The following is a 115,343-nucleotide window of genomic DNA, read 5'->3' as shown; positions in this document are numbered from 1 at the left end:
GGCACGGGCGCATGACGTGTCTCAGCTCACCGGGTCACTGCATGAACTGGCTGCACAATTCTGGGCCAAGCAACGCTGACAGCAACTGCGGAAGCGGCATTGCAAAACGCTTCCGCGTCAATCCAGCGATACCCGCATACTGATGGCGCCGCGAATCTGTCCGGCAATATAGCCGGTCGCCATGTCCTGCGGATAATACTGATCCAATACTGACTGTACCTCGGTGCTGATGTCAGTGCCGTGGCAGGTCAGGCATAACGGCCCTGCCGCCTGCGCCTGCAGATAACGAAACTCACCATTCACAACCTCTGCTGCATTCAATTGCGCTACCGGCTCGCCTGCCAGCTGTCGCCGGTCGAAGTCAGCCAACATGTCGGCCTCCCAAGGATCGGGAACGGCGCTGCTCTGATTGCGGGCACGCAGACTGACCCGGGTCACCGACCAGCCCGATGCCTCGGACAGTTCAGCTGCAATGCGTGGCGCCGCCACCGCACAAACCTCAACAGCATTGACGGGCCCGCCTTGCTGCATGGCGGCCTGCAATGTCGGCAGCAAAGTGGCGACGAACTGCGTACTTAACGCCTGCCCTTGCTCTACGAGCTGTGGCGGAGGTTGCCGGGTTTCGGCTTGGCACGCCCCAAGCAACAACAAGCCGGCAATAGTGACGCCTGTTACGCTAACAGGGTTTTGAAACAGCGACTTTCTCATTTGTTTTCCTCTGTTTTGCAAAAACGTGAACAAATCCCGCCCTGTTTGATGTCAGGCATTGTGCCAGGAACAAAGCATGCTCCGTGCCAGCCCCAAAAATAAATATTAAGTCATTGTTAACAATGAAATTTAAACCAAATCACACCTTGATTGCGAGAGACAGAAATCAAACCCCGTGCCATTGCTGTCATACATGATTGTCAGAAATGACGACCTCGCGCATAGGGTGCCCGCTTGCTCCGCTCTGGTCCGATGTTATGGCGGATGCTCTGAGGCCCGGATTCTGTTAGCATGCGCGCCTTCATTCGATCCTACGTATTCAATCCTTCAGTACAGAGTCTATTGTGATTTCCACCGCTAATCTCACTATGCAATTCGGCGCCAAGCCGTTATTCGAGAACGTATCCGTCAAATTCTCCCAGGGCAAGCGTTATGGCCTGATCGGGGCAAACGGCTGCGGCAAGTCCACATTCATGAAAATACTGGGCGGTGATCTGGTACCGACCAGCGGTCAGGTGATGCTGGAGCCCGATGTCCGTCTGGGCAAGTTGCGCCAGGATCAGTTCGCCTATGAGAAGTATACGGTCATCGACACTGTCATCATGGGCCACGAAGAACTGTGGCGGGTCAAATCCGAGCGAGACCGCATTTACAATCTGGAAGAGATGAGTGAAGCCGATGGCATGGCTGTTGCCGAGCTGGAAGAACCCTTTGCCGAGATGGATGGTTATACCGCCGAGTCACGCGCCAGTGAACTGTTGCTGGGCCTGGACATCCCGCTTGAGCAGCACGATGGTCCGATGAGTGCCATCGCCCCGGGCTGGAAGCTGCGTGTGCTGCTGGCACAGGCACTGTTCTCGGATCCGGACGTATTGCTGCTGGACGAGCCGACCAACAACCTGGACATCAATACCATCCGCTGGCTGGAAACCGTGCTGAACCAACGCAACAGCACCATCATTATTATTTCCCACGACCGGCACTTCCTGAATGCAGTCTGCACCAATATTGCCGACATGGACTATGGTGAGTTGCGGCTGTATCCGGGCAATTACGATGATTTCATGATCGCGTCAACCCAGGCCCGAGAACGCCTGCTGAACGAAAACGCCAAGAAAAAATCACAGATCAATGAGCTGCAGGCCTTTGTCAGCCGTTTTTCGGCCAATGCCTCCAAAGCCAAACAGGCCACCTCGCGCGCACGCCAGATCGAAAAAATTCAACTGGAGGATGTCAAACCTTCCAGTCGTATCAGCCCCTATATACGCTTTGTCGAAAACAAAAAGCTGCATCGACAGGCGTTGATCATGGAAAACGCCACCAAGGCCTATGACACAACACTGTTCTCCAAATTGAGCCTGCAGATCGAGGCCGGTGAGCGTGTCGCCATCATCGGTCCCAACGGCGCCGGCAAAACCACACTGCTGCGCTGCCTGATGAATGAAGTGGCACTTAACGAAGGCAAACTGAAGTGGGCCGAACAGGCTGACATCGGTTATTTTGCCCAGGACCACAGTGCCGAGTTTGTCGAAGAAATCACCCTGTTTGACTGGATGAAACAATGGACCAAGGGCGACCAGCAACTGGTACGCTCGGCGCTGGGCCGCATGTTATTCTCCAATGATGACGTCAACAAGCATTTGCCGGTGCTGTCCGGCGGTGAAAAAGCGCGCATGATGTTTGGCAAGTTCAGTCTGATCAACCCCAACGTCCTGTTGATGGACGAACCCACCAACCACCTCGACATGGAATCCATCGAAGCACTCAACCTGGCGCTGGAAAACTACCCTGGCACGCTGATTTTCGTCAGCCATGACCGTGAGTTTGTCACCTCTCTGGCCACTCGCATCATAGACATGCAACCCAGTGGCCTTGTCGACTTTAAGGGCAATTACGAAGACTACCTGCGGAGCCTGGGGGTTTACTGATTCACACGGACGGCTTGATTACATCACGCAGGCGCGCCAACTCGCCTTCTTCGTAGAAGGCAGGGTCGCTGAACAAATCCATCTGACGGTCATCAAACATCATTGACAACACCAGCGTACTGGTTTGTACCATAGGTTCAAAATGCCCGGTCTCACCGGCAACCAGTACACTGACGCGACGGCGCCTGAATATGGCATATATACCAAGTATGCCAAGCACGGTTGCAATATACAGCGGCAAGCCATGACCGCCGACCAGGTTCATGATAGCCCCCGCCAATATCGGCGCCAACGCACATCCGGCACCATGCATGACCAGCATATCAGAAGAGCCAGCCACCACTTCGTCCGGATTTAGCTGATCAATGAGCTGCGCCACGGCCAGCGGATACATCGAAAACGCCAGGCCGCCCCAGATGAAGTACAGTATCAACAGTGCCATCTGACTCGGTGCCAGTGGCATCAACAAGGCGACTCCCGACGCCAACAGCACGACCACGGTCATGACTCTGGGGCGGTCATGATTATCGGAATAGCGGCCAATCGGGATCTGCAACAACGCTCCCCCCAGAATCGTCACACTCATGATCAGCCCGACGCCGCCGGCATCAAACCCCAGGCCCGTGGCATAGACGGGTGTCATGCCCCAGAACGCACCCATGGCAAGTCCGGACAACGCGGCAGAGGCTACCGCCAGCGGTGCAAATCCCAGCAATGACCATAAGCTGCTTTTCGGGCGATCGGGTAACACCGGTTGCGGCCGGCGGGTGCTGGTTATCGGCAACAGGGCCCAGCAGATAAAAATGGCGACCAATGCAAACAGCAAAAATCCATTATCGTTTTCCAGTCTGAGCAATTGCTGGGCGATGGCCAGCGCGCCCAGATTAACCACCATGTATATGGCAAACACTTTGCCACGCTCGTGGCTCGCTGCCTGACTGTTCAGCCAGCTTTCGATGACGGTGATCAGCGTGATGTACGACAGACCGTAGATAAAGCGCAGGCCAAGCCAGGCCCAGGGATCAATGAAAATGAAATGCAGCAAGGCCACACTGGCGCACACGGCAGCGCAAAAACCAAAGGTGCGAATATGCCCCATACGCTTTATCAGCCGGGCACTGACCCAGGTGCCACAAACGAAGCCGACAAAGTACCCGGACATGATCATCCCCAGCATCATGCTGGAAAAACCCTCTTGTGTGCCTCTGAGCGACAACAGGGTATTGATCAGACCGTTGCCAAGCAGCAGCAGCGCTACGCTGAAGAGTATGGCGCGTATGGGGCCCAGCAGGGTAAATGGCACCATATTACTTTCAGAGCTCCTGGTAATGCTGCAGTGCTGATCTGTGCGCGATAACAGGACATCTGCAGAATTCGTGCCGCTCAATGCCAGGTAACACTGAAAGAAAGCCCAGGATGCACTGAATACGGGCTACAGAGCGCTAAACCGGACACATGGATCACAGGTTTTCAGGCTCATTCGTCGGGCGATAACGCACCAATGCTGTGCAATTTAGCCGCATGCGGTCGCGGCCCCCTGAAGGCCTGCGCGTGATATGTTACAGTTGATGTTCATTTTCCGTAGCAAGGAGTGAATATGTCTGATCATCACGTCTACAAGAAAATCGAAGTCGTAGGCTCGTCCACGCAAAGCACTGACGATGCAATTCGCAACGCTATCAAACAGGCCCACAAGACCACCCGAATGCTTGAATGGTTTGAAGTGACGGAAACTCGGGGCCACATTGTTGACGGCGATGTCGGACACTTCCAGGTTACTCTGAAAATAGGCTTCCGGATAGAGAACAGTTAATACAGAATCCCTGCCGCCCTCTGGCCCGCTTCCGCAGAGGGCGGTATCGTCCACGATGGACCTTTCACATTCCACTTGGCGGGCCGTCCGATTGGTGTCAGCACCTGGGTCTTGCGAACCTGTGGCACCATCAACGCCTCAAATTCAGAGACCTCTTTATTGTCTTTGTCCAACCAGGCACTGATGACGTCTTTGTTTTCAAACGGCAACATCAGCGGCATTGATTTGGGATGGACATGCTGCCATTGCGGCAATGACCCGAGCGTAATAATACTCGCCGCCAGCACTGACTCCCCTGTCTTTTTGTCGACGTAGCGATTGTACAATCCAGCAAAAGCGATTGCGGAGTCCTGTAGCTCGATTTTGTGATAAGTCTGCTTGTCACCCAGGCCCTCGACAAACGCACTGGCAGGTATGATGCAACGTCGTTGACGAAAAGGCTGATAGCTCAGCGACCCTTTGCGATCGAGCTTGTCCCAACGGCTGTTGAACGACGCGTATTTATAATTCGGTTTCAGGGTATCCGGATCCAGCAGCAACCACCAGACGGCATCTGCTATAACCGGCGCGTTGTCCGCGTCGTGAACTATGGAAATCATGGCGCCCGGCGCCGCATCGGGGGTAAAACGTAGCTGCCCGCCAGTAATGCCCAGGTGTTGCAGCAGGACCTGGACCTCCGGCGAATCAATGATGTTGAAACGACCACACATGGCTGGCTCCCGGGTTCAGTCAAGCGCTTCGTGTCCGATCTCCGGACAACGCGACAGGTCAGATAATCCCTTGTCGGGCAGTTGCTTTGTCAGATCACGCAGTGCGCTGCGTAAACCCTCCTCCATCACCGGATGATAAAACGGCATGGCCAGCATTTGTTGTACCGTCATGTTCTGCTCGATCGCCAGCGCGAGCAGGTGAGCCAGGTGCTCGGCATCGGGTATGCACATGTCTGCACCCAGTAGCTTGCCGTTCTGTGCGTCAGCGTGAATCCGCAGCACACCTGCTGCCATGCCCGTGATTCGTACCCGGCCCTGCCTGGAGAAATCAGCCGACCCCGTAACCCGGTGCTGGTCAGAAATATCAGACACCGCCTGACCAACATGTGCCACCTGCGGCGAACTGAAAACAACTGACATGGGCGTACGACGACAGAATCCGTGACGATCTGCGCCGGGCGCGGCAAACTGGCTGGCGATATAACCCTCATCGGCGGCCTCGTGCAGCAATGGCCGGTCAGCATTGGCGTCGCCCACCAGGAACACCTGCAGACCGCCTATACGCAGCGTGGTCGGATCAACCTGAGGCATGCCTTTGTCACTCAGTGGTACTCCCAGAGTCTCCAGCCCCAGACCATCTATATTGGGTCGCCGGCCCATGGCCGCCAACACCGCATCGGCCTCAAACCCGCCGCCCGCGCCGCTGACCCTGATTCTGTCACCGGCCTGCTCCAGGTCAGCGGACCCACCAAGGTGCAGTGTCAGTTCACGCTCCAACAGCGGTCGAAATGCCGCCAGTACCTCATCATCACCGATACCCGCCAGCCGGTCACTATTATCAAAGGCCGCCACTGTGATACCCAGTCGGGCCAGCGCCTGCGCTATCTCCACGCCGATTGCACCCATACCCACCACGGCAATGCGTTGCGGCAGGTCGTTTTTTTCAAACAGCGAATCGGTGGTCAGTATGCGGTCACCGAATGCCAGCCATGACTCAGGCACCACCGGACGGCTGCCAGGCGCCAGAATGATACTGCGGGCGTGAATCCTGTTGCCATTGACCTCAATACAACCGGGGCCTGACAGGCGCGCAAAACCCTGCACCGCCCGCTTACCCAGCTCCTCAGGGACGGACTCCGGTCCTTTGACAAAACCGTCTCTTAGCTTCCGCACATGCGCCAACACCGCCGGTATATCGACCCGCAAAGCGTCCGCCCCACGCAGGCCAAACTGTTGAAACAGTTTGCGGTGATGAAACGCATTGGCCACCTCGATCAGCGCTTTTGACGGCATGCAGCCCACTGCTGCGCAGGTGGTTCCCCAATGCCCGTTATTCACCACCAGAAAGTCATCAGTATAGCGCCTCACTTCACGCAATGCTGACAGACCGGCCGTGCCTGCCCCGACTATCACGGTATCCACATTCATTCGCCACTCTCCTCGTCACGCGTGATCACTCAAGTTCCCGGCTTTAGTGTACTTGTGTTGTACCTCACCCGAAACGGCTATATGCTTCTGTTATATACGAATCACTCACTAATACCGGAAACCAAGCTGTCATGAGATTCCCCGTTGCTATTCTGAGTCTGGCGATTTTTGCCGCCTGTTCCGAACCTGAAAATTCAACCATCACTGCCCCATCGGCAGCCGGGTCGCCACCCGTGGTCGAAGCAGAAAGCTGGTCTCTGGGCTATATGGCCGCTGTCGCCAATCCATATGCGACCGACGCGGCGGTACAGATGCTGGCACAAGGCGGGCATGCGGTAGATGCCGCCATTGCCGCGCATGCGGTATTGGGCCTGGTCGAACCGGAAAGTTCGGGGCTGGGCGGCGGCGGCTTTATGGTGGTATACGAACAGTCGACTCAGGACGTCAGATTCCTTGATGGCCGGGAAACCGCGCCGGCCGGCGCAGCACCTGACATGTTCATGCAGGACGGTGAACCCGGTGGCTTCCTTGATGCCTGGCAAAGCGGCAACGCCATCGGTGTGCCAGGCGCCGTCGCGTTATACAAACTGGCGCACGATAACTACGGCAAGCTGCCATGGGCGACATTGTTTGAGCCCGCAATTGGTTTGGCCAGCGAAGGTTTTGAAGTCTCCGGCAAGATGGCCGGCTACCTGCCGCAAATGGCACAAATCTCCCGGCTGGACGAAAATCCGGGTTCCGCCGACTATTTTTACCCTGACGGAGAGCCGTTACAGGCCGGCAGCATGCTGCGCAATCCGGCATATGCCAATACCCTGCAACGCGTCGCTGACGAAGGCCCCTCTGCGTTTTATCAGGGAGAGATTGCTGAAGCCATGGCGGCTTCTGCACAGGCCGGTGACAACGGTGGCAGCATGACGGTAAATGATATCGGGAATTACGAAGCAGTGGAGCGTGCAGCTATTTGTGGCACATGGCGCTTACTTAACATCTGCTCTGCCACCCCACCTTCCTCCGGCGCCATGCAGATCATGATAGCCAACCTGTACGACGAGCTGGTGCCGGAGAATCCCAGCCAGGAGCAACAGATAAAGGCCTTTGTCGATGCACAACGCCTCGCCTACGCTGACCGGGATTACTATTTTGGCGATCCGGACCACGTCACGGTGCCGGTACAGCAATTGCTGGATCCGCAATACATAAAGTACCGCAGTGAAAATCCGGCAGCGCCCGGTGCTACGCCACAGCGAGGTGACCCGGCGGCCATTCTGGGTAGCGCTATTACTGCGCAGTGGGCCCAGGACAGTACTCAGGAGCCAGCAGGGACGACTCACCTGTCCATTATCGACAACGAGGGCAATGCAGTGTCAGCCACGATGACTGTGGAGTCGGCTTTTGGTTCGGGACGCTGGGCGGCGGGTTTCCTGCTCAACAACGAAATGACCGATTTCGCGCGCGAATATTATGCCGACCAGCCGGAAGCTGCGAATATGGTCAGACCGGGTGCCCGACCACGGTCATCGATGTCACCGACCATTATCCTGAATGAGAGCAATGAACTTTACATGGTAACCGGCTCGCCGGGCGGCAACTCTATCCCGGCCTACACGGCAAAGTCCGTGCTGGGCATTGTCGACTGGGGCATGTCCGTGGAAGAGGCTGTCGCCTTCCCCAATATCATCGCCCGCGGCGACACTGTTCGAGTTGAGATCAACCGCGAACCGGGTCAGGCACTGGCCGACCGTCTGCGTAGCGAAGGTTATGATGTGCAGGAAAGCGACGGGGAAAATTCAGGCTTGCACGTTATTCTGGTGACCGATGACGGCCTCGTGGGTGCAGCAGACCCGCGCCGTGAAGGCACGGTATCTGCCGGTACTGTCAGCCAGTAGCCAACCAACCACTCGGTATTGCCCGACGGGGTGCTTTTTAGCACTCCTCGCCAAAAACGCCGCCACCGCCACAGTAGGTGTGGTGTTGAAGCTGGATGTGAATACCATCCGGATCCGAGAAGTAGACCTCCGGCGTACCACCCGGTGCGCCGCCCCGCTCGGGCATGCGTCGGCTGACCCAGTGCTGCAGGGGCCTGGCTTCTTCCCCTTCGGGCCGGGCAGTCAGACCATACTCGGTCAAACGCTCAAGCACAGATTCCTCGCTGAAATTTTCGATATTGAGACTGGCATGATCGATGCGCCCGGGCTGCGCCGGCTCGCCCGGCTGTGTGCCACCGACAAACATCAGGAACTGACGGCCATCACTCAGACCCAGCAGCGGGAAGGTACCCTGAAATGCCTGGTTTTCCAGACCAAACAGGTTGCGATAGAACTCGTTGGTCAACTGGTAATTTGACACGTAAGTGGTGAAGTGATTGATCTCGCGCAATTCGATCAGACCCTCCTCCGGCGCTGGCTCCAGGTTGCATGTTGCCTGCGGGCCCTCCCCCGATCCACAGGCATCAGGACTGGAAAGCTGCACGCGGATACCATCGCGGTCGGCAAAATACAGGTGGTGATTCTCCGTGGTCATATCCTGGCTGTCGTCAGGCAGCCGTTCGGTCCAGGTCAGATTCGCCAGCTCCAGTGGCGAACGACCATCAAACAGGGTCTCGACCGTCCGCGTCATCCCGTGCTCGGCCAGGTCACGCTGCAGGCCAAACAGGCTAAAGCCGGGTACGCTGAGGGCGAAGTGACGGATATGGGGCTGCTCGCCACGCCGCACAGGCGCGAGTGTGAAGTACTGCGGTCCATCACCAATCTGCAGCGACACGGTATCAGTCAGGCGATTCAGCACCGGTGCACCGAACAGGCCCTGGTAAAACTCAAGCGAGCGCTCCACGTCACTGACGCGCAATTCGAAACTGTGCAGGCCACCCACCGCGATGGGCTCTGCTTCACTTTGCTGCGCGACGACAGGCAATGACAGCGGCATCAGGGCCAGCGCCGCCGTCGCAGAGATGCCAAGCATCAGGCTACGCCGGGCGATCAGTGACTTCGCATGTTGCTTTACAACAGCTGTGATTGATTTCATAACGGGTCTCCCTTGATTCCGATGTATGCGCCTCAGGATAATGTGCGGGGGCGTTGGAGTCCAGTGCTGCCTGCCACCAGGCAACGCAGCGCCGACAAACTCGCGGCGACCTGCGAAACTGCAATTGGTATCCATACCTGCGAACATATTGGTATGATTCTGGGCTGCGCCAGTGACACAGTCTGCCGACGTCAGCGCAAGGGGTAACCAAGTGTTTGCAAGCGTCACCATCTTTAGCATGCTGCCCATTCTGGCCGCAATCTCCGCGGTGCCAGCCCCTGTCACCGTGGCGCTTTGCCCCGCGCGCGCAGCCGATACCGCCGCTTTTTATCAACGGGATTATTTTTCCGCCGATGGCACAGTGCAATCGCTACTGATTGGCAGGCCGCCGTCCACCCCTTCATCATGTCCGCAAACCGAGCTCGACATCAAAGGTGGTGTGCTGTGGGCTGGAAAAGCAGTCCCGGATGCATTCATCAATCCCCCTGACCAGGTCGGCCTGCAAGGCCTGTTTGACACGGATCCAATCACGGTCAGCGAGATTGTGATGATTGCCGACGAACCTGCTGAGCAGGAGGCGCCGCAGCAACCACAGAGCGTTGCCACGACTCAGCCTTTGCCCCTGAATCAGTCAGTGCTTAGCCAGTTTATACCACGCCCCTTTGGCATTGAGGAGCGCGTCAGCGCGCCCGAAACAAACCAATTGATGTGTGAAGCGGGTAGCGATATTGGCGGCGCGTACTTTTATTCCGCACGACCCTGGTCGTCAGGCAGCGATCTGCAGCTCGAAATTCGTGCCAGTGGCCAGGGACGTTTCGGCATCGCTCTGGGTGACGCGCAGCGGGACCTGTCGCAATCACCATTGCCTCTGGGCGAGATAGAACTTACCGGCAGCGGGACGCAGGTGTTCAGGTTCGATTTGCCAGACAACGACCTGGCCTGGACCTCGCTGACGGTGGTGTGCCCGCAAACACAGGGGCGATTAACCATGGCCTCTCTGGTTTTGCGCTCATCACCAGCCGTTGACGACAACATCAATGCTGGCGTTGAAACCGTCGACGCCGACCATCAAATCTCGCGCCGCTATCAGCGCGGCGCCTGGCTTTGGGACCCGGATCTATGGCAGAACGACCCGGATGTTATCTGGCAGGCGCAGGCCCAACAACGATTGACCGAGATCTACATATCCGTACCGGTAAACGAGCATGGCAGGGTTGCCGAGAGCGACAGGTTAGTACAATTTGTCATCAATGCCAGCGCAAAATCACTTGATGTATGGCTCGTGGCTGGCGACCCGCATGATGTCCTGCCCGACAATCAAACGGTGCTGGAAAACAGTGTCCGTGCCGCTCTTCTGTACAACAACGATGCACCCGAGGGGGCTCGACTGGCAGGCGTGCAACTGGATATAGAGCCATATCTGCTGCCCGGCTTTGCCCAGGCCCAAGGTCACTGGCGTGAACGTTATGTCGCCGTGATTCAGCGCGTGCATCAAATGCTGGATGGGCAACTACCGCTGGACCTTGTCATGCCGGCCTGGTGGGGGAATCACCCGGCATGGGGACAGGCATTATTGACACAGCTGCCCACCACCAACACTAGCATCAGCATCATGAATTATTTTACCTCTCCCCAGCGGCTACTGATTAGTGCCGAACCGTTCCTGTCCTGGGGACAGCACAGCGCAGTCCCCATAAAAATCGGTGTAGAGTCAGGATCATTGCGCGATGAATACCAGCGACGCTACCGGGCCCATGACCACACTGGCAGACTTTGGTTGATATCCGTCGGCGAGCAGCCAGTGTTTGTTCTGTTTGATCAGCCCCAGTCAAATCTGAATGGCCAGGCCTATGCGTACGCGTTCGAATATGAGCTACCTGCCAGTCTGTATACTTTTGCGGGTGATATGACCCGGTTAAACACCGTACTGGATGAATTGACAAATGAATGGCGAACCTGGTCATCGTTTGCAGGCATCTCCATTCACGGACTGGATGACAGAAATTTTATCGAAGGGTCACAATGAATCTGAAATTACTTGTTGGTGGCACCGTCGCAATCGCCGGACTTGCCGTTCTGATTTGGCTGCGTCTGGCGCCAGAGGCGCCCGTTTTCCCCGATTTGACCGGGCCCTCGCATACCAGTGTGGTCCCAGCGGCGACAACAACGACCTTGGCAGACTATCCGCCAAATGGCAGACAGAGTATGGCGATCTGGGTCAAGGACCCCGACAGCTCCTGGCTGGGTCTGGCACTGGGTTTCAAAAGCATCGGGCTGCCTTTCACGCTGGTGACCGACATCAATGACGCGTTGACGCACCGGGTGGTGCTGGTTTACCCGTCACTGACCGGCAGCAACACAACACCCGAAGCACTGGAGCAACTGCGCGACCATGTCCATCAGGGCGGCACATTGCTGGGTTTTTCAGTGCTCGGCGGTGGCATGCCATCCCTGTTCGGCTTCACTGAGTCGGAGGAGCATGCGCGCCGCCAGCGCATCGAGTTCAATCCCACCCCGCTCACCGAAACACTGATTTCCACTGAGGTGGAGCGCACGATTCAACTGGGCAACCCGGCAGCGGCGGACAGCGGATTGCCAGGCGTACACTACCTCGGGTTTGACCAGGCGCTGGCACAATTCGAAGACGGCAGCGCGGTCATCACCCATAAGTCATATCAACTTGAAGAGGCAGCAACGGACGGCCAGGCCTACGCATTCGGACTGGACATCGGGCACTTCATTCTGCGCGCATACAATGGCCGCTTTTCCAACCTGGCAGATACCTATGTCAACGCCTATCAACCGCAGGTTGATACATTACTGCGCCTGATCACCCGTATCTATCAGCAAGGCGAGCCGGATGCCGTCATCCTGTCACCGACACCGCACGGCAGGGATTTCACCGCCCTGATGACACACGATGTCGATTTCACACGCTCAATCAACAATATTCCGGCATATGTTGCCCTGGAAAAAAGCTACGATATCCCCGCCACCTATTTTATTCAGACCAAATACGTGACTGACTACAATGATCGTCGTTTCTTTGATCCTTCAAGGGCTGCGACGCTGACCTTGCTGTTGGAGAATGGCATGGAAGTGGCAAGTCACAGTGTCGCCCACTCCAATGAGTTCGCCCGGATGCCGCTTGGGACCGGGCTGGAGCAATATCCGGACTATCGTCCGTTTGTTCGCGATTTTTCAACGGTTGAAAACGCGAGCATCATGGGTGAATTACGCGTCAGCAAATTCCTGCTGGAGTCGCTGTCGGACACCAGTATTGTCTCCTTTCGACCGGGACATCTGTCTTTGCCGGAGGCATTGCCGCAACTTCTGGTTGCCAATGGCTACCGCTACAGCTCCAGCATCACCGCCAATGAAGCGATGACACACCTGCCCTATCGTCTGACCCATGACCGGACTTATGGCAGCCAGGTCAACGCCTTTGAATTCCCGGTGACCATTGAAGATGAATACGGCCGCGTAAACGACCGTTTTGACGAGATTGTCACGGTATCAAATCAGGTGGCGCAGTATCAGGGCCTGGTGAATCTGATGATCCATACCGATGAACTGGGCGAGAAGCTGACGTTTGTGCAGCGCTATCTGGCGCATTTCAAGGATCAGGCCTGGTTTGATACGGTCTCCGGTTACGGCGACTGGTGGGCGGCCAGGAACTCTGCCCTGATCAGCGTCAGCACCAGCGCAGCGGGTGCCCGACAGATAACAGTGACCGTTGATCACCGTATCGACGGGCTCACGCTCCGGATACCGTCCGGCTGGCAGTACCGCTCAGGACTCGATGGCACGGTGCAGCAAGGTGATCGTTTGATCCTGGGATCATTGGAAAACCAGACCGAGCTGCTATTCTGGCCCTGAACAGGGCCGCACCCCGATTCAGTCATCCGCCTCGTCGTAATCATTGCCTTTGCTGGCATTGGTTTTTGCGCCTTTGCGAACATTTTTCCTGGCACTGGTCTTGCCACTGCTCTTGGCACTGCTCTGGGAAACAGGCTCCGCACGGCTGTCTTCAAGTTCAGCGGCCGGCTTTTGCGCCTGCTCAACCGACGTTTCCGAGGATGACTCAATAACAATGGGTGCGGGGGGCGCTTTGCCCTGCTTGTCCTGTCCGAAGTACATGGTCAGGTGCGGGAACGGAATCTCAATGCCCGCTGCATCCAGATGGTACTTGACCAACCGGTTGTAAGCGCGGCCCACGCCCCACTGCGTACCGGGCAGCGTCTTGATCCGGACCCGTATATTGACGGAGCTGTCGGCCAGTGCGGTGACACCATGCACTTCCAGATCGGCAATGATGTTGGCTTTGTGCGCAGGATCCGCTATGAGCTCCGCAAAGGCCTCACGCAGTTTGATGATCACCTCGTCAATATCTTCCCGGTAGGCAACCCCGTACTCACCCACGTGATAGGCAAACTCACGCATATAGTTGGCGACCGTATCGACAGATGAAAACGGAATCAAATGGTAAGTGCCTGACAGGTCACGAATACCCAGTGAGCGGATGGTAAGCTTTTCTGCGGTTCCGGTGACGCCCGCGGCACTGACAACATCACCGGCATTGATGGCGTTTTCCAGCTGAATGAACACACCGGTAATAATGTCCTGCACCAGTTTTTGTGCACCGAAACCGATGGCCAGACCCAATACACCGGCACCCGCAATAAGCGGTCCGATATTGATGCCGATCTCCGACAAGACAATCATCGCAGTCATGACAATAATCGTGATGGCCACGGCGTTGCGGAAAATGGTCAACAGGGTACGTTCGCGTGCACTTGCTTCATGAGCACCTGCCGCCGGATTCAGGCGCTGCTCAATCCAGCTCGCCAGGCCTATCCAGATCAGCATGGCCACAAGGATGATAATCACCACCGACACCACCGTACTCAATGTACGCGCACCGGTCTCCGATGCATACCATGCCATCAGATCAAACAGGCCCCAGGCGTCGGCAACGAATCCTACGATAACGAGCAGTATCGCCAGCCGCACCACTTTCATGATGTTAGGCAAAAAGCTGTTCAGCCGCGACTCCAGCATCGGAAAACGAGCCTGGGTTTCCTCGGGCAGATGAAAGCCGCGGCTGATCAATTGGCTCAGCACTACCGATACAAACAGCCCGACACCAATGGCGATGAGCGTCTGCAAAGAAGCCATCAACATGAACGGCAGTGCGTCTTCAGGCCGCGCCACTGTCACCAGAGCCAGTGCTGCAAAGTAGACAATCGCTACCACATACCAGCTTTTGGCGAACATCGTGAGCAGCACGCGGTTGAAGGCCAGATCAGCATGACCGGCCCTAAGCAGCAGACCCTGGCTGACAGACGCTTTGTTCTGCAGAATAATCGCCAGTGCATACAGGAATGCCAGCAGCATGACAATAAAGGCGACCAGGCGACCTACCGCCGGGGTAAGCGTGACACTGACCAGAGGCACAAGAAACAGAATACCGTAGCCGATGAATCCACTGAGGCGGGCGAGCCATGCATTCCAGTATGCCGCCTGCTCCGCGGACAACGGCAGCATGCGCAACCCATCGTCGCGTGAAGCGAACAGTCCACGGATGATGGCCTTGAATACTTCAATCAGCAAAAACGCGTTGAGGAACAGTGACTGATGCACGTCCATCTCCCCGGAGCTGCCCAGTACAAACAACGCCACGACATAACCGGCGACATACGCCAGCACAATTACCAAGGCATCAATCAGGGCCGAGCCGATCACCGCAACCGCTTTGCGTAGCATGGCGCTGCGGCCGGACTCGTCCAGCGCCCAGCGATTGATCGAAGCAAACAATGGCCGCGACACCAGTCGCAGGACCAGAAACAGACCAATGGTCACTGCCATCACGATCAGCAGATTGACACCCGTGCCGGCCAATTCACTGACGTCCAATGCTGAATCACCACTGACCAGCTGACCCACAGCTTCTACCGCAGCAAACGCCTGCGTCACAAAACCTTCGGCCAGATCACGGGTGGAATCTGCGATCTGGCGTGCCGGAGAAATGCGCTCGGCGCTGCCGTCGGCAATAGCGGTTGGCACCTCCGGCGTATCGCCGGCAGCCAGGGCCCTGAGGTCCAGAATGAGTCGCTCACGGGCTTGCTCGTCCTGCAGGATATCTGCCAGATTGGCGTACGTTTCTGTATCAGGAGAGCCGGTACTTGCCGGCGCTTCGGCCGCAAACACAGAGGGGGTAGTAAACAGGGTGGTAAGGATCAGGACGAGGAAGGCAGCAAATGCCTGCAATTGCGTTTTTATCACGGGTCGGCTCCATGCGCGCGTGTTATGACTTCAGAGTATGCCTCAGGGGCAGTCTCGAGTATCTGACACTACGATCATATCCTGCGTACGGATCATCGGTACAAGGCCGTCGCGGGTGCCAATATGGGAATGGTAACGGGAAACTGACAGGTACTACAAATGCGCGGGTGGGGCCCATAATAAAAACCCGGCCATGTCAGCCGGGTTTTTGCCTTGCCTTGTAGATAACCAGAACGACTACGACAAATCAGAAACCGTAGCGGAATCCTACCTCAAGCGACCGCTCAGGCCCAACATAAATGCCCTGGCGAAGGCCCGCGATATATTTCTTGTCGGTGATATTCTTCACTGCTCCAAACACAGTAAAACTTTGGTCAATATTGTACTGTGCAGTCAAGTCAAAGACCGTATAGGCTGGCAACAGGCCGCCCCAGATCCCACCAGCAGCACCGGTTGGCAGATCAACCTGGTTGCTGGGATCGCCATATTGCTCACCCCTGTGGTGGGCAGTCAACGCCGTCTGTAGTCGGTCAACGGTGTAGTTCAGACCAATATTGGCAAGTATCTTGGGTGCATAAGGCAGCCGATTGCCTTCAAACGTACCGGTTCTGAACTCCGATGTCGGAATCCAGGTGGCATTGGAATTCACGCTGAAACCGGCACCAAAGTCATAATCCAACACGAACTCCATACCGTAGTGCTCGGTTTCTCCGGCATTGGACTGCGACAGGTTCGGATCACTGTTACCGGTGACCACCTGGTTGCTGAAGTCCATGGCGAATGCTGCCACTTCGTAACTCAGCGCGCCCTCAGCGCCACGAATACCGATTTCATAGTTGGTGGACCGCTCGCCGTCCAGATTCTGATCAGTCAGACCATCCAGCGCCACGCCGTTGGACGCCGGAGAAAATGCGCGATACACACCACCATAAATCTGCGCGGCCGAGGTCACGTCGAAAGTTGCGCCAACACCGGGCAGGAACTCTGTATTGCTGGTTGCGGCCGACGCGTTGTTCTGGGTCAGAATCAACTGTTTTTGTTCATAGTCTTCAATGCGCAGACCGGGCGTGACGGCAAGCCTTTCTGTCACCTCGATGCGGCTTTGCACATACGCGGCAACGCTATCGGCCGAGTCGATACGATGGCGGTCATTGGTGCCAGTACGGTCCTGCTGACGTGTGGCACGAATGCGGTTGTCATCGGACTCTTCAGTCATGACCCGGAAACCAAACTCGGTATCAGCCGTCAAGCCACCCCATTCGTGTGCCAGTGACAGCCGGGTTTCGGCGCCCAGGCGCTCAAAGGACCGATTGTTACCGGTCAGCGCATCCGTGTAGACCCAGCGGCCCGCCAGGTTGGAGGCAGGCGTATCGACACTGTAACGCCAGTAGTCCCGGCTGACATCGCTCCAGTAGAACAATGTCTTTAACGTGGTGGCGTCATTGATTATCCACTCATGATTCAGATCCACTGCCTGGCGTTCCTGCAGGTACCAGTCATCCGGCGCCGGGTTGTAATCGGCACCCGACCGGTAGGCATCCAGAAACACACCCCGGTAGGATATATTGGCATCGTTTTCATGGAAGGAAACCTTCACACCCACGCGCTGGTTATTGCCAATCGCAGTGCCGGCTTTGAGCATGACATCGGCCATCTCATAATCTTTGTCCATGAAACCATCGCTGTCAGCGTAGGTGGCAACCACACCGGCATAGGCGTCGCCAGAGACATTCGTGCCGCCTGCTTCAATATTCATTTCGCGCAGATTGAACGAGCCTGCGCGTCCGGACACCTTGACGCCATCATCGGGTGTTTTGGTGATGTAATTCACGACACCGCCAATGGTGGATGGGCCATAACGCAGTGACGAGGAACCCTTCAGGATTTCAACCTGTTCCACGCGTTGAATACGGGTGTTGAAATAGCGGTCGTTGCCAATAAACAAGCCCGGCGCTACCGGCACACCATCTTCCAGCATTAGCGACTTGGATTCGCTGGCGGACAGCCCTCGCAGGCCGAAGTTGGCCACAATCGAGGTTTCTTCCTCGCCTTTGATATTAACGCCCGGGATGCGACGCAGCACATCTTCCGTGGACAGCGGCTGAATCGCCTGAATCTGCTCCAGGTCAATCAGCGTCACGGTGCCGGTCTCCAGGTAGGCATGGCCTTGCTGATTGCCGGTTACGCGTATCACTTCGATGCCCGGGCTTGCAGAACGAAAGGTATCCTCTGCCTGACCGGTTTGAGCTGATACAGTCAGTGGCAGTGCTGTCAACGCCAGCGCCACGGCCAATCTGGATTTTGTGTAAGATGGTAAAGCAGACATCGAGTACCCCTGAAATTGTTGTGTTTGGCGCTGAGCTGAATCGTCCAGCAGGCCTTGGGCGCGGACGATTTCGACCTGAGCTTCAGCGGGAGGGAATACTAAATGCAAATGATAACGATTGTCAACTGCACTTTCATCTGATTTATATCAGCAAAACCGCTTATTTGATGTCAATGCCCCAAAACTGACGGTAAACTTGATTTATGAGTAAAAACACACCATTGGCCGGTTTCGAGCGCTATCTCTCTTTATGGGTTGCCCTGTGCATCGCAGCGGGCATCGCTTTGGGCACTCTGTTACCGGCTTGGTTTCAGGCACTGGCAAGTATTGAATATGGTTCAGTGAACTTTTTGGTCGCCATTCTTATATGGTTTATGGTGTACCCCATGATGGTGGCAGTGGATTTCAGCAGCCTGCGCCGGATCCACGAGCGCCCCAAGGGCCTGATCATCACCCTGACGGTTAATTGGTTAATCAAACCTTTTACCATGGCCGCACTTGGGGTTTTGTTTTTCCACACGCTGTTTATCGATCTGATTGATCCCGCCAATGCCAATCAGTACATCGCCGGATTGATTCTGCTAGGCGCAGCCCCCTGCACCGCCATGGTGTTTGTCTGGTCTCAGTTGACCCGCGGCGATCCCAACTACACCCTCGCCCAGGTGGCGTTGAACGACGTCATCATGGTGTTTGCCTTCGCCCCTCTGGTAGCACTGCTGTTGGGCGTCACAGATATCGAAGTGCCTTGGGTGACCTTGCTGCTCTCTGTGGGTCTTTATGTGGTGATCCCGTTGTTGGCGGGCATTGCCACCCGTGTTCACCTGAGTCGGAATGCTGAACACCCCGCTGACGCTGAAGTAGCCGTAGCGCGCTTCACCGCAAAGATAAAACCGTTGTCTGTCCTGGGGCTGCTGGCGACTGTCGTGTTGTTATTTGGTTTTCAGGGCCAGGTGATTCTGGAGCAGCCACTGTTGATTGCGTTGATAGCGGTGCCACTGTTGATCCAGTCCTACGGCATGTTTGCCATCGCTTATGCTGCTGCCAAAATGTGGAAGGTACCCTTCAATGTTGCCGCACCCTGTGCCCTGATTGGCACTTCCAATTTTTTTGAGCTGGCTGTTGCTGTCGCCATTGGTTTATTCGGCCTGAATTCCGGCGCTGCCCTGGTAACGGTGGTCGGTGTGCTGGTAGAAGTGCCAGTGATGCTGTCCCTGGTTGCGTTTGCCAACAGAACCCGTCACTGGTTTCCCGAGCCGGAACAATAGACGACTGATCGCCTGCTCGCCGCCACCGACATCTGACTAACCTCCGACTGTGCGTCAGTTTTACACCAGATCCGCATTAAAGAATTAACTACGCCTTAAGCTGAACTTAAGGTTCAGCGCGCATGATGCTCCCGTAGTCAGAGGGATTATCATGAGTAAGTTAACGTTTCCCGCCACAGACCAACTGGCGTCATTTGAACAGCAGAACCTGAGTATCCTGATCAGTTATTGCGCAGACGGCAATACTGAGCTGCGGCGCAGGCTCGAACAAAGTGTAGCCGAACACTTTGCAGCCGTATACGGCGCTCACGTCAGTCAGTTTTTGCCTGTGTTGCTGGGACTTGAAAGCAACGGCGAGATTAAGGCTGTTGTTGGTTTGCGACCGACAGGTGATGAGCAGCTGTTTTTACAGCAGTATCTGGACCAGCCCATTGCACGCCTGATTGAAAGCTCAACGACGCTGACCACCTCCGCAGACAGCATCATCGAAGTGGGCAACCTGGTATCGGGCTCTCCCGGCATGGCCAGGCTCCTGATCACGGCGCTGACGCATTATCTGTTTAGCTGCGATTTTGAATGGGTCGCATTCACCGGCACCCCCTTGTTACTGAACAGCTTCTCCCGCCTGACACTGAGCCCTGTTGTGCTGGCCGACGCAGATCCGGCGCGTCTCGAGCACGATGGCAGAGAATGGGGAAGTTATTACACGACCAGACCCAAAGTGATGGCCGGCTATATCCCGGAGGGTTTCCGCCAACTGCAAGCGGCCGGTGTATTCCAACGGTTGAGTTACATGCCCCACTATAACAACGCAAATCATCAGGAGAGCAAGTCTCGTGTCTGCGCCTGAGTTGTTAAACATTGAGCGTTTTCTAAAAGGCCATCATGGCAAAATAGCCATTGAATCCGAACACACACAATACAGCTATCAGAGTATCGCAGATCAGGTTGATTGCCGGGTGGATCAACTCCGGCGCAGCGGTGCCCGCGTGGTTGCCCTTTCCGAGCCGGATACCGTGAATTGGATTGTCTGGGACCTGGCATTGTTGCAGGCGGGTTGTGTCTGTGTGCCGGTGCCACCATTTTTCACCGTCAGCCAGGTCCGTCATTTGCTGCAACAGACAGGTGCCGACACCTGGATAGGCCCTCACCCCGACAGCGAACTACTCAACGAGTTCGGCTTTGCCGCTGGCATGTGTGGCTGGCAACGCAGTACTACTCCCGTCGATATGCCTGCGGAGACGGCAAAGATAACGTTTACATCCGGGACAACAGGCACGCCCAAAGGCGTTTGTCTGTCTGCTGCAGCGATGCTCACGGTAGCAAAAGCACTGACAGACATAACCGCGGATCAATCGTTGAGCCGGTATTTGACACTGTTGCCGCTGGCAGTGCTACTTGAAAATCTGGGTGTGTGGGCGGCCTTTATATCAGGTGCAACCGTCTGCGTTCGCAATATCAATGCACTATCCAATAGCGCCGCAGATCAGCAGGGTCTGCTGCAAGCCATTACAGAATGCAGAGCCAACAGCATGATCCTGGTGCCACAACTGCTGGCAGGACTGCTGCAGGCACAGTCTCATGGTTTTCAGTTGCCCGCGTCGTATCGCTTCATCGCGGTCGGCGGGGGCCGCGTTGGACAACGATTGCTGGACCGCATAAATGAGCTGGCCTGGCCGGTTTATGAAGGTTATGGCCTCTCGGAATGTGCATCGGTGGTTTGTCTCAACAAACCTTCACAGTATCAGCCCGGTAGCGTTGGAACAGCGCTGCCCCACCTGCAGATTTCGATCGCCGGCGATGGCGAAATATTGGTTCATGGTGCCGGTGTACTGGGTTATGTGGGCAGCCCACATTGCCCTGCACAAGCCTGGCCGACCGGCGACCTGGGATTTGTCAAAGACGGCTTTGTATACATAAATGGCCGGAAAAAACACCAGTTTATTACCGCGTTCGGGCGCAATGTCAGTCCCGAATGGGTAGAAGCGGAACTGTGCAGTCAGCCGGAAATAAATCAGGCATTTTTTTACGGCGAGGCCCTGCCGGTTAATACCGCAATCCTGGTACCAGCTACCGATAACAAAAATGCCGTACAACGCGCTGTCGACCGGGTCAACGCCCTGTTGCCGGAATACGCACGGGTTGGTTCATGGGTAGCTGCCAACGAACCATTCAGCGTCGGGAACGAGCAGCTGACTATCAATGGTCGTCTGCGGCGCGAACAAATACTTGATCAGTATCAACAACACTTTCATCAACACGGTTCAGACTGGAGTGCATATGAAGTTTTATGATGAATTACGACAGGCAACAGTTACTGAAAAAAAATATCTGTTCAGCTCCCCTCTCATTCAGGGTGCCTTGCAGGGCAAGGTAGACGTCAGCAGTTACTCTGCGTTCCTGGCACAGGCCTTTCACCATGTCAGTCATACCGTGCCTCTACTGATGGCATGTGGTGCCAGACTACCGGCACGAATGGAATGGTTGCGAGGTGCCATGGCTGAATATATCGAAGAAGAGTACGGCCACCAGGAGTGGATACTGAATGACATCAAGGCCTGTGGTGGAGATGCCGAGGCCGTGCGTCATGGCAGACCGGCGTTAGCCACAGAGCTGATGGTCAGCACCATGTACGACCGTATCAACAGGCTCAACCCGGTCTCCATGCTCGGCATGATATTTGTACTTGAGGGCACCAGCATTGAACTGGCCACCAACGCCGCCAACACGTTGCAGGCAAGTCTCAAGCTGCCGGAAGCTGCTTTCAGCTATTTGAGTTCACATGGCGCCCTTGATCAGGAACATATGAAATTCTACGAGAAACTGGTCAACAGACTAGACGATGACGATGACAAAGCCTGTGTTATCGACACTGCCAGGGTAATCTACACGCTATACGCACAAATGTTCAGAACCCTGCCGGCATCGGGAGAACAATATGCGCTTGCAGGATAGCGTCGTACTTTTGACTGGCGCGACCGGCGGCATGGGCCAGGCGATACTGGCGCAGCTGGTTGCGGCGGGCGCCAGATTAACTGCGGTCGGGCGAGATACTGCCACATTGATTGAACTCGACAAGCGTTATGGTGACTCAATAAGCACCATCACGGCTGACCTTCGGGTACCGGAAGATCGTCAGCGACTGGCCCAGACCATGCAAAGTAAAGTCGGATTCAATCTGTTGATCAATGCGGCTGGTGTCAATGATTTTGCCCTCTTCGAAAATCAGGATGACGAACAGATCTCCGGGATGATCAATATAAACCTGACCGCCACCATGCTGGTAACCAAATCAATGCTACCTCTGCTAAAACAGGCGCCGGAGTCTTGCGTGGTGATGGTAGGCTCGACATTCGGCGCTATCGGCTACCCTGGCTTTGCCAGCTACTGCGCCACCAAATTTGCCTTGAGAGGTTTCTCCGAGGCGTTGCGCCGGGAGCTGGCAGATACGCGTGTCAGTATTCTCTATCTGGCACCACGTGCCACCCTGACAGACATGAATAGTACCGCAGTTGAAGAGATGAATGCCGCCCTGGGCGTGAAGATGGATTCGCCGGAAAAAGTGGCACGCTGCCTGGTTAAGTCTTTGCAGAGAAATCTGTCAGAAGTCCACCTGGGTTACCCCGAGCGGGTATTTATTCGTCTGAATGGATTAATGCCGCAATTGGTCAGCCGTTCTTTGCGCAAGCAGTTGTCCACAATTCGTCAATTTGCAACAACACGAGTGGAGAATCCCTGATGAAAACATTATCGCTTTTGAGTTTGGTATTCGTGCTTGGCGTTAGCAGTGCCGCGTCGGCGGCTGATTACCAGAAACTGCAATCGGATTGGGCGATCGCCAACTATCAGACGGCCAAAGACCAACAGTCTGATGTTTTTGAGGCATTGGCCGCAGAAGCTGAAAAGATGGTGAACGAAAATCCTGACAGCGCCGAAACCCACATCTGGTATGGCATTATCCTGAGTACGTGGGCAGGCGTGGATGGTGGCTTGAGCGCGTTATCGCGCGTAAAGCAGGCACGTTCGCAACTGGAGGTCGCGCTGGATCTGGATCCGGACGCACTACAGGGATCCGTATACACCAGCCTGGGCGCATTGTACTATCAGGTTCCCTCCTGGCCAATTGCGTTTGGCAACAAAAAGGAAGCCGAGAAGCTGCTGCGCAAGGCGCTGGAGATAAACCCTGATGGTATCGACAGCAACTACTTCATGGGCGATTATCTGTTCAATCAGGAGCGGTTTGACGAGGCACGCGCAAGCCTGCAGAAAGCCCTTGCTGCGCCACCCAGGCCAGGACGCGAATTGGCTGACAGCGGACGCCGGCTCGAAATTGAGACATTGCTGTCAAAAATGTAACCGCACAGGAGCACTGCCATGCGCGTATTGCTGGTAGAAGATCATGAATCCCTGGCCAAAGGCATTCTTACCGCTCTGCGCTCTGAATCATACACAATGGACTGGTTGCAGGACGGTAAAAGTGCACTGCATGCGACCAGCAGCGAAAGTTTTGATCTGGTCATTCTTGACCTTGGGCTGCCCAAAATGGATGGCCTGGCAGTCCTGCGCGCGATGCGTGATCGCCGCCAGCAGACGCCGGTACTGATTCTGACATCCAGGGATGGTGTACAGGACCGAATCGCAGGACTTGACGCCGGTGCCGATGACTATCTGATCAAACCTTTTGACACCGATGAACTAAAGGCGCGCTTGCGCGCGCTGTTGCGACGCAGCGCCGGACGCGCAGCACCCAAAATCGAATTACGCGGGGTTACCCTCAACCCCGGAAATCAGCAGGTTGGCTACCTTGACAGGATTGTAGCGCTGTCGCGCATGGAGTACGTGTTGTTACACGAACTCTTGTCACAACCTGACCGGGTACTCACACGGGATCAGCTTGAACAGTCATTATACGGCTGGTCAGATGAAGTGGACAGCAATACCCTGGAAGTTCATATCCATCACCTACGAAAAAAACTGTGCCCAGAACTTATCAGAACGCTCCGTGGCGTAGGTTACATGATTGAGAGTAACGTATGAGCTCTATTCGTAAACGTATCATTATCAGGGTGATGGGACTGCTTGTGCTCGGCTCAGTCATGCTGGGTTTATTCAGCTACCTGGATGCCGCACACGAGGTTGAAGAGTTATTCGATGCGCAACTGGCGCAAAGCGCGCGCGTCCTCGCCGGCCTGCTGAGTGAACCCATGGCACAGCTTGACCATGATGTATTGGCACGAATGCTGGTGGAATCAACAGCGGACCATCCGGCGATCGGACACCCTTACGAAGCCAAAGTTGCCTACTGGGTAAAAGATGCAAGAGGACAGCTGACTGCGGGTTCGTTTTCCGCTCCAGAGTTTCCGTTGATTGACTGGAGCCCCGGGTTTGCAACACTTGCACAGCCGGACAATGACTGGCGTACCTACGTGCTGACGTTGCCTGATTCAGGCCTGTCTATTTGGGTAGGAGAGCGCACTGACATTCGTGGCGAGACCGTTAGCCGAATCGTGCTCGGTACGATCGTGCCAGATCTCATCGGGATACCGTTGATGCTATTGTTGGTGTGGGCTGCCATAGGCTCCGGGCTTAAACCGCTGGATAGACTGGCGCAGCAGATCCGCTCTCGCGACCCCGACAGTCTGGTGCCAATCACGGAACCTGATCTGCCGCAGGAAGTCGCACCCATGCAGGCCGCCATTAACCGGCTGTTGCTGCAGGTTAAACAATTACTCACGCGTGAACAACGCTTTATCGCCGACGCCGCGCATGAGCTACGTACACCGTTAGCAGTGATGAAGGTGCATCTGGACAACGCCAGGAACGAAGTCAACCCAGAGCAAACCCACGAATCCCTGGAACATCTGCACAAAGCGGTCGAACGCACATCGCGACTTGTATCACAGATGTTAGAGTTGGCCCGCCTGTCCGACGCTGCTATCACTCATAAAACCGCTATCAATATCCTGGAAGAAACCCGCAGCGCGATCTCCGATATTATGCCGCTGGCCTTGCAAAGACATCAGTCACTCGAAGTTGAGGCACCTGCGCCAGGCATCAGCGAACAGGCATTTGAACCAGGCTCGTTCAAGACCCTGCTACAGAATCTGGTAGGCAACGCTATTACTCACACAGATGAAGGCACGCGCATCATTGTCAGCATCATGATCCGGGAGCACGTTTGGTGTTTATGCGTAGATGATTCCGGCGCCGGCGTGTCAGAAGAAGACCGAGCGTTGCTTGCCGAACGCTTCTTTTCCAGTGGCGATACCCATGGCTCAGGACTGGGTCTGTCTATCGCCAAACGCATTGTGGAGCGACATCAGGGAACCCTGGTATTGGACACCAGCCGCCTCGGCGGCCTGCAGGTACGCGTATGCTTCCCGTTGAACATATTTCATACAAGCGACACAAAATAAAGTCAAACTGACCAGCAAAGCAATACGGAGAGTAACTAACATGACCAACGAAAACGAACTATACGAAGTAAAAGTCTGGGACCGTTCCATTAGAATATTTCATTGGGTGAACGTCCTGTGTGTCCTGGCCCTGATGACAATCGGCTCAGCCATTCTGTATGCGGATTTCCTGGGCATCAGCGGCGACGGAAAAATCACGCTGAAGATTATGCATGCTTACGTTGGCTATGTATTTGCATTCAATTTGATCTGGCGTCTGGTATGGGGGTTCATTGGCAGCCGCTTCTCGCGTTGGGGATCCGTTGTTCCCTTCGGACGCGGATATGTTGGCGAGTTAAAAGACTGGCTTTACGGAATACGTAACGGCCAGGCACCTGTATACCGGGGGCATAACCCCGCAGCCCGCTTGATGCTGCTGGCATTGTACATGTTATTGGTGGGCCAGATGTGCACCGGCCTCGTGCTGGCCGGCACTGATTTATACTTCCCTCCGTTTGGTCATGAGTTTGCCGAGTGGGCGACCGGTGCAGGAGAAGATCACAGCCAGTTGATTGGCCTGGTTCCGGGTAACAAGGAGTTGCTGGATCCGGAGGGTTATGCCGCCATGCGTCAGTTTCGCGAGCCCTTTATCGCCATTCATAAAATTATTTTCTGGCTTATGCTGGGCGCAATCTTTCTGCATGTAGCGGCTGTCGTTTATGACGAAATACGTCATCGTAACGGACTTGTCTCTGCCATGATTACCGGCAAAAAGGTTTTGCGAAAACCGTCAAAAGATTAAATCAACAGGCTCTTCTACACAGCATTTAATGCGGGGCTTAAGTTAAGGGGCTTATCTTCAGGAGGCTGTTAATTGCCTGAAGATAGCCCCTTGATCGTTTTCCTGCGTCTGCGGTGACAGCTTCATGCCTCTGGCGGCATGCGCAGATAACGGGCTCAGGTGTGGCCGATGCCACTGACCGGCAAATGCCAGTACGCAATGTCTTTGCCCACGTTATCTGTCAGCCCGGAAACCACCCGCTCGACAAGCGCCTCATCAACAATGATTTCGAACTGTACCCGTTGCCGGCGCCCGCTGACCTGCTCGGTCACGGTCAACCGTTCACCACCGCCGTGCCCCTGCGCGGTAAACGACGTAAATCCTTTTACCTCCTCCAGAGCCAACAGGTAGTCAACCATATCGTCTTCCAGTGCAGGCGGAATATTCAGTACCAGTAAATTTTTCATACGGGCTCTCCTGCAACCGTCGCGTTGTGTTCATTTTTGTGAAAGTGTCGGTAAACGATTGGCAGTAAAAACAGGGTCAACAGCGTGGAACTGATCAAACCACCGATCACCACAATGGCCAACGGCTTCTGGATCTCCGAGCCGGGGCCCGTTGCCAGCAACAGTGGTACCAGACCGATTGCACAAATCGAGGCAGTCATCATGACCGGACGTAGCCGGCGCAATGCTCCTTCAAATGCAACGTCAGCCGCAGGCATACCCTTGTCCGCCAGATGATTGAAGTGCGACATCATGACCACGCCATTGAGCACAGCAATGCCAAGCAACGCAATGAACCCCACTGACGCAGGTACTGACAGGAATTCCCCGGTCAACCACAGGGCGAGCAGTCCACCGGTCATGGCAAATGGAATATTGGACAGGATAATGACGGCCTGCTTAAGCGAGTGAAAGGTCATGAACAACACCAGTGCAATCATCAGCAGTGCTACAGGTACCACGAGTGCCAGGCGCGCTGCCGCCCGCTGCTGATTTTCAAATTCACCGCCCCACTCCAGCGTATACCCTTCCGGCAGCTCCAGTTGCTGTGCTATGACCTGTCGCGCCTCATCGACAAACCCCACCAGATCCCGTTCTTCCACATTGGTCCGTATTACGGCAAAACGTTGCCCGTCTTCCCGATTAATCGTCACCGGACCTTCCACACGGGCAATAGTCGCAACACTGGACAACGGCACAAATCCTCCGTCCGGCAGACTGATCAGATTGTTACGCATGGCGGCGTCACCATCCCCCATGATCTTGTCAAAGCGGATCATCAATGGCACACGGGCACCATCCTCTATGACAGTCCCCACATCCAGACCCTCAATTTGTGCACGCAGTCGACGCTGCAACTGGTCGGCGTCCAGGCCCAGTTCCCCGGCACGGATGCGGTCAACAGTAATCTGCAGATATTGCGCGCCCTCGTTCAGCGTCGCCGTGGTATCAACGGCCCCGGGGATTGTTGCCACCGTGTCAGATATGCGTTGTGCATAGTTGTTCAGTGCATCCAGGTCGGTTCCAAACAGTTTAATGGCGACATCACCGCGAGAGCCGGTCAACATCTCGGAGACACGCATATCAATGGGCATGGTGAAGCCGTAATTGATACCACGATATCGATCCATGACGGTACGCAGGTTCTGCTCGAGCCCTGCCTTGGATCCGGCTTGCCAGTCGCTGGCAGGTTTCAGGTGCAGGAACATGTCGACTTCATTAAGACCCATCGGGTCCATACCGATCTCATCGGAGCCAGTCCGTGATACCAGGCGTTGAATCTCCGGTATCTCGGCCAGCAAGGCTTTTTCTACCTCGGTAACCATCCTTGTTGAGGTTTCCAGATTGATCGACGGGATCAATTCCATCTGTATGATCATGTCACCTTCATCCATGGTCGGCATAAAGGTTTTACCGACCAGAGGGAAGATGGCAACGGTGGCGACCAGCAAAGCGGATGCAAGCCCGATCACATAGATCGGTTTGGCCAGCGCCTTTGACAGTAACGGCGTATACACACGCAACAGATTCCTGGCCAGCCACGGTTCATCGTGCTCAGCCCTGGTTATCAGATAGGACGCAACCACGGGAATAACCGTGAGTGACAAAATCAGCGAAGCGATCAGCGCAAACACAATAGTCATGGTCACCGGCCCAAACAGCTTGCCTTCCAGACCTTCCAGTGACAACAGTGGCAGGAATACAATGATAATAATCAGGATGCCGGAAGTAACCGGCACCGCAACAGATTTCACGGCACGAAAAATCACGTGTAATCTTGGCAGCCGGTTCTGCCCGCCATGATGACTCATAGTCGCGACAATGTTTTCTACTACCACAATGGCGGAATCAACCAGAATTCCGATGGCGATCACCAGCCCCCCCAGGCTCATCAGGTTGGCAGTCATGGAGACGCTGTTCATCAACAGGAATGTAACCAACGCCGAGAATGGCAGAATCATCGCGGCGGTGACTGCAGCGCGGATATTACCCAGAAACAGCACCAGCAGAATGACCACCAGCGCCACCGCTTCCAGCAACGCTTTGGTGACAGTATTCACCGCGCCGGCAATCAGGATACTGCGGTCATAGAACACATCAAAATACGTGCCCTCTGGCAGAGTGGCTTCAATCTCTGCCATTTTGGCCTTGGCGCCGTTAACAACGTCCCGGGCATTGGCACCGGTCATGCCAATCACCAATGCCTGTACGGCTTCGCCGGTGCCGTCGGCGGTCACGGAACCATACCGCTCCATGGTGCCGCTGGTCACGGTCGCGAGCTGCGACAGCGGCACGGGTTGTCCGTCGCTGTCCATGACACGAATGTCGCGAATATCCTGCAGACTGCCAATGGCGCCTGATACACGAACCAACAGCGCTTCTTCACCCTGATCAATCCGACCGGCACCATCATTCTTGTTGCTGGTCTGCAGGGCGGAAATCAACTGTTCGTGGATGACATTCAGTCTCGCCATGGCAGCGGCATCAGGTATCACTTCATAGGTGCGCACATAACCGCCCAGCGCATTGACATCGGCAACACCCGGTACTGTGCGCAGCGCCGGTCTGATGGTCCAGTCCACCAGGAAACGCTTTTCCTCCAGCGTCATGGTGTCGCTTTCGACGGTAAACATGAACATGTCACCCAGCGGCGTGCTCATCGGCGCCAGTCCGCCGCTGATATCGCCGGGAAGATCGCCCCAGACATTATTCAGGCGTTCAGCCACCTGCTGCCGTGCCCAGTAAATGTCAGTGCCTTCTTCGAAATCCAGCGTAATGGAACTGAGTGCGTATTTGGATATGGAGCGCAGTATGGTTTTGCGCGGAATACCTAACAGTTCCACCTCCACCGGTTGCGTGATCAGGGCCTCCACCTCTTCCGGTGTCATGCCAGGCGCCTTGATGATGATCTTGACCTGTGTTGGTGAAATGTCCGGAAAAGCATCAATGGGCAGCTGAAACAGCGCACTCATGCCAAACCCTGCCACCAGAAGCGCCAACAGCCCTGTCAGCAGGCGCTGACTCAGTGATAATTGAACCAGTTGGGACAGCATTATTGTGTACCTCCCAGTCCCAGCTGAATACCTTTCAGTACGGCAGCGCCCTGGATCACGATCTCCTCGCCCGCGCTGATACCGCTGGCGGCCAGGTAGTTGCGCCCCATGGTCTCTAACGCCAGGGTGCGAGACTCCACCCCCCCCGGACGACGAACATAAACGGTCGTGTCTGCACCGTTAAACACCACGGCGCTGGACGGGATGCGGATGCCCCCGTTCGCCGGCGGCAAAATCAGCGTCAGCGTCTGCCCGGGAACCCAGTTGCTGGCGCCGGCAAACTGAGCCAGCACGCTGATGGTCTGTGATCGAGGGTCTATCTGTTGATCAACCTGGCGCAGTGTCAGCTCTGTGCCCTGCTCAACAACACGCAAACTTTGACCCGGGCTCAATTCACCAACCAGATAGGCTGGCACTTGCGCGCTCAGCCAGGGCAGATCATCATCGGCGGTGACGGCCACGGCGCTGCCATCGGCGATGTAGTCACCTGCTTGCACAAGACGACGAACAATCCGCCCGGTCTGTCCAGCTCGCAGGGTGTATGTCCCCGTCGCCTGTTGCGAGCCGACCAGAGTGTCAATATCTGCGGCGGCAATGCCTGCGCTGAGCAGGCGTTGCCTGATGGATGACACAGTGACAATCGCCTGCTGGTGCTGGCGGCGGGTCTCGGTCAGCCGGGCTTCAGCAATCACGCCAGCATCAAACAGATTCTGGTCCCGACGCAGCACCGCTTCGGCGCTCTCCTGCGCGATCGTCGCCCTGAGCAATTCCTGCTGGGTTGTCAGCAGCTCCTCACTGCGCAAAGTAGCGATTCGTGTGCCGGTGGTTATGCTGTCTCCGGGCGCAACATGCCATTGACTGAGGACACCTTCAAACCAACTGTGCACAGTATTGCTCGCCTCAGGTGAGGCAATGACCGTGGCAGGCACCCGCTCACCGTCAGTATTGCCAACGGGGCTTGCAGGCGCGAACAGTATTGCCAGCTCGCGCATTTCACTGTCTGACAAAGAGATCACTTCCTGAGCGGAAATCGCAGTGGCGGTGGCCATTAACACTAACGCTGAACAAATATTCAGCAGACGGGTGGATGCTGCTTTCATGGCAGGACTCCGAAAATCTGGTTGTATTGAGAGATGAGGTGGTGTTGCTGTTGCTGAAGCTGGTTGAATTCGTAGTCGGCGTTGCGGGCCTGTTGCATGGCCCTGACCACATAGGTCATGTCCACTTCACCATTGATAAAAGCAGTTTCAGCCATCTGCATCTGGCGCTGGCTCAGGTCGCGGTCGCGCTCGCTCAATGGCAAGGTCTGCGCCAGCGTGTGTAGTTGATGTTCGATCTCATGCATTTGTTGCGTCAATTCCCGCATCTGACTTATCAGAGCAACCTCCGCTGCAGTCCGGTTAGCGCGCGCCTCACTGGTACTGGCATTGACCACGCGCCTACTGTTGAGCGGAATGGAAACACTGACACCAACGCTTTCCACGTAAGGCTGAGCAAAAGCACCCCGCTCGCGGCGGACGCCAAACTGCACGGCTGGACTACCTTTAGCCTGACGCTCGGCGCTCAGAATGGTTGCTTCGCTGATATTCAGATCGGCTTGCAGCAACTGTATCTGCGGATGACTGCTGCTGATTTCCTCAGCCCCGCTCTGTTGCTCCTGATGTGCCTGGGCAGGCCGCGTAGTCAGCCCGCCGGTCAATATCTGATATTCGCGCTCGGCGTCCACCACCATTGCGTCAGCTTCCAGTACCTGTTTGTCAGCAGCGAGCAGCAGGCTTTCGACCTGAAGCACGTCCATCTCAGCGGCACTGCCTGCCTGTTGCAATTGTCGTGTCATGTCCAGCAGACGGCTGGCATCCTGTTGCGCCTGCATCGCGCTTGCCATGACCAGGTCGGCCTGCTCCAATTCAGCCAGTGACTCACGCACGCGACCGGCAATCATTAACTGGTACCATGACTGCCATGCCTGATTACGTTGATCGTAGGCGGATCCTCGCTGCAATGCATCGCGACGCTCACCAGGGCGCCATAACTGCACCTGCACGCCAGCTTCCAGCTCACGCTGGCCAACATCACTGAGCAGAGAGTCGTTAATAACACTGGCTTCCAATGATGGGGCACCAACAATCCAGCGTTGCCCCAACGTGCGATATGCCAATGCCTGATCAGCGGCTGACGCTGTCAGCATTTTTTCCGGGGCGGCGTCCAGTGCAGATTGCATCACGGTGTGCACATCCACCTGCTCACTGCGGGCAAGCGGTTCGTGATCGATGCCCAATGCCTGAGTAGTAATGGCTAACGCCACGGCGGCAGCGATACAGGGTTTCAGCCATGTTGCTGACAGAACAGAGTGTTTCAAACCGTCACTCCTTGCATAGTGGATAATGAAAGTAGCGCCAGTGTACGCAGGCAAATGTCGAAATTTTGTCGACAGGCTTTGTCGATCAGCCATTTCTATGATCTGGATCAAAGAGTGATGGCAAAAGTTTTCATTACCGGCAAAGGAATTGACAAATTTTTCGCAACAACCGTGGCAGAATGCAAACATGCCAATATCAGGATTACGCAGATGAGAATACTGATCGTAGAGGACAATCGGGATATCGCAGAAAACATTGCCGATTATCTTGAGCCCTTGGGGCACACGCTCGACTTCGCAGTGACCGGTCCGGGTGGACTGCAGCTGGCCACCAGCAATAGCTACGATGTCATTGTGCTGGATGTAATGTTGCCAGGTATGGATGGCCTGTCCATCTGTCGTGCATTGCGCGAACGTGGAGAAACCTCAACGCCGGTGCTGATGCTGACTGCACGCGACCAGCTGGATGACAAGCTTATGGGGTTCGCTGCGGGTGCCGATGACTATCTGGTCAAACCATTCTCCATCAAGGAACTGGAAGCGCGACTCAAAGCGCTGGTTAATCGTCATGAACGTCACGGCACATCAGACACATTGCAAGTTGGCACATTGCACTTTGACCTGGGCACCTTGCGCGCCGAGCGCGACGGAGTGTCACTGGAACTGAATCCGGTCCAGCGCAAACTGCTGGAGGTGCTAATGCGAAATTCGCACCGGGTGGTGACCCGGGATGAGCTGGAGCGTGAAGTCTGGGGCGAGGACCCTCCTGACAGCGATATTCTCAGAACACATATCTATGCCTTACGCAACGCGATTGACAAACCTTTTGCTGACAAACTTCTGCAAACTGTCCACGGCACCGGCTACCGGTTAACCGAGCCTGAAGATTCCAGGAACTAACATCATGCATACCACTACTACAATTGTCTCTGATCGTTCGCTCAGCCTGCGTTCGCGATTAATTCTTGCCATCGTGGTACTGGTCACACTGATCAGCAGTGTGTTTGTCATCGCCATATGGGAAATAAAAGTCCGTCTGGAAGCCGTCGCTTTTGGCCACATGGTTGAGGAACAATTAACCCTGATGATGGCAGCACCTGAAGGGCCGGCTTCCCTGGATATGCGATTGCTGCCCGACTGGGCGCTGTATACCGGTGATGCATTGACAGGCATGCCCGCGACTTTTGCACAGCTGCCACCTGGCTCTCATCATAGCGTGCGGGTGGACGACAATTATTATCAGGTTGAGGTCAGCACTCAAAGCGAAACACCTGCTGTTCTGACCTACGACATTACCGAGTGGGAGAACCAGGAGCATCGGGTATTGCTTCTAATGGTTCTCGGTATTGCCCTGATGCTGATGATAACGCTGGTCTCGGCAGTCAAGGCATCGGCAGCGGTATTGACGCCACTGCGGCAGCTGACGGAACGCATTGCCGGGGTTCAACCTCAGCAACGAGGCATTCGTCTAAGTGCTGAATTTACCGGTAACGAAGTCGGCCGTATCGCACAGGCGTTTGATGCCTACCTGGAGCGGCTGGATGGATTTGTAGCGCGCGAGAAATATTTCACTACAGCAGCCAGCCATGAGCTGCGCACGCCATTATCTGTGGTGACCGGCGCCATTGAAGTGCTGGAGTCACAGTCGACACTGATACGCGGCGATGCCGCTGCCGGACGTGCCATCAACCGCATCAAACGGGCCTGTCATGACATGCTGGGATTTATTGAAGTCAGCCTGTTGCTGTCAAGAGAGGAGGCCCGGCCGCTTCAGTCTGCCTCTGCAACACCGGTGAAACCACTGGTGGAGCATCTGATTGACGAGCTGCAGCCTCAGCTTGCGGAGCGGAACACACGGGTAACTGTTGCCGCCGAGGCTCCATTGCAACTGGACGAATCCGAAAGCCTTATCCAGATCGTGATCAGTAACCTGTTACGCAACGCTGTAGAGCACACCGTTAATGGGGAAATTACCGTGCGAATCAAACAGGATGCGCTTGAGGTCAGTGATAGCGGCGAAGGTATTCCGACAGAAAATATGGAACGTGTGTTTGAGAACAGCTTCAGCACAAAAGCACAGGGCACCGGGCTTGGTCTGAATCTTGTACAACGACTGTGTGAACGCCTGAGCTGGCAAATCGAGCTGCAAAGTGAACCGGGCCGGGGAACGCGGGTGCAAATCACTTTCCATCCACGTTGAGGCTGTCAGGACTGATGTGAGTCAAAACGCTGCAGGCGCCGCAGCAAGGCTTCATTTTCGGTTTTCAGGCGATCCCTGTGCTCCAGCAACTCAATCACCAGCGCGATGCCTTGCCAATTCAATTCCAGATCCTCTCGCAGGCGCCGCGCGCGCTGCACAATGCACAGGCACTGGTCGTCGAACCGCCATAACTCTGGCCTGTCTCCTTGCGGCTCCACGATGCCATGATCAACGATATCGATCACCGTCTCCCGACTCAGGCCGGTGCTGCTACAGACTTCCTGCAAGGTGATGTGAATGTCCATGTGAATCAACTCCAGTGCTTACCGACCGTAAGAAGATCTACGCACTATTGCGTGGATCAAAACCGGCCTGTTGCTCAGCCAGTTGTTGCCAAAGTTTTTTCGTTGGCTCGTCCGCCGAGGGCGGCATCACCACTTTAAGTACCGCGAACAGGTCGCCAGTGCCGGACTTCATCGGCAGTCCCCGGCCCTTGATGCGCAAACGCTGCCCGGACTGACTGTTGGGCGGAATAGTCAGCTGAATCTTGCCCTGCAACGTGGGCACGGTGATTTTACCACCCAGCGCCGCTTCCCAGGGTGCCAGTGGCACGGTGGTGAGCAGGTTATGGGCTTCGACATCAAACAGCGGATGCGGCACCAGTCTTACCCGCAAGTACAGATCACCGGCAGGCCCCTCACCCAGGCCCGGTGCACCCTGCCCCTTCAGGCGAATACGTTCGCCATCTGCCACACCTTGGGGAATCCTGACATTCAGGGTTTTGGTGATGTCTTGCAGACGTTGCCCGTTCGCGTCGTAATGCGGCAAGGCATATTTTATCTGCTTGGACTCTTCCGCCAGGGTATCTTCCAGAAAGATCGGCATTTCTACTTCGATGTCACGACCACGGCTACGGAATCCGGACGCATCATCGAAACCGGAGGCGCGTCGGCCGCGCTCACCAAAAACGGATGAAAAGAAGTCAGAAAAATCCTGTTCGTTGTAGCTGCCGCCCTGGCTACCAGTGAAACTACCTGCGCCACCAAAACCGCTGGCACCCGGACCCTGCTGGCGGCCACCATGCTTGCGGATTTCGTCATACTCAGCGCGTTTTTTTTCATCACCGAGCACTTCATAGGCCTCTGCCACTTCCTTGAAGCGCTCGGCAGCATCGGTTTCCGAACTGACATCGGGGTGAAATTTACGCGCAAGTTTGCGGTAGGCAGTCTTGATTGCCTTCAGGTCGGCGTCAGTTGCGACATCCAGAGTCTTGTAATAATCCTTGAAATCCATGGTGCCAGATAAACCCGATATTACTGCACAGACACCGACGGTGGTTCCGGTAGTTCACCGAACATATCCATGGTCGGAAGGTCCGGCTTGAACGCCATATGACAGGCTTCACAGCTTGCCACCAGGTCATCACCGGCGCGTCGAATCAGGGTCTGGTCCTGGGCGCGCGCGGACCGGACCGCGTGCCGGCCAGCCTCACTCATCTGGGCTGCATATTGGTTCCAGGCCGGATCAGCGACCCATTCGTCGTCCATGGGGCCGTTGCCGGGAATTTGCAACAAAGCGCCGCCCACCTGAATCTGGTAAGCTTGGCGTTCTACTTCGCGCCACTCTTCGTCAGTTTGCGGTTCATCCCAGTCGGCGCGCCAGATTGGGTTGGCAGCATCGTTTACGAGTGCAACCATGACTTCGTTTAAACTGATGGGCAGGCGAGCCTGCGCGCCGTCTGAATCAGAATCACTGGAACAGGCTGCCAACGTTGCGACAGCGGCGATCGTAAGCATTGTTGTCTTGATTGAGCGCATGTGAAATCCCTCCTGGTTACCGCGAATGAATACCCGCGGCACGTACGTTTGATAACACTTACCTGACCCGTATCCTACCCTCAGGCCCGCCCTGCAACATGATCCTGATCAATGTTCAGCAACTTGATCAAACAATAAAAATCAGTTGTCTGCCGGTTCATTCACCATCGGGCGCTCGGGGTCCATCGCCCATTCGGTGATACTCTCGGCATACAGTCGGGTATTGTCATACCCGCCAAGTTCACTGATGGCGAACCAGTCAATCGAACCCAGATGACCGGTATTGCAGAAAGTCACAGTCAAAGGGGCATCTCGCGCAATGGCGCTATCCAGCATCGCGCTCAACTCGTCTCCTGTCTTCATGCGGTTGCCATCAAACATAGCGGTAAAGCTCAGGTTGGTGGCACCCGGCAACGTGCCTGCACGCGCCGCTGAAGCCTGCTCACCGGCAAAATAGGGCTGCGGACGGGCGTCGACAATCTGCGCATCACCCTCGGCAACCAGGGTTTCCATTTGTGCCGTGGTGGTCTGGTAGGCGCCGTTCCATTGGGGCTGAAAATCTGTGGCACTGACCGCAACTGTGTCGGTAGTGACCGGCAGTTCAGCAGCCTGCCAGGCGGCAAAACCACCGTTCAGGATCGCGAGTGTGTCAACGCCAAGCGACTTCATTGTCCAGTACACCCGGGTGGCGGCGCCCATATCGACGGCACCACTGCCACCATGCACCAACACAAGTGGCGTATTTGCATCAATACCCAGCTCCTGCACAATACGCGTCAGCTCTGACAACGCAGGCAACTGGCCGGCATTCTCCTGTGGCCCGCGGAATTGTGCATAAGGCGCAGACACAGCGCCCGGAATATGGCCTTCGTCATAGTTGCCGGTCAGGTGCAACACGCGTATTTCGTGTTCACCGGCAAGCAAGTCAGACAACTGGGCTGGTTCCAGCAGCGGCGCCCAGCCTTGCGGAGCTGCCACAGCAAAAATGGGAGACAGGACAAGCAGTAACAGTAGCGACATTCGCTTCATATCAGAACACTCCAGATTCAATATTCGGTCTACAGCACAACCTACACAATAGTCCCAATCTGCCCTGATGTGCAATTCCTGCGCATAACCCGGATCATCAGGAGTCTTCCTGGCGCGCGACTTCTTTTCGGGCGCCAACGCCAGCGGCCCAAAGTGCGATCGCGACAATGACGCCGACCGAGGCACCATAAACAGTACTGTTCATCGCCAGGCCGAAACCCAGCCCGGTGCTCAGACCCACGCCGATAGCGATGCCGATATTGCCGCGACGTCGGCGGATTTTCTTTTCTGTCCTGGATTCCATGGCGCTCTCCTTGTATTGGGGTTTACCTGTTGTAACAACCCTGTGCGATGAATACAAGGAGAGGTGCGAGCGTGCTCAGTCCCGTGATTGTGATTTGACCCGGGTCAATCAGGGCGGAACAGTGTTCCGATGCGGCGAGCGCTGCCGTCATTGTCGGCGGGAACGATGCCCAGCGTGCGGCTGAGGATACCGTAGATGTCGACTACGTGCAGAGGTTCCACGGTCACGCCTTGCCGGAAGGCAGGACCACTGGCGATCAGCGCGGCATGCATATCGCGATGCTGTGGCGAGAAACCATGGGTAGCACGCGGTCCGCGAAATTCGATGCCGCGTTTGGATAGCAGCCAGCCATTGTCAGGCACAATCAGCAGGTCAGGTCCACGGTCCGGATGCGACAGACGAAACCAGTCCGGGAACTGCGATTTTCGATACACCTGCATTTTCGGATGCGCCAGGGCCAACGCCTGATACACATTCTCCACGCTGACGTCCTCGCCGTGAAACGCTGCAAATACAGCATTGCCCTGCCGTTCACCGCTAAGCTGCGGACTATGCAGCGAAGAAAAATCGACGTAGTCATCGAGATAGATGATGCGATCGGCAGACAGGTCCGTCATACCATGATCACCAACAATCACGATATTCATCTGTGTCAGCAATCCACGTGATTCCAGACCTTGCAGCAAATGCGCCAGTTCTGCATCTACATCAGCCACCGCCTGGCGCTCTTCGGCGCTATCGACACCCGCGCCATGGCTGGCGGAGTCAATGGCTTCAAAGTACAGACTGATAAACCCCGGTCGTTCCGGTTCGGGCAAATCCAGCCAGTCAAACACCTGCTGCACACGGGCCGCATTCGACACGCTGCCATCAAACTGGCGCCAATAGCTGGGTCGGGTACCTGCCACCGGGGCCGCTGATCCTACCCAGAACATGGTTGCCGCGCGAACGCCCTGCTGCTCCGCTGTTACCCAAATGGGTTCACCCTGGAACCAGCGCGCATCGTTCTGATCACTCATGCGGAAGGTTGTATTGATCTCCGGGGCATAAGTGGTGTTATCCATGACACCGTTGTTTTCCGGATACAGGCCGGTCGCGATGGCATAGAAGTTGGGAAAGGTCTTGGATGGCAGCACCGGAATAAGGCCCTGCGCCCGCACCCCCTGATCCGCCAAACGCTGCAGAGTGGGTGCCGGATGTCGATCAATGATATCCCAGCGCAGTCCATCCAGGCCGATCAAAAGCGTGATGGGCTGGTTGTCAGGCTGGTCGGCGGCTGACGCCTGAGGCGACAATCCGGATATGCCGGCGCTGAGCGCCAGCACGATGGCAAGCACCCGGATTTTCATCCGGGTGTGCCAAACGTTGTACATGCAGATCTTCAGGTCAGAATTCAAACTGTATGCCCAGGCGCACTTGCCACAGAGATTGTGTCTCCTGCAGATCACTGACGCTCTTTGCGTTGAAACGCTCGAATACGTACTGGCCCTGATCATTAAGAGACTGGGTCACTACATCGGGCGAGAAGAACTGGGCATCGTACTGATGACCCCACTCGTCATTGATCATGTTTAACAGATTGTACACTTTGACGTAAACCCGTGCATTGGCGCCATCAAAGAACGCCGGCAGCTCCTGATCCAGGCGCAAATCCATACGCGAGGTCCAGCGCGAGTAAACATCATTTCGCGTCTGGAAACCCTGGCTTAGACCGTTGGCATCAACAAAGTCGGAAAATGCGGCAACATCAAAGTTCGGCCCCACAACAACGTTCTGATCATTGGGACCCGGCACGTACAGCAAGTGACGACGGTTACCGCTGTTGCTGCCTTCCAGTCCACGGCTACTCATGACATAGCTTTGTGGTTGACCCTTGGCCCGGAACCACTGCATGGTGGCACGCGTTTCGTAACCGGGCAGGAACTCACGACCATAACTGACCCGAGCCGTGAACCGGTGCGGGGTTTCATAGTTGGACGTGCCCGCTTGCGGGCTGTTGATATCATTCAGCGCCAGGTTGGTGAAGTTCGAGCCGGCTACTGAAGAGGTCATCGGGCTGAGATCTTCCGCCTGCGTATAGGCATATCCAAAGGTCCAGTCCAGACCCCAGTCATAGGTCTGGCGCGCCAACAAGGACAGGGAATGGCTCTTCGGAGACTCACTGGAGTTGGTCAGCATGTAGTTGCTCTGGCCACGCACGTTTGAGTAGATTGGCTGACCCGCAGCTGTGGTGCCCACAACGTCCTGTGCGACATCGACATAGAATGCAGGGTTATTTGCCACTGAGTACAGATAGTCGCCTTCAAGCGTTGTCCCTGTTGGTAGGGTGTACGTGGCACCCAAGGCAAATTTCCACTCTGAAGGTTGCTCGTAATCCGGATCGATCAGCACCAGGAAGCTGTTGGAGGCGCTGGCGGCGGTAGTTGCAGCCACTTCGTCTCTCATGGCCTGCGGCACATCGTAACCGGGCCGCTGGCTGCCACTGAGAACGTAGTCATCAAACACCGACAGGCTGCCGTTGTTGCGATCACGTACCTGCACATTGGATAAACCATCATTGCTCCAGGCATTGGAAAGCCAGACGTTGGGGTTACCACCGGAATACAGACCCAGGCCGCCACGCACCGTCAGATCATCTGCAGCCTCCCAGGTAAAGCCCAGGCGCGGCATCAACAGATCAAGACCATCGACATTGGCGTCATTACGCAGACCACCGTTAAGATCAGTAAAGGCCTGGTTGAAACTGGGGCGATCATCGCTGGTGAACCAGTCATAACGCAGCCCGGCAACCAGTGTCAGAGCATAATCGTCCAGACGAAATTCGTCCTGAACATACAGGGTGTTCAACACATTGCTGAAACTGGCGGCAGCATCGGCCGGGTTGTTGGTGCCACCACCACTGCCGTAGTAAATATCCGTAGGAATGCCCAATTCAAAATGATCAATACCGGTCAGACCACAGGCCGGGTCTGCCTGCCGGCCCAGAGCCGTTAACGAATCGCAGGCTGCCGGGTTGTTGGCCGACAGGTCTTCAAAACGATATTCACCACCACGAGCGTGCTGCAGGAACTGGTTAAACACAAACAAGTCGTCGCGCTCATAACCCACGGTCACCACGTGATCATTCCACAGGTATTCCGCAGAGAGCTTCATGAAATCGGATTCAGTGGCAAGGCTGTTGGCCTGACGGGAATCATCAGCACCCAGATACACAGTGTTGCTGCCCATGCGGATCTGCATTTCGGCAAAGTCTTTCGGGCCTACCGTGACCTGAGAATCATCCATGGTATTGCGACTGATAAACAGGTCGGTTGACAGCGCGCTGTTCCATTGTGAGGACAGCTTGAATGTCATCGTTTCGGATTCAGAGCCTTTGCGGTAAAAGTGATTGGCGAATTCGAATTCGTTGCTGTCAGAGTCCGATGCGCGATCTTCGATACCATCATAGAAGTTGTAAATCACGGTCGCATCGTGCTGCTCGCTGATATTCCAGTCCAGACGCAACATGTATTTTTCTTCGGTCTGGGCGCCATCAGACGGCATGCCGCCCGCGTCATACGCATAAGCGTTGCTGGCGATATTGCTGATGCGATTAAAGTCTGACTGGCTCAGCCAGGGGCGTTCCACGCCGTTGCCGGACCCGGCGAAGCCCGCGGCAATAAACTCGGGCGTTTCAGTTTCTTCGTAGGCACCAAAAATAAACAGCCGGTCACGTAGCAATGGGCCACCGAGGCTGAACCCGCGCTTTTCTTCTTTGTAGTCCGGGCTGATGAATTTCGACTCGTCACCGTTTACGGTCAATGAATCGCCGCGCATATCCTGATTGTTGTATTCATAAAATGCTGTGCCGGTAAAGTCATTACCACCGGACTTGGTCACAGCATTGATGTTACAGGCAGTAAAGCCACCATAGGTGACATCAAACGGGGCCAGCTCTACCGCAACCTGGGCAACCGCTTCAAACGGGAAAGGCATACCGGTGGCCGTGGAGTAACCGTTGCTGTTCAGGCCGAAGCGGTCATTCTGGCTAACGCCATCAAGACTCACGCTGTTGTAACGCGGGTGTTTACCAACACAGTTAATGGCGGAATCACTATCAAGGTTCAGACGCGGATCGTAAATGAATACATCCTTGATGTCGCGATCAAAGGCGACGGAGGTTTCCAGGTCGAAGGTGGAGTATGTTGCCGCCGGGCCTGAGGCCACGTCAACGATAGTGCCGGAACGGCCCAACACCACAATTTCTTCCACCGGGGCAGTATTCATGTCGATGGAAACGTTGTATATGTCCCCAAGCGCAATCGAGTCGATGACAACAGAGCGGCCATTGGCAGTGACCCGGTAGGGGCCGCCTACAGACAGGTTGGTGGCATAGAAAGCGCCAGAGTCGTTGGTCTGCAGGGTGCGAGTGGCGCCGGTACGGGTGTCTTCAATGACAATGGTGGTGTTGGCTTGTGGGGAGCCATCCGTGCCATTGATTCGACCACGAATAGCCGAGGTCATGTCTTGTGCGAATGTGGGTGCCGACAGGCCAATGCCCAGGCCAAGAGCCAGCAGAACCGAGCTGGCCAGCGCCTTTTTCTTTAGATTTTTTGTAGATGAATACATACTCGCTCCCATGCAGAGTGATGACTAAGGGGGCCACTTTAGGGGATGTATGCGACAGTATGGTGAAGGATTCGTGGCAGTGCTGTGACGATGATGGGGAGGTCTGTCACAAACATGGTGTAAGTTGAGGCCATCAAAAGAAGTTGCCGTGACCGAACACAACACCGTATCTCATCATCAGAGTTTAAACGCTCTGCAGATAGCCTTTGATCAGGCTGCGCTGATGAGCGGCCGGAAAATCACAATGCCGAAGCCAAAATTGCCGAATTGACTGCACGATCGTGATTCAGTCACGAGCAGAAAAACGCAGAAAGTATATTTCTGGCGGGTACTTCCTTTCTTGCAATTACCTGCTAATATTTCTTGATTTTCAACCTCAAATCCCGGTCGGGGCCTGAGCTTGAACGTGAACCGGAGCAATACTCATGAAAGAGCAAAAGAGCGTCAAGGAAACCAAGAAAAAGCCCCTTTTGAATCCAAAAGAAAAAAAGGCGGCCAAGAAAGAGAAGCAGGCAAGCAAAAAATGATTCGCGGTTTGTTGGTTTCTTAATACGCCTGGAAGTATCAACTGCAGTTGTTCCACGCTTTTAAGCTGGAAACAACGTGCCGCAACCACACGCCAGCCCGTCAAAGCTCCAGCGCCTCGCGACGCTCGCGCTTGTAGGCCTCATAGGTCTGACGGGTACGTTCAAGGCACTGTTCATAACTCGACATTGGCTGATCCCCGCATTCCTGACGCTGATGCACCCTCAGATTGTCGTAGACAGCCCTGTTACTGCACGCGCCAGCATTGAGCGCTACGGCCACTAAAAGCAACACGAACGCTGTCCACTTTCGCAAACCAAACTTCATGTTGCTCTCCTGGTAACAATGGCATTTCCAGATGGTCGGGTTTAGCCGATCTCCACCAACACATCACCCGGGGTCACCCGATCACCCTTCTGGATATGCACCGCAGTGACCTTGCCTGAGACCGCCGCCTTGATTTCAGTCTCCATCTTCATGGCTTCAATGACCAGCACCGGGTCACCCGCAGCAACTTCCTCGCCTTCCTTGACCAAAACGTCAACTATATTGCCAGGCATTGTGGTGGTCACCTGACCTTCCTTGGTAACCTTCTCGCGTTTGCCAGCACCGCTGCTTTTCTGGAACTCACCCAAAGACTCCAGTGAAATCTCCTCGGGCACACCATCAATGGTCATATAAAAGCGACGTTTGGTCTCGCTGGTCGGGCTTGCGCCGGTGACATGGACATCGTAGCTCTCACCATGCACGGTAATCTTGAACTCAGTGGAGATATTGCCTGATGAGCCGGCGCTGGGCAGTGGCTCCAGTGGTTCGGGCTGCAGGGTGCCAGCCTGGCGCTGTTCCAGATAGGTTCGCGCCTGGTCGGGGAACATGGCGAAGGTCAATACATCTTCTTCGCTTTCTGCCAGATCGCCGATTTGCGCCTTGAGTTTGTGGAATTCGTTGGGCAACAGGTTTGCCGGACGCTCGTCAATCAGTTCTTCGTTGCCGACGGCGCGACGCTGCAGGTCCTTGTCAATTTCACCCGGCGCCTTGCCATACCAGCCCTGCAGGTATTTCTTCACTTCATTGGTGATGGTCTCGTAGCGCTTCCCTGTCAGCACATTGGCAACGGCCTGCGCGCCGACCAGCTGTGAGGTAGGTGTTACCAGCGGTGGATAACCCAGATCAGCCCGCACCTTGGGTATTTCGATAAACACCTCACGGATCTTTTCCAGCGCACCCTGCTCTTTAAGCTGGTTCGCGAGATTCGACATCATGCCGCCCGGCACCTGCGACAACAGAACCGCCGTATCAACACCGTTGTACTCGCTTTCGAACTGGTGATACTTCTTGCGCACGTCCCGGAAATGCCGGTTGGCGTGTTCCAGCAACTCCAGATCCAGTCCGGTTTCATAGCCGGCGTCATGCAGCGCTGCGACCACTGATTCAGTAGGCGGATGACTGGTACCACCGGCAAAGGCCGACAGCGCAGTATCGATGTGATCTACGCCTGCATCCAGAGCGGCCCATTGACACATGGTGGCCATGCCCGAGGTGTAATGGCTGTGCAGAAACACTGGCAAATCCAGGTTTTTCTTCAGTGCAGACACCAGTTCTGCGGTAGCGCTGGGCGTCAACAACCCGGCCATGTCCTTGATCGCGATGCTGTCTATGCCCATGTCCGCCATGGCCTTGGCCTGATCCAGAAAAGTCTGCGTATCGTGCACCGGGCTGATGGTGTAACACAGCGTGCCCTGAGCATGCTTGCCCGCCTTCTTGACCGCCTTGATGCTGGTCTCGAGATTGCGCACATCATTCATGGCGTCAAAGATGCGAAACACATCAATACCGTTCTCGGCCGCTTTCTGACAGAAAGCCTCCACCACATCATCAGCATAATGGCGATAACCCAGCAGGTTCTGACCGCGCAGCAGCATTTGCAAGCGCGTGTTGGGCAGGGCCTTTTTCAATTGCCGCAGTCGCGCCCAGGGATCCTCCTTGAGAAAACGCACACAGGCATCGAAAGTCGCACCGCCCCAGCACTCCAGCGACCAGTAGCCGGCCTTGTCCAGCCATTCACAGGCCGGCAGCATATCCTCAGTGCGCATACGTGTTGCTATCAGGGATTGGTGGGCATCCCGCAGGATGACGTCGGTAATATGGATCTTGCGCTTACTCATACTGTTCTCCGATTAAAGACCGGCCTGCGCGGCGATGGCGGTGGCAATGGCGGCGGCGATGGTTTCCGGTCTCGACTTCTTGCTGTATTCAAGCAGTTCCGGGTGACTTTCAACAAAACTTGTATCGAAACTGGCAGCGCGAAAATCAGGGTGCTGCAGTATCTGCTGATAATAGGGTATGGTGGTTTTGATGCCATATATGCCCATGTCGTTCAGGGCCCGGCGACTGCGTTCCAGCAGCTCTTCCCAATCCATGGCCCAGACGATCAGCTTGGCGCACATGGAATCGTAGTGTGGTGGTATTTCGTAACCGGTGTACATGGCTGCATCTGTGCGCACGCCCGGCCCACCCGGAGAATAGTAACGGGTGACGCGGCCGAAACTGGGCAGGAAGCCGTTCTGCGGATCCTCGGCATTGACCCGGAACTGGGCGGCAAACCCCCGGTAGCTGATCTCATCCTGCCGGTAACGCAGTTTTTCGCCAGCGGCAATACGAATCTGTTCCTTGACGATATCGACGCCAGTGATCGCCTCGGTAATGGTGTGCTCCACCTGGATACGGGTATTCATTTCCATGAAATGGAAATTACCCTCTTCATCCAGCAGAAATTCCACAGTCCCTGCATTTTCGTAACCACAGCCCTTGGCAACGCGCACCGCCAGTTCGCCAATGGACTCACGTTGCTCGTCGCTTAACTGCGGCGAAGGCGCCAACTCGATCAACTTCTGGTTGCGACGCTGAATGGAGCAGTCCCGCTCATACAGATGAATGGCGTTGCCATGACTGTCCGCCAGCACCTGGACCTCGATATGGCGCGGGTTGACGACGCACTTTTCCAGGAAGACCTCCGCACTGCCAAACGCCTTACTGGCCTCGGAAATCACCCGCGGGAAGTTCTGGCGCAGTTCTTTTTCAGAGTCGCAGCGCCGTATGCCACGCCCGCCGCCGCCCGAGGTGGCCTTGAGCATAACGGGATACCCGATATCAGCAGCCTGGCGCACCGCGTCATCGATATCTTCAAGATTGCCGTCACTGCCGGGCGTCACTGGCACATTGGCCTTGATTGCCGTGCTGCGCGCCTCGGTCTTGTCGCCCATCATGCGGATCACATCTGCGGAGGGGCCGATGAAACGAATGCCTCGCTGTTTGCAGATCGCCGCCAGATCAGCGTTCTCGGACAAAAAGCCATAGCCGGGATGCAAGGCATCGCAGCCGGTTTCCACGGCAAGGTTGACGATATGGTGGGGGTTTAGGTAACCGGACAAGGGGTCCTTACTGATACAGTAGGCCTCGTCAGCTTTTTTGACATGTAGCGAATACTGATCCGCTTCGGAATAGATCGCCACCGCCTTGATACCCATCTCCTGACAGGCCCGGGCGATACGAACAGCAATCTCGCCACGATTGGCGATCAAAACCTTCCTGATGGTCATCCCAGAGATCTCCAGCGTTTCTGGTAAACGCGCAGTTTAGCAAAACCGTAGCTGACTGGCAGTACTAGTTTCTCCTTGAACCCGATTCCCGAGGTCAGTGGCGCCTGAAGCGCCGGCCAGACCCTGTAAGGTGCCTGTAACCTGCAGACTATATTCTTGCCCGGGATTTCCCTTCCGGCAATTACCTGACATTCTTTTCTGCACCCTGGCCTGGAGTCACGGTCGGGATCCCGAACGTGTCAGAGCGGATTAGACAGATGACAGGAGATTGATCATCATATGATCCGCATCAGAGGCAATTTTTTAGTTATAGGCTAATATGTGTAAAAATCGCATATAAGCAAGAGAGCAACAATGACAACATTAGTTCGGGACGAATCCATACTCTGGAGCGCACTCTTTGAGCAATCCGGGGACGCCATGGTGGCGCTCAGGCAGGATGGCAGCGTCTATCGGGCTAACCGGCGGTATGCCGACATGCTCGGCTATACCCTCGACGAGATGAAAACGCTGTTCGTTTGGGACTGGGATACTCATTTCAGCAAGGAAGTGTTGCTGGAAATGCTGAAGACTGTCGACAACTCAGGCGCTCACTTTGTTTCTACCCAACGCCGCAAAGACGGCACCACCATCGATGTTGAACTGAGCAACAACGGGGCTTTGTACCGGGGCGAAAGTCTCATTTTCTGCATCATCAGAGACATCACGGCACGCAACGCCACCGCCATGAAACTGCAGCAAAGTGAGGAGCGGCTGCAACGCATCGCCTCGCAGGTGCCCGGCGCACTGTATCAGTACCGCATGGCCCCGGACGGCGAGCGCAGCTTTCCCTATTTCAGTGAGGGCATTGTCGAACTGGGCGGTTTGACCTGGGCCGAACTGAGCGGACCCAGTATTGACCCTGTCATGTCCCACATTCATCGCGAGGATGCTGCACTTATTGAGACTACTGTGCAGAGGTCTGCCCGCCACCTGTCACATGCTCACATAGAGTTCCGAATCCATCACGGCGATGGCTCGCATCGATGGATTGAAAGTCGTGCAACGCCACAGCGGGAAGAGGATGGGTCAGTCTTGTGGACCGGAATTTTGCTCGATATCACGAAACGGGTGGAAGCAGAAGAGAAAGTTCGCTTACTTGCCAAAACGGATGGGCTGACAGGTATCAACAATCGACAGGAGTTCAACCGCCTGCTCGATCAGGAAATCGGGCGTGCCGCCCGGTACGGCTCACCGATGGCCCTGATCATGTATGACCTGGATCATTTTAAACGGGTGAATGATCGGTTTGGGCATGACACCGGCGACGATGTACTGCGCAAAGTTGCCGAGCTTACCAACCAGCATATTCGCGGCACAGACTTGCACGGACGCTGGGGCGGTGAGGAGTTCATGGTTATTCTGCCACAAACTGGACTGGACGCCGCACGGGACGTAGCCGAAAAACTGCGCAAAACAATTGCCCATTATGCCTTCAATAAAGTCGGTGCTGTTACCGCCAGCTACGGCGTGGTGGAGTTGAACCCGCAAGAGAACGCGAAAGCCCTGGCACAGCGCGTAGATGAAGCGATGTACCGTGCCAAGGAGCGCGGCAGAAACCGGGTCGAAAGCTAGACGCGATCAGTCTGGCCTGTTCCAGTTCCGCTGCATTTCAATAAAGGCAAACGACGCGGACCAGGTAATCAGAACCAGACCAACCAGTGCTTGTGTGCCATAAAGAAACCGAACCGGGCCTACCGGGAAGATATCGCCGTAGCCTACTGTCGTATAAGTCACCGCCGACATGTAAATATAATCCGGAAATGCAAACGACTCATAACCCTTCAGAGAACCAATACCATTCATTTCCACCAGCCACCACGCACTGATGCCATAGCCCCAGATTGCAATGATATGAACAAACAGCAACCCGAACACCATCACCAGTATGCGTCGTCGATGAGGTATCGAAGATCTTCCGACCAGACGACCCAGAGCGATAAATGCTTCGTAATGCAACGCAACAGCGCCAGCAGACGTAAGCAGAGTCACTAAAAAAGCAACAATATGCGCCTGATCAGGCATAACACAACACTCTCTTTGAAAACAGGATTGTACACTCGCCAGTAGCCTTCTTCAGCCCTCACCTTACCCACCTTGGGATCAAAGATTGTAAGCGCGCGCGGACAAGCTTTTCAGCCGTGACCACATGATCCTATCACAACAAAGTGATGTGGCCCTATGCATGGCGGGACGGACTGGCATTCTGTTGGCAAGTGTCCTGTCTGAAAGGGTCCAGGGCATCGCGCTATTCGCTGAGTCGCCCGGTCTGGCACTTCCAGCAAACGTCAAAACTGCCTTCATTGTCTTCATTGCAATTGTCACAAACCCATGAAGCCTTTGGCTCCGGATTCTCCACCTCTGTCTCAATGAGCGCCGCAGCCGTTTCATAGTCGTGATCGTGCAGAATCCAGAGCTCATGAAAAATGTTGTTAATCCCGTGCCGGGCGCCTGCCGGTACTGTGTGCTCATTCTTGACGAACGCCTCTATGTTGTTCAGGGCAAGAATGTTCTTCACGGAATGCAGCACAACAATATTTTCATGGGTGTAGATTTTTTTCATAAACACTCTCGCTATGAGCCGGTGGCAGATCGTTTCATTTATTGTTATGCACCTACTTCTTCTGCATCCAGAATCTCGGATTCGGCACGTGCTTGCCGGAGCCATTCACGCATATGCTCATCGTCAAGCACACATTCCATGTATTGCGCGGCTTCCGGCGACATTTTGATGCCATAGGTCGAAAATCGCGAGACCACCGGTGCGAACATACAATCAGCGATGGAAAACTGCCCGAACAGCCAGGGGCCTCTGGAAACATGGGTTTGCCGACAGTTCGACCATATCCGGTCGACGCGGGCGATCTCCTTCTCAAGCGCGGCATTGCCGGCAACATGGCGCGCTGTCGCACGGCAATTCATCGGCAACTGACCACGGACCTGCTGGAAACCAGAGTGCATTTCAGCACTGCAGGATCTCGCTTCTGCCCTCGCCCCCACCTCGGCCGGCCAGCCTCTGCCCTCCAGGTAATTTTCCGAAACATATTCGCAGATTGCCAGCGAGTCCCAGATTGTCAGCTCGCCATCCAACAGCACCGGAACCTTGCCAGCGTCGGAATACCGGGTCAGTCTGGCGTGTGTATCTTCCTGGTCCAGCGGTATCCGAACTTCTTCAAACGGGATTTTATGATGAGACAATAACAACCATGCACGCAGGGACCATGACGAATAGTTTTTATTGCCGATGATTAACTGCAATTACTCCTCCGACTGCTCAGGACTGGTGAATAAGATCATATTTCAGGACTCAAATGCCAAATCACGTGGTTGGCCAATAGGCACACCATATAGCTGAGATGAGCAAACTGGCAGGGCCGGATTGCTCATCTCAATACGTCCACTATAGATCACAAACCGAATTCAACCAAACTGGTTCATGGTGTTGTCCTTGCCCGACGCTTTGAGGGCATTGCTGCCGGAGAAATACTCCTTGTGGTTGTCTCCTATATTGGAACCGGCCATATCCTGGTGTTTGACACAGGCCAGACCCTGGCGAATTTCCTGGCGTTGCACTTTCTTCACGTAGGCGAGCATACCCTGTTCGCCAAAGTAGTCCTTGGCCAGATCGTCTGTGGACAATGCCGCTGTGTGATAGGTCGGCAGGGTAATCAGGTGATGGAATACACCCGCCATCTGCGCGGCATCGCGCTGGAAGCTCTGAATTTGGGCATCCGCCTCCCGCGCCAGCTCACTGTCGTCATACTGGGCACTCATCAGTTTTTCGCGCTGGTACGGCGACAGCTCACGCCCCTCTTCTGACCAGGTATCAAACACCTGTTGCCGGAAGTTCAGCGTCCAGTTGAATGACGGACTATTGTTGTAGACCAGTTTTGCGTCCGGCACAATTTCCCGGATCCGGTTTACCATACTGGCAATCTGCTTCAGATGTGGCTTTTCGGTTTCGATCCACAACAGGTCGGCACCGTTTTGCAACGATGTCACACAATCCAGAATCACCCGATCTACGCCGGTATCGGGCTTGAACCGGACCAGACCATTGGCCAGCCGCGTGGGTTTGATATTGCTATTGCCGCGGCGCAGCAACATGTCGCCTGAGTGCAACTGATCCAGTGACGTGATTTCTTCGCCATCGATAAACGCATTGTACTGATCGTTCAGGTCGCCCGGCGTCTGTGACACCGGAATCTTCTGGGTCAGGCTGGCACCCAGTGAATCGGTACGTGCCACGATAACACCATCCTCTACGCCCAGTTCCAGAAACGCATACCGCACCGCATTGATCTTCGCCAGAAAGTCTTCATGCGGCACAGTTACCTTGCCATCCTGGTGACCACACTGCTTGGCATCGGACACCTGATTTTCAAGCTGGATACAACAGGCACCCGCCTCAATCATTTTTTTGGACAGCAGGTAGGTCGCTTCTTCATTGCCAAACCCGGCATCGATATCGGCGATAATGGGTACAATATGCGTCTGGAAATTGTCGATCTTTTTCAACGCAGCTTTTTGCGTCACCTGATTCCCGGTGCCGCGGGCAGCATCCAGCTCCTTGAACAAATGATTGAGTTCACGGGCATCGGCCTGACGCAGAAACGCATACAGTTCAGCTATCAGCGCCGGTACCGCTGTTTTTTCATGCATCGACTGGTCGGGCAGCGGACCGAATTCGGAGCGCAGCGCCGCGATCATCCAGCCGGAAAGGTACAGGTAACGTCCTTTGGTGGTGTCAAAGTGCTTCTTGATGGAGATTATTTTCTGTTGCCCGATGAACCCGTGCCAGCAGCCCAGCGACTGGGTGTACTGCGACGGATCACGGTCATACGCCGCCATATCCTCACGCATTATTTTTGCGGTATAACGGGCGATATCAAGGCCGGTCTGGAAACGATTCTGCAGACGCATGCGCGCGATGTAATCAGGATTGATGCCATTCCAGGTATCACCCTGTGTCGCCAATGTGCGATTGGCCTGGTCCATCTCTTGCTGATAGGTTGACATGGTACTTTCCTCTAATATGGTGTGGTTAATGGGTAATGGCGACGTCTCAGGTCCGGCTTTTGGCCAGTCGGCGATACCGGTGCAGAACAGGCTCTGTGTACCCGTTTGCGTGTTTTTGTCCTTCAAAGATCAACGCTTTGGCGGCCAGGAAGGCCAGGCTTTGGTCTGAATTTGTGGCCATGGGTTGATAGGCAGCATCACCTGCGTTCTGCCGGTCCACCACCTCGGCCATACGACGCATGGTGGACATCACCTGGTGTTCACTGCAGATACCGTGCAACAGCCAGTTGGCAACATGCTGGCTGGAAATACGCAAGGTGGCCCGGTCTTCCATCAGGCCCACCTGATGAATGTCCGGCACTTTGGAGCAGCCGACGCCCTGGTCAATCCAGCGCACGACATAACCCAGGATGCCCTGAATATTGTTTTCCAGTTCCTCGGCAATAGCCGCGTCCGTCAATGTGTGCTGGGCGGGCAACAGCGGTATGCGCAGAATGTCAGCCAACGCTGCCCGGGCACGCGAACGCAGAGCCTGTTGCCGGACTGACACATTGACCTGGTGATAGTGCAAGGCGTGCAAGGTTGCCGCCGTCGGTGATGGTACCCAGGCTGTGCTGGCGCCGGCGCGTGGATGCGCGATTTTGCTGGCCATCATACCGGCCATGTCATCGGGCATGGGCCACATGCCCTTGCCAATCTGAGCCCGGCCAGGCAAACCACAGGCCAGACCGATGTCCACATTCCTGTCTTCATAGGCACGAATGCAGGGCTGATCCTTGAGCTGCGTTTTCGGCAGCAAGGCACCGGCATGCATGCTGGTATGAATTTCGTCACCGGTACGATCCAGAAAACCGGTGTTGATGAACACCACCCGATGCCGGGCGGCGGCAATGCAAGCCGTCAGGTTGACGGTGGTCCGACGCTCCTCATCCATGATGCCCAGTTTGATGGTATTGCGCGGCAGCTCCAGCAAGTCCTCTACCCGCCCAAACAGATCGACGGTAAAGGCAACTTCCTCCGGACCATGCAGTTTCGGTTTCACGATATAAATGTTGCCACAGCGTGAGTTGCGCAAGGGTCTGCTGGCATTCACATCCAGCGACGCAATCAGGGAAGTGACCACCGCGTCAATGATGCCTTCCGGAGCTGGCCGGCCCTGCGCATCGCACATCAGCTCGCTGTTCATCAGCAAACCGACGTTGCGAATCAACATCAGCGCCCGGCCCGGCAAGCTGACCTGTGTGCCGTCCGCTGCTGTGAACTGCCTGTCCGGATTCAGAGACCGCAAACGGGACTTGCCATGCTTGACCAGCGCCACACTCAGGTCGCCGCGTATCAGCCCCAACCAATTGTGGTACACGTCGATCTTGTCCTGGATATCAACGGCAGCCACCGAGTCTTCACAGTCCATGATGGTGGTGACCGCAGACTCCAGCTTGATATCCTGAACACCGGCCAGATCCTGGCCGCCAATCGCGCCGCTGCGATCAAACTCCAGTACGATGTGCAAGTCATGGTTGCGCAGGATGATTGAATCAGGCTGCTGCTGCGGCCCGGTCAGTCCCGCCCACTGTTGCGGATGGCACAACTCAGTCCAGCTGCCATTGGCCAGGCCGGCAACCAGTTTTGCATGCTCGATCCGATAGCAGTTGACCTCTTGGTGGGAGCCGTCGACCAATGGAAACGCACGATCCAGAAAATCCTGTGCATATCGAATTACCGCGGCGCCGCGCACCGCGTTGTAGTGTGTCCCAGCGGCCAACTCCCCTTCATCCGGTATCAGATTGCTGCCATACACCGCGTCATACAGGCTACCCCATCGCGCGTTGGCGGCGTTGATGGCAAAACGGGCATTCTTGACCGGCACCACCAGTTGCGGACCGGCTATACGCGCTATTTCGTCATCAACCGCGCCGGTTTCTATTGTGGCCGCCTCAGGCTCGGGTAGCAGGTAGCCGATTTCTGCCAGAAACCGGCGATAGGCCTCAGGATCATGGGGCAGATCACGATGCTGTTGATGCCACCGGTCTATCTGCTGCTGCAGGGTGTCCCGATATGCCAGCAGCTCGCGGTTGCGTGGGGCCAGCTCCGCCACCAGATTGATAAACCCCGACCAGAATGCCGAAGCATCCAGCGTGGTCAATGGCAGAACCTGGTCATTGATAAACCGGTAAAACCGCGCGTCAATGGCGCTGTTCAATTGTGTGGCTGCTTGCATGCCGCTCTCCGTTGCCTTTCATCAGGCCGATTGCTTAAGACCTGCGTAGTGTATAGAATTAAAAAATGTAATTTCACAAACAAAATTTCACACTGTTAATTTTACAAAACACAGGAATAGCGATGCCCGAGCCGGACACGGCAGCACGGGATCGTGAAACTGAAAGCGGAACGGTGAAAGATCATGAAAAACCATGCCACCCTGATTCGCCAGTCCCATTTCCTGGGCACCAAGATCCGCAATCTGCGCAAGCAGCATCATCTGACACTGGAAGACCTGTCTGCCCGCTGCGTCAAAATTGACCCGGAGGCGGCGCCCTCGGTGTCCTATCTGTCAATGATAGAGCGCGGCAAGCGGGTGCCCGGCAAAGATATGCTGGGCATTATCGCCACGGTTTTTCAGAAAGATATCGACTGGTTTATGGACGACGCCCTGTCGGAAAAGGCCATCACACCCGAAAAGTCAGGCCATGGCGGCATCAGTGGTATGGCGCTGGAGCCTGGCTTCCTGTTCAGCGACAACATATTGCAAATTGCGATTCCCGAGATGCTGGCTCAAACCGGCACCACCGGCCGCCAGTTTGCCCATCTGCTGATCCGGGCCCACCAGGAGCACCACCGTAATCACTTTCCCGACCTGGAGCGCGCTGCCGAAAACATTGGCCTCAAACGCATGCCCCTGAGTGTTGCGGAACTGATGGACATCGTGCAGAAAATGGGATTGACCATTAAATGGTTTAACCGCACACCACAGGAAGTTCTGGACGAAACCGGCGCACATTCCAAAAGTACTGTGCGCTCTTTTTTTGATCCGCCCGGCACCTTGTATCTAAATGAATTGCTCAAAACCGAACCCGCGCGGCTTAAGTATGACCTGGCGCTGCACATCGGTCATTGCACGTTGCACAACAAGGATGGTTTGAAAAGTGTATTACTGGCGGGAAAGAATCAGAGTAATACCGGTAGTTCGGCAAATGCGCTCTCCTTCGGGCCCGATGCGCAGGATATTCTCAGCGCCTGGCGCGATTTCGAATGCAGTTTTTTTGCCGGCGCGCTGCTTTGTCCGCGGGTCCCGTTCCGACAAATGCTCGAGCGCCACAGCTACGAAGTCAGTGTGCATAAGCAACTGGAAGTATCACCCTCAGTCGTGATGCGGCGCATGACCGCTGTGTCCAGCTATCCGCATTGGCACTATTTTGATGCCTATCCGCCCGGCACACTCAAGGCCGTTTACCGTGGCAACGGCATCCCTCTGCCCTGGGGAAATATGCGCCTGGTGGAAGACCCCTGTCAGAACTGGGCCGTGTTCCGCCTGATCAACAATAGCAGCCCGGGCACTTCCGCACAGGTCTCGGTGCTGGAAACCAAAGACGGTCCCCGTATTTATTGCTGCGAATCTGTCAGCGTCGAAGATATGGCTGGCAATGCGCACGTGCTGTGTGCTGGCATTGATCTGAACCCGGTTCTGGACACTCAGGGCCGCGACGCCCGGGATATTGCAGCCAGCCTGAAGCAGGCTTGCATCAAAGGCCGCGGCGATGCAGACATTCCGGCCGCTATCCGCAAAGACTTGCTCAGCGCTGCTCGCATACTCAACATTGGCTGGATACAGCGCGGCCTTGATAACCCTGCGCGCGTCATCTGCTCTCGCGGCGCGGTGTGTCCGCGCACACCAGGCTGCTATGCAAAGTCCGCCTCACCCGATACCTTGACCGTGATGGAAAAGATGCAACAGGCAATTCGCGATGAATGCTAACGCCTTGCTCATGACAGGCCACTGACCGACGGTTCGCGGACGCACGCAGGGCAATACGATTCAGGCATTTGCTTGATACATGGACAGAGCCTTTTGCGCCAGATGGGACGTGTCTGGACACTGGAGATTGTGTTAACGTCGGAATGCCAGTTGTCATTTACCTCAACATCTACGTGGAGGCAAAAACAAATGCGAATCGAAAAAATAAAGACCGAGGGTCTGGCTCATCTCTCCTACTTCCTGAGTGCCGATGGCGAAGCCGCCATCATCGACCCGCGTCGTGACATCGACATCTACCTTGAACTCGCCCGTGCCGAGGGAGCCGTCATCAAGCATGTTTTTGAGACCCATCGCAACGAAGACCTGATCTCGGGCGCACCGCTTGTTAAGCGCGCCACCGGCGCCGAGGTCTGGCACGGCCCTCATCCTGAACAACCGATCCGCTACGCAAATGAGACCCGTGATGGTCAGGTTTTCGAGATCGGCGGCGCTGTGCTGAAAGTGCTCGAAACGCCGGGGCATACCGACGACAGTCTGTCTTACGTGCTCTATGACAAGAGTTTCGGGCAAGATCCGGTGGGCGTCTTTACCGGCGACGCGCTTTTCGTTGGTGACGTAGGACGGACAGATTTCTACCCCGACAGAAAAAGAGAAGTCGCAGGGCTACTCTACGACAGCCTGCTAAAGCTGATTGCGCTTGGCGACCAATGCCTTATCTATCCAGCCCACGGTGCCGGATCGGTATGCGGATCGGGTATGGCTGACCGGGAATTTTCGTCAATCGGACACGAGAGGAAGAACAATCCGCGCTTGCAATTGACCGACAGGGAATCGTTCATCGACGCAAAAGTCGCCGAACACCACTATATTCCGCCATATTTCGAGCGAATGGAGCAGTGTAATATGCTGGGCGCCGAGACGACGCCGGCAACGCCATTGCCTTGCTCCCCTGCGGTGATGCTCGACCCTGGCGAGCATATTTGTCTCGATGTACGGGGTATCTTCGACTTTGCCGGAGGTCATCGGCCGGGCTCTCTGTGCATACCCCACGACATGATCGCAGCCTTTGCCGGCTGGCTGCTTCCTGTGGACAAACCGATTCTGTTAATTGCCCGGGACCAGACTCAGGCGCTGAATGCTGCCACAACGCTTTATCGTATCGGGTTTGACCACATAGGCGGTTACATCAGTGGTGTCATGCCTCTCGCAGTAAACGACAGGCCGCTCGGTGCCATCCCTTTTGCAGAAACCGAAACCATCCGTTCACGGCTCGACACTTCTCCCAATGGCTGGACCTTGTTGGACGTGCGCGCAAAGGACGAGTATGAAAATGGTCACCTGCAAGGCGCCCGCCATGCCTATGTGGGTGAACTGCCTGATGCCGTCAACGATATGGACCCTGACACCCCGGTCACTGTCATGTGCGGCAGTGGCGCTCGCGCCACCATCGCCGCCTCTGTCCTCAAGCGCCAGGGCTTTAGCAACGTCGACGTGTATATAGGTTCCATGCAGGCCTGGACCGCCGCAGGACACGCGACCAGCGATTGACTCAAATATCCTTGCCACGCGTGGCATTGAGTATCCTTGCCCGACAGGTCAGACTTGACCATTATAGTAAGCTAGCTTATTATAAGCTCCACTATGAATAAAAACTTCGATAAAAGCCTGGGTTTTGCCATACATGACGTTGCCCGCCTGTTGCGCGTCAGTTTTGATCGCCAGGCGTCGGGAACCGGACTGACCCGGGCGCAGTGGTCTGTGCTGGCGCATCTTCACCGCAACAATGGGGTGCAGCAGAAAACGCTCGCCTGCATGATGGACATTACGCCGATTACGCTGGCGCGCCATCTGGATCGTCTGGAAGTGGATGCCTGGATCGAGCGCCGTGACGACCCCGATGACCGCCGTGCTAAACGGGTGTATCTGAACCCCAAGGCCGGGCCGATGATGGCAACGCTGACGACCCTGGGGCAACGCGTTCGCGCTCAGGCGATGTCCGGCATCAGCCCGCAGGACGAGGAGAAATTTATGCAGGTCCTCCTGCAGATACGCGACAACCTCAGTGCCGCCAATAACGTTCGCGACACCTGAGTCAGTCGTCAAATACATTCCAAGAGACTATTTTCATGAGTGCCAATGTAGCCATTCGTAATCTGCTGTTGTTGATTCTGGGGCCGGCCGTCATCGCCGGTGTATCCCTGTGGGTCTACCTGCAGGGTGGCCGTTTTGTCAGTACCGACAATGCCTATATCAAAACCGACATTGTATCCGTCAGCAGTGAGATAACCGGACGTGTGGTGGAGGTAATGGCGCATGATAATGACCGGGTGAGCAAAGACCAATTGCTGTTCCGCCTTGACGACCAGCCCTACCGCATTGCCCTGGCCAAGGCTGAGGCGAATCTGGCCAATGTGCACGGCAGTATCGAGAGCGACAAGGCTGAATACCTCAGCGCCATGCTCGCCATCGACAATGCCAATACGGATCTGGAATTTCGTCGCAAGGAAATGGAACGTATACGCCGCCTGGTTGCAACCAGCGCTATATCCACTGCGCAATTCGACCAGGCCGAATACGCCTGGCGCAGCGCGCGCAATGCACTGGACAATCGCGTACAGGCGCTGCAAGCCTCCCGGGCCCGCCTGATCAATCCAGACCTGCCTGCAGAACAGCACCCACGTTACCTGCAGGCGCTCGCTGAACTGGAAAAAGCCAGACTCGATATCACGCACCTGGAAATCCGTGCGCCAGCTGATGGCATCGCCGTCAATGTCGCCGTGCACGCGGGTGAATATGTCATTGCCGGTTCCGCTCTCGTCAGCCTGGTCGACGACGCCAACATGTGGCTGGAAGCGAACTTCAAGGAAACTGACCTGACCTGGGTGCGCCCCGGCCAGGAAGTGAGCGTGCGCATAGATGCCTTTCCGGGACAAACCTGGCAGGCACACGTCGCCGGCGTCATGCCTGCCACCGGCTCCGAATTCTCCCTGTTACCCGCACAAAACAGCTCTGGCAACTGGATCAAGGTGGTGCAGCGCATCCGCGTCAATATCACCCTGGACAACTATAACCACGACCTTCCCTTGTCGGCAGGCATGAGCGCCGTGGTCGACATAGACACCGGACGCAGCCGCACTCTGCCCTGGATTGCAGCGAACTGAGCGCGGGAGTAAGACACGATGTCCAGCACAACAGCGGAAGCAAAGCCTACCGAAATAGCCTTTCGTGGCCTGATTACGCTTTCCATCATGCTGGCTACCATCATGCAGGTGCTGGACACCACGATCGCAAACGTGGCTCTGCCCCATATGCAGGGCAGCCTTACGGCCACCCAGGATCAGATCACCTGGGTGCTGACCTCCTACATCGTCGCCTCCGCCATCATGACTTTGCCCACCGCCTGGCTTGCCGGCCGCTTTGGCCGCAGGCGCGTCTTTCTGGTGGCCGTGGGCGGATTCACACTCAGCTCCGTGCTCTGTGGCATGGCTATGTCCATCGAGCAAATGGTGCTTTTCCGTATCCTGCAGGGCTGCTTTGGCGCGGCGCTGGTGCCGTTGGCTCAGGCCACGATGCTGGACATCAATCCGCGTGAGAATCATGGCAAGGCCATGGCGATGTGGGGTATGGGCGTGATGATCGGTCCCATTCTTGGACCCACATTGGGCGGCTGGCTTACCGAATCCTATAACTGGCGCTGGGTGTTTTACATCAATCTGCCACTGGGCATTATCGCATTTCTGGGCATGCTGTTTTTCATGCCCGATTCCGACCGCGTAAAACGTCCCTTCGATACCTTTGGCTTCCTGATGCTGACGGTTGTCATCGGCAGCGCCCAGTTATTGATGGACCGCGGCGAACACGCCGGCTGGTTTGACTCGCGCGAGATTCTGCTTTATTGCGCCCTGGCCGGTTCGGCACTGTGGATGTATGTCGTGCATTCGCTGCGCGCCGAACACCCCTTTTTGTCGCCTGCCATCTTCAAAGATCGCAATCTGATGACCAGCCTCGTGTTCATTTTCTTTATCGGCATCATTCTGCTCGCCACGATGGCCTTGTTACCACCCTATATGCAGAACCTGATGGGTTATCCTGTGCTGGATGTGGGAATCATCATGGCGCCACGTGGCATTGGCACCATGATAGCCATGATGATAGTGGGCAAAATCAGCAACCACGCCGACGCACGCGCGCTGATTCTGTTCGGCCTTGGCTGCACGGGCGCCTCGCTCTATGCCATGACCGGTTTCAGTACCTATGTGCCACCACACACGCTGGTGTGGACCGGCATGCTGCAGGGTTTCGGCCTGGGTTTTATCTTTGTGCCCCTGAGTACTGTGGCGTACGCAACCCTGCCTTCGCAATACCGCGCAGAAGGAGCCAGTGTCTTCAGTTTGAGTCGCAACCTGGGTAGCAGTGTGGGGATATCCATGGTGATGGCCGTGTTGAGCCGCAATATGGCTGCCAACCATGCCTATCTGACAGAAAACATTACCAGCGCCAGGCTCGGCATCGGTTTTAACCAGGTACCCCGCGCGGTGCTCGATAACGCAGGCGGCATGTTGCAGATGCTCGATGCTGAAGTCACGCGCCAGGCTGCCACCATCGCATACCTGAATGACTTTAAATTGATGATGTGGGTGGTACTGGCTGCCTCACCACTGGTTCTGCTATTGCGAAAGCGTGCTCCTGTCCCACCCCTTGTCCCGGCATAGATATTTCAAAAGGTGTTTTACTGTGAATGAACCCGACTCCAGCTCGACGATAACCGAGAAAGAAAAACGCACCACACTGATCGCGTTGTTGATTGTATTTCTGCTGGCTGCGCTCGACATGACAATCCTGTCAACGGCGATGCCGCGTATTGTTTCCGAACTTGATGGCCTGGAGTTGTACGCGTGGGTGACCACATCCTACATGCTCGCTGCCACGGTGCTGGTGCCGATCTACGGCAAACTTGGCGATTTGTACGGACGCAAGCGCATCCTGGTAATTGGCATCAGCATCTTCCTGTTCGGCTCAATGTTGTGTGGTATCAGCGGCGAATTTGGTACATTGCCATTGCTTGGCGACGGCATGCATCAACTGATCGTCTTCCGTGCCATTAAAGGCATAGGCGGTGCGGCCCTGTTCACCAGTGCCATTGGCATCATTGCGGATATTTATCCGCCACTGCAGCGGGCAAAATTCATGGGGCTGTTTGGCGCCATCTTCGGCATCGCCAGCATTGTTGGTCCTGCTCTTGGCGGCTTTCTCACCGACTTTGCCACCGCCACCCTCTTCGGCCATGAAATCGCCGGCTGGCGCTGGGTGTTCTATGCCAACGTGCCACTTGGCATTCTCGCGCTGTGCATGATCATATTCAAGACGCCGCGCCTGAATCATGGCAACCGCGGCGCCATCGACTTTATGGGCGCCTTTCTCTTGCTGGTGGTGTTTATTCCGTTCTTGCTGGCGCTCACCTGGGGCGGCAATCAATATGCGTGGGGTTCTCCGGTATTGCTGAGCATGTTTGCCTTGAGCCTGATCTCACTGGCGCTTTTTGTGTTTGTCGAATCACGTGCGAAAGAAGCCATCATGCCGCTGAATCTGTTCCGTAGTCGCGTGTTTGTCATCACCAATCTCGCTTCATTCATGATCGGCATGGCGTTTCTCGGCGTCATTATGTTTATGCCGCTGTTCATGCAAGTGGTGCTGGGGGTCAATGCCACCAACAGCGGTTTCTCGATGTTCCCGCTAATGCTCGGCCTGATGTCGGGCAGTATTCTCAGCGGCCGCATGGTCTCACGCAGCGGTCACTACAAGTCCTATCTTGTCGGTGGTGCCTTCATTCTGCTGGTGGGTGTTTTCCTGCTCAGTGGCATCGGTCCGGAAACCTCACTGATCGACCTGGCGCTGCGCATGTTTGTCGTCGGCATCGGCCTGGGCCCGTCTCAAAGCCTGGTAAGTCTGGTTGTGCAAAGCGCATTCCCGCCTTCACAGATAGGCGTGGCAACAAGTTCCACGCAGTTCTTTCGCCAGATTGGCAATACCGTGGGCGTGGCCATTTTCGGCACATTGCTGACCCTGAATCTGACGGCGGAGTTGCCCAGGCAACTGCCCATGATGACGTCGGCTTCCGGTCAGGGTTTCGATATGAGTCAGGCTCAGAACAGTGTCATGAACCCCGGCGCATTGCAGACGCGGGTGCAGGATTCCTTCGACGAGATGATTGTCACTATCGAGCACGCCTATCAGGGCGACGAGGCCGCTATCGCACAGCTGCAACAGAGCCCTCTGGTGCCCGACGATATAAAGTCACAACTGCCCCACTCAGCGGCTGATGCCCTGCCTGCCTCCGCCATCGAGCAGCGTATTGATCTATTGCGTGCACTTTTCGCAGCGCGCGTTGAGCAGACGGTTAGCGATGTAGAGACGGGCGTCAAACTGGCTTTCTCCAACGCCATCACCTCGATGTTCCGTACCAGTTTGTGGATTATCCTGGCCGGCTTCCTGGTCAGCCTGGCAATTCCGGTGATTTCACTTAGCCGTGAAGTGAAGTCCTCTTAGCCTGCTGCAAGCGTCCGGCTGGCGACAGTCACGCACCAGACAGTATCGCGGGGTGCCAGATCACAGGTGCTCACAAGGCAACCCCGAACAGTGCGCCGACCCCGGCGGTCAGGGCCATTGCCAGTGCGCCCCAAAAAGTGACCCGGGAGGCAGCCACCATTACAGGGGCGCCGCCTGCTCTCGCTGCCAATGAGCCCAGTAACGCAAGGAACAAAAGAGAGCTGCCCGGAACAGCCCACATAAGCACGGGAGCCGGCAACAACACGACTACAAGTAAAGGCAGAGCCGCGCCAATCGAGAATGTACCTGCAGACGCAAACGCAGCCTGAGCCGGGCGAGCCGTCGATACGTCCGAGATGCCCAGTTCATCACGAGCATGCGCCCCAAGTGCGTCGTGCTTCATGAGTTGAGTTGCGACTGTGCTTGCCAGTTCATGATCCAAACCCCGCCTGACGTATATCTGCGCCAACTCCGCTTGCTCCTGTTCAGGAGCGTCAGCCAACTCCGCACGCTCTCTGGCAAGGTCCGCTCGCTCCGTATCGGATTGGGAGCTGACCGACACGTACTCTCCTGCTGCCATCGACATAGCGCCGGCAACAAGACCGGCAACACCTGCAACCAGCACAGCCCTGGAGTCCGCTCCTGCGGCCGCTACCCCCAGCACCAGACTGGCGGTGGATACAATTCCGTCATTTGCGCCAAGAACTGCGGCACGGAGCCAGCCAATACGTTCAGTCCTGTGTTTTTCGGCATGCCTCATAGGAAACTCCAATCAGAAAGGTAAGAGAAACGCCTGAGCCCGCGCTCTGGCGCTGACCCCGCGGCCACATTGACAATCATGCTCCAGTAGATAGCACTCTGACTGGCTCAGCAAGCCTCTTTGCTGGCGGCACGCTCTGTGTCTAACATCACACTGTATGCATTGTCATTACCTGCTGTTTGCATGAGAATCGGGTAAACCATATTCTAATTCACAATGGCTCACGGCCAGACGGGGCCATCCAGGCTACTCAGACGCCCCGGACCACCAAGGAGACAAGACCATGTTGGAACGCACGCGGCACAAGCTCAGCCCCAGGCGTCCGTGGCTCTGGCTACTGCTGACCTTGCTGTTATACACGCTGGCCGGGTTTGTCCTGGCACCCTGGCTGATCGAGCGGCAGCTGGTGAGCATGTCTACCGTGCGCGCAGACCTGACGACCACAGTCGACAATATTGACATCAATCCCTACACACTGACCTTCACCCTGGAAGGACTGGATGTCATCGACAGCGAGGCGGCGCCGCTGCTCGCGCTCGAGCGTGTATTTGTCAACTTCGAGCTTATCAGTGCAATTCGCCGGGCCTGGAGCTTCGATGAGTTCCACATCATCGGCCTGAATGTGGCGCTGGAGCGCTACAGCGATGGTGGCACCAATGTCGGCGCAGTCGCCGAGCGCTGGATGGCGACGGCAGCTCCGCAGGAGGAAGCCCCTGAGCCGCCGCAGGAAGGAGAGCCGGTACGCCTGGTTATTGCCGATCTGGTGGTGGCGTCAGCCTCTTTATCACTGGTGGATAACGTCCCCGAAGAGCGCTTTGAAGCCCGGGTGGATGCACTCGAGCTTGATGTTCAGAACCTGAGCACCCTGCCGGACGACACCGCAGGTCAGGGCCTGACGGTGACCATGGGTAATGGCGCGGTACTCAACTGGACGGGCACCTCATCGCTTTATCCACTGCACTCCGAAGGTCGCGTCACGCTTCAGGGGGCTTATCCTGGCCTGGCCTTTGAGTATTTCCGCAGCCAGCTGCCATTCGACATGAGCGGTGGCGAGATCGACGCAGCGCTGGATTATCGTGTCGGAACCGATGCGGACGGGTCGCTGTCAGCAGACATCACTGACATCCAGTTCAGTATGCTGGATACCCTGCTGTCGGACGGTGACAGTGGTGAGCGCCTGGTCAGTCTGCCCGAAATCAGCCTGGAAAACGGCGAACTGCACTGGCCCGCCAATACTGTCAGCCTGGACGTCGTGCGCCTGCGCGGGTCCGAGTTTCAGGCGGTTCGGGCACCGGATGGCACCATCAACTTCGTGGCCCTGATGCAGGCCATGCCAGCGCCGCAGGCGAGCGCGGCCAGTCAAACCGGTCAGGCCAGTCAAACCGCTCAGGAGAGCCAAGAGAGCCAAGAGAGCCCGACGGAAACTGAGGCCAGCGATGCCGACGATGCAACCGATCCCTGGCAGATCAGCGTGGCAGAACTTGCGCTGGAGGACTGGTTGCTGGCGTTCAACGACCGGGTGCCGGAACAGAACGTTACCGCCGAACTGGGCCTGAACGCCACGCTGGTGGATATCAGCAGTATGCCAGATGCGCAGATGCAACTGGATTCCAGCGTGACTGTCGCCAGCGGCGGCGCACTATCGCTGACCGGCACACTGGTGGCCCTGCCGCAGTTGCAGTTCGATGGTGAGATCGGGCTGCAGGACCTTGAGCTGGCTGTGTTGCAGCCTTACATAGACCCGTTCGCCCGGGTCTCCCTTGATCAGGGGCGCGTGGGGATGGATGGCACCATCGCCGTGACCGCCAACAGTCAACGCTATCGAGGCAATATGCTGCTCAGTGACCTGGCACTGACCGACCGGATCGAGAGCGAAAGGCTGTTCAGTCTCGACAGTCTGCAGGTTAATGGCATCGTGCTGGAGCAACGTGATGAGCCCAGCCTGAATGTGGACGAAATCCGCATCGTTTCGCCCTATGCCAGGGTGGAGATTCGGGAGGATGGCACTACCAACATCGGCAGTGTACTGATCTCTTCGGGCGAGAATGACAGCGAAACGGGCAGCGAGCAAGAGCAGGAGTCGGGCACAAACACCGGTGATGACAGTACCGGCACAGCCACGCAGTTGATGGCACTGCTGCTGGATCGTATGGTCATTGATTCGGCGCGTGTCGACTTTGCCGACCGGTCCCTGCCGCTGCCGTTCGCGGTGTCCATGAGTAGCCTTGGGGGTGACATTTCTGCGCTGTCGACACGCTCAGAGCAACCGGCAGCTATCGACCTGGAAGGCCAGGTGGGTGAGTTCGGTGAGGTGAACATCAGTGGTGAATTGCGACCGTTTGCCTATACCGAAAACACGCAGGTGAACCTGGCGTTCCGCAATATCGACATGCCGACGATGTCTCCCTACGTCATCGATTTCGCTGGCCGCAGGATCGATGACGGCTCCCTGGACGTTGACCTGGATTACAACATTGAGGATGGGCGGATTGCCGGAGACAATGAGGTCATCATGCGCGACCTGGTACTTGGTGAACGGGTACCCCACCCCGGCGCCGCTGATCTGCCGCTGGACCTTGCCGTGGCGTTATTGCAGAACAGCAATGGTGTCATTAACCTGGGAGTGCCCGTGTCCGGTGATATCAACAACCCCCAGTTCGGTTTCGGGCAGGTTATCCGGCGAGCCCTGACCAGCGCTATCACCAGTATCGTGTCCTCGCCATTCCGCTTCCTGGCGGGCCTGGTTGGTTCCGAGGATGAGGACCTGGCGGTCATCGGCTTCGCAGCCGGCCGCAGCGACGTGTCCCCTGCCGAGCAACAGAAGCTGATCAAACTGGCTGACGCTCTGACGCAACGCCCCCAGCTGAAGTTGCAGGTACCGCCGGTGCTTTCAACGCAGGCCGATGAAAAAGCACTGGCGCAACGCTTGCTGGACCAGCAGATCGAAACGCGCATGAGTGCTTTACAGACGTCCGGAGCGGGCGACCTGACGGCGACCGGCAGGCGTGTGGCAGCGCTCGAGCAGATGCTGGTCGATGAAGGCATGGCCACCGAGGAATCGGCGGCAGATGCGCCGGACACAGGCGAGCCTGCCGCCGACAATGAGGGGCCGGTATCGCTGGGAACATTACGCTTGATGCACATGATCACTGCGACGGACAACGAGGATGCCAGCCTGGATGAGCTCGCTTATGCGGCCTCGCTGCGCACGCGCCTGCTGGAACAACAGGCAGTGCCCGCAGAAGAGCTGGACGCACTGGCAAGACAGCGGGCGCAGCAGGTGCTGGCAGTGATCACCGAGTCACGCGAGGCGCTGCAAGCCCAGGTTGAGGTAACGGAAATGATCGAAACCGACGTCAACGACGATGGCCAGGTTGTGATGACGCTGGAGGTCGAGATTGGTGGTTGATGGAGCCGCCGCTGTTTAACCGAGCGCACTGACCATAACGTAATAACCGTCAGGATCGCGCAAGGCAAACTCGGCGGTGCCGGTAGCTGGATTCAGCCCGGGTTCCTCTTCAAGTTCACTGACAAGGGCTCTGGCGCGGGTCAACGTGGCATCAAAATCATCGACGCGGAAAAAGAGCAGCAGACCATTACCCGGCTCAGCCCGGTCAGCACTGGTCAGAGTCGGGTGTTCGTGTGCACCCCATTGATGGAGGCAAAGCAGAACGGTACCGTCCGTGTCGAGAATTTGTCCGAAGTAGTTATGTGCCGGCGCCGACAGTGGTTGACCAAAAAGTGATTGGTACCAGGTGAAACTGCGTGCCACGTCAGCGACGGCGATGATGGTCCATGTGCGTTTCATAGGGGCTCCCAGGGGGGGCTATAGCGTGGATTCAATCATAGCGCGAAAATGACTACTGTAGTGAAGCACCTTCACATAACTACCAATGGGTGACTCACACTGCAGACGTAGATTTTTTCTCAGGAAAAAAAACGTCCTCAATGCGCATGCCAAATTGCTCCGCGATATCAAACGCCAATTGTAATGAGGGGTCATGTTTTCCTCTTTCAACCGCGTTTACCGCTTGTCGGGAAACACCAATTTCTTCTGCAAGGGATTGTTGTGACCAATCTCGTTCAGCACGCAGCACCTTAATTCGATTCTTCATGGTCTTTCCAAATCAACAGCGCCAGAATCAGTCCATGACCACCAAACACAACGGGAAGCACCAATGCCAAATTCACCGGAGGCATAACAAATTTCATGGCCAACATGCCATAGATAAAGGATGTAAAACAAATAATGCCTATCATCCACAAAAACGCTTCTCCCGTGAGCGCTTTCATGTACTCGTCCAGCGCTCGATAGCGCACCCGAAAAATCATAAAAGCCCAAATCAAAGGTAATACGGGCATGACTGTGACCGCAACTTTAGGCCAAACAGGCATGTCCAATAATTCCAAAGAAAAGGATTGCACCGCAATAAGTATCAGAAACAATAACATAGCGGCCATGAAGCGTTTCAGAAAAAATGCCTCCAAGTTAGATTTTTTCACAATATCACCCCAACAAATGACATATATACCTTACTTTATGTAAGGTTTATGTTACATATTGCTGGCATTGCATTGCCGTGTCAAGTAAACCTGACAGGATAAATGAGTGAACGGTCACTTTGATTGAGCAATAAAGAATGACGATGGCTAGAGCGGCGCCAGTAAACGCAGAATTTGCCAATATCAGTTATCAAAACGCAGGATTCGATACCGGAATACGTCTGATCAGGAAGTTAAATTGTAAACTGGTCGACCACCGCTGGAATAGACGCTCAGCGTGGTCACCGCGACCAGGATCAGCGCCATGCCAAGAATCTGCAGAGCGATCAGGTTTTCATTCAAAATCAGCACACCGAATAGTGACGCGGCTACCGGCTCAATCATTGCCACAATCGAGGCCACTGTGGGGACAGTGTAGTAGAGGCCGACAATATAAAGAATGAACGACAATCCCGCGCCAAGCACACCCAAACTCATGAACAGCGGCCAATCCGGCGTACTCAGGACGGCAACGATCTGGTTGATATCGGCCGGCCAGATAAGGAGGCAGACCAGTACCGCGAAGGCTATCACCAGAATCGCCTGCGGGCTGCCTTGCCGCGCGGCAAACTTGAAACCGAAAATGAATACCGCATAGCATAATCCCGCCAGCAATCCGGCGCCGATACCAATCGGCGTGATGCCACTGACGTCGACTTCGTATACGCGTGTCAGTAATACGATGCCAACAATCACCACACCGATCGCAGCCCATTTAAGCCGGGTGGGACTCTCGATCTTAAACCCGAAAGACAGAAGGTAAACAAATACCGGAGCACAGTACATCAGCGGCGCCGCAACCGAGACGCCGACCTTCGAGATGCTAAAGAAATACAGTGAAAAGTTCCCAGCAACGCCGACACCGGCAACCGCTGACCAGAACCATAATCTGCGGTTTGCGAATCCACTACCACGCGGGCGCAGTATCAACCAGACTAAGACAAACAGCAGCCCGATGGCGCCCCGATAGAAGGAAACCACGTATGGATCCCAGCCATCGGCAATGAGCATACCACCGATCCCGCCTGATACCCCCCAGAATAGAGCTGCCAGCGCCAGCAGCGCCGTGTTCACAATCGTCATGTGCCCTTCTTTTTGTCCAGGGCGTCTTTCAGACCCGCAAACGGATTGTAGGTGGCGGGCTTCACTTCGGTCTCGCCACGCGCGCCATAACGCACAAAGCTGTCAAATTTACTGTGCTCCTCGTCATGGCAGTAAATACATAACAACTCCCAATTGGAGCCATCCACCGGATTGTTGTCATGATTGTGATCGACATGATGCACCGTCAGCTCGCGCAGGTTGGCGCGGTCGAACTCGCGGGTGCAGCGCCCGCATACCCAGGGGTACAACTTCAGTGCCTGTTCGCGATAACCGGATTCACGTTTGGCAATATACTCGCGTTGAGCGGCGAGCACCTTTTCCAGCCTGCTATTTTTGCCGGTTTCCTGGTTCATCCTGTTCCCTCGCCTGGCCAAAGGCATAGGCTCTGCTCAAAAATCAGCACCACAATTCACTGACCGGGGTATCCATGCTAAACCTGTGGTTAATCTGTGCCTGCAACAATTCGGCGCAGGCAATAGCATCGGTCACCGCATGGTGCGGCCGGTAAGGCGGCAGGTTAAAACGATTTCGGCTGGCATCCAGCCGGATTGATACCTTTTGCCGCCCTCGCAGCTTATCCCACCAGCTGAGTGGTTTTGCCCGATACAGCCGGGCCTCCAGATCCAGGGTATCTATCACCGGAAACAGCAGACCGTCACCCAGCCGTGCCTGCAAAGCGGCATTCATAAACTCCCGCTCTATATACCGGTAATGTACCACGGCCACCTTGCCGGCCAACAGCGACAGAAATTCGGGCAATATCTGGCTAAGATCAGGCGCCGAGTCTATTTCAGAGTGCGTAATGCGGTGTACCGTAACCGAACTGTCAGTTAGCTTGAATCTCGGCTTTACCAGCCACTGGCGAGCGCGGGAGCTGTAGATGCAGCGCAGGTCAAAGGGCACCAGCCCGATGCTGACAATGCTATTGCTATCGGCGTCGAGGCCTGTCGTTTCGAAGTCGAGTGCGACAAATGATACCTGACTGACGGGGGTGCTGGCCGCCACCATACCGGCGCCATAAAAATGCTGTAACAACGAGTGTTCAACGCTGGCGGCCTGTTGCTGATAATAACGCTGCCAGTCAGTGATCGCGTTATCGTTTTGGGTCTTGTCAGCCTGGTTCGGGCCCAGATAGAGCATGATTGACCTCAGGCCTTAAAATGAAACTTGAGAAAACTCTGAGCGTTACTCAGAACCTGAAACGCTTCTTTCAAATGTTTGCGCTCAAATTCCGACAACTGTTCGGGCAGCACATTATTGTCAGGCTCACGACCCTGGCGCAGGACCTCGGCCTGATGCCGAATTCGTGTCAGAGCGATGACCTCAAAGGCATCTCGCAGATCCTCGCCGCGACCTTTGGGAAGCACTCCGGCATCAATAATGTCTTTTAAACGATTTAATGAATTGTTGGCATCAGAGCCAACTGCTAACGCATAAATCCGTATCAGGTCGGAAAACGGCGCAGTACCGCGGCGTTTGATGTTCAAGCTGTTATTCTGCTTGCCGTCCTGCTCCATCACAAAATCCTTAAAAAATCCCAACGGTGGCGTGCGTTGCAACGCGTTACGCGCCATGCTGGCCAGAAACAGGGGTTGGTGCCGCGCCTGTTTGCTCACCTGGGCTTGCAACTGTTCTGCCCACTGAGTCTGACCCCATACTCCATCAATATCAAAAAAGATTGAGCTGTGCAGTAAGCGCTCGGCCGTCGCCTGTTCCATCCAGGTTTTGAAATACTGCTGCCATACCCGCAACGGCTGACGCCATTGTGGATTTGTCGCCATCACCTTGCCAGTGCAATAGGTGTAGCCACAGGCTGCCAGACCATCACAGACAAAACTCGCCAGCTTTTCAAAGTAGCTACCATGCAGGGCCGGATCAAAGCGGTTGTCAAGTATCAGTGCATTATCCTGATCGGTAAAAATCAATTGCTCATCACGTGCCATCGACCCTAACGCCAGGAAACAATAAGGTACCGGTGCTGGTCCCAGCTCGGCTTCGGCAAGTTCCAGCAAGCGCTGTTTAAAACTGCGCCCGATCGCGGCCATGGCACTGCCAATCATTTGTGAATTGGCATCTTCGTTGACCATGCGCAAAAAACAGGCATGCACATCGGGCACCACGGACTGCAATTCAGCAACCGTTTGTTGACGAAAAATACTGCTCACCACATACAGACTGTTCTGCGACTCATAACGGATAATATCGGAAATGGCGATAATCCCCACCGTCTTGCCTCGCATCAGTACCGGCAGGTGGTGCAAGTTGTAGCGAAGCATCAACGCCATTGCTTCAAAAATATACCGTTGATGGTCAATGGTAGCCGGATCAGCCGACATGATGTCGGTCACCGGGATCTCTGAATCAAGGCCCGGCGCGATCAGCCGGGCTCTCATGTCCTTGTCAGTAATAATACCTGCCAGGGTGCCATCAGGGGCCGTTTCATCGCCATGATGAAGAATCAGGAGCGCGGACACATTTTGCTCACTCATCAGCTGTGCTGCCTGTCGGACACTGGCATGACTGCCAATACTGATCGGGACCCGACCTAACAGGGTACTGACAGTAGCGCCCAGTAAGTCAGCACTGGCCTGCTCCCTGGCTTTGCTGCTTTTACGCCGTTCCCTATAGCCGACCTCAACATAATCAGCGAAAAATTCACTTTCATCAAACAGCTGTAGAAACATCCTGTCGGGGATGAGGTAAATCAGGGTATCTTCCAGGGCGCTCGCCGGAAAACGAACCTTGCCGCCGCGAAGCAGACCTTGCTCGGCAAAAAATCCGCCTTCGCTGAGCCGGTTGTACAATTCACCGTTGCGTCGGAACGTTTCAACGGCGCCGCTACGGATCAGGTGAAACGCATGCAGTGGTTCGTTAAACCGAAGAATCTCGGAACCTGCCTTGAAATAGCCTATATCAATACTGCACGCCACCTGCTCTAACAGATCCGCAGGCAGCTCCCTGAACGGCGAATGCCGTTTCAGGAAATCCAGTATTTCAATCTGCTCTATCTCCATACTCAGGCCTGACTATATGAACGAGGCTCAGACATGAGCCCTTTCACCACCGCCACGCATGACGCCAGTAATACCAGAGTGAATGGCAAGCCGGTTGACACCGCCATTGCCTGCAATGCCACCAGGCCACCGCCCAGAATAAGCGCTATCGCCACCAGGCCCTCAAACGTACACCAGAACACCCGCTGCGGTGTCGGCGCATTAACTTTGCCGCCGGCCGCAATGGTATCAATTACCAAAGAACCCGAATCCGATGAGGTCACAAAAAACACAACCACCAGAATAATTGCCAGGAACGACGTAATCCCCGCCAGTGGCAAGGCATCCAGCATGATGAACAACTGCAGTGGCAGTACTGCTTCGGCAGCCGCCATGTAATTGTCTTGCACTATCTGACTGATCGCGGTTCCGCCAAATACCGTCATCCACAATACGCAAGCCAGCGATGGGATCAGCAATACTGAAACCAGAAATTCCCGCACTGTGCGTCCACGCGAGACCCTGGCGATGAACATGCCGACAAAAGGCGACCAGCTGATCCACCACGCCCAGTAAAATGCAGTCCAATCCTGAATAAAGGGACCGTCTTCCCGGCCTATGGGATTCGCGAGCGCCGGCAGGTATTGAAAATAGGCTCCAAGATTATCAAAAAAGCCGGTCAAAATGGCCAGCGTTGGACCAACAATAATGACGAACAGCAGCAGTAACGCTGCCATTGCCATATTTAGTTCAGACAAACGCTTTACCCCGGCGTCGAGACCAGCCAGCACAGACACGAGAGCAATCATGGTGATGCCGACAACCAGCAAAATTTGAGTTGTTATTCCCTCAGGCCAGCCAAACAGATAGTTCAGACCCGCACTGGCCTGTGAGGCACCAAGACCAAGCGACGTGGCCAGACCGAACAGGGTGGCAAGCACGGCAAGAATATCAATAATATGCCCCGGCCAGCCCCACACCCGTTCTCCCAGCAACGGATAAAACACCGATCGAATGGTCAGCGGCAAACCTTTATTGAAGGAAAACAGCGCCAACCCAAGTGCCAGTACGGCATAGATGGCCCACGGGTGCAGCCCCCAGTGATAAATTGTCGCCGCCATGCCGAGCCGTTCCGCCGCCAGTGCATCATCAGCGGCACCACCCAACGGGGCCGAGTCGATGCGTACACCATCAACAACAGTGGTTCCGGTTATAGCGCTGCTAAAATGTGACAGTGGCTCGGAGACACTAAAAAACATCAGCCCGATACCCATGCCCGCGGCAAACAACATGGAGAACCAGGCCGGATAACTAAAATCAGGTGTGGCGTCAGTACCACCCAACCGTACCTTGCCCAACGGGGAAACAATCAAACCCAGGCACAACAACACAAAAACGTTGGCAGCACTGATAAAGAACCAGCCCAGGTTACCGGTAAGCCAGTCGCGCATGCCACTAAAGACTGTGGAGGCCTGCGCCTGAAAAACCAGCGTGAGCAGAACAAACGCGATAATGGCAAGTCCGGAGATCGCAAACACCCGGTTGTGGATATCAAGACCAAAAGGCCCTACCGTCACCACAATATTGTCCTGCCCTACCTGGTAGTCAGTATCAATCGGGTTAACTTTACCGTCCGGGACCATTGGATCCTTTTTTGTTGTCATTGTTACAACCTTTAGGTCAGATCGACCTTTTTAATGCATGAATATCGGCGCAACGAGCGCCAAAAGATCAGAAGTAATAGCCAATATTTATATTGAATCTACGTTCTGTGTCATCACTGTTGCCACTGGCGCTGCCACCCACGAAGGGTTGATTTCTACCGTGCACCAGGTCAAAGTAAGTAAAAAAGCCACCCGCTGCCACTGACATGCCGGTAACATTCATCATGGTGTCGGCACTGCCGTCAGATTTGTCATACACCAGTCCGTAGTTATTATAAAATTGCAGGTCGGTTACCGGGCCCCATTCAACGGGCATGCTATACGCGAGGTTCACCGTCGCCGAAGTTGCCTCGGCGGCCATTGAGTCGTAAAAGGCATAAGCACCGACGGCAACACGGTCTACGCCGCTAATGTCATACTGATACTCACTGTACTGCAGTTGCAGGTTCCAGTTTTGATAGTGGCTGTTACTATGCACAGCCCACGCATGGTAATCGCCAGCGTCGCTCTGGCCGTCGTGCAGGCCGCCCGTTAACGCAGACACGCCCAGCTCGGTTTCCAACCCGTCCTGGCGCAGATGGTAACCGAAGCGCCCGCTAAACGTATTGTACTCCCCCAGAGCCTGCGCCGGCTCATCGTAGATACCCTCACCCTGCGAGCGGGAACCGACAATATCGTACGAATAACGATCGGCGCGGCTGTCGACATAGCCATCGACGCCCCCCAGCTCATCATTCTTGAAAAAACCGAGATCAAGCTGCCAGTTATCACTCATGCTACGTTTAAACAGCACACCCAGATCATGATCGTCTTCCAGACCCAGATAGTAATTTGTGCTGAAAAAATAGTTGTGCGAATTATAAGGCCAGTTGCCAAAGGGCACTTGCGTCATGCCGGCCTGAACCTGCCAGTCATCATTAAGCTGATAACCTGCATAGGCGTATTTAACGGCAGTCATGTAATCGAAAAAACGAATCTCAGCATTGAGTGATACGTCACCAACGCTGCCATACAAATTGAAACGGAAGATATCAAAATCAAAATCGCCGACACGATCCGTATTGCCATCATTGTAGGAGGTATGACTGTAGTTTGTTCTGATGGCACCGCCGAGCTCGATACCGTCCTGGCTGGTATCGTCATTTAGCGGCACCCGGTCGCGTGCTCGTTGCTCGCTCAGTTCGGCCTGGGAAGCTTCCTGCTCAGCCAACCGTGCTTCCAACGCAACAATTTGTTCTTTCAATTGAGCAAGCTGTTGTTTTATGTCATCGGTTTCAGTTGCAGTATCAGCGAACGAGGCTGGTGTAGCGATACACCCGACAGCCGCGATCAGGACAAGTCCGCATTTTGTGATCATAAATGCTCCTGAATTTAGTTTGAGTCTGGTGCCTGCCTAATCCAGACAGAGAATCTTGTTGCAGCAAACACCAGCAAATTTGTAGCGACATATCATTGCTCGAGGCAGCGCCATCCAATACACCATTGGTCACCCTACCGTTCAGGGCGGGTAACTGCAAGAGTAGCCAGCGCAGTGAATTTGTTTATCAACGGGCTTTCAGCCCCGGGTAACCCGAGAGCTGTTACCTTTGATGGCGGGCATCCTGTCCGCAGTGGCAGTGCTGATCATTGCCCTCACCTGTGCTCAGGGGCTGGTCACACACACTGCCATTAGGTTGAGCCCTTAAGTCGGCAGTTACATCCACGTCTAGTCATTTGACGCAGTCACTACGCGATTGCGCACAGCTGACACTGCAGCCTGAGAAATCAGTCCGAGCTTCGCCGCATGCTCTGCCAGTACCCGGTTGTCGTCGCTCAGAACCAGGTCGCAACGGCTATCACCGGCTTCCTCGGCCAGCTTCGCGATCGCACTGGAGCGCTCGGGGTTGCGACTGACATCGCGTATGTAGATGGCCAGTATGCGGCCGGGATACTCTCTCAGAATTCGGGTATACATCTCCGGATCATGTTGCCCGGAATCACCCACCAGCACGAAATTCATCGTATGATACAGCTCCATAACATGCCGAATGGCGTCCAGTTTATGGTCACGGGCCCGGCGTGGCAGCACACTGCCACGCTTCATACCCCACTCCCGCAGGATCAGAATGGGTCCATTGGGTATACGGTGCAGCCGAAACATTTCTACCAACACCTGGTAGATGCTCCAGGGGCCCCGGGAGACATAAACCAGCGTATTCCCCTGGTTGCCCTCAGGCCCTTCATGAAAGCCCCGGTAGAGCTCCGGAACGCCGTCAAAAACCACCCGGCTATCCGCCCCCTGGGCAAACAGGCGCCACATCATCTTGAAGAAATTGGCCACCCCGGTATGAACCACGGTGTCATCAACGTCGCTGATGACACCATACCCGGCACTGTGGGTAGGCGTGAAAAACTCACCAGTAGTGGTGGCACGCTCGTCGACAGGCTGATCCAGAGACAACTCCACCTCATGCCATTCTACGTCCGAGGGTATCTCGCCCAAGCTCATATCAAGCCGGAAGAAGCCATGGCGGTCAGTCTCGACAATTTCCGATGTGTCCTTGTAGCGAACTCTCACCCGGCCTCCTGCGACCGGCTTGCGCAACAGCCGCCGCACCAGGTCCAGCAGGTCACGGCGCAGCGAATCTTCTTTTATGCCCGCGCCGAAACCCGGCTGACGAAACACTCGGCCCATCAGGAATACCCGGTCGCGTGAGCCATAACCACGATACGGCTGGATGAAAAACCCTCCACGGCCATTATCGCCCTTTACCGGCGCTGCGAGTATGCGCAGCCCCCGGCGCAGGGTTGCTGGGTAGCGACGGAAGCGTTTGTGATTTGGCATTCATTGCTCCGTATTAGATTGACCGATATAGACCAGACATAAAAAAAGCTCCCGCAAACAAGCGAGAGCTTTTTAATACTAATCATCTGTAATTAATGGCGATACAATGTCAGTTAAGAGTATCGACTTCAACCTCTAAAAAGGTATTGCGCTGGAGTGTCTCAGAAGGTTCCAGATAAACCTCCATGGCTTCAACCCGGATACAGTCGCCAGGGGCCAGCATGGCCATTTTATCGTCAAATTCGATTCGCATCGGTGTCACCAGCGGGCTGTCTTTGGTGCACACCCTGACAACGCGATCGCTGTTGTAGGACACGACCTGTTTTCGGTCATCTTCAAAAAACAGGAATTCATCCGCGTCAGATTGCATACGTCCCCGATACTCCAGGTATGACTGCGTCAACGGCGGCTGTGCAGCCAGGGGCATGGCGAATGTGGCAGCCAAAAACGCCGCAAGCATCGATTTTACTGGAATGGTTGTACTCATATGACTACTCCTTTCCATCTGGATGTTTGTTACATCCATGAATTGCCAAGGCTGATATAAAAGTCAGTATGTCATCAGCCTTAATAATAGGGTAAAGGGCCTTAAAACGAATATCAAGGGTGTATGGACGACCAGTGCCGCATCGAAACCATCGTAAGTGCTGTGACTTTGGTCATCAGGGAGACGTTATCCAGGATAGACGCTATATCGTCAATCGGCAGAAGCAGACTGGTAGCTGGACTGCAGCTTTTCGAGGATGACTTCGGGTGGCTGGGGGTGGCTGAAAAAGTAGCCCTGGAATCCTGAGCAACCCAGACCTTGCAGGACCTGCCACTGCTCTTCGTGTTCGATGCCCTCCGCGATAACATCCAGTTTCAGCGCGTCTGCCAATGACAGAATGACTTTTACTATCGAATGGGTTTCCGGGTCGCTCAATAACGTGTTCACAAAACTTCTGTCTATTTTCAGTTCATCAATCGGAAGCTGTCGAATGTAGGATAAAGATGAATACCCGGTACCGAAGTCGTCCAGGGAAAAACGTACACCCATGGACCGAAGTCGACCCATTTGCTGAACACTGGCCTCTATACTTTCTGCAATGACACTTTCCGTCACTTCAAGCATCAATGCCGATGCTGGCAGCCCGGTTTCAGCCAGCGCCCTGGCTATTTTGTCGGGGAAATTACACATCGCCAACTGGCTCTGGCTGATATTCACCGACACGGTCCAGTCTTCGATGGAGAACTGCTCGCGCCAGCGACTCATTTGCCGGCAGGTTTTTATCAGTATCTGATCGCTCAGTGGCACGATCAGGTTCTTCTTTTCCGCCAGTCCGATAAAACTGATGGGGTTGAGTAGTCCGCGTTCCGGATGGTGCCACCGGGCCAGTGCTTCAAATCCGATAAACCGGCCGTCCCGATCCACCTTGGGCTGGAACCACGGGACGATTTCATTTTCTGCCGCCAGGGCCCTTTTCAGGTCTGCAGTGAGCTGATGCTCTTCAACCAGCTCTTTTTGCATGATGTTGTCAAAAAGACTGACATGATTTTTCCCCTTCTTTTTGGCGTCGTACATCGCAATATCGGCCATTCTCATCAACTCGCTGGCGCTGATGGAATCATCGTTGAACAGCACGAAGCCGAGACTCGTCGATATGGACGGGGCCTCGCCCAGAGTGGCGGTGGGCAGCGCAGCCGCTGCCAGAAGTTGCTCAGCCATGTGACTGACTTGTTCAAACGCTGCGTTGTAGTCCCGGTGACAGGTATTGATAACCACCAGGAATTCATCACCGCCCAATCTTGAGATCGAATGACGGTCTCCCAGGACGTTGGCAAATCGGTCAGAGATTTCAACCAACAATTGATCACCATCGCGATGACCAAGTGTATCGTTTATGGTCTTGAAATCGTCCAGGTCGGTCAACATCAAGGCGCCAAAATAGCCGCTCTCTGCGCATTTGTGCAGGCATCTCTCCAGTGTTAGGGCTATTTGACTGCGATTGGGCAGGTTGGTCAGCGGATCGAAGTATGCCAGGTGCTCGATCTCTTCCTTGTACTGCTGCTGTTGCGTTATATCCCTGACAATGGCAATAAAGCGGGCGGGCTCGTTCTCCATTTTGACGTACTGTATGGCGACATCCACTGGCAAGTCGTGGCCGTTTTTGTGGCGGTGAACTGTCTGAAAATTCAACCGGCGGATCTCACCATTCAGCAGAGGCGCTATCATCTGTCTGAATTCGGATTCGCTATAGAGCGGCTTCACATCGTAAGGGTGTAGTTCAAGAAGCTCGGTGGGGGTGTAGCCAAGCTGGTCAACCGCGCCTTGATTCACATAGAAAAACCGGAGTGTCTGAGCATCAAACATAAAAACACAATCCAGCGTACTGTCGAGTGTCATGCGGAAGCGCTTCAGGTCCAGTCTGATTTCTTCGCTTTCTGTAATGTCCTGCAATGCCGCGACTAGCAAGCGCTCAGACCCGACACGGGCTTCTGTAACGGCAATCTGCAGGGTAAAGCGCGTGCCGTCCGCCTTGAGACCCTGTACTGCGCGCATATTGCCCATGATTTTTCCTGGCGTTTTCCCTTCAGCATAGGCATGCATGTAGCCAGAGTGATGGTGTGCGACTTCCGGCGGCATGAGCCTGGTGATGGATTCACCGATCAATTCGTTTTCAGGGTACCCGAACATGTTTACCAATGCAGGGTTCACACTTTGAATACGCCCTTCAAGATCCGTCATGACAACCGCATCATAGAGGGTGTTAAGGATTGCGCGGTTGATATTGAAGCTATGTTCGATCGCTTGCTGGCTTTGATCTTCCAACACACCGGCGGAGATAAACTGTTCTGCCAGTTGGGCAATGCGCGGCAGCGCGTCATCTTTCAGATCATCGGTCTGTTCCGGCGTAACGCTAAGCGCAACCATTAGCCCCTGATGGTCTCCCTTACCATTGAATAAATTAACAATTCTAAGCGTCCTGGCTACCTTGAAGGTGGATCGGGAGGTCTCGCCGTTCAATACGGCTACAGTCTCCTGTAATTCAACCTTGATAAGCTCTCTCGATCTCCTGTCGATCAGTTCTCCGGCAGCTTGCAGATAGGATATGATTTCTGCTTTGTCGGCAGGTGTATGTATGACTGGCTCAAGCGACTCATCCAATACCAGGGCAAGCCACTTGTTGCTGCTGGTGCTGGCAGCAAGTTCAAATAGATCCGCTATGGCTTGCCTGACTTTATGATTCATACAACGCACTCTGTCCCTGGCTTTTTTCTTGTTACGTTAATGGCTGGCAACGGTTTTCGATCAACAAGTGCTTCGTAAAATGATAAATAGAGACGATGAAGTAAAATAGTATAGTAGTCAAGAATTTCACACTAGCAAATTTTGAGCACTCAAACAGGCCGGAGTACAGAAAGCAAAAAATCACCCTTCCCCCGGTTTATTCGAAGCATCTACTCCGAAAACGCTCGAACACGGAATGTCGTCCTTCGTTATCTTTAAGCAATTTCTCACTGCCAAAGCGCCTGATTTGGCTGCTTTTTTAATACCTACAACTCCCGCTTCAAGGATAAAACTATAGCTGAGTTCTTATTGGTAAAATTTGGATAATCGGAAAAATTGAATTTGTAGTAGTTGTACTCCAGATCGAGCTCCAACTGTTGGGTCAGTTCATAACTTGCGCCAATACCCAACATAGTGTCTGACTCACTGAAACTTAAAGTTCCGGTTTGGTTAATTCCAGAGTTTCTACCAAAAAAGAAAAATGAGGAATCCGCAGACCACCAGACCTGCCCCGCTTTAGCAAAGAGGGCGACACTTTCTGAAATGGGGAGATACCCGATCGCTGCAACTGCAACACCCGTAAGGTCAAAGTTGGAAAAGACCGGTGTAGGACCGGGAAATTCACCGAAGTCGTTGTAGCTTAGTTCAACGCCAATATTGGGATTGAATTGCCATCCGACTGCTGCTTTAAGAATTGTTGTACTTTCTTCCGGAATACCGGACTGGATCCAGTTCTGACCTAAACTCCCACTAACATAGATCCCCGAATCTGAATTTTGGTCTGCTTCGGCTGTATTCAAGGCCGATAAAATGGCCAGGCTTGATAACAGCAATAGTTGCGATTGTGAGATTCCCATCTTTTTTTCCTTTTCTTAAGGCTGGTTCCTTTACGCAAATTTTGCAACCGGGAAACATATAAATACTCTGCTTAAAGGGTTCAATGCAATGGCGTCACTTTTGGTAAAAGTGAGCGAGGCGAACCACCCGCCAGCGGGTGAGTTTGCCTCCGTTTCTAGCTGGCAGTTATGTTTGGTTCGCACAGCTGGCCCGTCTCAGGTATACGCTCAGACCTGTCATGACCAAACAGGGTGTCTTCAACCAGTGCCAGCGTCACTCCGGACGCCACATCACGTAGCCGTCGGCATCGCTGGCTCGCCGTAGCATTGCGATCAGCGGTGCGGCACGAGCTGACAGGGGCACATCTTCCGGCTCATCACTGTCCTCATCATCCCGGTCGTCATATCCTGCTTTTTCATCAGGGTTATCGCTGGCCGGTTTGTCCTGCTCGTGCGCAATTGCTGAAGTCAGGCGATCCAGTGCAGCGGTCAGCGTTTCACCACTGACGGCCCCTTTCTTGCTGCCACCTTGGCCCATCATGGTAAGCAATTGATCGGCGGCACTATCAAGCATGACAAAACCGGCCGACTCCTCACTGTAAAATTTGAGCAACATAGATTATCTCCTTCGGTGCATCCGGGTAATGCAGTTCTGCACCATTACCGAGGGCTTTGGTTTTATATCGGAAAATACATCTCTTGATGACTTGGCTGTAAAACCCAGCCCTCAATTAACAGTACCATCAAGAGACCGGAATTGCTCGATCTGACCGCCTTGATTACGTTGTTCATCGCCCTGTTAAAGGAGTAGAATCCGGCTGCGCCCATGCTCTGGACGGGATTTCCGAGCCTGCCCACTTAGCGCGGTATCAAATGTCCGCAACCATTTAAGGCGATGATGCTAACGGCACAGCTACTGCCATGGGCACCACTTCCGACCGGACCATGAAGCGGGTTCAGCAGATGACACTGCTCAAGTAGATTCTGCTCTGTGTACTATTCTGTATTTATGAAATGTTCATCTCTGAGGCACATACATGACGACCTGTATAAACGCTGATTTTGATCAGCGTATCGTGATTCGACCAGAAGACTACCGGTGGGTCGACTCCCCAATGCCCAATGTGGAGCGCATGATGCTTGATAGAATCGGGGATGAGATTGCCAGAGCCACATCAATTGTGAGGTACGCTCCATTCAGTGAATTCTCGGCGCACCATCATTCAGGAGGTGAAGAGTTTTTTGTGCTGCAAGGCGTTTTCTCGGATGAACATCAGGACTATCCGGAAGGAAGCTATGTACGCAACCCCATCGGGACGTCACACACACCCAAAATCGGCAAAGATGGCGCGACAATTTTTGTCAAGTTGCACCAGTTCAGCGCAGCAGACAAAGAGCAGAAAGTGATTAACACTGATAAGGAACCATGGCATCAGGGTCTTGTTGCTGGGCTGACAGTCATGCCATTGCATGAATTTGAAGGTGAGCACGTTGCACTGGTCAGGTGGGCACCCAATACGCAATTCAGCAGCCATCGACATTGGGGCGGTGAGGAGATTTTTGTCATCGAAGGCACCTTTCACGATGAGTACGGCAGTTATCCCAAAGGCTCCTGGTTGCGCAGCCCCCATCTAAGTCAGCATCAACCTTTCACAAAAGACGATGGCGCTCTGATTTATGTCAAGACAGGGCACCTGAATCTATAGCGCTTTTCGTCCGCGGTGCAGCAACAACTGTGTCCGATTGCGGAAAATTGTTACATCCGTGGCTAAACAACCTTGCTGGAAAGCACTCGGTTCAACCTGATACCAACGTCGGCATTGAGTGCGCACTGACAATGGGACCGTGTATCAAGAGCAGGTTTTCGGTTATCCTTCATGTACTGTGGAGGATAGTTTATGAGAGTTAAGCAAGCACATGTCGGCCCGGGCCGCCATACCCTGACAGCAGCCCTGTTGTCGGCAGTACTGATTTGCCTGAGCTGGGCAGCGAACGCCGCTGAAACCAGCTACCGGGTCGACCTGTCAGAGCGCGCCATGCAACAGGTCACCATCGAAGCACGATTCAGCGACGCAACGGGAGACACGCTGGATTTTCACCTGCCCGTCTGGCGCTCCGGTCTTTATCTGGTGCTGGACTTCGTTGGCACTGTTTCCGGCATGGAGGTAAGTGATGAAAATGGCGAGGCCCTGGCTTTCGAGCAGACCGCAAAGTCTTCCTGGCGGGTAACCAGGCCCGATTCGGGCGCAGGCGACGTTGTGGTTCGCTACCGCGTATATGCAAACAGCCTGACCGACCGCACTCGCCACGTCGATGCTGATCACGCATTTCTCAATCCGGCCGCTGTGTTTGTTTATGCTGACGAGTTTCGCGGCCAGCCCATAGAAGTCTCCATCGCTCTGCCGGCTGACTGGCAGGCAGCCAGCGGCATGGAACAACCGGATCCGGGTCGCTTTGTGGCGCCACATTATGACCGTCTGGTGGACTCACCGATTGAAGCAGGAACCTTCGACCTGGTCACTTTTGAAGCGGCTGGCATGACTGTCGATTTTCTGATTCACGGCATCTGGGATGGCGATGAAGAGCGTCTGGCCAATGACATGAGTGCTCTCGTGACCGCCACTGCTGAGGTATTCGCCGCCTCAAACACGGGCCTGCCGACGGATTATTACCTCTTCATGCTGCACAGCGGCGACGGCCTGGGTGGGGGTACGGAATATTACAACAGCACGCTCGTCCATACCGACCCGCGCGCGTTCTGGGACGACGAACGCTGGCAGAGTTTTCTGGGGCTCATGGCCCATGAATTTTTCCACACCTGGAACGTCAAGCGCTTCCGGCCGGCAGCGATCGACCGATATGACTACCAGAACATCAATTACACGGAACTACTCTGGGTCGCAGAGGGCCTGACCAGCTATTACGATCAATTGCTACCTGTTCGTGCAGGCCTGGTCCCCGTGGATGATTACCGTGATCAGCTTGCCGATGCCATCAGCAGTGTGGTGGATGCCCCCGGCTACAACCAGGACACGTTGGCCCGTGCCAGCCTCGAGGCCTGGACCAAAGGCTTTCACCGCGGCGCCGACCGGGCGCCGGACAAACCCAACCGAACGGTGTCGTTTTACAGTCAGGGCGGACTGCTGGGGCTGGTGCTGGATCTGGAAATCCGCCGCACGAGTGACGGCGACCGCAGCCTGGATACCGTCATGACGTCGCTGTATGACGACTTTCCGCTGGGCGGCGGCGGTTTTACTTATGCCGATTTCCGCGAGCGCCTGGCAGCTGCCGGTGGTGACGCGCTCGCCGAACAACTGGACGGCTGGGTATACGACACCCAACCATTGCCGCTGACCGAGGCACTGCAATCAATAGGCTGGAGGCTGGATCGTGAAGATACCAGCGAAGACCCGGTGCAGGTGTCGCTGGATGTCTCGCTGCGCGGCAATCCCCCGGTGGTGTTTTCTCCCCGTCTCAATGGCGCAGCATGGCGCGCCGGTATCAATGCCGGCGACGAACTGATGGCACTGGATGGGGCCCGCATTGGCAGCAACCTGAATGCCCTGCTCCGGCGCTACAGCCCCGGCGATGAGGTTGAGTTCTCGCTGTTTCGCGATGGCCTGCTGAAAACCGTACCGGTGACACTGAATCCGGTGCGCGGCGACCACGAGATTGAAGTTGATGACGATGTCAGCGAGCAGGTGCGCGGTATGCGTGTAGACTGGCTTGGCGTTGCAGAAGAACAAGGCGAGGAGTGAGGTGGTTATTACATCGGTGAGCTCTCAAATCCAGCGTTTGTAACGTATTCGCTGCAGTGCCTGTTGGCGCCACGACCAGTGATCAATTCAACCAGCTATCTGATTGAATTGATCACTGGTTTGACTCCGTAAAGGGTCTTTCGTCATACGGGCTGTAACAAAAAGGGCCGCCTCTTCTCCCCGCTTATCTGTTTCAAAGCTCGATTCCTGCCACATCGATAAACTCTGCCCATTTTTTGGCGACTTTTTCTCCATTGTCACCGGATAGATTTGACCAACCATGGACTCGGTTCTCTGCTTCCACAATGTGAGCTATTGCCTCACTGGTTTGATGCATATAGAGAAGTGCATACATTTCGGCTGCCGCGGCCAGATGCCTGGTGATTTTCGGCCGCTCGCTCGATTCATTTGTGCGCTCTAGCGCATCTCTCAGCGCGAATGTGTAGCCTGTGAGTTTTCTTAGAATATTGTCCATGCTTGATTATACATAACACTTGCCGTTCCCGGTCAAACCTGGAATCAGCTCCGCCTGTCTGAGCCGCACTGATTCAAGCCTCTCGATAAACGGACACAAGAGAACGAGGCCAGCGAAAGAAGGACGCAGGCACGCACGTCAACGAGCGTACGTGTGGTCAAGAGACAAGCTGCGCACTCAAGATCATCGGGGGAATCCACACCGCTAAACAGAGAATCACTGAACTAGCCAGAATCAGGCACAACCCGCTAACCGTTGCGTGCAATAACACTACCCGGGGCTTGAACAGATACAGTTCAGCCACTAGCGCCGCAGTCTCGGCGAGGTTTTGCGCCAAAGCCGATAACCTAAGTGAAATGGCACGCCACCAGTATTTTCCACTAGCTGCCAGGAAAACAACGAGTGCCTCCAACCCCATAAGGTCCGCTACTATGACGAACTCCAATGCGAAAGGAATGAAGTACGGCGCAGTTATGAGCACTGCCACCAATATTCCGATCTTTACCCAGGTTGGCCAGCTAAAATTGATCTTCATCTATTCCCTCTGAACGCCTAACGCTGCAAACAAAGGCAAGCATTGGCGAATCCAGCGCTAAAAGTAAAATTTTTAATTGTTTTGTTATGCATTTGCTCAATCATTGTTATGCAGTGTGGAGTTTATACCGCCCCAACGAGCTGAGTCGGTGGGCTTCACCTCCACCGCTCCGGATTGGCTATTGCGCCGAAACAACAAGCCCGGTTTGCCGGATAAAGTACGCGCGGACACCACGCTACCATCTGGGAGTGTAAACGCAGAACTGGCCCAGCCGAAGTCCACGCGACATTGGTTAAAAGGGAGAAGATACCTTCCAGGTTCAGTTCATTTGGCCCTACCACACATTCCGACAGCAAATGTAAACGAAGGTATGCCTCCTCGGTGGTTGTCGGCGCGTCGGAAAGGTTACCAATATTGATCTCGACAGAATCACTCTGAATGAGCCCATACTTTTGAGACAAACAGCTCCGGGCCGCTATTTCGTTGTCACGGGGAAACCAGCAATCCAGAGTTACTCTCGACTCAGAGTCAAAGTAACGATGTCCCACTCGCCTGATAATCATTTAACCTCGCCGATTGGCACGTCAACGCAAAACCAATGACACCTCTATCGATAGCAGCGCTCACGATACATAACGCCACGCTAACAGGCGCCGTCTCGCGGCGTCCCGGCAGACGCACCCTGCGAGTTGAGCGCTTGTTTAGTTTGCGATGCCTTATAAGTCACGAATATTACAACACCGAATATGTACTCAACTAATGCACCAGTCAATGCACCCAGAAACACGGGCGCTTGCAAATAAATCAGCCACAGCCCAGAGGCCACCAATGTTGCTCCGAAGATCCAGAAAATACGCATCCCGTACAAAGTGGAAAAAGTGAGATAACGGCCAGCAATTACTAAAAGCATCGCCGGGAAAAACCACTCGACCCTAAACATAGCAGCAGCTATTGCTATGGGGATAGACAGAAGCATCCAGATAGTTCCCTCCATGGCAAGCGGAGCGAGAGGATTGTCCTTGCTGTGCTTTCCGGTACACCCAATCAATCTGCAAAGTACAACCGACACAGGGAAAATGAACATCCCCGCCAGTACCAGAGTGATAACACCTGCCCGCTCCGATACCAAGGCTGCAACTATCGCAGCTAACAGCCACGCACTTCCTGAGGAGACAATGCCAGGGGCTCCACCGTAGTAGGCATCACGCATGTTGCATTGTGCAGCTGAGATTGAATCCATATTTAGCTACCTAACGTCCAGTCCAGCCACAGCTGGTATCGAGCGAATTTTGCGATTTTTTGAGCGCCATCGAAGAGCATGGAAGGTCTGCAATACCCGATGTCGGTTTGCAACTGATTGTTATGTGCGCAGCTTGGCGTAATGCAGTATGTCAAACATCTGCCCATTTTTAATGACTTCATTTTTAAGCACGCCCTCCAGGAGATAGCCATTCTTCTCGAGAACGCGCGCTGATGCTCGATTAGGTGCCAGTACTGGCGCGAATAGCTTTCCCCTCACACCCTCTGAGAATGCGTGTTCTGTCATAAGCTTTAATGCCTCGGTGGCGATGCCACGCCCCCAGAAATCTTCACCAAGCCAGTAACCAATCTCTGCCGTATGACTTTTCCAGCCAACCTGAGGCGTGATTCCGACAGTTCCGATGAAGGCACCATCGTACTCAATAGCTTTGGTTATCGTACCGTTGTCATGTGATCCAACGCTGATCCACCAATTGGCATCCTCCATGGTGTAGGGATAGGGGAATGTATAAATCAGGAATTGCGACACATTTTCGTTGTTTGCAAGTTCTACCAACCGCGGTGCATCGCTAGATTCGTAATCCCTGAGCGTGATCCTCATCGTTAGTGTTCCTGATATTCAGTGCTGGCAGTGCAGTTATGGGCACATAAAGCTGAGTACAGTGGCGTCCGGCAGCCATCCACCGCGCACTGATGCGAGTGGTTAAGACTTGGCACTGCAACCACCGGCCTTGACCACACGATGGGTTGACGCTGGATATTTACCTAGCAGTGATACCGGGCGAATGGGACGGGGCGAAAAACTGCCGCCGCAGTTGGGACACTGATTGGCCAAAACGCCAGACGCACAGGATTTACAAAATGTGCATTCAAATGTGCAGATAACAGCCTCAAGGGAGTCCGGCGGCAAATCCTTGTCACAGCATTCGCAATTGGGCCTCAATTCGAGCATAAAATCCTCCCTGTCCCAGGAAACCAAAACCCAAACCTCTGGCAATATCGTCAAATAGGTGAGCGCACGCCGGTTCTGATAGTGGTGCTATCGTTAGATGAAGTCAGGCGTATTCTAGCTCAGCCCGATGGCCACAACCGACTGATAATACGTTTGCTTAATGGCCGTGGCCTACGCGTTCAAGCAGGAGTGTAACGGGCCTGCCAAACGGGCTCTTCGCGGGTGAAAACCAGGGCGCCAGTCACGCTACCGCCCTACGGGTACAATCCGCATGGGTTGGCCACCTACGTTTTAGCGTCAGTTTAGGTGGAAGTCAGGACTAATCTGACCAGATCCACAGAGTTGTCGCAAGTAGCCATAGGGCTAGTTTCAGACAAAAAGCCGCTGCTTGGTGTGACGCCGGGGCGCCCTTGTGGAAACCGCTCACGGCCGGAGCAAGAAGCTACAAACCATCCTGGGCCCCGGGCCCTGGCGAACCGTGACTATCGCCCTTTGGCAGCCAGAAGCACGTTTTCATGGATATCGACTGAAATCCCACCACAATTGATAACTGAAATTTCTCCCCGGATTGCCGGTTCATTGACCGTCAGCCAGGTAGACTGGTCAGGCATGGAAATGCGCTCCGGGTGACGCTGAACACCGCATTTCATTCCGGTCGCTTCAGTACCAGGTCTGGCACTTCGATGTTGGCAAGCGTACAATGAATTCTAATAATAGTCTTTGAAAAGACTGGAGTTGTCGATGCGCACCGTGTGCCGGTTACCCGGGGATTCACAGATCGCATTCAACAGCCAGTTCAATTAACCGGAACCACAGTCACGAACGCCGCTATGCACCTTGGATTCACAGATGATGCCATATTTGACAGGATCGACTCACTCAGCGAGAGTGAGCTTGATGAGCTCGATTTCGGGGTCATCGGTTTCGATGCGGAAACGATAGTTCGCCGGTACAACGCTCTTGAAGCCAGGCTTGCCGGGCTGTCTCCGCAGCGTGTGTTGGGCCAGCCCCTGTTTACCGTAGTCGCGCCCTGCATGAACAACTTCATGGTCGCTCTGCGGTTTGAAGATGCAGCGACCACCGGCGACTCTCTGGATGAAACTATCAACTATGTACTTACGTTTCGCATGAAACCTGTGAAGGTCAAACTGCGACTGCTGGCAGGCCCTCCTGGCAAGACGTTGCGCTACCTGCTAGTAAACCGCCTCCAGTAAATGCACCCTCACGTGGCGATCAACGATGAGCACGAAGCACTACTTGGGCTCATCTACATGGCACCGGTCGGGTTTGTGAGGACGGCGCTCGATGGCGAGATTGCTATGATCAACCCGGTCCCGGCACAATTACTGATGCCACTCGCGCGGGACGTCAGTCCCGGCCAAGGCGCGAAAACGTGACGACATCCAACGACGCCTATGAGTCCCTGCTCCAGTTCATGTATCGGGCGCCGATTGGCCTGGTGCAGACCTCGCTCGATGGCGACATCGAAATGATCAACCCGAAGTCGGCGCAATTGCTGATGCCGTTCTCGCAGGACGGGAGCCTGGACAACCTGTATACCTTGCTGCAGGACAGCGCGCCGACGCTACGCCAGCTGGCTGCTGATGCGGACCCCGCCAGTGGCATCATCTGCGAATCGCTGCGCATCTCACTGCACCCCGAAGCGGCCCCCAGCCCGTCGTCTCCAATCCTCTCGCTGAGCATGCTGAGGCTGGTCGATGATCTGCTGTTGGCAGTCTTTGTTGATGTCACACTGGAGGTACAACACGAACAGCAAGTTCTCTCCAGAAAACTCAGTGAAGCCGAACGCGTCGACAAACTGACCGGACTGCCTACCCGGGTGGCGGCGCTCGAACTGCTCCAGACCGCGCTGGACCGGCCCGCGACAGACACCCGTTATGGGTGTGCGTTGCTGTACATTAGCTGTAACCGCTTCAAACTCATCAATGATGCGCTTGGATACAACATAGGGAACCAGCTTCTGAGCCTGATCGCCGGCCGCCTGGGCTCCACGCTGCGCTCGCGCAGGCGAGACGGAGAGGTGATGGACGGCCTGCCGCTGACGGCGCGTATCGGCGGCGACGAGTTTGCCGTCATGCTCGATGATCTGTTGGTGCCGGAGAACGTGACGGGCGTCGCGCAGCGGATACTTGACCGGCTGGGAAGGCCCTACGCAATAGGACCGCACAAGATTTATTGCAGCGTCAGCATGGGCATCGTTGTGCAGAACCGCGACTCGGGCAATGCGAGCGACCTGCTGCAGGATGCGAGTCTCGCAATGGAAGACGCAAAGCGGGCCGGCGACTCTCGCTATGCGATTTTCGAACCGGGGATGCGCGCAAGTGCCCGGCAGCGCAGGAGTGTAGAGGACGATCTCCAGCTTGCGCTGGCCAAAAACCAGCTTTTTGTTGTTTACCAGCCCGTGGTTGGACTGCAGGGAGAGCAATATATCGACGGCGCTATTGACCCATGCGCCGGCATGGAGGCATTGGTGCGCTGGCAACACCCGGTTCGGGGCGTTGTTTCGCCGGTAGAGTTCATTGGCATCGCCGAGGAATGCGGCATGATCGACGCAATCGGCGAATTCGTGCTGGACACGGCGTGCCGCCAGTTCATGACGTGGCAGGCGCTGCTAGGGCCGCGTGCGCCACGTAAACTTGCGGTAAACCTGTCACGCGAACAACTCAGCCATCCGGGGCTGGCGGGCATAGTGGACGGAATACTGCGCTCAAGCGGCATGCCTGCGTCATGCCTGCAACTGGAAGTCACCGAAAGCCTGGCAGCCCAGAGCGGATCGGTGTTAACACGACTGCATGAGCTGAAGGCGCTTGGCTTGACGTTGGCACTGGACGACTTCGGGACCGGGTACTCCTCGCTCTCCAGTCTTCACCAGATACCCGTGGACACGGTAAAGATCGACCGCTCATTTGTGCGCTACGGGGATACCAGTCTTCATCATCGCATCTTGATTGACGCCACGATCCGGGTGGCACACAGCCTGGGGATGGACACGGTAGCCGAAGGCATAGAAACCTTTGCCCAGGCAGAGATTGTCCGTCAACTCGGCTGCGACAAGGGCCAGGGGTATCTGTACAGCAAGCCTGTGGTAGCGGCGGATTTCGCCTCGTGGCTCACGGACACAACAGTCGCCTCAAAATCATAGTTAATTGCATGTCCGCAAAAGGAAATGTCTCCGGGCGTTGCAGTTGTTTACAGAAGTGCTCGCTTTAGCCGTGAAGCTCTCAGCCTTTTAGTACCGTCCCTGGCAACGGGACAGGACCCTTACGTAAGATTGTATCCATAAATAAACAAGTGTAATACCAGAGAGACACCGCATGACAAAAACTACCGATCGCTCCCTGTACCTCCCGTACGCCGGGCCTTCCCTTCTCGACATGCCCCTGCTCAACAAGGGAAGCGCTTTCACGAATGAAGAGCGACAAGAATTCAATCTTACCGGCTTGCTACCCAACAGGGTCGAAACTATCGAAGAGCAAGCCGAAAGAGCTTATAAGGGCTATGGTAAACTCGCTGACGACCTGGATCGGCATATCTACCTGCGATCTCTTCAGGATGACAACGAAACACTGTTTTACAAAATCCTGGAACAAAATATTACCAAAATGCTGCCCGCGATATACACGCCAACTGTCGGAGATGCGTGTGAGGAGTTTTCAAAAATATATCGCAATCACAGGGGCCTGTTTGTCTCCTACCCTGACCGTGACCGTCTTGATGATATTCTGCGAAGTGCAACAAAAGACAAGGTCAAGGTTATTGTTGTAACAGACGGAGAACGCATTCTTGGGCTGGGAGATCAGGGTATTGGCGGCATGGCCATACCAATTGGCAAGCTCTCTCTGTACACCGCATGCGGCGGCATCAGCCCAGCCTATACATTACCTATCGTTCTTGATGTTGGCACCAACAACAAAACTTTGCTTCAGGACCCCATGTACATGGGTTGGCGTCATGAAAGAATTTCACAGAGCCAGTACGATCAGTTTGTCGCGGAGTTCATCGAGGCTATCAAGCGCCGATGGCCCAGAGTTCTGCTACAGTTCGAAGACTTCGCGCAGTCCAATGCCATGCCACTGCTGCAGCGCTACCGGGATGAAGTATGTTGTTTCAACGACGACATTCAGGGTACTGCTGCCGTCTGTGTGGCCACGGTTCTGGCAGCATGCCAGGCCAAGGAAGAGCGCATCAGCCAGCAACGGTTCGTTTTTGTTGGCGCGGGCTCAGCCGGCTGCGGTATTGCTGAATATATTGTTCGCGCCATGGTAGAGGATGGGTTGACCGAGGTTGAGGCGCGGTCACAGATATTCATGATTGACCGCGATGGATTACTGATCTCGGGCATGACCGGCCTCCACGAATTTCAGGCGCGCCTGGCAAGAAGTGATCCGCAGCACCAGGTGCCAGGGTCTGGAACCCTGCTCGAAGTCATAAAGCGCCACCACCCTCACATACTTATAGGCGTGTCCGGGCAACCTGGGTTGTTCACCCGCGACGCCATCGAACAGATGCACAAGACCTGCGCTCGCCCCATCATCATGCCCCTGTCCAATCCGACATCCCGCGCGGAAGCATCCCCGGCCGACATTCTTGCCTGGACCCATGGCCAGGCAATCGTCGCCACCGGCAGCCCCTTCGAGCCGGTCCAGTTCAGGGATCAGGTACACCCTGTCGCACAGTGCAACAACGTCTATATCTTCCCAGGCATCGGCTTGGGAGTTATAGCAGCCCAGGCGAGCCGGGTGACTGACAATATGCTGATGGCAGCGTCTCGCGCACTTGCCAACGAAGCACCGGTCAGCAAAACCAGCAATGGCGCTCTGTTGCCCGCGCTAACGGACATCCATCGGGTGAGTAAAGCCATTGCCTTTGCTGTGGGCATGCAGGCCCAGGCTGACGAAGTTGCGTTGGCGGGCAGTGAAGAAGCGATGAAGGCAGCGATCGAGAAAAATTTCTGGTTACCGCAATATCGTCGCTATCGTCGCCGGGCCTTCTGAACTCAATGGCCGAGTATCCACTATCGGCCATCAGCTTCTGCCACTCAGACAACAGGCGCAAAGTGCTGCGAGTCCTTACATCAGGAACGACACCTTTGGAACCGGATCCTGGATTTGTCAGTACTCAGCTACCAATGACACCGCCATCCTGCCGGGTGACCACCACCGTTGCCGAGCGCGGCCGCGATGTGCCGCCATCCGGCCAGTGACTACTCACGTCGATCGGGCCGCTACCTTCGCCAGGATGCTGGACATTAACAAACATTGTGCGAAGATCCGGCGTCATCGTCACCCCGGTGATCTCGCAGCCGACCGGACCGACGAGGAAACGACGCAGATCGCCGGTAAGCGGATCAGCCGCCAGCATCTGATTGTTTCCAAAAGGCCCATCACTGAGCTGGCTGCCGCTCATGTCAGTCTGTATCCATAGTATCCCGCGACTATCGAACCATAACCCGTCGGGACTGGCAAAATGATTGTCTTCTGTCAGGGTAACGGAATTCTCACCCGGTGTTTGGGTGCCCGTCTCCCCTCCCAGCAGGAAGATGTCCCACTCAAAGTGACGCGCGGCGAAATCGCCGTCCGCCTCCAACCACCTTATGATATGCCCGTTCACATTAGTGGCTCTCGGGTTGGCCGTGTCGGTCTCGGCTTCGGTGCGCTCGACATTGTTGGTCAATGTGAAATACACATGTCCCGTATCCGGATCAATGGCACCCCACTCGGGCCGGTCCATTTTTGTGGCACCGGCCACGTCAGCGGCAAGGCGCGTATTTATCAGCAGGTCCGCCTGATCACCAAACATAACGCCCGCAATGTTAGCCCGAGCGAGGAAAGCCGCGTCACTGGCATCCAGTCGCAGCCACTCACCGCTGCCGTCAGGGTTAAAACGCGCCACATACAGGTCCCCGTCTTCCAGAAGATGGGATCCCGCGCTGACTGCCCGATAGGGCTGCCTGGAGACGAACTTGTAGATATATTCGTAGCGCGCATCATCACCACAATAACAAACCAGCGGCTGCCCTTCTTTCACCGGGGCAAAAATCACACCTTCGTGTGCCATGCGTCCAAGTGCCGTGTGCTTAATCGGCTCACGACCCGGATCAAAGGGGTCAATTTCCACTACCCAACCGAACTGTGATGGTTCATTTCGAAAATCCCCGGTAGCCGTCGAACCCCGGGAAGAAACATCAAAGCGTCCATGGATGTCTTCACCGCCATCCGAAACCTCCCAGTGGTACCGGCTCGCTTCTGTACCCAAGCCGTAACGGCTGTGTTCGCGCGGCAATTGCTGGTCATGGTTGACAAAATAACCAGCCCAGTTTTCCTCGGCGGACAGATAGGTTCCCCATGGAGTCACGCCATGCGAGCAGTTATTAAGGGTGCCACGTCCTTTTGTGCCATCGGGACTATAAGCGGTTCTCAGTCCCTCTGCGCCCCGCACTGCTCCCCGAAACTCCATCGGAGTCGTTCCCGTAATGCGCCGGTTATACCGACTGTCCTGCTGCAACACCCATTCACCATCAGACTGACGCAGCACATGCAGTACCGACACACCATGAGCGGCCATTTCCAGCGCCACTTCGCCAGCCGGGCGATGTTCACCCAGGGTGGGACCGCCGGGGTGGAAGTTAGGCGGATCGACATACTCGTGGTTCATGACCAGTAAACCTTCATCCGATCGGCCATCAATGGGGAAAAAATGCATGCCGTCGTGATGACTGCCCACCTGCTGCTCCTGATCAGCAGCCGTGAGACTTTCATCATCCCCGACATGATCAGAGTAAAGGCAGGTGCCCCATGGCACAAAAGGCCGTGCCGTATAACCCTCGGGAACGTGTATTGTGTCGTCTTTCCCTGAAGCTATTGCGGCAAAGCCCAGACGCTCCTTCTTCCCGAGAGCACTAAAAGCGGGAGCCATGAAAGCGGATACAGCAGTAGCCAGCGCCCCGCACAAAAACTGCCTGCGGCCAATCTGCCGTTGTAATAACACGTCCTGGAAGCTGCTGTTTTGGGAGTGATTGCTCAACGGTTCCAGACCACTGTTGTCAATCTGGTGAAGATGGTTTCGTTCGGTGTTTTTCATGACTGCTTACCTGTAACAAAAAAGCAGCACGGCCGATATGCGGCCGTGCTCAAATGTCCCCTCCGGGGACTGCCCACATACTACCTATCGCTGAGAGTCATTGACCTTGACGACCAGCGGCTGTGTCCAGGCCATCTCCAGATCACCGACCGCGAACGGATTGACATGCCGGCGTGTTGAAGTGATACGGGCCCGAACATACAGCTCATCGCCCCTCACCTGGTAGGTCGCATGGGTTCCTTCCACGCTGTCCAATACTTCGCCGATCTCATCACTGTAGCGATGGATGGTCTGATGGTGATGATCAGGATTGCCACGATGCTCATGAGGTTCGGAGAATCTCTCGATGGGTGCCAGATCCGCCTCCTGACGCGTACCAATGAACTCGATGCGATATTCCGCATTGTCCTGCGGCTCGATCTCCAGCTCGATGTAGTCATCCGTGATCGTCAGTGTGCGAAGTGTTACACCGGTGCTGTTGTAAAAGTCACCGCGCTTGACAGCTGCTGTGATCGCATTGGGTGTCAGATGCGTGGAGCGAACCATCATCCAGCCGCGGCCGGGATTGGTCATGCCCTCGCCCCAGGACATATGATCATGCGCATCATCAGTGGCCACACCGTAGATGACACTGCGCTCGTACTCACCCAGCCGCTTGGACAGCACGATGTCCCACATGCGCTCAGTACTGATGTGTAGCTCGTCCCCGTGGTTGTCAACGCCGGCATGGCCGTTATACATCTCGAAAAAACCATCACCGGGTCTGTGGTCAATCTGGAAAAAATCCTCAGCTGTCTGGGCATAATGGAAATTGGGGTGGTTAAGATGTGCCACCATGGGCTGCTGGTACTTCTCCTGCTGTGCCACGACGGCATCCAGGTTGTTCTGGATGGTATCAGCCACACTGGTACCGCCCTGGGGAAGAATAAGTTCCACCAGATTGACACCATTCATGTGCATCGGATGGGCTTCGAACCGATCGGTAATCTCTTCGCCCTTGATGAAGATGAATTCATTCGCTTCCTCGAACAGCGTACGGAAATCATCCAGAGTCTTCAGGCGTACTTCCAGCTTGCCATCCACTCGCCGCTCCTGAACCCAGTCGGCGCCAAATTGGGACACATAACTCTCATAGGCTTCACGGACCTGTTCTGGCTTGCGAGGTGGCTCATCAATGGGATACCACTTCTCTCCCTGCTGCATGATATTGTGATCACTCAACACGAGGAAATCATAACCGTTACTCTTGTACCAGTCCGCGATCACTTCCGGCGGGGCATCGCCGTCGCTCCACCAGGAGTGAGTGTGGGTATTGCCCTTCCACCACCGTAGTTCTCCACTGTATTCATCAGCCACCAGCTGAGAGGCGCCTAGCAGCATGGCTATCGCCGCTGCTGTTGCTGCTGTTTTCCTAGTTGCTCTTTTCATATCACTAACTCTCTATAAATAAATCGTTATCCATATTTCCAACAGGGATCGCTGAAGGTATTTTCTACAGCGCAGACCTGCATTTATTAGAACGTATATTCATACTGAACCCAGAAAGAACGCGGTTTACCATTCCAGCCATACTGGTAGTAGTATTCGGCATCATTGACGCCAATCTCACCACGAACGCCTGCGCGCGATACCCGCTGATCAGCACTGGCAGAGGCACGTTCGAAGTATTCTTCGTCCAGGATGTTTACGGCCCTTATCATGAATCTGTGCTGATTTTCATCTCCCATGAAATGCTGAATGGAACCATCAAGTACAAAGTAGTCACCAAAGTTCAGATCAGGGTTGGTGCGATTACCATTGCCATCGACCAGCCTGCTGGAGCGACCGTTGCCATAGGCATATTCAGGACCCTGCCATTTAGGGTTCAGCGAGAATATCCAGTCTTCTCTGGGCGTGTAGGACACCAGTGCCGCTGCCGACCATTCCGGACGCTCGGAGGACTGTCGGAACCGTTCGGAACCTGCCGCACCTGGTACAACAAAGTCTAGCGATTGCCCGGTACCGGCCAGCATGGCGTTTTGGCCATAGATCGGATTAGGTTCCAAAGACTCCATATCCGTGAAAGTGAAATCCACACCCCACTGGTCTGTATCATAGGAAATATCCAGAGACATACCCGCAATGTCCTGCACTGCACGCCGATTAAAGAAAGCTACCGAGTCACGCGGCACGCCATTATCGAGCGCGAAATTACAAAAGGCGGTTGGCGTGACGATATTCGGATTGATGTCTACACTGGAAACATCAGGGTAGTTAATACAGACATTCTCGATTGCTGAAGAACCAAACAGGTTATCAATTTTGGTATCAAAATAACTGACCTCGACGTTGAAGGTACCCTGTGCAAGATCACCGTTCACGCCAAATCCGAAACTGTACGTTTCGACACTCTGAGGCTCCAGATTGGGATTGGTGACCGTGTTACTGCGCATGCCGGCCTCGGTCAGCGTGGGGTTACTGTAAGACGTACCCCCGTTGGATCGTAGATAAAAACCGCCCGGCAATTCCTGACGGATGCCGTACTTCCAGATTGACTGATCTTCGAACTTGTTATTGAAGTCCTGACGGAATGCCAGCGAGAAGTTGGTTTCCACCAGCCAGTAGGCGGTGGCTCTCAAGTCGGCGTAAATGCCCGTGGTCGAAATCGTGTCGTCTTTCATACCGTACTCGACAGCGGAGTCATCACGATAGTTGATGCTCTGCAGACCGACTACGCCCTCAATCTGTTCATTCAACGTCATTTTTAGACGGTTGTTAAAGCCGTAGTCCACATAACCGGCGCGAAACTGATCAGGATCGCCGAACCCTTTAGTCGGAACACCACTGCCGTAAGTAGCCGTCGACTGGATCACATAACCGATCGGCGCACCGATGGGGAATGGGTTATCAGCAGTGCCGTAGGGATTGCCATTCTCGTCCACGTAATAACCCTGCTCAGCTGCGACCGCCGCTCCTGCACGATTACCATAAGGGTTGGTGACACATCCGGCAGGCAAGTTCGGTTGACCGGCCGCGAAAGCTTCGAATTCAGCTGCGGTATTGAACCGGCTGATACCCTGCGCAGTGGCCGCCGCCTGCGCATCGGCGGGCAAATCGGCCAATCTGGGGATATTGCAGGTACGGGCATCCAGCTCGGTGTTCCAAAGCTTTGGAGCCGTGTAATAAGCCTCTGCCTCGTAGGAGAAACGGTCATTAAAACGGGTCTTGAATTCTGCATTAAAAATCGGAAACTCGGTATAGTTCGGCTGGTAGATTGTGGAGTTCGGGAAAGAGTCCCTGAAATCGACAGTGGCCAACTGGTAGCCCGCACGCAGTTCCGTCTCAGCGTCAATGGCCCACAAATATTTGGCGCCAGCCAGGTTGTAGCTATAGGGAAAATCGTGCTTTCCACCCAATGCCAGTACGTTGTCGGTGTAGGCTTCTTCGCTGAAGAGTTCGTGAGCATCCGTCTCGTAGGAGCGACCAAATACCATCAGGTAATGACGACCGGCCTTGTCCAACGGGATCGTGACATTGCCGTACATTTCGCGCGTGTTGAAAGCCCCCGCATAAACACCGATCTCGCCATTGGCTTCATCGCCGGCTTCCGGCTTCTTGTAGATGGCATTGACCACACCGAGGCCGCCGTTACCGCCGAAATAAAGACTCTGACCTCCCCGGAAGATCTCGACACTCTCGATCATGCGCGGATCAATGGCTGTGGCACCCCATATAGTCTCCAGCGGTGTCCCCCGATCGAAGGTTGGCACGCCATCCAGCAGCAATAGTGTATCCCGGTCGGTGCCCCCATCAATTCGTATGGTGAACTCGCCTTCGTCCGGTGAGTAACCAATATTGGCGCCTCGGATCAATCCTGACGCCAGCTCGCCAAAGTTTGTAAACCCGCCAGTCTGAATCTCCTCAGCATCGATTACCTGGACCTGTGTGCCAAATCGGGCTACATCGATGGCCATATCCGACAGCCCTCTGGTAGAGCTACCCTCCACCCGAATCTCCCGGATGGGGGCCCCCTCTTGAGCGAACGCTCCGCCAGCCAGACTTGTGGCAATAGTTGCCGCGATGGCAGCCCCTAATAAGCGGCGATTAACGCCAGAGCCCCTGCTATCCGCAGCTCTGATATTGACGATTGTGCTTGATGTAGTAGATTCCACGCTGTGCCTCCGAAATACACTTGTTGTAAATTTAGGGGCAAAGAATGTCATCCTTCCAAGACAGTCAGACGACTGTTTCGTGGCACTTTAATGAAGATTAGGTGAATCGCCTGAACGGCGCTGATAAATCAGGAATGATGGAGACAGGATGCTTCAATTATCGGAAATAGAATCCGTAAATTTGCTTAGCGCAGCGAACCAAAATCAAGATTTTTCGCTGCACAGGCCGTCAGAACGTAAAGATATTGGAATGAGTCTAAGGCGGCCGGCTGAATAGAAGACTGTCACAAAACCGGTGTGGAACCCGAATCGCCATGTTTATCTTGATTGAGTGTCTCCCGGATTATGCAGACGCCTCATTGTCAGCTTGAGAAATCTGTTCCCGCGAATGAAGTTAGAACTGGCCCTGCCATTTAAGGCACCAAAATAAGTACGTACGCACCATACCGATTCATCTAATTCCGCCTTTAGCATAAATAATCTGTTATCGAAAAACCTAAAATGTAATCAAATACAAATGCATATGACTAATTTTCGGACTTCTGCCAATCAGGCCTGATTTTTGCCTCCTTCTTATCAAGCCACTACGCAGGTACCAGGAACATGTCCATGAAGTCTATGTATACCCGCCGTCAGATACTTGGCCTGATCGGCGCAATCAGCGGCACCGCTGCTACCCTGCGCGTCAGTACAGCGCTGGGGCTTACGCCTGATGCTACCGCCGTCACTGCGCCACAGATTCCGCCGCTGCCCCCCGGTCAACGGCGAACCGTGGCCGTGCTCGGCGCCGGCATCTCCGGCCTCACGGCTGCCTACGAACTGCGCCGCGCAGGTTACACTGTTGTCGTGCTGGAGGCGGCGCGCAAAGCCGGCGGACGCTGCATGACGGTGCGCTCCGGCGACCTTATCGACGAGATCGGCAATCCGCAGATCTGTGACTTTGACAACGAACCGCATCTCTACTTCAACGGCGGTCCCGCCCGTATCCCCGGCAGTCACAGAAACCTGATGCACTACTGTCGTGAGCTGGGTGTTGAGCTGGAAGTATTCATCAACGAGAACAAGGAAGCCTGGTTCCAGGATGACGCATTGCTGGGAGGCAGGCCGGTGCGCAACAAGGAATTCACCACGGATGCTCGCGGTTTCATGGCGGAGATCATGGCCAAGTCCTTCACCACAGCAGATCTCGACATGCCGCTGAGCGAATGGGAGGCTGGCCAGCTGAGAGAGACGATTCACGCATTCGGTGATCTGGACGGTGACGGCCGCTATCGAGGAAGCACACGCTCCGGATACGCAACCGGGGGATACCTGAAACATGGCACGCGTAAAGAGGTGATTGCGCTGAAGGAGCTTCTGCAGACTCCCTATATCCGCACTGCCCTGGCTGCCAATGAAGGCGAAACCGGTCCGATGCTGTTCCAACCGGTGGGTGGCATGGACATGATAATCAAAGGCTTCGAGCGGCAACTGCCCGGCGTGATCAAGTACAGCGCAGTGGTAACCGCCATCAACCTCACAGGATCAGGCGTCGATGTCGAGTATGAACACGATGGTGTACGCCAGATGGTACGCGCTGACTACTGCTTCAACTGCATCCCAACCCATCTGACCAGCGGCATCAACAACAATTTTTCCGACGAATACCGCCGTGCACTGGATTACCCCGTACGCGGACAGGCGTACAAGTCGGCGTTCCAGTCAAAAGAGCGATTCTGGGAAAAGGATGACACTTATGGCGGTATTACCTGGACCAACCAGCCTATCCGTCAGATCTGGTACCCGTCCCATGGTATTCATAAAAAAAAGGGGGTCATTCTGTCAGCTTATGACTTCGGCGGTGGCATGCACTTCACTCAATTGAGCCAGGAGCAGCGCATCGAGTCCGCCATCAGGCAGGGTGAAAAGGTCCACCCTGATTACCGCCAACAAGTAGAAAAAGGCATCACCATAGCCTGGCACCGGATGAACAACATGCTGGGCTGCGCAGCGCGCTGGCAGCGCTATGGCCTGGACATGACTCCGGACGAGCAAGGCATGTTCGACGGGCTGATCGAGCCGGCGGGCGGCAGACATTACATCATTGGCGACCAGGTCACCCTCCATGCCGGTTGGCAGGAAAGTGCCATTCTTTCAACCCACCGCGCTCTGGCCGACATGATGGCGCGCGAACAACAATCCACAGGAGTGAGCTGATACCGTGTTTATTAACAAATGCTTTACCCGACTCTTGTTGATTACTGCCTTCCTTGTTGCCGGAGCAAGCGCGCAGGCTCAGGTGTCGGCGCTAACCGATAGCCAGCGCAGCGATGCCGTTTATACCTGCACGACCTGCCACGGATCAGATGGGCGCGGCAACCCGGTGATACGGGCACCCGGGCTCGATGGCCGGGAAAGCTGGTACATTCGGCGTCAGCTCGAAAACTTCAGGGCTGGCGTGCGTGGCACACAGAAAAGTTACACGCCGGGACTGGAAATGCACGCTGCCGCGTCCGTTCTGGATGATGAGGCCATTGATCGCATCCTCAACGCCATCGAGGACTGGCGCCCGATTGCCAGGCATGAGGGAATAGATGGCGACACTGCCCGCGGGCAGCAGCTGTACAACAGTTGCGCCACTTGCCACGGCCTTGATGGCCAGGGAATTGAGGCAGTCGGCGCACCCTCGCTGGCGGGCAGAAGTGACTGGTATCTGATGAATCAGCTGCGCCTTTTTAAATCCGGATACCGGGGCACGCACCCCGACGACCCCGCTGGCGAGCAGATGCGGGCCATGATGCAGAATCTGGATGTCGACGGCACTTTGCAGGATGTGGTTGCATATATCCGCACAATGGACGTGACTGAAAGCGAATAATGTCAGGCTGGTGTACCTGGCCCGGTCTGCCAGTCAAAACACCAACCCGTTCAACTGACACGAATTGACAGAAGAAAAGAGGAAAACGCATGAAAGCATTGAGGATATTATCTCTGACTCCCCTGGCTCTGGTATTGGGCAGCATGCTCGCGACATCCGCTGCGGTGGTATCGGCGCAGGAGATCGAACGCAAAGGCGAAGCCCGGCATTTCTACACCACCATCCGCGTACCCGCCAACGCAGAGTTTCTGTACCTGAGCGGGTCTGGCGCTTCACCTCAGGAAGATGGTACGTGGGGAGACATGGAGCAGCAGACCATTGATACTTTCAACGGCTTCAAGGACAAGCTCGAAGCAGAGGGCTGGTCAATGTCTGACATTATCCAGGTGAGAGGTTTCGGTGTCGCCGATGAATTCGGCTTGCTGGATTTTGATGGCTTCAATCGCGCCTATCGCCAGTTCTTCGGCACCGAGGATAATGCACAGAAGCCGGTTCGCTCTTTCGTTGAGATTGAAGATCTGGTCGTGGATGGCTGGCTTGTTGAAATTGAGGTGCGGGCGGCTCGCGTGCCCTGACGGTGCGCGAAGTGCCGAATTCCGCCCCCTGCAGTGGCACGCCTTCTATCTACTTTGCAGGAAAATCCCGAAGAAGAATACTAGCGCCGTGTATTTACTATTAAAATACAGGAAGTTGGAGACCAGTCGGTGGGCATGACCAGGTAAGAACGGTTCTCGATTGAGTGTGGCACATATGCCTGGCTGATGGTTTTATACCCAGTGCTCAACTGCTTTGGCTTTTATGTGCCATTCAAGCGTTTCATGTATGAGTTGGCATCCCAATTTCTAACAAGATCAATGTAATCATTTATGGGAATTGGTCTTGATATTGAAAATCCTTGTCCATTATCACAGCCCAAACCAGACAGAGTCTTTGCAATTGCATCTGACTCGATACCCTCTGCGGTAACATTACACCCATTGGCTTTAGCCATAGCCAAGATACTTTTGATCAACACCAGACTCGAATCATCAGTATTGAGCTTACTTATAAAGCTCCCGTCAATTTTTACTTTATCTATCGGAAGCGAATGAAAATAACTCAAGGACGAATAACCTGTCCCAAAGTCATCCAATGATAAGCTCAGACCGAGCGCTTTACATCCATCGAGAACTTTTTCAATATGCTCAAAATTATTGATTGACGACACTTCGAGAATTTCAACCTCCAAGCCATCGGGTATAGCGTCACTATGTCTCAAAAGCTCACTTATATATTCGGGAAAGGCTGGGTTTTCAATTGTGCTGGGGATGACATTAAAACTCACTGTTAAGCTTCTATTTAGTTGATCGAAGCAACATTTGTCAGCTAGTACTTTTTTAATCACCCAACGATCGAGCTCCCATTCAAGAGAACTTCCACTTATCGCTTTTATCACCTCGGCAGGAGAAATCGAGCCTTCAGGCCTGAACCAACGAAGTAAAGCCTCAGCACCCTCCAAAGACCCATCCAGCAGCGACACTTTTGGTTGATAGTAGATCTCAAAAGCATCATTTTGTATTGCGTGCTGAATTTCTTTCAGCAAGTGATTCTTCGATACTATCGAATGATGCTTTTGTCTATCAAAATAACAGATTGCAGATTTACCTAACTGCTTGGCCTCATACATTGCGTGATCCGCATGGCGTATCAAACTCTCTGCATCTTCAGAATCATTAGGGTAAATAGCCACTCCAATAGAGGCCGTGACAAAAAAACTTCTAACTCTCGTTTCGTAGTTTCTTTCGATAGATTTTTTAATACGTCTCACAGTTCTATCTACATTACTCTCGTGCTCAACAGAGATCAAACCTACAAACTCATCTCCACCGATTCGGGCAAACGTATCTCCAGCGCGGGAAATTTTATCGAACTGCTTTGCAAGACCTTGAAGAACCTCATCACCCACGTCATGACCATGGGTGTCATTAATCAATTTAAAATTATCAAGATCGATAAACATGATTAAAAGTGTAGAGTTTTTCCGCTGGGCCAGGCGCAATGCCATCCGGATACGATCGGACAACAGGTTGCGATTGGGAAGTCTGGTCAGCGCATCATGAGTTGCCAGAAACTCAATTTCCTGCTGCCCATCAATTATTTCTGAAATATCCTGTGCAGTCCCAATAGATCTTTCCGGGTTTCCTTCGACGTCATAGTAAGTGATACCTCGCGCCTCAATCCACTTGTATGAATCACCGGTTATTACCCTGTAACGAATATTGTATTCTTCACCGGTTTTTACAGACTCTCTGTAACTTGTATCTACAAGTTCTTTGTCATCTTCGTAGATTAGACTGACAAAGGTTTCATAATTTGGCTCTACCGTATTTGGGTCCAATGCATAGATTGCGAAAATCTCTTCTGACCAATAGAGTGATTCCGCTTTATGATTTAGTTCCCAGAAGCCAACGCCTGACAGTCGCTGCGTTTCAATGCGACGGCGCTCCGATTCAATCAACTGCTCTGATAAGGTTCTAACCTGGTCGATAGCCATTTAATTCCTGAAAAAACTGATTGTTATGCGGATATCTGCTCATTTGCACCACCTGCCCAGAGCAATGTACGACATCCATGCTCCTTAATGAAAGCATCCTTACCGTCAATATATGCTCCCATATCGTTCGGGTTCTATTTCGCTAAGAGGATCATGTCTCTGCTCGGGCAAGCGCTTCATAATAGCCACACGCCTGTTTATTCAGCCTTTGGATTCCAGGACTTCCACATAAACCATACGCTGAGTAGCATGGTAAGTATGAGGACCAGCGCCACAGCTTCCGGTATGTAGGTAACATTGGCACTCTCGCTAGACACAGGCATATTTGACCGCCCAAGGTTACCCCAAAATCTTGCGGAACTATTGAAATTGTAGATAGTAAGGATAGTCAGGGTTTGTATTACCAAGTACAGGCTATTCGCTAACAGAAATTGAGCTTTACTCAGTCGGCCGGCGACAATATAGGCCGCAACCAGATAGGCACTTAGAAGCGTAATAAAGATTGATACATAGGCAACCGAAGTCGAGTAGCTACTCTGGCCGAGATCGAGCATTTCGTATGGTGTCATTGTTTATTCCACGTTTAGGTTTCCACAGATTAACAGGTGTCAAGGTAACTCGCTACGCTACCGCGCTATAGGTCATTTCGCGCTGAGACACCCACCAGAAAGGCCGCCACTTGAAGAACATATTCTCGGCGGGGACCAACCGCGCATCCAGCTCAGACAGAAAAGCACTCATAATTCGCATACAATCCCGTGCATTGTTGATTGAACAGGCATGGCACTCCCAGGCCGTGATATCGGGGTGTAAAATGTATCCCTGGAAGAGCTGGAAGTGAGAAAGATACGTTTCATGAAAAAGTACTCGCAGGGGCATAACGCCCTTGATAAAGCTCAGGTCTCGCCGCGCGACAAATGCGAATAAGATGGCCGGAGGCCACCCCCATCTGGTCATTTACCGATACTTGGCCGTAGTCATCGATCGTGAAACGGAGAACTCTCCCAAATCCAGGCCCCTCTGCATAAGGGAAACTGCTGCCGGAAATTTCTGAGCTTTCACTTCTTAGCGAATAGGTCCCCATACCTGGTCGGTGTTAGCGAGAGTAAAATATTGTACTGGAACTTTGAGCCTCAATTGGGCCAAAGGATACCCGACTGAATGGCAGAGAGATAATAAGTTCATCAAATTCTGTGCCAGAGAGATTCGACACTATCGCTCTTGGGGATATGAAGTAGTAACCAGGACCAATGGTTAGGGTAACGGCAGTCAAAGAAGCAATGAGTTTGTGCTTTATATTCAGCATTTTTTCGATTACCCAATACTACTCACTCTGGTGCGATGCCGATGCTACTAGACACATTACGCCCGCTTCAGCTGGGCCGAAGCCATGGCGCTTTTATGTTAGTGTTTGAGCGCAGCGAGCAACACAAAAACGCGTAGGTTTCGGGTTCAGTCTGCAAGCGCTTGTTGTGCATTTCCCACTACTACCGTTGTATTGAACCCTTCATCGGATGTCGGCACTACAAAATGCTTTGTCACTAGCTCAAACATCTCTTTAGTGTCGGTCGCTGCTCTCTGCGGATGCTCTGTTCGCCTTTTTTCGATCTGACTTATGCAAACATCGTTTGGCTGGTCGATGTAAATCAATTCATGGGGAGCTCGTACCTCAGAAAAAATGCTCCTAAACCACTCTCGTTGCGGAATCGTGTTTGCTGGAAAGTCCATAACCACATCAGTTCCTGAAATCAGTATCGATTGAACCAGCCTCTTCATTTGTAGTTTAAGCCGATCAGAGCACTGAATGTAATCGTCCAGAGACAGAATACTATTGGGGTAAAGTGAGGCTAACCACTCATCCTCGGAAATAAATACAGCATTTCGCTTCTGCGCAATTTCACGGGACTTCGTGGACTTCCCTGCACCCATCTTGCCGCAGAAAAATATCAATACTCCTTTACTCATTCCTTGCCTCTGATTGCATAACGCCCGTATTCACGCGCAATTTTGGTGGAGCAAGGCGGCGCCGAAATCGTCGCTGTGCAACCGATTGTTATGTGCGCTCACCTTACGCGCTCCATTAGCTCGCCAAGGTTTAGCTCGTATGTTCCATACCCACCGCCATCCCGAACGCGTCCTTGCACAGTATCGCCATTTATCAAGAGGGACGACTCTCCACACACCATTAGAGGTTGAAGAGATTCATCACTTGCCAAGATAAATAGGTGTTCGCTGCCGACTGGGTAGTCATCAAGCGTAATATATCGGAGACAGGACATCCCTGTATCTCCGTAGAACTCGAATGTGGAGTAGGGAAAGCTCCCCTTCAGAGTATCGGAAACCACAATTGTCATTGTTTTAAAGTAGCCTGAATTATTTGGTATCCTTTCGCCATGCTGAAGCACCTTGCCCCTTACTATGACTGGATGCTGTTCCGCAAAGACTTCAAATGCACCAGAAAAAATGCACGTGCACGCGAAGCTTGCACTCGCAAATAGCGTGGCCACTACCACTAGCCCCCCTTTCATTGATAACGAAAGTATTCTCACACTATATTCCCCATCTCGAAGCACATAACGCCCCTGATCTGGCGCGAAAGTATGTTGGCGTGCCTTTTGCGCTTTTTGAAAAAGGTATGGCGACATACTTTTGTCGCTCAGGATCGGTTTGTTATTGAGCATTTACACAATCATTCACTATCAGATTTCTGGATTTGGCCCACCCGTAAATAAAATCCTTCATTTCTTGAACTCTTGGAGCTGCGCCAACCTTTCCTGAGCGAATCCCTAATAGGCTGGTGTATGCTAATAGCCAATTCTCGAATCCCAAAGAATCATAATATGGGGTGTCGGGGTCTCCATATCCTGGATTAAGCCAGTGAATAAATAGGAAAAAACCTTGGCCTATGAAATACCTATAAGTTTCTCTCGCTTCCTCTTTGTACTGGACAGAGCACAGGACAATCCTTGGTTTCGCGCTGCCAATCAATTCACCAACATACTTATTTCGCTCCTCGGGAGATCCACTTACTAAGTACACTTCTACATATTCGCATTTGTTAAAGAATAATTTTCGAATCTTTGTCCCAGATTTCACGGTTTTCCCAAACATCGTGTTCCACGTAAATGATTTACCGGAGTTTCTATTTCCTAGCACTGAAATTAGCAAATTTTCCATGTTCCACCGTAAGTCGATATGCTCAATAACGCCTTGCTTACCGGCCCAGAGTAGTGAAGCCAGCTTGTGGTAAAAGTGAGCGAAGCGAACCACAAGCTGGCGCAGCGTAGCAGGGTCCGGTATAGCAAATTGTTAGCAGCTCTCTGAACGGAATTTGGGCTGATCCTTCAACAAGTAATATTTCCAGAGCATATTCAGGTATCTAAAATGTTGCTGCGTCGCCCGAATCCTATCGGTGAACTATCTGAATCGGTTCCCCTGATTTCGGGGCCAGCTCAATCTTTGCGCTATAGAGAACACTCCCGTACCTAATTATAGGTAACGCACCTATCCAGACAGCCATTTCTTCGGTTGATTCAGTTAGTCTGAGAGGCACGCCCTCGACCGCTAGATTCTTCGCATAAGAAAAGTTCATGGCAGCTGTCACCAATACCAACTGCCTCTGCTGCTCCGTAGTCATTCTGCTAACAGGGATAAGGCTTACAACCTCGTCCCCGTAGAATCTAAACGGGCTATCAAGCATCAACTTCATCTCTCGCCAGTAATTTTCCAGCCCATGAATTGGCTCCCCTGCCTCCTCCGCTCTATTTATGACATCTATGAGATCTATATACGCCTTTTCGTAGCTCTTATAGCCAGCTTCCTCAAGCGATGGAGCTCTAATGGTACTCAAGCGCGCCTCGGTGACTCTGTCGCGGAACTCCAGCTGCTCAGCAATTGGTTTTTCGCCAAGAAAATCATTTAGCCTCTGGTATGCTTCTCCAGATGGGTATTGTCTAAAAATTTCGGCCCAATACTCGGGTGGATCCTGGCCACTTGAAGATCCAACACAAGATACTTGAATTAACAGTAGAAACACTAATGCAAATCTTGCCACCACATCGGAATCCTTAACGATTGTGCCCTTAAAACAAGGTGTAATTACTTCAGTGGTACGACCTGCTTGCTAACGCTCCGCTAATGCGCGCCGCCCGCGGCGTCACCATTCAGCGGCTTGTTAGCAGCCTCAGCCTTCAAACGCTCAACCAACCAGACCTTGATGATCGACTGCCGGGTAACACCAACACGAGCCGCCTCACGATCCAGTGACTCTACTACCCATGACGGAAAGTCGACATTGATACGCTTCTGATCCTGGTTGGCACGACGCGCCGTGGATAGATCAAGATCATCAATGATGTCTTTTTTGCCTTGGTCGAATTTCTTATCAAAATCTTTAGCTTTCATACAGCTCTACCTCTGTTTTACGAGAACGCCTTACAGAAATGAGCCGAATTGTTCCGTCTCTGTAGGTGACGACGGCAGACCAGTGCCTGTGGCCTATACGGCCTATAACCAAAAACCGAGGTTCGTCATCGGATCTAACCCGAATCTCAAGCAGATCAGGGTCTTCCCACAACGCTTCGGCATCCAGAAAGTCGATTCCACGCTTCTCCAGATTAGCCTGACTTTTGTCGTCATCGTACTCGAAATCGCTCATGAGTATAAATTGTCCCTTTTTTACTCAATTGGCAAGAGAGGTGGATCTCGGTGGTTGCTAATGTTTGGCTAAGGGGCGGGCTTTAGCCCGTCCCAGTGAGCGAAGCGAACGGTTTAAACCACTTGTTAGCCGATAAGCTTGCACATGACGTGCGAGTGATCTTTAAAACCTAGCTTTTCATAAAACTTTTGTGCTGATTGGTTAAAGGCCATAACCTCTAGCCTGATTTGCTCCGCGCCTTGCGAGTCAGCCCACTTACCACAGGCCGACATAAGCTTTGTGCCAACGCCGGAAGCACGATGTTTTTCGTCAACGACTATCGTCCCTACACGACAAACCGGGCAGCTAACTAGAAACGGTATTGTCTCGTTTTTAGTGATTATTGCCGTTAGAAACCCTACAACTCTACCTTCTATTTCTGCTACCAAAAAAAGCCTTGATTTATCACTCAGAGTATTTTGTAAAAACTCTTTGTCAGCGGCGGAAGGCTTTGTAAATGCTTCTGGTGCATTTTCGAAATGAAAAGTACCTATTTGCTCGTTCAGCACCAATAATGCTTCTAAATCCGTTGCTTCCGCTTCTCTGGTTCTCATAGATCCCTTTGATCCCACTGCTTTCGGCTAACGCCCTTCATCAGCGGTGCAACCGCAGGTTGCATCCGGCGCCGAAGGCGCGAACTGCATGAGATTGTTAGAGCTTCCCCAAAATATCGATGTCCTCAATGGGTACTGGGCATCCGGATATAATTTATGTCCCATTCGGTTTCATCCTGGTACTTGAATCCATGGCTTTGACAGAAACTGTTTGAGTCACTGTCTCGAAGCGCTGTAACTGAAGTCGGCAGACCCAGCTGGTCTGCTGTGCTGAAGATGGTTTGAAGTACTTTCCCACCAATCCCACGTCCTTGATAGTCTGGTTCAATATACAAGTGGTCAAGTCTTAGGCCATCTTCCTCCGGCTTCACTACTACGAAACCGACCCTTAGCCCGCCAAAGTTTATGAATCTCGTGTATTCGGGATTAAACCCTGATTCGAATCTTTCTTTGGCACGATGCGGATCAAATCTCCCAACTCTCGTAAGACTGTCTCGCATAGCAGCTATCCGTATTCTCACAAGTTCATCCAAGTGCTCTGGGAAAGCGGCTTCGAACTCTAAAATCATAAACGATTCCATTCATCCATAATTGGACAACCTTTGCCTCTGGGCGCCGCGGGCTCTAACGCTTGACACACGTGCCGGTTTGGAGCCGCGAGCGGCGGAAAAGCGGTCACCGTGCTGCCACTTGTTATGCACTTACGACACGGCCATTTGCCAACTCTTGTTCGTCGGGGACTTCATATTTTGGCTCCATAAAGTTAAACATGAAATCAGTAACCTCAAAGGAATAGACGCTAGGGTCTTTCTCGACGTTTCTTTTTTCTACGCGCTTTTTGCGAACATCTGTTGGTGCACTCAAATAATGTACTTCGGAATCAACGTCGAGTTCCTTTGCTAGAGCAGAAAAATGACCGCGCTGTTCCTTAGTGGTGAAGCCTAAATCTAAAACCACATTGCCGTCCAATTTCAAAATTTGTTCACTAACCTGCCAGATTTGAACATAACATCGATTCACCCTCTCAATCATCCAAGCATAATCAAGGGAGGTCATATCTTTTGAAAATAGGTTCTGCATCCACGGATCGATAGAAAACCGAACTGCCCCAATGTTCTTCGACAAAGATAAGGAATATGTGGTTTTCCCGACACCTGTTGGACCAGTAACAATAATTAGTCTCGCCATAGTTTGTGATTCTCTATTGATGCATAACGCCCCGCAACAGCGGCGCGAACGAAGTGAGCGTCCGGGCGCGCAGCGCCGAACTGATTGCGATGGTTATGAGGCATTAGCCACATTCTCCTTTATTCTGACCATACCGCATATTCATTGCCGCTAGGATCTGCAAAATGGAACCGGCGGCCGCCTGGGAAGGCAAATATCGGCTTTATGATAATGCCGCCTGCATTTTCAACCCTTGCGAGTGAGGACTCCAGGTTTCCGCTATATAGAACCACAAGCGCGCTACCGGTATCGGTAGTAGCACGCAAGTTTGATCTATAGAAGCCGCCATCGAGTCCAGCGCCGGAAATCGCCGTATAATCAGGGCCGTAATCAATAAACTCCCAGCCGAATGCCTTAGCGAAGAAGTGCTTTGTTGCTTCGAGGTCGGTCGCCGGCAGTTCAATATAGTGGATTTTTTCGGTTGCCATCACAGTCCTTTAGGTTTGACCTTCACTAACCAGCGTGTAGTGCTCGACGGATGGGAAGGGATCATAAAAATGGTGTAGCAGCGCACGCCACTCCTGATACTGCTCCGAACCACGGAAGCCAACCGTGTGGTGTTCCAGGGTGTCCCAGTGAACCAAAAGGATGTAGCGGTTGGCGTCTTCCAGGCATCGCTGCAGTTGATGGGATCGATACCCCTCCATACTGGCAATGATCATTTTAGCCTCTTTGAATGCGGCCTCAAAATCAGTAGCCTGACCTGGCTTAACGTCTAGTATCGCTACCTCGAGTACCACTGAATTCTCCTATGCCTCATAACGCCTCAATAACCGGCGCAGTTTGCTGCGTCCGGCGCCAAAGGCGCGAAGTTGATTGATTGGTTAGGTGCATTTCTCATCGTTTGCGTGCTACAACGATAATGTGAGTGCCTGATTCCACTAGTCCGGGCGACGCGCAGGCCTCTATTTCCATTCCAATCAACTCCCTCCACTTCTCTGGATCTTGTCGGATATTCTCGAGAGTGTCGATATGTATAGACGACAGACTATTCGAAGCCGACATGCCAATTACCTCAAATCCAGTGGCTTCAAGTACACACCGGAGTTCCTCGGCTCTATACATGTGGAAATAGTGCCCTGTATATGGCTCGGTCTCAGGAGTGACGTCACCAGTCTTGATCAGTTCGGAGAAATCGCGTGAACTAATGTTATGGAAGAACCGATGTAAAGTACCCCAGAGAGACATGACACTGGCGATCACCAGACCGCCTGATCTTAGCACCCTGTGACACTCAAGAAGCGATCGCTCTGCCTGATCAAACACATAACTCAGGGGCCCACCATAGGCGACTATGGCATTAAAGCTGTCAGAAGAAAAAGACTTCAGGTTCGTTACGTCAGCCTTAACCCAATCGGTTACGGATTCGTAAAATCCGAGATTTTTCGCATTCTCCCGGTTTGCTGCCAATTGCACCATGGAGATGTCACTCACGAGAATGCGGCAGCCAAGCTCATGCAAGGTCTGTGTAAACCTCCCTGGACCAGCGCCCACCTCAAGAACATCCATACCAGGGTTGAGATAAGATTGGAGGTAATGGTTGTGTACTTGCAGCTTTACCTCTTCCTCAGGAGTCTTAACCATTCTGCGCCATTCGGGAGCAGCGTCCTTGCTATAGAACGCCTCAATTTCGTCGGCCTTGTACTTCGACATTTCCACGCTGTATCTTCCTTGCTCTAGACTACTTTGCACCTAACGCCGCGCTCACCAGCGCATTTTGCGGAGAGCGTTTTTGTGTAAAAATGGAGCGCAGCGGAATACACAAAAACGAGCGTAGAAAAATGTGTCTGGGTGCAGCGCCTTGTTAAGCATCTGGTATTAGCCTTTTGCCAATGCTAGCAACGTCGTCTGGACTGTAGCCAAGGTGACCATAAAACTTTAAAACCTTTACATTACTAGTACGCACTACGATATTTAATTTGGGGCAGCCAAGTTTGGTAAGTAATGACTCTATATAGACCATTAACTCTTGCCCATAACCTTTACTTTGACACTCAGGCTGAACCGCAAGATAAAATACTGAACCTCTATGACCATCATAACCAGCCATAGCCGAGGCAATAATTTTTTGATCTAAGGTGCCAACTAGAAATAACTCCGGCTGGAATTGTATTTTGCGATCGATATCTTTATCTGGGCTATTCCACGGGCGAGTGAGATCACAAGCTTCCCATAGCTCGATAACCGATTTCCTGTCATCTTCGTCAAATATTCGGATATTCATGTAGTTGCTTAACGCTCGAATAAACGGTGCAAAGTTGCGAAGCAGTTTTGCATCCGGCGAAGGGCGTAGCCCGTAGCGAATTTAAACCGCTTGTTAGAACAGCACTTACACGGGTTCATAGTTAGCTTCGGGCCATAATTCATTTATCTCGTCAGCTTGTTGCTGTGCACTGAAACGTTCCCAAACTATACCATTGGTATCTGTATCTTGACTAAATGCAGGAGCTTCTGAGTCCTCCCATCCCAAGTGACGTAATTCACCAGGCTTGCATTTGGAATCTTGACGGATGGAGACATTAAGTGATTCGGTCCTCCACAATGCATATTCATTTGGAACAAAGGAGCATGGCTTCATTCCTAATCGAGAGGTGTAATCCTTAATGGTTTCTTCAATTTTGTTAGTAGATATTGCGAGGTGTAATCTTTTCACTGGTCCTCCTTGTGCTTTCTAACGCCCCTGCTTAGGCGCCAAAGTATGTTGGCTTGGCTTTTGCGGATGCAAAAGGCATGACGACATGCTTTGGTCGCTCTGGAGCGGATTGTTATGTGTTGTTCTTGGAAATGTATCTGACATTCGACAAACCTTCGAAGTCACTATCCTGAGTCCATATCACAGCCGAGTACTTCTGAGCTGTAGCGAAAATAATACTATCGGCCAACGGTAGTTTGTGAATAATGCCGAATTTAGCTGCATCCATTGCCAGCTCTGAATCCAAAGGTATTACTTTCCCTTGTTTCATATGGGCGGTGACAATTAAAGCCGCCTCTTCCCCACGCTGTCGCAATACGTTCTTGAATACTTCTGTGATCGTGATGCTAGGAACAAGTAGCTCAGATAGTTTTTCAATTGGCTCAGAAAATATTGCAGAGTTCCTGTCGCTGGCGAAATACGACAACCAAGCCGATGAATCAACGACATTCATATCCGATCGTTTTCCCTGGTAACGGAAGTATCAATCCCTTTAAGAAAGCCTCTCATTTGCTTAATTGGCTTTAGAGGGATCACTTCAATTCGCCCTTGGTAGGACATTATCTGGACTTTTTGTCCTGACACAATACCCATAGACTCTCTAATTTCTTTAGGAATTACAATCTGATACTTCGGAGATACAGTTACTTCAGTCATGGCGGCACCTATCGATAACAACTAGGTATTACGATACCCCTATCGATGAGAGTGGTCAAGACACATAACGATCGCAACAGCGGCGCGGCTTGCCGCGTCCGGCGCCGTTAGGCGCGAACTGATTGCGCTTGTTATATTTTATTTTTGACAGTTTCCCACTCTGTTTTCAGAATTTTCTGAGCCTGCTCTACAGTCGCTTGATGCGCATACCAAAATTCTGAGGGCTCACCACTGCTATCTGACCCAAACATAGCAGCTTCCATTTCTCCAACTAGCCCCAGCAAAACTTGGTGATCTTCTTCATTTGGATTTATGTACAAGGTTAGTTCAGCTCTTAGCTGCCTTACTGCAATATGAAGATCTTCTTTTTTTGATTCATCTTCCTCCGTCCAATAGGCGGCATAAGAATGAGTAATCCTTGCCAAAATCTGTCTTAGTTCATTTATCCAGTTTTGTCTAATTGGAGAGATGATGTTTTTCTTTGCGATAGCAGATGTAACCAAATTTTGCTTGCTTGAGATGTGGATCGATATCAAAGGCCCGAATATTACAGCTAGAGCGGCAATAAATAGCGAGATGATAGGTATGTAATTATTTAATGTATCCACGGGTTAACTCGAAAAATATAACGCCGCGCACAACGGTGGCCGACGCAGGAGGCCATCCGGCGAAGGCCGAAGGCCGTAGCGGATTGGTGCGCCTTGTTATGCATTGCTCTTATGTGCCAAAAACAGCCCAATAAGAATACCAGCCATTAAACCGATACCCGATGACAAAGGCAAAACCAGAGCAAGTGAACCTGTAGATACCCCGGCAATTACTCCTGCAGCAGTGCCCAATAGCAACCCGAAGCAAACGCCAAAAGCAATGTACCTCGGCGACTTTTTTGCGCTACTAGTTTCATTGCGTTCGTTCATTCAAACCTCCATATTTCACACGTCGTATTGAGCCACTCTCGAGGTGCTGGTTCCGGCCCTATCACCTGGAGAAGGCATAACGCCATAGGTAACCGGCGCGTGCGCAGCACGAGTCCGGCGCTGTAGGCGCGAAGTTCACCGCATTGTTATGGAGCACGACCAAGGTAAGCCTCCAGTTCTTCGGAAATTTCCTTTCCCATGATACCAACGTGCACTCTAATCCCTGCAGCCCCGAGCTTGTCGATCCCTTTACCGTTGTTCCTAGGGTCGGGATCTATTATTCCGACGTATACTTCAGATATACCTGCATCTATCAGTGCTTGCGCACATGACGGTGTACGGCCGCTAAAAGAGCACGGTTCGAGCGTAACAAATGCGATAACGTTGCTCATCCCAACGCTCAACTGACTTATGGCCATCGCCTCTGCATGAGCCTTCCCTGGGCTATCGGTATGACCTCGTGCAACTAAAACGCCATCCTGGACGAGAACGCAGCCAACCGGTGGATTATCACCGGATTTTGCAACGGCTTTTCTTCCTTCCTCTATAGCGATTTTCATGTACCGGAGCGCTTCAGAGGATTGCACTATTGTTAGTCTCCATAACGCCCGTATTCACGCGCCAGCGCAGCTGGTCGCGTGGAATTGATGGTTATGAGTCTAAAGCCTGACAACAGCGCTGACCACCCAAGAAATACATAGCCCCAAAGCTCATGAGTATTGACGTCAGGTACCAGCCAGGCATATG

At 54.0% G+C, this 115,343-nt stretch carries 102 protein-coding genes and 1 pseudogene (1 of these 103 running past the window's edge); 33 read left to right on the top strand and 70 right to left on the bottom strand.

Features of this window, described 5'->3' with window-relative positions; translation table 11 throughout:
- Positions 1 to 79, top strand: partial view of a methyl-accepting chemotaxis protein gene (locus ENH71_RS04705; RefSeq protein ID WP_294130491.1) — the end only. 1,502 nt of this gene lie to the left of the window's left edge; 79 of the gene's 1,581 nt are visible here — the last part of the coding sequence; its start codon lies beyond the left edge, outside the window; its stop codon occupies positions 77 to 79.
- 38 nt (positions 80 to 117) lie between these two features.
- Here ENH71_RS04705 and ENH71_RS04700 read toward each other — a convergent pair whose 3' ends face one another.
- Entirely contained in the window at positions 118 to 708 is a 591-nt protein-coding gene (locus tag ENH71_RS04700) for a Tll0287-like domain-containing protein (protein WP_294130494.1), read from the bottom strand.
- 344 nt (positions 709 to 1,052) lie between these two features.
- Between ENH71_RS04700 and ENH71_RS04695 the strand changes: the two genes are divergently transcribed.
- A complete protein-coding gene (locus ENH71_RS04695; protein WP_294130495.1) occupies positions 1,053 to 2,636 on the top strand; it encodes an ABC-F family ATPase in 1,584 nt (527 codons plus the stop codon).
- Between the two features lies 1 nt (position 2,637).
- Here the strand turns inward: ENH71_RS04695 and ENH71_RS04690 are convergent, their stop codons facing one another.
- On the bottom strand, positions 2,638 to 3,942 hold the full coding sequence (locus ENH71_RS04690; RefSeq protein WP_294130496.1) for an MFS transporter: 1,305 nt from the start codon (positions 3,940 to 3,942) through the stop codon (positions 2,638 to 2,640).
- A gap of 291 nt (positions 3,943 to 4,233) precedes the next feature.
- On the opposite strand from ENH71_RS04690, the gene ENH71_RS04685 reads away from it, so the two are divergent.
- Entirely contained in the window at positions 4,234 to 4,449 is a 216-nt protein-coding gene (locus ENH71_RS04685; protein WP_294130498.1) for a dodecin, read from the top strand.
- Here the strand turns inward: ENH71_RS04685 and ENH71_RS04680 are convergent.
- Together ENH71_RS04680 and ENH71_RS04675 are read right to left on the bottom strand one after the other, a co-directional pair.
- Entirely contained in the window at positions 4,446 to 5,159 is a 714-nt protein-coding gene (locus tag ENH71_RS04680) for an SOS response-associated peptidase family protein (protein WP_294130500.1), read from the bottom strand. The two genes, ENH71_RS04685 and ENH71_RS04680, sit on opposite strands and share 4 nt — an antisense overlap.
- 15 nt (positions 5,160 to 5,174) lie before the next feature.
- On the bottom strand, positions 5,175 to 6,587 hold the full coding sequence (locus tag ENH71_RS04675; RefSeq protein ID WP_294130502.1) for a dihydrolipoyl dehydrogenase: 1,413 nt from the start codon (positions 6,585 to 6,587) through the stop codon (positions 5,175 to 5,177).
- A gap of 131 nt (positions 6,588 to 6,718) precedes the next feature.
- Here ENH71_RS04675 and ggt point away from each other — a divergent pair, with 131 nt between their 5' ends.
- A complete protein-coding gene (ggt, locus tag ENH71_RS04670) occupies positions 6,719 to 8,476 on the top strand; it encodes a gamma-glutamyltransferase (RefSeq protein WP_294130504.1) in 1,758 nt (585 codons plus the stop codon).
- Positions 8,477 to 8,513: 37 nt separating this feature from the next.
- Here ggt and ENH71_RS04665 read toward each other — a convergent pair whose 3' ends face one another.
- Positions 8,514 to 9,611, bottom strand: coding sequence for a VOC family protein (locus ENH71_RS04665; protein ID WP_294130506.1), 1,098 nt, complete (start codon positions 9,609 to 9,611; stop codon positions 8,514 to 8,516).
- Between the two features lie 211 nt (positions 9,612 to 9,822).
- Between ENH71_RS04665 and ENH71_RS04660 the strand changes: the two genes are divergently transcribed.
- Complete coding sequence (locus ENH71_RS04660) at positions 9,823 to 11,637, top strand: hypothetical protein (RefSeq protein ID WP_294130507.1); 1,815 nt, start codon at positions 9,823 to 9,825, stop codon at positions 11,635 to 11,637.
- On the top strand, positions 11,634 to 13,490 hold the full coding sequence (locus ENH71_RS04655; protein ID WP_294130509.1) for a polysaccharide deacetylase family protein: 1,857 nt from the start codon (positions 11,634 to 11,636) through the stop codon (positions 13,488 to 13,490). Before ENH71_RS04660 ends, ENH71_RS04655 begins: the two co-directional genes overlap by 4 nt.
- Positions 13,491 to 13,508: 18 nt before the next feature.
- On the opposite strand, the gene ENH71_RS04650 is transcribed toward ENH71_RS04655, so the two are convergent.
- Positions 13,509 to 15,896, bottom strand: coding sequence for a mechanosensitive ion channel domain-containing protein (locus ENH71_RS04650; RefSeq protein WP_294130511.1), 2,388 nt, complete (start codon positions 15,894 to 15,896; stop codon positions 13,509 to 13,511).
- A 247-nt stretch (positions 15,897 to 16,143) separates the two neighbouring features.
- Complete coding sequence (locus ENH71_RS04645) at positions 16,144 to 18,222, bottom strand: TonB-dependent receptor family protein (protein WP_294130512.1); 2,079 nt, start codon at positions 18,220 to 18,222, stop codon at positions 16,144 to 16,146.
- Positions 18,223 to 18,425: 203 nt separating this feature from the next.
- On the opposite strand from ENH71_RS04645, the gene arsB reads away from it, so the two are divergent.
- From arsB to ENH71_RS04600, 9 genes are all read left to right on the top strand, one after another.
- Positions 18,426 to 19,487 carry an ACR3 family arsenite efflux transporter gene (gene arsB / locus ENH71_RS04640; protein WP_294130514.1) on the top strand — a complete coding sequence of 354 codons (1,062 nt, stop codon included), beginning with the start codon at positions 18,426 to 18,428 and terminating at the stop codon, positions 19,485 to 19,487.
- A gap of 151 nt (positions 19,488 to 19,638) precedes the next feature.
- Positions 19,639 to 20,337: a thermostable hemolysin gene (locus ENH71_RS04635; RefSeq protein WP_294130516.1), complete on the top strand. Its 699-nt coding sequence runs from the start codon at positions 19,639 to 19,641 to the stop codon at positions 20,335 to 20,337.
- Positions 20,324 to 21,781 (top strand): AMP-binding protein, encoded by a 1,458-nt coding sequence (locus ENH71_RS04630; protein ID WP_294130518.1) that lies wholly within the window; start codon positions 20,324 to 20,326, stop codon positions 21,779 to 21,781. The genes ENH71_RS04635 and ENH71_RS04630 overlap by 14 nt, the downstream gene beginning before the upstream one ends.
- A complete protein-coding gene (locus ENH71_RS04625) occupies positions 21,768 to 22,442 on the top strand; it encodes an iron-containing redox enzyme family protein (RefSeq protein ID WP_294130520.1) in 675 nt (224 codons plus the stop codon). Before ENH71_RS04630 ends, ENH71_RS04625 begins: the two co-directional genes overlap by 14 nt.
- Entirely contained in the window at positions 22,426 to 23,226 is an 801-nt protein-coding gene (locus ENH71_RS04620) for an SDR family oxidoreductase (RefSeq protein ID WP_294130522.1), read from the top strand. The genes ENH71_RS04625 and ENH71_RS04620 overlap by 17 nt, the downstream gene beginning before the upstream one ends.
- Entirely contained in the window at positions 23,226 to 23,843 is a 618-nt protein-coding gene (locus ENH71_RS04615; RefSeq protein ID WP_294130524.1) for a tetratricopeptide repeat protein, read from the top strand. The genes ENH71_RS04620 and ENH71_RS04615 overlap by 1 nt, the downstream gene beginning before the upstream one ends.
- A gap of 18 nt (positions 23,844 to 23,861) precedes the next feature.
- Entirely contained in the window at positions 23,862 to 24,524 is a 663-nt protein-coding gene (locus ENH71_RS04610; protein WP_294130526.1) for a response regulator, read from the top strand.
- A complete protein-coding gene (locus tag ENH71_RS04605; RefSeq protein ID WP_294130528.1) occupies positions 24,521 to 25,903 on the top strand; it encodes an ATP-binding protein in 1,383 nt (460 codons plus the stop codon). The genes ENH71_RS04610 and ENH71_RS04605 overlap by 4 nt, the downstream gene beginning before the upstream one ends.
- A 40-nt stretch (positions 25,904 to 25,943) precedes the next feature.
- Positions 25,944 to 26,684, top strand: coding sequence for a cytochrome b/b6 domain-containing protein (locus tag ENH71_RS04600; protein ID WP_294130530.1), 741 nt, complete (start codon positions 25,944 to 25,946; stop codon positions 26,682 to 26,684).
- A gap of 155 nt (positions 26,685 to 26,839) precedes the next feature.
- On the opposite strand, the gene ENH71_RS04595 is transcribed toward ENH71_RS04600, so the two are convergent.
- The 4 genes from ENH71_RS04595 to ENH71_RS04580 are packed head-to-tail and all read right to left on the bottom strand — an operon-like array spanning position 26,840 to position 32,581.
- Positions 26,840 to 27,130, bottom strand: a complete 291-nt coding sequence (locus ENH71_RS04595) for a DUF3240 family protein (protein WP_294130531.1) — start codon at positions 27,128 to 27,130, stop codon at positions 26,840 to 26,842.
- The gene (locus tag ENH71_RS04590; protein ID WP_294137539.1) at positions 27,127 to 30,222 is read right to left on the bottom strand and encodes an efflux RND transporter permease subunit; all 3,096 of its coding nucleotides are present in this window, start codon (positions 30,220 to 30,222) and stop codon (positions 27,127 to 27,129) included. The genes ENH71_RS04595 and ENH71_RS04590 overlap by 4 nt, the downstream gene beginning before the upstream one ends.
- Positions 30,222 to 31,322 (bottom strand): efflux RND transporter periplasmic adaptor subunit, encoded by a 1,101-nt coding sequence (locus ENH71_RS04585; protein WP_294132053.1) that lies wholly within the window; start codon positions 31,320 to 31,322, stop codon positions 30,222 to 30,224. The genes ENH71_RS04590 and ENH71_RS04585 overlap by 1 nt, the downstream gene beginning before the upstream one ends.
- Positions 31,319 to 32,581, bottom strand: a complete 1,263-nt coding sequence (locus ENH71_RS04580; protein ID WP_294132052.1) for a TolC family protein — start codon at positions 32,579 to 32,581, stop codon at positions 31,319 to 31,321. Before ENH71_RS04580 ends, ENH71_RS04585 begins: the two co-directional genes overlap by 4 nt.
- Positions 32,582 to 32,791: 210 nt before the next feature.
- Here ENH71_RS04580 and ENH71_RS04575 point away from each other — a divergent pair, with 210 nt between their 5' ends.
- Both ENH71_RS04575 and ENH71_RS04570 read left to right on the top strand, forming a co-directional pair.
- Complete coding sequence (locus tag ENH71_RS04575) at positions 32,792 to 33,481, top strand: response regulator transcription factor (RefSeq protein ID WP_294132050.1); 690 nt, start codon at positions 32,792 to 32,794, stop codon at positions 33,479 to 33,481.
- Between the two features lie 4 nt (positions 33,482 to 33,485).
- Complete coding sequence (locus tag ENH71_RS04570; protein WP_294132047.1) at positions 33,486 to 34,781, top strand: sensor histidine kinase; 1,296 nt, start codon at positions 33,486 to 33,488, stop codon at positions 34,779 to 34,781.
- A gap of 5 nt (positions 34,782 to 34,786) precedes the next feature.
- Here ENH71_RS04570 and ENH71_RS04565 read toward each other — a convergent pair whose 3' ends face one another.
- From ENH71_RS04565 to ENH71_RS04520, 10 genes are all read right to left on the bottom strand, one after another.
- Positions 34,787 to 35,086, bottom strand: a complete 300-nt coding sequence (locus tag ENH71_RS04565) for a chaperone modulator CbpM (RefSeq protein WP_294132046.1) — start codon at positions 35,084 to 35,086, stop codon at positions 34,787 to 34,789.
- A gap of 37 nt (positions 35,087 to 35,123) precedes the next feature.
- Complete coding sequence (gene cbpA, locus ENH71_RS04560) at positions 35,124 to 36,074, bottom strand: curved DNA-binding protein (RefSeq protein WP_294132044.1); 951 nt, start codon at positions 36,072 to 36,074, stop codon at positions 35,124 to 35,126.
- A gap of 20 nt (positions 36,075 to 36,094) precedes the next feature.
- Positions 36,095 to 36,598 carry a hypothetical protein gene (locus tag ENH71_RS04555; protein WP_294132042.1) on the bottom strand — a complete coding sequence of 168 codons (504 nt, stop codon included), beginning with the start codon at positions 36,596 to 36,598 and terminating at the stop codon, positions 36,095 to 36,097.
- A 141-nt stretch (positions 36,599 to 36,739) separates the two neighbouring features.
- Positions 36,740 to 37,627: a sulfurtransferase gene (locus ENH71_RS04550; protein WP_294132040.1), complete on the bottom strand. Its 888-nt coding sequence runs from the start codon at positions 37,625 to 37,627 to the stop codon at positions 36,740 to 36,742.
- A 97-nt stretch (positions 37,628 to 37,724) separates the two neighbouring features.
- Complete coding sequence (locus ENH71_RS04545; protein WP_294132038.1) at positions 37,725 to 37,931, bottom strand: hypothetical protein; 207 nt, start codon at positions 37,929 to 37,931, stop codon at positions 37,725 to 37,727.
- A gap of 104 nt (positions 37,932 to 38,035) precedes the next feature.
- Entirely contained in the window at positions 38,036 to 39,304 is a 1,269-nt protein-coding gene (locus ENH71_RS04540; RefSeq protein ID WP_294132036.1) for an alkaline phosphatase family protein, read from the bottom strand.
- 13 nt (positions 39,305 to 39,317) lie between these two features.
- A complete protein-coding gene (locus tag ENH71_RS04535; RefSeq protein ID WP_294132034.1) occupies positions 39,318 to 42,539 on the bottom strand; it encodes a TonB-dependent receptor in 3,222 nt (1,073 codons plus the stop codon).
- Positions 42,540 to 43,166: 627 nt separating this feature from the next.
- Entirely contained in the window at positions 43,167 to 43,391 is a 225-nt protein-coding gene (locus tag ENH71_RS04530) for a hypothetical protein (protein ID WP_294132032.1), read from the bottom strand.
- Between the two features lie 41 nt (positions 43,392 to 43,432).
- Positions 43,433 to 45,229, bottom strand: a complete 1,797-nt coding sequence (gene oadA, locus ENH71_RS04525) for a sodium-extruding oxaloacetate decarboxylase subunit alpha (protein ID WP_294132029.1) — start codon at positions 45,227 to 45,229, stop codon at positions 43,433 to 43,435.
- A gap of 12 nt (positions 45,230 to 45,241) precedes the next feature.
- Complete coding sequence (locus ENH71_RS04520) at positions 45,242 to 46,663, bottom strand: acetyl-CoA carboxylase biotin carboxylase subunit (RefSeq protein ID WP_294132026.1); 1,422 nt, start codon at positions 46,661 to 46,663, stop codon at positions 45,242 to 45,244.
- Positions 46,664 to 47,017: 354 nt separating this feature from the next.
- Between ENH71_RS04520 and ENH71_RS04515 the strand changes: the two genes are divergently transcribed.
- Positions 47,018 to 48,277: a sensor domain-containing diguanylate cyclase gene (locus ENH71_RS04515; RefSeq protein WP_294132023.1), complete on the top strand. Its 1,260-nt coding sequence runs from the start codon at positions 47,018 to 47,020 to the stop codon at positions 48,275 to 48,277.
- Between the two features lie 6 nt (positions 48,278 to 48,283).
- Here the strand turns inward: ENH71_RS04515 and ENH71_RS04510 are convergent, their stop codons facing one another.
- The 5 genes from ENH71_RS04510 to ENH71_RS04490 form a co-directional block, all read right to left on the bottom strand.
- On the bottom strand, positions 48,284 to 48,727 hold the full coding sequence (locus ENH71_RS04510) for a potassium channel family protein (RefSeq protein ID WP_294132020.1): 444 nt from the start codon (positions 48,725 to 48,727) through the stop codon (positions 48,284 to 48,286).
- A 223-nt stretch (positions 48,728 to 48,950) separates the two neighbouring features.
- The gene (locus ENH71_RS04505; RefSeq protein WP_294132017.1) at positions 48,951 to 49,265 is read right to left on the bottom strand and encodes a putative signal transducing protein; all 315 of its coding nucleotides are present in this window, start codon (positions 49,263 to 49,265) and stop codon (positions 48,951 to 48,953) included.
- A 44-nt stretch (positions 49,266 to 49,309) separates the two neighbouring features.
- Positions 49,310 to 49,960, bottom strand: a complete 651-nt coding sequence (locus ENH71_RS04500) for a glutathione S-transferase family protein (protein WP_294132014.1) — start codon at positions 49,958 to 49,960, stop codon at positions 49,310 to 49,312.
- A 162-nt stretch (positions 49,961 to 50,122) separates the two neighbouring features.
- A complete protein-coding gene (locus ENH71_RS04495; protein WP_294132011.1) occupies positions 50,123 to 51,721 on the bottom strand; it encodes an isocitrate lyase in 1,599 nt (532 codons plus the stop codon).
- 46 nt (positions 51,722 to 51,767) lie between these two features.
- The gene (locus ENH71_RS04490; RefSeq protein ID WP_294132010.1) at positions 51,768 to 53,939 is read right to left on the bottom strand and encodes a malate synthase G; all 2,172 of its coding nucleotides are present in this window, start codon (positions 53,937 to 53,939) and stop codon (positions 51,768 to 51,770) included.
- A gap of 183 nt (positions 53,940 to 54,122) precedes the next feature.
- Here ENH71_RS04490 and ENH71_RS04485 point away from each other — a divergent pair, with 183 nt between their 5' ends.
- From ENH71_RS04485 to ENH71_RS04460, 6 genes are all read left to right on the top strand, one after another.
- On the top strand, positions 54,123 to 55,694 hold the full coding sequence (locus ENH71_RS04485; RefSeq protein ID WP_294132008.1) for a DUF3612 domain-containing protein: 1,572 nt from the start codon (positions 54,123 to 54,125) through the stop codon (positions 55,692 to 55,694).
- Between the two features lie 189 nt (positions 55,695 to 55,883).
- Positions 55,884 to 57,242: an MBL fold metallo-hydrolase gene (locus tag ENH71_RS04480; protein WP_294132007.1), complete on the top strand. Its 1,359-nt coding sequence runs from the start codon at positions 55,884 to 55,886 to the stop codon at positions 57,240 to 57,242.
- Positions 57,243 to 57,335: 93 nt separating this feature from the next.
- A complete protein-coding gene (locus tag ENH71_RS04475; RefSeq protein ID WP_294132005.1) occupies positions 57,336 to 57,785 on the top strand; it encodes a MarR family winged helix-turn-helix transcriptional regulator in 450 nt (149 codons plus the stop codon).
- 35 nt (positions 57,786 to 57,820) lie between these two features.
- Positions 57,821 to 58,855: an HlyD family secretion protein gene (locus ENH71_RS04470; protein WP_294132003.1), complete on the top strand. Its 1,035-nt coding sequence runs from the start codon at positions 57,821 to 57,823 to the stop codon at positions 58,853 to 58,855.
- 18 nt (positions 58,856 to 58,873) lie between these two features.
- Positions 58,874 to 60,406, top strand: coding sequence for a DHA2 family efflux MFS transporter permease subunit (locus ENH71_RS04465; protein ID WP_294132001.1), 1,533 nt, complete (start codon positions 58,874 to 58,876; stop codon positions 60,404 to 60,406).
- A gap of 22 nt (positions 60,407 to 60,428) precedes the next feature.
- Positions 60,429 to 62,240: an MDR family MFS transporter gene (locus ENH71_RS04460; protein ID WP_294131999.1), complete on the top strand. Its 1,812-nt coding sequence runs from the start codon at positions 60,429 to 60,431 to the stop codon at positions 62,238 to 62,240.
- Between the two features lie 70 nt (positions 62,241 to 62,310).
- Here the strand turns inward: ENH71_RS04460 and ENH71_RS04455 are convergent, their stop codons facing one another.
- On the bottom strand, positions 62,311 to 63,012 hold the full coding sequence (locus ENH71_RS04455) for a VIT1/CCC1 transporter family protein (protein WP_511059975.1): 702 nt from the start codon (positions 63,010 to 63,012) through the stop codon (positions 62,311 to 62,313).
- Between the two features lie 271 nt (positions 63,013 to 63,283).
- Here ENH71_RS04455 and ENH71_RS04450 point away from each other — a divergent pair, with 271 nt between their 5' ends.
- Positions 63,284 to 66,409 (top strand): DUF748 domain-containing protein, encoded by a 3,126-nt coding sequence (locus ENH71_RS04450; protein ID WP_294131994.1) that lies wholly within the window; start codon positions 63,284 to 63,286, stop codon positions 66,407 to 66,409.
- Positions 66,410 to 66,424: 15 nt separating this feature from the next.
- Here ENH71_RS04450 and ENH71_RS04445 read toward each other — a convergent pair whose 3' ends face one another.
- The 14 genes from ENH71_RS04445 to ENH71_RS04380 all read right to left on the bottom strand — a co-directional run bounded on the left by ENH71_RS04445 (position 66,425) and on the right by ENH71_RS04380 (position 80,847).
- Positions 66,425 to 66,808, bottom strand: coding sequence for a VOC family protein (locus ENH71_RS04445; protein ID WP_294131991.1), 384 nt, complete (start codon positions 66,806 to 66,808; stop codon positions 66,425 to 66,427).
- A gap of 94 nt (positions 66,809 to 66,902) precedes the next feature.
- A complete protein-coding gene (locus ENH71_RS04440; RefSeq protein WP_294131990.1) occupies positions 66,903 to 67,115 on the bottom strand; it encodes a helix-turn-helix transcriptional regulator in 213 nt (70 codons plus the stop codon).
- On the bottom strand, positions 67,099 to 67,503 hold the full coding sequence (locus ENH71_RS04435) for a hypothetical protein (RefSeq protein WP_294131987.1): 405 nt from the start codon (positions 67,501 to 67,503) through the stop codon (positions 67,099 to 67,101). Before ENH71_RS04435 ends, ENH71_RS04440 begins: the two co-directional genes overlap by 17 nt.
- A gap of 225 nt (positions 67,504 to 67,728) precedes the next feature.
- Complete coding sequence (locus tag ENH71_RS04430) at positions 67,729 to 68,625, bottom strand: DMT family transporter (RefSeq protein WP_294131985.1); 897 nt, start codon at positions 68,623 to 68,625, stop codon at positions 67,729 to 67,731.
- Complete coding sequence (locus ENH71_RS04425) at positions 68,622 to 68,999, bottom strand: YajD family HNH nuclease (RefSeq protein WP_294131982.1); 378 nt, start codon at positions 68,997 to 68,999, stop codon at positions 68,622 to 68,624. The genes ENH71_RS04430 and ENH71_RS04425 overlap by 4 nt, the downstream gene beginning before the upstream one ends.
- Positions 69,000 to 69,042: 43 nt before the next feature.
- Entirely contained in the window at positions 69,043 to 69,786 is a 744-nt protein-coding gene (locus ENH71_RS04420) for a 3'-5' exonuclease (RefSeq protein WP_294131980.1), read from the bottom strand.
- 8 nt (positions 69,787 to 69,794) lie between these two features.
- The gene (locus ENH71_RS04415; RefSeq protein WP_294131978.1) at positions 69,795 to 71,660 is read right to left on the bottom strand and encodes a putative nucleotidyltransferase substrate binding domain-containing protein; all 1,866 of its coding nucleotides are present in this window, start codon (positions 71,658 to 71,660) and stop codon (positions 69,795 to 69,797) included.
- 2 nt (positions 71,661 to 71,662) lie between these two features.
- Positions 71,663 to 73,303 carry a BCCT family transporter gene (locus ENH71_RS04410; RefSeq protein WP_294131976.1) on the bottom strand — a complete coding sequence of 547 codons (1,641 nt, stop codon included), beginning with the start codon at positions 73,301 to 73,303 and terminating at the stop codon, positions 71,663 to 71,665.
- Between the two features lie 67 nt (positions 73,304 to 73,370).
- A complete protein-coding gene (locus ENH71_RS04405; RefSeq protein WP_294131974.1) occupies positions 73,371 to 74,660 on the bottom strand; it encodes a porin family protein in 1,290 nt (429 codons plus the stop codon).
- A 348-nt stretch (positions 74,661 to 75,008) separates the two neighbouring features.
- Entirely contained in the window at positions 75,009 to 76,127 is a 1,119-nt protein-coding gene (locus ENH71_RS04400) for an App1 family protein phosphatidate phosphatase (protein ID WP_294131972.1), read from the bottom strand.
- Between the two features lie 109 nt (positions 76,128 to 76,236).
- Entirely contained in the window at positions 76,237 to 76,614 is a 378-nt protein-coding gene (locus ENH71_RS04395; RefSeq protein ID WP_294131970.1) for a hypothetical protein, read from the bottom strand.
- Between the two features lie 210 nt (positions 76,615 to 76,824).
- Positions 76,825 to 79,356 carry a putative bifunctional diguanylate cyclase/phosphodiesterase gene (locus ENH71_RS04390; RefSeq protein ID WP_294131968.1) on the bottom strand — a complete coding sequence of 844 codons (2,532 nt, stop codon included), beginning with the start codon at positions 79,354 to 79,356 and terminating at the stop codon, positions 76,825 to 76,827.
- Positions 79,357 to 79,661: 305 nt separating this feature from the next.
- Positions 79,662 to 80,252 (bottom strand): outer membrane beta-barrel protein, encoded by a 591-nt coding sequence (locus ENH71_RS04385; RefSeq protein WP_294131966.1) that lies wholly within the window; start codon positions 80,250 to 80,252, stop codon positions 79,662 to 79,664.
- A gap of 253 nt (positions 80,253 to 80,505) precedes the next feature.
- A complete protein-coding gene (locus tag ENH71_RS04380; protein WP_294131964.1) occupies positions 80,506 to 80,847 on the bottom strand; it encodes a DUF1840 family protein in 342 nt (113 codons plus the stop codon).
- A gap of 421 nt (positions 80,848 to 81,268) precedes the next feature.
- Between ENH71_RS04380 and ENH71_RS04375 the strand changes: the two genes are divergently transcribed.
- Complete coding sequence (locus ENH71_RS04375; protein WP_294131962.1) at positions 81,269 to 81,937, top strand: cupin domain-containing protein; 669 nt, start codon at positions 81,269 to 81,271, stop codon at positions 81,935 to 81,937.
- Positions 81,938 to 82,129: 192 nt separating this feature from the next.
- Entirely contained in the window at positions 82,130 to 83,989 is a 1,860-nt protein-coding gene (locus tag ENH71_RS04370; protein ID WP_294131960.1) for a M61 family metallopeptidase, read from the top strand.
- 193 nt (positions 83,990 to 84,182) lie between these two features.
- Here the strand turns inward: ENH71_RS04370 and ENH71_RS04365 are convergent, their stop codons facing one another.
- From ENH71_RS04365 to ENH71_RS04340, 6 genes and pseudogenes are all read right to left on the bottom strand, one after another.
- Positions 84,183 to 84,464, bottom strand: coding sequence for a hypothetical protein (locus tag ENH71_RS04365; protein ID WP_294131958.1), 282 nt, complete (start codon positions 84,462 to 84,464; stop codon positions 84,183 to 84,185).
- A 157-nt stretch (positions 84,465 to 84,621) separates the two neighbouring features.
- Entirely contained in the window at positions 84,622 to 84,999 is a 378-nt protein-coding gene (locus ENH71_RS04360; protein WP_294131957.1) for a hypothetical protein, read from the bottom strand.
- Between the two features lie 260 nt (positions 85,000 to 85,259).
- Positions 85,260 to 85,388, bottom strand: a pseudogene (locus ENH71_RS16060) (2,3,4,5-tetrahydropyridine-2,6-dicarboxylate N-succinyltransferase); the annotation flags it as partial.
- 254 nt (positions 85,389 to 85,642) lie between these two features.
- Positions 85,643 to 86,239 (bottom strand): DUF7010 family protein, encoded by a 597-nt coding sequence (locus ENH71_RS04350; RefSeq protein WP_294131955.1) that lies wholly within the window; start codon positions 86,237 to 86,239, stop codon positions 85,643 to 85,645.
- A 120-nt stretch (positions 86,240 to 86,359) separates the two neighbouring features.
- Positions 86,360 to 86,860 carry a GNAT family N-acetyltransferase gene (locus ENH71_RS04345; RefSeq protein ID WP_294131953.1) on the bottom strand — a complete coding sequence of 167 codons (501 nt, stop codon included), beginning with the start codon at positions 86,858 to 86,860 and terminating at the stop codon, positions 86,360 to 86,362.
- 102 nt (positions 86,861 to 86,962) lie between these two features.
- Positions 86,963 to 87,211, bottom strand: coding sequence for a DUF1272 domain-containing protein (locus ENH71_RS04340; protein WP_294131951.1), 249 nt, complete (start codon positions 87,209 to 87,211; stop codon positions 86,963 to 86,965).
- An 830-nt stretch (positions 87,212 to 88,041) separates the two neighbouring features.
- On the opposite strand from ENH71_RS04340, the gene ENH71_RS04335 reads away from it, so the two are divergent.
- The 3 genes from ENH71_RS04335 to ENH71_RS04320 all read left to right on the top strand — a co-directional run bounded on the left by ENH71_RS04335 (position 88,042) and on the right by ENH71_RS04320 (position 92,226).
- Positions 88,042 to 88,425 (top strand): PAS domain-containing protein, encoded by a 384-nt coding sequence (locus ENH71_RS04335; RefSeq protein ID WP_294131949.1) that lies wholly within the window; start codon positions 88,042 to 88,044, stop codon positions 88,423 to 88,425.
- A gap of 179 nt (positions 88,426 to 88,604) precedes the next feature.
- A complete protein-coding gene (locus ENH71_RS04325) occupies positions 88,605 to 90,374 on the top strand; it encodes a putative bifunctional diguanylate cyclase/phosphodiesterase (protein WP_294131947.1) in 1,770 nt (589 codons plus the stop codon).
- A 172-nt stretch (positions 90,375 to 90,546) separates the two neighbouring features.
- The gene (locus ENH71_RS04320) at positions 90,547 to 92,226 is read left to right on the top strand and encodes an NAD-dependent malic enzyme (protein WP_294131946.1); all 1,680 of its coding nucleotides are present in this window, start codon (positions 90,547 to 90,549) and stop codon (positions 92,224 to 92,226) included.
- Positions 92,227 to 92,350: 124 nt separating this feature from the next.
- Here the strand turns inward: ENH71_RS04320 and ENH71_RS04315 are convergent, their stop codons facing one another.
- From ENH71_RS04315 to ENH71_RS04305, 3 genes are all read right to left on the bottom strand, one after another.
- Entirely contained in the window at positions 92,351 to 94,312 is a 1,962-nt protein-coding gene (locus ENH71_RS04315; RefSeq protein WP_294131945.1) for a PhoX family protein, read from the bottom strand.
- 84 nt (positions 94,313 to 94,396) lie between these two features.
- On the bottom strand, positions 94,397 to 95,740 hold the full coding sequence (locus ENH71_RS04310) for a CehA/McbA family metallohydrolase domain-containing protein (RefSeq protein WP_294131943.1): 1,344 nt from the start codon (positions 95,738 to 95,740) through the stop codon (positions 94,397 to 94,399).
- Positions 95,741 to 95,826: 86 nt separating this feature from the next.
- Positions 95,827 to 98,265, bottom strand: coding sequence for a TonB-dependent receptor plug domain-containing protein (locus ENH71_RS04305; protein ID WP_294131942.1), 2,439 nt, complete (start codon positions 98,263 to 98,265; stop codon positions 95,827 to 95,829).
- An 807-nt stretch (positions 98,266 to 99,072) separates the two neighbouring features.
- On the opposite strand from ENH71_RS04305, the gene ENH71_RS04300 reads away from it, so the two are divergent.
- The 3 genes from ENH71_RS04300 to ENH71_RS04290 all read left to right on the top strand — a co-directional run bounded on the left by ENH71_RS04300 (position 99,073) and on the right by ENH71_RS04290 (position 101,895).
- Positions 99,073 to 100,659 carry a flavin monoamine oxidase family protein gene (locus tag ENH71_RS04300; RefSeq protein ID WP_294131941.1) on the top strand — a complete coding sequence of 529 codons (1,587 nt, stop codon included), beginning with the start codon at positions 99,073 to 99,075 and terminating at the stop codon, positions 100,657 to 100,659.
- A 4-nt stretch (positions 100,660 to 100,663) separates the two neighbouring features.
- Entirely contained in the window at positions 100,664 to 101,320 is a 657-nt protein-coding gene (locus ENH71_RS04295; RefSeq protein ID WP_294131940.1) for a c-type cytochrome, read from the top strand.
- Between the two features lie 89 nt (positions 101,321 to 101,409).
- Positions 101,410 to 101,895, top strand: a complete 486-nt coding sequence (locus ENH71_RS04290) for a Rid family hydrolase (RefSeq protein WP_294131939.1) — start codon at positions 101,410 to 101,412, stop codon at positions 101,893 to 101,895.
- Between the two features lie 221 nt (positions 101,896 to 102,116).
- On the opposite strand, the gene ENH71_RS04285 is transcribed toward ENH71_RS04290, so the two are convergent.
- The 20 genes from ENH71_RS04285 to ENH71_RS04190 form a co-directional block, all read right to left on the bottom strand.
- On the bottom strand, positions 102,117 to 103,853 hold the full coding sequence (locus ENH71_RS04285) for a putative bifunctional diguanylate cyclase/phosphodiesterase (protein ID WP_294131938.1): 1,737 nt from the start codon (positions 103,851 to 103,853) through the stop codon (positions 102,117 to 102,119).
- Positions 103,854 to 105,305: 1,452 nt separating this feature from the next.
- The gene (locus ENH71_RS04280) at positions 105,306 to 105,818 is read right to left on the bottom strand and encodes a P-loop nucleotide/nucleoside kinase family protein (RefSeq protein WP_294131937.1); all 513 of its coding nucleotides are present in this window, start codon (positions 105,816 to 105,818) and stop codon (positions 105,306 to 105,308) included.
- A gap of 98 nt (positions 105,819 to 105,916) precedes the next feature.
- On the bottom strand, positions 105,917 to 106,534 hold the full coding sequence (locus ENH71_RS04275; protein ID WP_294131936.1) for a hypothetical protein: 618 nt from the start codon (positions 106,532 to 106,534) through the stop codon (positions 105,917 to 105,919).
- Positions 106,524 to 107,030 (bottom strand): hypothetical protein, encoded by a 507-nt coding sequence (locus ENH71_RS04270; protein ID WP_294131935.1) that lies wholly within the window; start codon positions 107,028 to 107,030, stop codon positions 106,524 to 106,526. Before ENH71_RS04270 ends, ENH71_RS04275 begins: the two co-directional genes overlap by 11 nt.
- Before the next feature lie 229 nt (positions 107,031 to 107,259).
- On the bottom strand, positions 107,260 to 107,910 hold the full coding sequence (locus ENH71_RS04265) for a hypothetical protein (protein ID WP_294131934.1): 651 nt from the start codon (positions 107,908 to 107,910) through the stop codon (positions 107,260 to 107,262).
- Between the two features lie 77 nt (positions 107,911 to 107,987).
- Positions 107,988 to 108,257 carry a type II toxin-antitoxin system BrnA family antitoxin gene (brnA, locus tag ENH71_RS04260; protein ID WP_294131932.1) on the bottom strand — a complete coding sequence of 90 codons (270 nt, stop codon included), beginning with the start codon at positions 108,255 to 108,257 and terminating at the stop codon, positions 107,988 to 107,990.
- Entirely contained in the window at positions 108,247 to 108,510 is a 264-nt protein-coding gene (locus tag ENH71_RS04255) for a BrnT family toxin (protein WP_294131930.1), read from the bottom strand. The genes brnA and ENH71_RS04255 overlap by 11 nt, the downstream gene beginning before the upstream one ends.
- Before the next feature lie 125 nt (positions 108,511 to 108,635).
- Positions 108,636 to 109,103, bottom strand: a complete 468-nt coding sequence (locus ENH71_RS04250; protein WP_294131927.1) for a GNAT family N-acetyltransferase — start codon at positions 109,101 to 109,103, stop codon at positions 108,636 to 108,638.
- 125 nt (positions 109,104 to 109,228) lie between these two features.
- Positions 109,229 to 109,672 (bottom strand): GNAT family N-acetyltransferase, encoded by a 444-nt coding sequence (locus ENH71_RS04245; protein WP_294131925.1) that lies wholly within the window; start codon positions 109,670 to 109,672, stop codon positions 109,229 to 109,231.
- Between the two features lie 124 nt (positions 109,673 to 109,796).
- The gene (locus tag ENH71_RS04240) at positions 109,797 to 110,291 is read right to left on the bottom strand and encodes a P-loop nucleotide/nucleoside kinase family protein (protein WP_294131924.1); all 495 of its coding nucleotides are present in this window, start codon (positions 110,289 to 110,291) and stop codon (positions 109,797 to 109,799) included.
- Between the two features lie 119 nt (positions 110,292 to 110,410).
- The gene (locus ENH71_RS04235; protein ID WP_317622368.1) at positions 110,411 to 110,758 is read right to left on the bottom strand and encodes a VOC family protein; all 348 of its coding nucleotides are present in this window, start codon (positions 110,756 to 110,758) and stop codon (positions 110,411 to 110,413) included.
- A 9-nt stretch (positions 110,759 to 110,767) separates the two neighbouring features.
- Entirely contained in the window at positions 110,768 to 111,070 is a 303-nt protein-coding gene (locus tag ENH71_RS04230; protein WP_294131916.1) for an antibiotic biosynthesis monooxygenase family protein, read from the bottom strand.
- A gap of 97 nt (positions 111,071 to 111,167) precedes the next feature.
- Entirely contained in the window at positions 111,168 to 111,983 is an 816-nt protein-coding gene (locus tag ENH71_RS04225; RefSeq protein WP_294132056.1) for a class I SAM-dependent methyltransferase, read from the bottom strand.
- A gap of 151 nt (positions 111,984 to 112,134) precedes the next feature.
- Entirely contained in the window at positions 112,135 to 112,554 is a 420-nt protein-coding gene (locus tag ENH71_RS04220) for a GNAT family acetyltransferase (protein WP_294131913.1), read from the bottom strand.
- 105 nt (positions 112,555 to 112,659) lie between these two features.
- A complete protein-coding gene (locus ENH71_RS04215) occupies positions 112,660 to 112,983 on the bottom strand; it encodes a VOC family protein (RefSeq protein ID WP_294131910.1) in 324 nt (107 codons plus the stop codon).
- A 112-nt stretch (positions 112,984 to 113,095) separates the two neighbouring features.
- Complete coding sequence (locus ENH71_RS04210; protein ID WP_294131907.1) at positions 113,096 to 113,476, bottom strand: type II toxin-antitoxin system VapC family toxin; 381 nt, start codon at positions 113,474 to 113,476, stop codon at positions 113,096 to 113,098.
- A complete protein-coding gene (locus ENH71_RS04205; RefSeq protein WP_294131905.1) occupies positions 113,473 to 113,679 on the bottom strand; it encodes an AbrB/MazE/SpoVT family DNA-binding domain-containing protein in 207 nt (68 codons plus the stop codon). The genes ENH71_RS04210 and ENH71_RS04205 overlap by 4 nt, the downstream gene beginning before the upstream one ends.
- A gap of 131 nt (positions 113,680 to 113,810) precedes the next feature.
- Entirely contained in the window at positions 113,811 to 114,287 is a 477-nt protein-coding gene (locus tag ENH71_RS04200; protein ID WP_294131903.1) for a hypothetical protein, read from the bottom strand.
- A gap of 96 nt (positions 114,288 to 114,383) precedes the next feature.
- Positions 114,384 to 114,596 (bottom strand): hypothetical protein, encoded by a 213-nt coding sequence (locus ENH71_RS04195; protein ID WP_294131901.1) that lies wholly within the window; start codon positions 114,594 to 114,596, stop codon positions 114,384 to 114,386.
- A 146-nt stretch (positions 114,597 to 114,742) separates the two neighbouring features.
- A complete protein-coding gene (locus tag ENH71_RS04190) occupies positions 114,743 to 115,156 on the bottom strand; it encodes a bifunctional diaminohydroxyphosphoribosylaminopyrimidine deaminase/5-amino-6-(5-phosphoribosylamino)uracil reductase RibD (RefSeq protein ID WP_294131898.1) in 414 nt (137 codons plus the stop codon).
- Between the last annotated feature and the right edge of the window lie 187 nt (positions 115,157 to 115,343).

Source organism: Pseudohongiella sp. (assembly GCF_011050365.1).
In the GTDB taxonomy this organism is placed as follows: Bacteria; Pseudomonadota; Gammaproteobacteria; order Pseudomonadales; family Pseudohongiellaceae; genus Pseudohongiella.
The sequence above is the reverse complement of the archived record's forward strand: the minus strand, read 5'-3'. Positions and strand labels throughout refer to the sequence as shown.

Excerpts from the sequence above, each read along its gene's own strand:
- ENH71_RS04365 (WP_294131958.1), bottom strand. The coding sequence starts at position 84,464 with ATGGACAATATTCTAAGAAAACTCACAGGCTACACATTCGCGCTGAGA.
- ENH71_RS04270 (WP_294131935.1), bottom strand. The coding sequence starts at position 107,030 with ATGGAAAATTTGCTAATTTCAGTGCTAGGAAATAGAAACTCCGGTAAA.
- ENH71_RS04470 (WP_294132003.1), top strand. The coding sequence starts at position 57,821 with ATGAGTGCCAATGTAGCCATTCGTAATCTGCTGTTGTTGATTCTGGGG.
- arsB (WP_294130514.1), top strand. The coding sequence starts at position 18,426 with ATGAGTAAAAACACACCATTGGCCGGTTTCGAGCGCTATCTCTCTTTA.
- ENH71_RS04255 (WP_294131930.1), bottom strand. The coding sequence starts at position 108,510 with ATGAGCGATTTCGAGTACGATGACGACAAAAGTCAGGCTAATCTGGAG.
- ENH71_RS04415 (WP_294131978.1), bottom strand. The coding sequence starts at position 71,660 with ATGGAGATAGAGCAGATTGAAATACTGGATTTCCTGAAACGGCATTCG.
- ENH71_RS04345 (WP_294131953.1), bottom strand. The coding sequence starts at position 86,860 with ATGAGGATCACGCTCAGGGATTACGAATCTAGCGATGCACCGCGGTTG.
- ENH71_RS04225 (WP_294132056.1), bottom strand. The coding sequence starts at position 111,983 with ATGTCGAAGTACAAGGCCGACGAAATTGAGGCGTTCTATAGCAAGGAC.
- cbpA (WP_294132044.1), bottom strand. The coding sequence starts at position 36,074 with ATGGATTTCAAGGATTATTACAAGACTCTGGATGTCGCAACTGACGCC.
- ENH71_RS04590 (WP_294137539.1), bottom strand. The coding sequence starts at position 30,222 with ATGCTGTCCCAACTGGTTCAATTATCACTGAGTCAGCGCCTGCTGACA.
- ENH71_RS04485 (WP_294132008.1), top strand. The coding sequence starts at position 54,123 with ATGAAAAACCATGCCACCCTGATTCGCCAGTCCCATTTCCTGGGCACC.
- ENH71_RS04565 (WP_294132046.1), bottom strand. The coding sequence starts at position 35,086 with ATGGACATTCACATCACCTTGCAGGAAGTCTGTAGCAGCACCGGCCTG.
- ENH71_RS04380 (WP_294131964.1), bottom strand. The coding sequence starts at position 80,847 with ATGTTGCTCAAATTTTACAGTGAGGAGTCGGCCGGTTTTGTCATGCTT.
- brnA (WP_294131932.1), bottom strand. The coding sequence starts at position 108,257 with ATGAAAGCTAAAGATTTTGATAAGAAATTCGACCAAGGCAAAAAAGAC.
- ENH71_RS04440 (WP_294131990.1), bottom strand. The coding sequence starts at position 67,115 with ATGAAGAATCGAATTAAGGTGCTGCGTGCTGAACGAGATTGGTCACAA.
- ENH71_RS04205 (WP_294131905.1), bottom strand. The coding sequence starts at position 113,679 with ATGACTGAAGTAACTGTATCTCCGAAGTATCAGATTGTAATTCCTAAA.
- ENH71_RS04210 (WP_294131907.1), bottom strand. The coding sequence starts at position 113,476 with ATGAATGTCGTTGATTCATCGGCTTGGTTGTCGTATTTCGCCAGCGAC.
- ENH71_RS04545 (WP_294132038.1), bottom strand. The coding sequence starts at position 37,931 with ATGGAATCCAGGACAGAAAAGAAAATCCGCCGACGTCGCGGCAATATC.
- ENH71_RS04620 (WP_294130522.1), top strand. The coding sequence starts at position 22,426 with ATGCGCTTGCAGGATAGCGTCGTACTTTTGACTGGCGCGACCGGCGGC.
- ENH71_RS04335 (WP_294131949.1), top strand. The coding sequence starts at position 88,042 with ATGCACCTTGGATTCACAGATGATGCCATATTTGACAGGATCGACTCA.
- ENH71_RS04675 (WP_294130502.1), bottom strand. The coding sequence starts at position 6,587 with ATGAATGTGGATACCGTGATAGTCGGGGCAGGCACGGCCGGTCTGTCA.
- ENH71_RS04420 (WP_294131980.1), bottom strand. The coding sequence starts at position 69,786 with ATGCTCTATCTGGGCCCGAACCAGGCTGACAAGACCCAAAACGATAAC.
- ENH71_RS04290 (WP_294131939.1), top strand. The coding sequence starts at position 101,410 with ATGAAAGCATTGAGGATATTATCTCTGACTCCCCTGGCTCTGGTATTG.
- ENH71_RS04615 (WP_294130524.1), top strand. The coding sequence starts at position 23,226 with ATGAAAACATTATCGCTTTTGAGTTTGGTATTCGTGCTTGGCGTTAGC.
- ENH71_RS04240 (WP_294131924.1), bottom strand. The coding sequence starts at position 110,291 with ATGGCGAGACTAATTATTGTTACTGGTCCAACAGGTGTCGGGAAAACC.
- ENH71_RS04585 (WP_294132053.1), bottom strand. The coding sequence starts at position 31,322 with ATGAAAGCAGCATCCACCCGTCTGCTGAATATTTGTTCAGCGTTAGTG.
- ENH71_RS04450 (WP_294131994.1), top strand. The coding sequence starts at position 63,284 with ATGTTGGAACGCACGCGGCACAAGCTCAGCCCCAGGCGTCCGTGGCTC.
- ENH71_RS04340 (WP_294131951.1), bottom strand. The coding sequence starts at position 87,211 with ATGCTCGAATTGAGGCCCAATTGCGAATGCTGTGACAAGGATTTGCCG.
- ENH71_RS04425 (WP_294131982.1), bottom strand. The coding sequence starts at position 68,999 with ATGAACCAGGAAACCGGCAAAAATAGCAGGCTGGAAAAGGTGCTCGCC.
- ENH71_RS04490 (WP_294132010.1), bottom strand. The coding sequence starts at position 53,939 with ATGCAAGCAGCCACACAATTGAACAGCGCCATTGACGCGCGGTTTTAC.
- ENH71_RS04320 (WP_294131946.1), top strand. The coding sequence starts at position 90,547 with ATGACAAAAACTACCGATCGCTCCCTGTACCTCCCGTACGCCGGGCCT.
- ENH71_RS04575 (WP_294132050.1), top strand. The coding sequence starts at position 32,792 with ATGAGAATACTGATCGTAGAGGACAATCGGGATATCGCAGAAAACATT.
- ENH71_RS04300 (WP_294131941.1), top strand. The coding sequence starts at position 99,073 with ATGAAGTCTATGTATACCCGCCGTCAGATACTTGGCCTGATCGGCGCA.
- ENH71_RS04390 (WP_294131968.1), bottom strand. The coding sequence starts at position 79,356 with ATGAATCATAAAGTCAGGCAAGCCATAGCGGATCTATTTGAACTTGCT.
- ENH71_RS04625 (WP_294130520.1), top strand. The coding sequence starts at position 21,768 with ATGAAGTTTTATGATGAATTACGACAGGCAACAGTTACTGAAAAAAAA.
- ENH71_RS04540 (WP_294132036.1), bottom strand. The coding sequence starts at position 39,304 with ATGTACAACGTTTGGCACACCCGGATGAAAATCCGGGTGCTTGCCATC.
- ENH71_RS04410 (WP_294131976.1), bottom strand. The coding sequence starts at position 73,303 with ATGACAACAAAAAAGGATCCAATGGTCCCGGACGGTAAAGTTAACCCG.
- ENH71_RS04370 (WP_294131960.1), top strand. The coding sequence starts at position 82,130 with ATGAGAGTTAAGCAAGCACATGTCGGCCCGGGCCGCCATACCCTGACA.
- ENH71_RS04220 (WP_294131913.1), bottom strand. The coding sequence starts at position 112,554 with ATGAATATCCGAATATTTGACGAAGATGACAGGAAATCGGTTATCGAG.
- ENH71_RS04350 (WP_294131955.1), bottom strand. The coding sequence starts at position 86,239 with ATGGATTCAATCTCAGCTGCACAATGCAACATGCGTGATGCCTACTAC.
- ENH71_RS04395 (WP_294131970.1), bottom strand. The coding sequence starts at position 76,614 with ATGAGTACAACCATTCCAGTAAAATCGATGCTTGCGGCGTTTTTGGCT.
- ENH71_RS04445 (WP_294131991.1), bottom strand. The coding sequence starts at position 66,808 with ATGAAACGCACATGGACCATCATCGCCGTCGCTGACGTGGCACGCAGT.
- ENH71_RS04610 (WP_294130526.1), top strand. The coding sequence starts at position 23,862 with ATGCGCGTATTGCTGGTAGAAGATCATGAATCCCTGGCCAAAGGCATT.
- ENH71_RS04305 (WP_294131942.1), bottom strand. The coding sequence starts at position 98,265 with ATGGCCATCGATGTAGCCCGATTTGGCACACAGGTCCAGGTAATCGAT.
- ENH71_RS04495 (WP_294132011.1), bottom strand. The coding sequence starts at position 51,721 with ATGTCAACCTATCAGCAAGAGATGGACCAGGCCAATCGCACATTGGCG.
- ENH71_RS04250 (WP_294131927.1), bottom strand. The coding sequence starts at position 109,103 with ATGAGAACCAGAGAAGCGGAAGCAACGGATTTAGAAGCATTATTGGTG.
- ENH71_RS04570 (WP_294132047.1), top strand. The coding sequence starts at position 33,486 with ATGCATACCACTACTACAATTGTCTCTGATCGTTCGCTCAGCCTGCGT.
- ENH71_RS04280 (WP_294131937.1), bottom strand. The coding sequence starts at position 105,818 with ATGAGTAAAGGAGTATTGATATTTTTCTGCGGCAAGATGGGTGCAGGG.
- ENH71_RS04520 (WP_294132026.1), bottom strand. The coding sequence starts at position 46,663 with ATGACCATCAGGAAGGTTTTGATCGCCAATCGTGGCGAGATTGCTGTT.
- ENH71_RS04310 (WP_294131943.1), bottom strand. The coding sequence starts at position 95,740 with ATGAAAAGAGCAACTAGGAAAACAGCAGCAACAGCAGCGGCGATAGCC.
- ENH71_RS04245 (WP_294131925.1), bottom strand. The coding sequence starts at position 109,672 with ATGATTTTAGAGTTCGAAGCCGCTTTCCCAGAGCACTTGGATGAACTT.
- ENH71_RS04475 (WP_294132005.1), top strand. The coding sequence starts at position 57,336 with ATGAATAAAAACTTCGATAAAAGCCTGGGTTTTGCCATACATGACGTT.
- ENH71_RS04235 (WP_317622368.1), bottom strand. The coding sequence starts at position 110,758 with ATGGCAACCGAAAAAATCCACTATATTGAACTGCCGGCGACCGACCTC.
- ENH71_RS04605 (WP_294130528.1), top strand. The coding sequence starts at position 24,521 with ATGAGCTCTATTCGTAAACGTATCATTATCAGGGTGATGGGACTGCTT.
- ENH71_RS04315 (WP_294131945.1), bottom strand. The coding sequence starts at position 94,312 with ATGAAAAACACCGAACGAAACCATCTTCACCAGATTGACAACAGTGGT.
- ENH71_RS04600 (WP_294130530.1), top strand. The coding sequence starts at position 25,944 with ATGACCAACGAAAACGAACTATACGAAGTAAAAGTCTGGGACCGTTCC.
- ENH71_RS04505 (WP_294132017.1), bottom strand. The coding sequence starts at position 49,265 with ATGAAAAAAATCTACACCCATGAAAATATTGTTGTGCTGCATTCCGTG.
- ENH71_RS04465 (WP_294132001.1), top strand. The coding sequence starts at position 58,874 with ATGTCCAGCACAACAGCGGAAGCAAAGCCTACCGAAATAGCCTTTCGT.
- ENH71_RS04190 (WP_294131898.1), bottom strand. The coding sequence starts at position 115,156 with ATGAAAATCGCTATAGAGGAAGGAAGAAAAGCCGTTGCAAAATCCGGT.
- ENH71_RS04655 (WP_294130509.1), top strand. The coding sequence starts at position 11,634 with ATGAATCTGAAATTACTTGTTGGTGGCACCGTCGCAATCGCCGGACTT.
- ENH71_RS04430 (WP_294131985.1), bottom strand. The coding sequence starts at position 68,625 with ATGACGATTGTGAACACGGCGCTGCTGGCGCTGGCAGCTCTATTCTGG.
- ENH71_RS04480 (WP_294132007.1), top strand. The coding sequence starts at position 55,884 with ATGCGAATCGAAAAAATAAAGACCGAGGGTCTGGCTCATCTCTCCTAC.
- ENH71_RS04635 (WP_294130516.1), top strand. The coding sequence starts at position 19,639 with ATGAGTAAGTTAACGTTTCCCGCCACAGACCAACTGGCGTCATTTGAA.
- ENH71_RS04360 (WP_294131957.1), bottom strand. The coding sequence starts at position 84,999 with ATGAAGATCAATTTTAGCTGGCCAACCTGGGTAAAGATCGGAATATTG.
- ENH71_RS04690 (WP_294130496.1), bottom strand. The coding sequence starts at position 3,942 with ATGGTGCCATTTACCCTGCTGGGCCCCATACGCGCCATACTCTTCAGC.
- ENH71_RS04530 (WP_294132032.1), bottom strand. The coding sequence starts at position 43,391 with ATGAAGTTTGGTTTGCGAAAGTGGACAGCGTTCGTGTTGCTTTTAGTG.
- ENH71_RS04510 (WP_294132020.1), bottom strand. The coding sequence starts at position 48,727 with ATGCCTGATCAGGCGCATATTGTTGCTTTTTTAGTGACTCTGCTTACG.
- ggt (WP_294130504.1), top strand. The coding sequence starts at position 6,719 with ATGAGATTCCCCGTTGCTATTCTGAGTCTGGCGATTTTTGCCGCCTGT.
- ENH71_RS04535 (WP_294132034.1), bottom strand. The coding sequence starts at position 42,539 with ATGTATTCATCTACAAAAAATCTAAAGAAAAAGGCGCTGGCCAGCTCG.
- ENH71_RS04550 (WP_294132040.1), bottom strand. The coding sequence starts at position 37,627 with ATGAAGCGAATGTCGCTACTGTTACTGCTTGTCCTGTCTCCCATTTTT.
- ENH71_RS04195 (WP_294131901.1), bottom strand. The coding sequence starts at position 114,596 with ATGAACGAACGCAATGAAACTAGTAGCGCAAAAAAGTCGCCGAGGTAC.
- ENH71_RS04275 (WP_294131936.1), bottom strand. The coding sequence starts at position 106,534 with ATGCTCAATAACAAACCGATCCTGAGCGACAAAAGTATGTCGCCATAC.
- ENH71_RS04400 (WP_294131972.1), bottom strand. The coding sequence starts at position 76,127 with ATGCCAAATCACAAACGCTTCCGTCGCTACCCAGCAACCCTGCGCCGG.
- ENH71_RS04645 (WP_294130512.1), bottom strand. The coding sequence starts at position 18,222 with ATGTCTGCTTTACCATCTTACACAAAATCCAGATTGGCCGTGGCGCTG.
- ENH71_RS04405 (WP_294131974.1), bottom strand. The coding sequence starts at position 74,660 with ATGATCACAAAATGCGGACTTGTCCTGATCGCGGCTGTCGGGTGTATC.
- ENH71_RS04595 (WP_294130531.1), bottom strand. The coding sequence starts at position 27,130 with ATGAAAAATTTACTGGTACTGAATATTCCGCCTGCACTGGAAGACGAT.
- ENH71_RS04665 (WP_294130506.1), bottom strand. The coding sequence starts at position 9,611 with ATGAAATCAATCACAGCTGTTGTAAAGCAACATGCGAAGTCACTGATC.
- ENH71_RS04515 (WP_294132023.1), top strand. The coding sequence starts at position 47,018 with ATGACAACATTAGTTCGGGACGAATCCATACTCTGGAGCGCACTCTTT.
- ENH71_RS04375 (WP_294131962.1), top strand. The coding sequence starts at position 81,269 with ATGACGACCTGTATAAACGCTGATTTTGATCAGCGTATCGTGATTCGA.
- ENH71_RS04555 (WP_294132042.1), bottom strand. The coding sequence starts at position 36,598 with ATGCGCTCAATCAAGACAACAATGCTTACGATCGCCGCTGTCGCAACG.
- ENH71_RS04700 (WP_294130494.1), bottom strand. The coding sequence starts at position 708 with ATGAGAAAGTCGCTGTTTCAAAACCCTGTTAGCGTAACAGGCGTCACT.
- oadA (WP_294132029.1), bottom strand. The coding sequence starts at position 45,229 with ATGAGTAAGCGCAAGATCCATATTACCGACGTCATCCTGCGGGATGCC.
- ENH71_RS04285 (WP_294131938.1), bottom strand. The coding sequence starts at position 103,853 with ATGGCTATCGACCAGGTTAGAACCTTATCAGAGCAGTTGATTGAATCG.
- ENH71_RS04680 (WP_294130500.1), bottom strand. The coding sequence starts at position 5,159 with ATGTGTGGTCGTTTCAACATCATTGATTCGCCGGAGGTCCAGGTCCTG.
- ENH71_RS04685 (WP_294130498.1), top strand. The coding sequence starts at position 4,234 with ATGTCTGATCATCACGTCTACAAGAAAATCGAAGTCGTAGGCTCGTCC.
- ENH71_RS04385 (WP_294131966.1), bottom strand. The coding sequence starts at position 80,252 with ATGGGAATCTCACAATCGCAACTATTGCTGTTATCAAGCCTGGCCATT.